Annotated in this window: 115 protein-coding genes and 2 pseudogenes (1 of these 117 cut by a window edge); 68 read left to right on the plus strand and 49 right to left on the minus strand. The window is 69.9% G+C overall.

Annotation, left to right across the window (positions count from 1 at the left end; genetic code table 11):
• Positions 1-442 precede the first annotated feature (442 nt).
• Positions 443-1,063: a TetR/AcrR family transcriptional regulator gene (locus tag Aco04nite_RS00005; RefSeq protein WP_212995130.1), complete on the minus strand. Its 621-nt coding sequence runs from the start codon at positions 1,061-1,063 to the stop codon at positions 443-445.
• A 75-nt stretch (positions 1,064-1,138) separates the two neighbouring features.
• On the opposite strand from Aco04nite_RS00005, the gene Aco04nite_RS00010 reads away from it, so the two are divergent.
• Positions 1,139-1,846, plus strand: coding sequence for an alpha/beta hydrolase (locus tag Aco04nite_RS00010; protein WP_212995131.1), 708 nt, complete (start codon positions 1,139-1,141; stop codon positions 1,844-1,846).
• Here the strand turns inward: Aco04nite_RS00010 and hrpB are convergent.
• A complete protein-coding gene (gene hrpB, locus Aco04nite_RS00015) occupies positions 1,830-4,349 on the minus strand; it encodes an ATP-dependent helicase HrpB (protein WP_438874885.1) in 2,520 nt (839 codons plus the stop codon). The genes Aco04nite_RS00010 and hrpB overlap by 17 nt on opposite strands.
• 64 nt (positions 4,350-4,413) lie before the next feature.
• Here hrpB and uraD point away from each other — a divergent pair, with 64 nt between their 5' ends.
• The 9 genes from uraD (at position 4,414) to Aco04nite_RS00060 (ending at position 15,551) form a co-directional block, all read left to right on the plus strand.
• Complete coding sequence (gene uraD / locus Aco04nite_RS00020) at positions 4,414-5,232, plus strand: 2-oxo-4-hydroxy-4-carboxy-5-ureidoimidazoline decarboxylase (RefSeq protein WP_212995132.1); 819 nt, start codon at positions 4,414-4,416, stop codon at positions 5,230-5,232.
• 3 nt (positions 5,233-5,235) lie between these two features.
• Positions 5,236-6,087 (plus strand): factor-independent urate hydroxylase, encoded by an 852-nt coding sequence (pucL, locus tag Aco04nite_RS00025; protein WP_212995133.1) that lies wholly within the window; start codon positions 5,236-5,238, stop codon positions 6,085-6,087.
• Positions 6,084-7,436, plus strand: coding sequence for an 8-oxoguanine deaminase (locus Aco04nite_RS00030; protein ID WP_212995134.1), 1,353 nt, complete (start codon positions 6,084-6,086; stop codon positions 7,434-7,436). Before pucL ends, Aco04nite_RS00030 begins: the two co-directional genes overlap by 4 nt.
• Positions 7,437-7,599: 163 nt before the next feature.
• Positions 7,600-9,099: a DUF1996 domain-containing protein gene (locus Aco04nite_RS00035; RefSeq protein ID WP_212995135.1), complete on the plus strand. Its 1,500-nt coding sequence runs from the start codon at positions 7,600-7,602 to the stop codon at positions 9,097-9,099.
• Positions 9,100-9,218: 119 nt separating this feature from the next.
• Positions 9,219-10,733, plus strand: coding sequence for a malate synthase A (aceB, locus tag Aco04nite_RS00040; RefSeq protein ID WP_212995136.1), 1,515 nt, complete (start codon positions 9,219-9,221; stop codon positions 10,731-10,733).
• Positions 10,734-10,735: 2 nt separating this feature from the next.
• The gene (locus Aco04nite_RS00045; RefSeq protein WP_212995137.1) at positions 10,736-11,899 is read left to right on the plus strand and encodes a DUF6986 family protein; all 1,164 of its coding nucleotides are present in this window, start codon (positions 10,736-10,738) and stop codon (positions 11,897-11,899) included.
• A gap of 71 nt (positions 11,900-11,970) precedes the next feature.
• The gene (allB, locus tag Aco04nite_RS00050; protein ID WP_212995138.1) at positions 11,971-13,284 is read left to right on the plus strand and encodes an allantoinase AllB; all 1,314 of its coding nucleotides are present in this window, start codon (positions 11,971-11,973) and stop codon (positions 13,282-13,284) included.
• Positions 13,284-14,285: an allantoicase gene (gene alc / locus Aco04nite_RS00055; RefSeq protein ID WP_212995139.1), complete on the plus strand. Its 1,002-nt coding sequence runs from the start codon at positions 13,284-13,286 to the stop codon at positions 14,283-14,285. The genes allB and alc overlap by 1 nt, the downstream gene beginning before the upstream one ends.
• A gap of 777 nt (positions 14,286-15,062) precedes the next feature.
• On the plus strand, positions 15,063-15,551 hold the full coding sequence (locus tag Aco04nite_RS00060) for a GNAT family N-acetyltransferase (protein WP_212995140.1): 489 nt from the start codon (positions 15,063-15,065) through the stop codon (positions 15,549-15,551).
• A gap of 117 nt (positions 15,552-15,668) precedes the next feature.
• Here the strand turns inward: Aco04nite_RS00060 and Aco04nite_RS00065 are convergent, their stop codons facing one another.
• Positions 15,669-16,754, minus strand: a complete 1,086-nt coding sequence (locus Aco04nite_RS00065) for a protein-L-isoaspartate O-methyltransferase family protein (protein ID WP_212995141.1) — start codon at positions 16,752-16,754, stop codon at positions 15,669-15,671.
• Positions 16,747-17,976 carry a phosphotransferase family protein gene (locus tag Aco04nite_RS00070; RefSeq protein WP_212995142.1) on the minus strand — a complete coding sequence of 410 codons (1,230 nt, stop codon included), beginning with the start codon at positions 17,974-17,976 and terminating at the stop codon, positions 16,747-16,749. Before Aco04nite_RS00070 ends, Aco04nite_RS00065 begins: the two co-directional genes overlap by 8 nt.
• Before the next feature lie 59 nt (positions 17,977-18,035).
• Here Aco04nite_RS00070 and Aco04nite_RS00075 point away from each other — a divergent pair, with 59 nt between their 5' ends.
• The gene (locus tag Aco04nite_RS00075) at positions 18,036-18,818 is read left to right on the plus strand and encodes a transglutaminase-like domain-containing protein (protein ID WP_212995143.1); all 783 of its coding nucleotides are present in this window, start codon (positions 18,036-18,038) and stop codon (positions 18,816-18,818) included.
• Between the two features lie 58 nt (positions 18,819-18,876).
• Here Aco04nite_RS00075 and Aco04nite_RS00080 read toward each other — a convergent pair whose 3' ends face one another.
• Together Aco04nite_RS00080 and Aco04nite_RS00085 are read right to left on the minus strand one after the other, a co-directional pair.
• Entirely contained in the window at positions 18,877-19,533 is a 657-nt protein-coding gene (locus tag Aco04nite_RS00080; protein WP_212995144.1) for a DUF4241 domain-containing protein, read from the minus strand.
• Positions 19,534-19,592: 59 nt separating this feature from the next.
• Entirely contained in the window at positions 19,593-20,804 is a 1,212-nt protein-coding gene (locus Aco04nite_RS00085; protein WP_212995145.1) for a hypothetical protein, read from the minus strand.
• Positions 20,805-21,161: 357 nt separating this feature from the next.
• Here Aco04nite_RS00085 and Aco04nite_RS00090 point away from each other — a divergent pair, with 357 nt between their 5' ends.
• The 3 genes from Aco04nite_RS00090 to Aco04nite_RS00100 all read left to right on the plus strand — a co-directional run bounded on the left by Aco04nite_RS00090 (position 21,162) and on the right by Aco04nite_RS00100 (position 24,825).
• Entirely contained in the window at positions 21,162-22,739 is a 1,578-nt protein-coding gene (locus Aco04nite_RS00090; RefSeq protein ID WP_212995146.1) for a phospholipase D family protein, read from the plus strand.
• A 95-nt stretch (positions 22,740-22,834) separates the two neighbouring features.
• Complete coding sequence (locus tag Aco04nite_RS00095; protein ID WP_212995147.1) at positions 22,835-24,184, plus strand: sensor histidine kinase; 1,350 nt, start codon at positions 22,835-22,837, stop codon at positions 24,182-24,184.
• The gene (locus Aco04nite_RS00100) at positions 24,181-24,825 is read left to right on the plus strand and encodes a response regulator transcription factor (RefSeq protein WP_212995148.1); all 645 of its coding nucleotides are present in this window, start codon (positions 24,181-24,183) and stop codon (positions 24,823-24,825) included. The genes Aco04nite_RS00095 and Aco04nite_RS00100 overlap by 4 nt, the downstream gene beginning before the upstream one ends.
• A 3-nt stretch (positions 24,826-24,828) precedes the next feature.
• Here the strand turns inward: Aco04nite_RS00100 and Aco04nite_RS00105 are convergent, their stop codons facing one another.
• On the minus strand, positions 24,829-25,287 hold the full coding sequence (locus Aco04nite_RS00105) for a GNAT family N-acetyltransferase (protein WP_212995149.1): 459 nt from the start codon (positions 25,285-25,287) through the stop codon (positions 24,829-24,831).
• Positions 25,288-25,332: 45 nt separating this feature from the next.
• Here Aco04nite_RS00105 and Aco04nite_RS00110 point away from each other — a divergent pair, with 45 nt between their 5' ends.
• A complete protein-coding gene (locus Aco04nite_RS00110) occupies positions 25,333-25,749 on the plus strand; it encodes a hypothetical protein (protein WP_212995150.1) in 417 nt (138 codons plus the stop codon).
• On the opposite strand, the gene Aco04nite_RS00115 is transcribed toward Aco04nite_RS00110, so the two are convergent.
• Positions 25,737-26,285 (minus strand): GNAT family N-acetyltransferase, encoded by a 549-nt coding sequence (locus tag Aco04nite_RS00115; protein ID WP_212995151.1) that lies wholly within the window; start codon positions 26,283-26,285, stop codon positions 25,737-25,739. The two genes, Aco04nite_RS00110 and Aco04nite_RS00115, sit on opposite strands and share 13 nt — an antisense overlap.
• Before the next feature lie 17 nt (positions 26,286-26,302).
• On the opposite strand from Aco04nite_RS00115, the gene Aco04nite_RS00120 reads away from it, so the two are divergent.
• Positions 26,303-26,959 (plus strand): nucleotidyltransferase domain-containing protein, encoded by a 657-nt coding sequence (locus tag Aco04nite_RS00120; RefSeq protein WP_212995152.1) that lies wholly within the window; start codon positions 26,303-26,305, stop codon positions 26,957-26,959.
• On the opposite strand, the gene Aco04nite_RS00125 is transcribed toward Aco04nite_RS00120, so the two are convergent.
• A complete protein-coding gene (locus tag Aco04nite_RS00125) occupies positions 26,948-28,114 on the minus strand; it encodes an ROK family protein (protein WP_244875633.1) in 1,167 nt (388 codons plus the stop codon). The genes Aco04nite_RS00120 and Aco04nite_RS00125 overlap by 12 nt on opposite strands.
• Before the next feature lie 61 nt (positions 28,115-28,175).
• Between Aco04nite_RS00125 and Aco04nite_RS00130 the strand changes: the two genes are divergently transcribed.
• The 4 genes from Aco04nite_RS00130 (at position 28,176) to Aco04nite_RS00145 (ending at position 31,565) form a co-directional block, all read left to right on the plus strand.
• A complete protein-coding gene (locus tag Aco04nite_RS00130; protein ID WP_212995153.1) occupies positions 28,176-28,781 on the plus strand; it encodes an HAD-IA family hydrolase in 606 nt (201 codons plus the stop codon).
• Positions 28,778-29,920, plus strand: a complete 1,143-nt coding sequence (locus Aco04nite_RS00135) for an MFS transporter (RefSeq protein ID WP_212995154.1) — start codon at positions 28,778-28,780, stop codon at positions 29,918-29,920. The genes Aco04nite_RS00130 and Aco04nite_RS00135 overlap by 4 nt, the downstream gene beginning before the upstream one ends.
• 194 nt (positions 29,921-30,114) lie before the next feature.
• A complete protein-coding gene (locus Aco04nite_RS00140) occupies positions 30,115-30,594 on the plus strand; it encodes a MarR family winged helix-turn-helix transcriptional regulator (RefSeq protein ID WP_212995155.1) in 480 nt (159 codons plus the stop codon).
• Positions 30,594-31,565: a pirin family protein gene (locus Aco04nite_RS00145; protein WP_212995156.1), complete on the plus strand. Its 972-nt coding sequence runs from the start codon at positions 30,594-30,596 to the stop codon at positions 31,563-31,565. Before Aco04nite_RS00140 ends, Aco04nite_RS00145 begins: the two co-directional genes overlap by 1 nt.
• Positions 31,566-31,567: 2 nt before the next feature.
• Here the strand turns inward: Aco04nite_RS00145 and Aco04nite_RS00150 are convergent, their stop codons facing one another.
• From Aco04nite_RS00150 to Aco04nite_RS00185, 8 genes are all read right to left on the minus strand, one after another.
• Positions 31,568-32,131 carry a suppressor of fused domain protein gene (locus Aco04nite_RS00150; protein WP_212995157.1) on the minus strand — a complete coding sequence of 188 codons (564 nt, stop codon included), beginning with the start codon at positions 32,129-32,131 and terminating at the stop codon, positions 31,568-31,570.
• Between the two features lie 28 nt (positions 32,132-32,159).
• Complete coding sequence (locus Aco04nite_RS50190; RefSeq protein WP_212995158.1) at positions 32,160-32,771, minus strand: Clp protease N-terminal domain-containing protein; 612 nt, start codon at positions 32,769-32,771, stop codon at positions 32,160-32,162.
• Position 32,772: 1 nt separating this feature from the next.
• Complete coding sequence (locus Aco04nite_RS00160; protein ID WP_203837760.1) at positions 32,773-33,009, minus strand: helix-turn-helix domain-containing protein; 237 nt, start codon at positions 33,007-33,009, stop codon at positions 32,773-32,775.
• A gap of 97 nt (positions 33,010-33,106) precedes the next feature.
• A complete protein-coding gene (locus tag Aco04nite_RS00165; RefSeq protein WP_203837761.1) occupies positions 33,107-33,316 on the minus strand; it encodes a DUF3072 domain-containing protein in 210 nt (69 codons plus the stop codon).
• Positions 33,317-33,353: 37 nt separating this feature from the next.
• Positions 33,354-34,139, minus strand: coding sequence for a VOC family protein (locus Aco04nite_RS00170; RefSeq protein WP_244875634.1), 786 nt, complete (start codon positions 34,137-34,139; stop codon positions 33,354-33,356).
• A gap of 202 nt (positions 34,140-34,341) precedes the next feature.
• The gene (locus Aco04nite_RS00175; protein ID WP_212995160.1) at positions 34,342-35,610 is read right to left on the minus strand and encodes a cation:proton antiporter; all 1,269 of its coding nucleotides are present in this window, start codon (positions 35,608-35,610) and stop codon (positions 34,342-34,344) included.
• 49 nt (positions 35,611-35,659) lie between these two features.
• Entirely contained in the window at positions 35,660-36,331 is a 672-nt protein-coding gene (locus Aco04nite_RS00180; RefSeq protein WP_212995161.1) for an HAD family hydrolase, read from the minus strand.
• Positions 36,332-36,350: 19 nt separating this feature from the next.
• Complete coding sequence (locus tag Aco04nite_RS00185; RefSeq protein WP_212995162.1) at positions 36,351-38,480, minus strand: ATP-binding SpoIIE family protein phosphatase; 2,130 nt, start codon at positions 38,478-38,480, stop codon at positions 36,351-36,353.
• 188 nt (positions 38,481-38,668) lie between these two features.
• On the opposite strand from Aco04nite_RS00185, the pseudogene Aco04nite_RS48535 reads away from it, so the two are divergent.
• Positions 38,669-39,475 (plus strand): annotated as a pseudogene (locus Aco04nite_RS48535) (mechanosensitive ion channel family protein); the annotation flags it as partial.
• A 783-nt stretch (positions 39,476-40,258) separates the two neighbouring features.
• On the opposite strand, the gene Aco04nite_RS00195 reads toward Aco04nite_RS48535, so the two are convergent.
• Entirely contained in the window at positions 40,259-40,615 is a 357-nt protein-coding gene (locus Aco04nite_RS00195; RefSeq protein ID WP_212995164.1) for a DUF6401 family natural product biosynthesis protein, read from the minus strand.
• A gap of 92 nt (positions 40,616-40,707) precedes the next feature.
• On the opposite strand from Aco04nite_RS00195, the gene Aco04nite_RS00200 reads away from it, so the two are divergent.
• The gene (locus Aco04nite_RS00200) at positions 40,708-41,169 is read left to right on the plus strand and encodes a hypothetical protein (protein WP_212995165.1); all 462 of its coding nucleotides are present in this window, start codon (positions 40,708-40,710) and stop codon (positions 41,167-41,169) included.
• A 6-nt stretch (positions 41,170-41,175) separates the two neighbouring features.
• Here Aco04nite_RS00200 and Aco04nite_RS00205 read toward each other — a convergent pair whose 3' ends face one another.
• The gene (locus Aco04nite_RS00205; RefSeq protein ID WP_203837768.1) at positions 41,176-41,385 is read right to left on the minus strand and encodes a hypothetical protein; all 210 of its coding nucleotides are present in this window, start codon (positions 41,383-41,385) and stop codon (positions 41,176-41,178) included.
• Between the two features lie 229 nt (positions 41,386-41,614).
• On the opposite strand from Aco04nite_RS00205, the gene Aco04nite_RS00210 reads away from it, so the two are divergent.
• A complete protein-coding gene (locus Aco04nite_RS00210; RefSeq protein WP_244875635.1) occupies positions 41,615-42,202 on the plus strand; it encodes a toast rack family protein in 588 nt (195 codons plus the stop codon).
• 35 nt (positions 42,203-42,237) lie between these two features.
• Here the strand turns inward: Aco04nite_RS00210 and Aco04nite_RS00215 are convergent, their stop codons facing one another.
• The 3 genes from Aco04nite_RS00215 to Aco04nite_RS00225 all read right to left on the minus strand — a co-directional run bounded on the left by Aco04nite_RS00215 (position 42,238) and on the right by Aco04nite_RS00225 (position 44,081).
• Positions 42,238-42,477 (minus strand): hypothetical protein, encoded by a 240-nt coding sequence (locus Aco04nite_RS00215; protein WP_212995167.1) that lies wholly within the window; start codon positions 42,475-42,477, stop codon positions 42,238-42,240.
• Between the two features lie 132 nt (positions 42,478-42,609).
• Complete coding sequence (locus Aco04nite_RS00220; protein ID WP_212995168.1) at positions 42,610-43,074, minus strand: SRPBCC family protein; 465 nt, start codon at positions 43,072-43,074, stop codon at positions 42,610-42,612.
• Positions 43,075-43,139: 65 nt separating this feature from the next.
• Positions 43,140-44,081 carry a YihY/virulence factor BrkB family protein gene (locus tag Aco04nite_RS00225; RefSeq protein WP_244875636.1) on the minus strand — a complete coding sequence of 314 codons (942 nt, stop codon included), beginning with the start codon at positions 44,079-44,081 and terminating at the stop codon, positions 43,140-43,142.
• 83 nt (positions 44,082-44,164) lie between these two features.
• Here Aco04nite_RS00225 and Aco04nite_RS00230 point away from each other — a divergent pair, with 83 nt between their 5' ends.
• Positions 44,165-45,754, plus strand: a complete 1,590-nt coding sequence (locus Aco04nite_RS00230; protein ID WP_212995170.1) for a phytoene desaturase family protein — start codon at positions 44,165-44,167, stop codon at positions 45,752-45,754.
• On the opposite strand, the gene Aco04nite_RS00235 is transcribed toward Aco04nite_RS00230, so the two are convergent.
• Positions 45,745-45,969: a hypothetical protein gene (locus Aco04nite_RS00235; protein WP_212995171.1), complete on the minus strand. Its 225-nt coding sequence runs from the start codon at positions 45,967-45,969 to the stop codon at positions 45,745-45,747. The two genes, Aco04nite_RS00230 and Aco04nite_RS00235, sit on opposite strands and share 10 nt — an antisense overlap.
• A 14-nt stretch (positions 45,970-45,983) precedes the next feature.
• Positions 45,984-46,211: a hypothetical protein gene (locus Aco04nite_RS00240; protein WP_212995172.1), complete on the minus strand. Its 228-nt coding sequence runs from the start codon at positions 46,209-46,211 to the stop codon at positions 45,984-45,986.
• Between the two features lie 211 nt (positions 46,212-46,422).
• Between Aco04nite_RS00240 and Aco04nite_RS00245 the strand changes: the two genes are divergently transcribed.
• Both Aco04nite_RS00245 and Aco04nite_RS00250 read left to right on the plus strand, forming a co-directional pair.
• Positions 46,423-46,677: a hypothetical protein gene (locus tag Aco04nite_RS00245; protein ID WP_244875637.1), complete on the plus strand. Its 255-nt coding sequence runs from the start codon at positions 46,423-46,425 to the stop codon at positions 46,675-46,677.
• Positions 46,678-46,679: 2 nt separating this feature from the next.
• Complete coding sequence (locus tag Aco04nite_RS00250) at positions 46,680-47,606, plus strand: helix-turn-helix domain-containing protein (RefSeq protein ID WP_212995174.1); 927 nt, start codon at positions 46,680-46,682, stop codon at positions 47,604-47,606.
• Here the strand turns inward: Aco04nite_RS00250 and Aco04nite_RS00255 are convergent.
• Positions 47,556-48,560, minus strand: coding sequence for an SDR family oxidoreductase (locus tag Aco04nite_RS00255; RefSeq protein ID WP_212995175.1), 1,005 nt, complete (start codon positions 48,558-48,560; stop codon positions 47,556-47,558). The two genes, Aco04nite_RS00250 and Aco04nite_RS00255, sit on opposite strands and share 51 nt — an antisense overlap.
• A complete protein-coding gene (locus Aco04nite_RS00260; protein WP_212995176.1) occupies positions 48,557-49,021 on the minus strand; it encodes an SRPBCC family protein in 465 nt (154 codons plus the stop codon). The genes Aco04nite_RS00255 and Aco04nite_RS00260 overlap by 4 nt, the downstream gene beginning before the upstream one ends.
• A gap of 120 nt (positions 49,022-49,141) precedes the next feature.
• Here Aco04nite_RS00260 and Aco04nite_RS00265 point away from each other — a divergent pair, with 120 nt between their 5' ends.
• The 5 genes from Aco04nite_RS00265 to Aco04nite_RS00285 all read left to right on the plus strand — a co-directional run bounded on the left by Aco04nite_RS00265 (position 49,142) and on the right by Aco04nite_RS00285 (position 53,998).
• Entirely contained in the window at positions 49,142-50,356 is a 1,215-nt protein-coding gene (locus Aco04nite_RS00265) for a glycosyltransferase (protein WP_212995177.1), read from the plus strand.
• A gap of 82 nt (positions 50,357-50,438) precedes the next feature.
• Positions 50,439-51,347 (plus strand): ABC transporter ATP-binding protein, encoded by a 909-nt coding sequence (locus Aco04nite_RS00270; RefSeq protein ID WP_212995178.1) that lies wholly within the window; start codon positions 50,439-50,441, stop codon positions 51,345-51,347.
• Between the two features lies 1 nt (position 51,348).
• Positions 51,349-52,089, plus strand: coding sequence for an ABC transporter permease (locus Aco04nite_RS00275; RefSeq protein WP_212995179.1), 741 nt, complete (start codon positions 51,349-51,351; stop codon positions 52,087-52,089).
• Between the two features lie 8 nt (positions 52,090-52,097).
• On the plus strand, positions 52,098-53,360 hold the full coding sequence (locus Aco04nite_RS00280; RefSeq protein WP_212995180.1) for a sensor histidine kinase: 1,263 nt from the start codon (positions 52,098-52,100) through the stop codon (positions 53,358-53,360).
• Complete coding sequence (locus tag Aco04nite_RS00285; RefSeq protein WP_212995181.1) at positions 53,357-53,998, plus strand: response regulator; 642 nt, start codon at positions 53,357-53,359, stop codon at positions 53,996-53,998. The genes Aco04nite_RS00280 and Aco04nite_RS00285 overlap by 4 nt, the downstream gene beginning before the upstream one ends.
• A gap of 143 nt (positions 53,999-54,141) precedes the next feature.
• Here Aco04nite_RS00285 and Aco04nite_RS00290 read toward each other — a convergent pair whose 3' ends face one another.
• Positions 54,142-54,378 carry a hypothetical protein gene (locus tag Aco04nite_RS00290; protein ID WP_212995182.1) on the minus strand — a complete coding sequence of 79 codons (237 nt, stop codon included), beginning with the start codon at positions 54,376-54,378 and terminating at the stop codon, positions 54,142-54,144.
• Between the two features lie 158 nt (positions 54,379-54,536).
• Between Aco04nite_RS00290 and Aco04nite_RS00295 the strand changes: the two genes are divergently transcribed.
• Positions 54,537-54,689, plus strand: a complete 153-nt coding sequence (locus Aco04nite_RS00295; RefSeq protein WP_212995183.1) for a hypothetical protein — start codon at positions 54,537-54,539, stop codon at positions 54,687-54,689.
• 71 nt (positions 54,690-54,760) lie between these two features.
• Positions 54,761-55,264, plus strand: coding sequence for a hypothetical protein (locus Aco04nite_RS00300; RefSeq protein WP_212995184.1), 504 nt, complete (start codon positions 54,761-54,763; stop codon positions 55,262-55,264).
• A 60-nt stretch (positions 55,265-55,324) separates the two neighbouring features.
• Here the strand turns inward: Aco04nite_RS00300 and Aco04nite_RS00305 are convergent, their stop codons facing one another.
• The 3 genes from Aco04nite_RS00305 to Aco04nite_RS49470 are packed head-to-tail and all read right to left on the minus strand — an operon-like array spanning position 55,325 to position 58,105.
• Positions 55,325-56,965, minus strand: coding sequence for a RecQ family ATP-dependent DNA helicase (locus Aco04nite_RS00305; protein WP_212995185.1), 1,641 nt, complete (start codon positions 56,963-56,965; stop codon positions 55,325-55,327).
• 39 nt (positions 56,966-57,004) lie between these two features.
• The gene (locus tag Aco04nite_RS00310) at positions 57,005-57,955 is read right to left on the minus strand and encodes a TIGR03557 family F420-dependent LLM class oxidoreductase (protein WP_212995186.1); all 951 of its coding nucleotides are present in this window, start codon (positions 57,953-57,955) and stop codon (positions 57,005-57,007) included.
• 18 nt (positions 57,956-57,973) lie between these two features.
• Positions 57,974-58,105 (minus strand): hypothetical protein, encoded by a 132-nt coding sequence (locus Aco04nite_RS49470; protein ID WP_280519294.1) that lies wholly within the window; start codon positions 58,103-58,105, stop codon positions 57,974-57,976.
• 163 nt (positions 58,106-58,268) lie between these two features.
• Here Aco04nite_RS49470 and Aco04nite_RS00315 point away from each other — a divergent pair, with 163 nt between their 5' ends.
• The gene (locus Aco04nite_RS00315; RefSeq protein WP_212995187.1) at positions 58,269-59,846 is read left to right on the plus strand and encodes a glycoside hydrolase family 3 protein; all 1,578 of its coding nucleotides are present in this window, start codon (positions 58,269-58,271) and stop codon (positions 59,844-59,846) included.
• Here the strand turns inward: Aco04nite_RS00315 and Aco04nite_RS00320 are convergent.
• A complete protein-coding gene (locus Aco04nite_RS00320) occupies positions 59,843-60,124 on the minus strand; it encodes a GNAT family N-acetyltransferase (RefSeq protein WP_212995188.1) in 282 nt (93 codons plus the stop codon). The genes Aco04nite_RS00315 and Aco04nite_RS00320 overlap by 4 nt on opposite strands.
• Before the next feature lie 46 nt (positions 60,125-60,170).
• On the opposite strand from Aco04nite_RS00320, the gene Aco04nite_RS00325 reads away from it, so the two are divergent.
• The 7 genes from Aco04nite_RS00325 (at position 60,171) to Aco04nite_RS00355 (ending at position 64,489) form a co-directional block, all read left to right on the plus strand.
• Complete coding sequence (locus Aco04nite_RS00325) at positions 60,171-60,494, plus strand: hypothetical protein (protein WP_212995335.1); 324 nt, start codon at positions 60,171-60,173, stop codon at positions 60,492-60,494.
• Positions 60,495-60,556: 62 nt separating this feature from the next.
• Positions 60,557-61,378 carry a DUF1206 domain-containing protein gene (locus tag Aco04nite_RS00330; protein WP_212995189.1) on the plus strand — a complete coding sequence of 274 codons (822 nt, stop codon included), beginning with the start codon at positions 60,557-60,559 and terminating at the stop codon, positions 61,376-61,378.
• Positions 61,379-61,476: 98 nt separating this feature from the next.
• The gene (locus Aco04nite_RS00335) at positions 61,477-62,769 is read left to right on the plus strand and encodes a mechanosensitive ion channel family protein (protein ID WP_212995190.1); all 1,293 of its coding nucleotides are present in this window, start codon (positions 61,477-61,479) and stop codon (positions 62,767-62,769) included.
• A gap of 70 nt (positions 62,770-62,839) precedes the next feature.
• The gene (locus Aco04nite_RS00340) at positions 62,840-63,277 is read left to right on the plus strand and encodes a phage holin family protein (RefSeq protein ID WP_212995191.1); all 438 of its coding nucleotides are present in this window, start codon (positions 62,840-62,842) and stop codon (positions 63,275-63,277) included.
• Positions 63,274-63,732, plus strand: a complete 459-nt coding sequence (locus Aco04nite_RS50195) for a DUF3618 domain-containing protein (protein WP_212995192.1) — start codon at positions 63,274-63,276, stop codon at positions 63,730-63,732. Before Aco04nite_RS00340 ends, Aco04nite_RS50195 begins: the two co-directional genes overlap by 4 nt.
• Entirely contained in the window at positions 63,729-64,001 is a 273-nt protein-coding gene (locus Aco04nite_RS00350; protein WP_203837793.1) for a DUF4235 domain-containing protein, read from the plus strand. The genes Aco04nite_RS50195 and Aco04nite_RS00350 overlap by 4 nt, the downstream gene beginning before the upstream one ends.
• A 284-nt stretch (positions 64,002-64,285) precedes the next feature.
• Positions 64,286-64,489: a cold-shock protein gene (locus Aco04nite_RS00355; RefSeq protein ID WP_011905669.1), complete on the plus strand. Its 204-nt coding sequence runs from the start codon at positions 64,286-64,288 to the stop codon at positions 64,487-64,489.
• 169 nt (positions 64,490-64,658) lie between these two features.
• Here the strand turns inward: Aco04nite_RS00355 and Aco04nite_RS00360 are convergent, their stop codons facing one another.
• Positions 64,659-65,150: a hypothetical protein gene (locus tag Aco04nite_RS00360; protein ID WP_212995193.1), complete on the minus strand. Its 492-nt coding sequence runs from the start codon at positions 65,148-65,150 to the stop codon at positions 64,659-64,661.
• Complete coding sequence (locus tag Aco04nite_RS00365; RefSeq protein WP_203837795.1) at positions 65,137-66,114, minus strand: aldo/keto reductase; 978 nt, start codon at positions 66,112-66,114, stop codon at positions 65,137-65,139. The genes Aco04nite_RS00360 and Aco04nite_RS00365 overlap by 14 nt, the downstream gene beginning before the upstream one ends.
• A gap of 77 nt (positions 66,115-66,191) precedes the next feature.
• Here Aco04nite_RS00365 and Aco04nite_RS00370 point away from each other — a divergent pair, with 77 nt between their 5' ends.
• Together Aco04nite_RS00370 and Aco04nite_RS00375 are read left to right on the plus strand one after the other, a co-directional pair.
• Positions 66,192-66,956 carry a trans-aconitate 2-methyltransferase gene (locus Aco04nite_RS00370; RefSeq protein WP_212995194.1) on the plus strand — a complete coding sequence of 255 codons (765 nt, stop codon included), beginning with the start codon at positions 66,192-66,194 and terminating at the stop codon, positions 66,954-66,956.
• 11 nt (positions 66,957-66,967) lie between these two features.
• Positions 66,968-67,993, plus strand: a complete 1,026-nt coding sequence (locus Aco04nite_RS00375; protein ID WP_212995195.1) for an adenosine deaminase — start codon at positions 66,968-66,970, stop codon at positions 67,991-67,993.
• A 1-nt stretch (position 67,994) separates the two neighbouring features.
• Here Aco04nite_RS00375 and Aco04nite_RS00380 read toward each other — a convergent pair whose 3' ends face one another.
• From Aco04nite_RS00380 to Aco04nite_RS00395, 4 genes are all read right to left on the minus strand, one after another.
• On the minus strand, positions 67,995-68,153 hold the full coding sequence (locus Aco04nite_RS00380; protein WP_212995196.1) for a hypothetical protein: 159 nt from the start codon (positions 68,151-68,153) through the stop codon (positions 67,995-67,997).
• A gap of 29 nt (positions 68,154-68,182) precedes the next feature.
• On the minus strand, positions 68,183-70,288 hold the full coding sequence (locus Aco04nite_RS00385; protein WP_212995197.1) for an RICIN domain-containing protein: 2,106 nt from the start codon (positions 70,286-70,288) through the stop codon (positions 68,183-68,185).
• A 254-nt stretch (positions 70,289-70,542) separates the two neighbouring features.
• A complete protein-coding gene (locus Aco04nite_RS00390) occupies positions 70,543-71,847 on the minus strand; it encodes a HAMP domain-containing sensor histidine kinase (protein ID WP_244875638.1) in 1,305 nt (434 codons plus the stop codon).
• A 104-nt stretch (positions 71,848-71,951) separates the two neighbouring features.
• Entirely contained in the window at positions 71,952-72,641 is a 690-nt protein-coding gene (locus Aco04nite_RS00395; protein WP_203837800.1) for a response regulator transcription factor, read from the minus strand.
• 102 nt (positions 72,642-72,743) lie between these two features.
• Between Aco04nite_RS00395 and Aco04nite_RS00400 the strand changes: the two genes are divergently transcribed.
• Both Aco04nite_RS00400 and thrS read left to right on the plus strand, forming a co-directional pair.
• A complete protein-coding gene (locus Aco04nite_RS00400; protein WP_212995198.1) occupies positions 72,744-73,643 on the plus strand; it encodes an ADP-ribosylglycohydrolase family protein in 900 nt (299 codons plus the stop codon).
• 59 nt (positions 73,644-73,702) lie between these two features.
• Positions 73,703-75,703 carry a threonine--tRNA ligase gene (thrS, locus tag Aco04nite_RS00405; protein WP_203837802.1) on the plus strand — a complete coding sequence of 667 codons (2,001 nt, stop codon included), beginning with the start codon at positions 73,703-73,705 and terminating at the stop codon, positions 75,701-75,703.
• Positions 75,704-75,758: 55 nt separating this feature from the next.
• Here thrS and Aco04nite_RS00410 read toward each other — a convergent pair whose 3' ends face one another.
• Genes Aco04nite_RS00410 through Aco04nite_RS00425 form a run of 4 tightly spaced genes read right to left on the minus strand, consistent with a single transcriptional unit; the run spans position 75,759 to position 78,824 of the window.
• Positions 75,759-76,916: a hypothetical protein gene (locus tag Aco04nite_RS00410; protein WP_212995199.1), complete on the minus strand. Its 1,158-nt coding sequence runs from the start codon at positions 76,914-76,916 to the stop codon at positions 75,759-75,761.
• On the minus strand, positions 76,913-77,344 hold the full coding sequence (locus Aco04nite_RS00415) for a sigma factor-like helix-turn-helix DNA-binding protein (protein ID WP_212995200.1): 432 nt from the start codon (positions 77,342-77,344) through the stop codon (positions 76,913-76,915). Before Aco04nite_RS00415 ends, Aco04nite_RS00410 begins: the two co-directional genes overlap by 4 nt.
• A 29-nt stretch (positions 77,345-77,373) precedes the next feature.
• Positions 77,374-78,348 carry a hypothetical protein gene (locus Aco04nite_RS00420; protein WP_212995201.1) on the minus strand — a complete coding sequence of 325 codons (975 nt, stop codon included), beginning with the start codon at positions 78,346-78,348 and terminating at the stop codon, positions 77,374-77,376.
• Entirely contained in the window at positions 78,345-78,824 is a 480-nt protein-coding gene (locus tag Aco04nite_RS00425; RefSeq protein ID WP_212995202.1) for a SigE family RNA polymerase sigma factor, read from the minus strand. The genes Aco04nite_RS00420 and Aco04nite_RS00425 overlap by 4 nt, the downstream gene beginning before the upstream one ends.
• Positions 78,825-78,942: 118 nt before the next feature.
• Between Aco04nite_RS00425 and Aco04nite_RS00430 the strand changes: the two genes are divergently transcribed.
• Entirely contained in the window at positions 78,943-79,431 is a 489-nt protein-coding gene (locus Aco04nite_RS00430; RefSeq protein WP_212995337.1) for an HIT family protein, read from the plus strand.
• Here Aco04nite_RS00430 and Aco04nite_RS00435 read toward each other — a convergent pair.
• The 3 genes from Aco04nite_RS00435 to Aco04nite_RS00445 are packed head-to-tail and all read right to left on the minus strand — an operon-like array spanning position 79,406 to position 83,222.
• Complete coding sequence (locus tag Aco04nite_RS00435) at positions 79,406-80,662, minus strand: ABC transporter substrate-binding protein (RefSeq protein WP_212995203.1); 1,257 nt, start codon at positions 80,660-80,662, stop codon at positions 79,406-79,408. The genes Aco04nite_RS00430 and Aco04nite_RS00435 overlap by 26 nt on opposite strands.
• Positions 80,659-82,611 carry a putative bifunctional diguanylate cyclase/phosphodiesterase gene (locus Aco04nite_RS00440; protein ID WP_212995204.1) on the minus strand — a complete coding sequence of 651 codons (1,953 nt, stop codon included), beginning with the start codon at positions 82,609-82,611 and terminating at the stop codon, positions 80,659-80,661. The genes Aco04nite_RS00435 and Aco04nite_RS00440 overlap by 4 nt, the downstream gene beginning before the upstream one ends.
• 38 nt (positions 82,612-82,649) lie before the next feature.
• Positions 82,650-83,222, minus strand: a complete 573-nt coding sequence (locus Aco04nite_RS00445) for a TetR/AcrR family transcriptional regulator (protein WP_212995205.1) — start codon at positions 83,220-83,222, stop codon at positions 82,650-82,652.
• 53 nt (positions 83,223-83,275) lie between these two features.
• On the opposite strand from Aco04nite_RS00445, the gene Aco04nite_RS00450 reads away from it, so the two are divergent.
• A complete protein-coding gene (locus Aco04nite_RS00450; protein ID WP_212995206.1) occupies positions 83,276-84,460 on the plus strand; it encodes an FAD-dependent monooxygenase in 1,185 nt (394 codons plus the stop codon).
• 126 nt (positions 84,461-84,586) lie between these two features.
• Here the strand turns inward: Aco04nite_RS00450 and Aco04nite_RS00455 are convergent.
• A pseudogene (locus tag Aco04nite_RS00455) lies at positions 84,587-86,065 on the minus strand (GTP-binding protein); the annotation flags it as partial.
• Between the two features lie 196 nt (positions 86,066-86,261).
• Between Aco04nite_RS00455 and pgsA the strand changes: the two are divergent.
• The 8 genes from pgsA to Aco04nite_RS00495 all read left to right on the plus strand — a co-directional run bounded on the left by pgsA (position 86,262) and on the right by Aco04nite_RS00495 (position 92,492).
• On the plus strand, positions 86,262-86,930 hold the full coding sequence (pgsA, locus tag Aco04nite_RS00460; RefSeq protein ID WP_212995208.1) for a phosphatidylinositol phosphate synthase: 669 nt from the start codon (positions 86,262-86,264) through the stop codon (positions 86,928-86,930).
• Positions 86,927-87,817, plus strand: a complete 891-nt coding sequence (locus Aco04nite_RS00465; RefSeq protein ID WP_212995209.1) for a phosphatidylinositol mannoside acyltransferase — start codon at positions 86,927-86,929, stop codon at positions 87,815-87,817. The genes pgsA and Aco04nite_RS00465 overlap by 4 nt, the downstream gene beginning before the upstream one ends.
• An 8-nt stretch (positions 87,818-87,825) precedes the next feature.
• A complete protein-coding gene (locus Aco04nite_RS00470; RefSeq protein WP_212995210.1) occupies positions 87,826-88,980 on the plus strand; it encodes a glycosyltransferase family 4 protein in 1,155 nt (384 codons plus the stop codon).
• A gap of 33 nt (positions 88,981-89,013) precedes the next feature.
• Positions 89,014-89,553 (plus strand): hypothetical protein, encoded by a 540-nt coding sequence (locus Aco04nite_RS00475; RefSeq protein WP_212995211.1) that lies wholly within the window; start codon positions 89,014-89,016, stop codon positions 89,551-89,553.
• Positions 89,554-89,639: 86 nt separating this feature from the next.
• A complete protein-coding gene (pdxS, locus tag Aco04nite_RS00480) occupies positions 89,640-90,536 on the plus strand; it encodes a pyridoxal 5'-phosphate synthase lyase subunit PdxS (protein WP_212995212.1) in 897 nt (298 codons plus the stop codon).
• Entirely contained in the window at positions 90,533-91,138 is a 606-nt protein-coding gene (gene pdxT / locus Aco04nite_RS00485; protein ID WP_280519295.1) for a pyridoxal 5'-phosphate synthase glutaminase subunit PdxT, read from the plus strand. The genes pdxS and pdxT overlap by 4 nt, the downstream gene beginning before the upstream one ends.
• Positions 91,139-91,156: 18 nt before the next feature.
• Complete coding sequence (locus Aco04nite_RS00490) at positions 91,157-91,909, plus strand: YebC/PmpR family DNA-binding transcriptional regulator (protein WP_212995213.1); 753 nt, start codon at positions 91,157-91,159, stop codon at positions 91,907-91,909.
• A 31-nt stretch (positions 91,910-91,940) separates the two neighbouring features.
• Complete coding sequence (locus Aco04nite_RS00495; RefSeq protein WP_212995214.1) at positions 91,941-92,492, plus strand: Uma2 family endonuclease; 552 nt, start codon at positions 91,941-91,943, stop codon at positions 92,490-92,492.
• Positions 92,493-92,603: 111 nt separating this feature from the next.
• On the opposite strand, the gene Aco04nite_RS00500 is transcribed toward Aco04nite_RS00495, so the two are convergent.
• Positions 92,604-93,131 carry a hypothetical protein gene (locus Aco04nite_RS00500; protein ID WP_212995215.1) on the minus strand — a complete coding sequence of 176 codons (528 nt, stop codon included), beginning with the start codon at positions 93,129-93,131 and terminating at the stop codon, positions 92,604-92,606.
• A gap of 120 nt (positions 93,132-93,251) precedes the next feature.
• Between Aco04nite_RS00500 and ruvC the strand changes: the two genes are divergently transcribed.
• The 8 genes from ruvC to Aco04nite_RS00540 all read left to right on the plus strand — a co-directional run bounded on the left by ruvC (position 93,252) and on the right by Aco04nite_RS00540 (position 103,518).
• Complete coding sequence (ruvC, locus tag Aco04nite_RS00505) at positions 93,252-93,797, plus strand: crossover junction endodeoxyribonuclease RuvC (protein WP_212995339.1); 546 nt, start codon at positions 93,252-93,254, stop codon at positions 93,795-93,797.
• Positions 93,797-94,402: a Holliday junction branch migration protein RuvA gene (ruvA, locus tag Aco04nite_RS00510; protein WP_203837819.1), complete on the plus strand. Its 606-nt coding sequence runs from the start codon at positions 93,797-93,799 to the stop codon at positions 94,400-94,402. Before ruvC ends, ruvA begins: the two co-directional genes overlap by 1 nt.
• Positions 94,399-95,457: a Holliday junction branch migration DNA helicase RuvB gene (ruvB, locus tag Aco04nite_RS00515; RefSeq protein WP_212995216.1), complete on the plus strand. Its 1,059-nt coding sequence runs from the start codon at positions 94,399-94,401 to the stop codon at positions 95,455-95,457. The genes ruvA and ruvB overlap by 4 nt, the downstream gene beginning before the upstream one ends.
• A 106-nt stretch (positions 95,458-95,563) precedes the next feature.
• Positions 95,564-95,974, plus strand: a complete 411-nt coding sequence (gene yajC / locus Aco04nite_RS00520; protein ID WP_212995217.1) for a preprotein translocase subunit YajC — start codon at positions 95,564-95,566, stop codon at positions 95,972-95,974.
• A 252-nt stretch (positions 95,975-96,226) separates the two neighbouring features.
• The gene (gene secD / locus Aco04nite_RS00525) at positions 96,227-98,092 is read left to right on the plus strand and encodes a protein translocase subunit SecD (protein ID WP_212995218.1); all 1,866 of its coding nucleotides are present in this window, start codon (positions 96,227-96,229) and stop codon (positions 98,090-98,092) included.
• 1 nt (position 98,093) lies between these two features.
• Positions 98,094-99,278 (plus strand): protein translocase subunit SecF, encoded by a 1,185-nt coding sequence (gene secF, locus Aco04nite_RS00530; RefSeq protein WP_212995219.1) that lies wholly within the window; start codon positions 98,094-98,096, stop codon positions 99,276-99,278.
• A 79-nt stretch (positions 99,279-99,357) separates the two neighbouring features.
• Complete coding sequence (locus tag Aco04nite_RS00535) at positions 99,358-99,921, plus strand: adenine phosphoribosyltransferase (protein ID WP_212995220.1); 564 nt, start codon at positions 99,358-99,360, stop codon at positions 99,919-99,921.
• A 1,062-nt stretch (positions 99,922-100,983) separates the two neighbouring features.
• Positions 100,984-103,518, plus strand: coding sequence for a RelA/SpoT family protein (locus tag Aco04nite_RS00540; protein WP_244875639.1), 2,535 nt, complete (start codon positions 100,984-100,986; stop codon positions 103,516-103,518).
• A 109-nt stretch (positions 103,519-103,627) separates the two neighbouring features.
• Here the strand turns inward: Aco04nite_RS00540 and Aco04nite_RS00545 are convergent, their stop codons facing one another.
• Positions 103,628-104,461, minus strand: coding sequence for a peptidylprolyl isomerase (locus Aco04nite_RS00545; RefSeq protein WP_212995221.1), 834 nt, complete (start codon positions 104,459-104,461; stop codon positions 103,628-103,630).
• Between the two features lie 66 nt (positions 104,462-104,527).
• Positions 104,528-105,403, minus strand: coding sequence for a peptidylprolyl isomerase (locus tag Aco04nite_RS00550; RefSeq protein WP_212995222.1), 876 nt, complete (start codon positions 105,401-105,403; stop codon positions 104,528-104,530).
• A 282-nt stretch (positions 105,404-105,685) separates the two neighbouring features.
• Between Aco04nite_RS00550 and Aco04nite_RS00555 the strand changes: the two genes are divergently transcribed.
• The gene (locus Aco04nite_RS00555; protein WP_212995223.1) at positions 105,686-106,378 is read left to right on the plus strand and encodes an MBL fold metallo-hydrolase; all 693 of its coding nucleotides are present in this window, start codon (positions 105,686-105,688) and stop codon (positions 106,376-106,378) included.
• Between the two features lie 13 nt (positions 106,379-106,391).
• On the plus strand, positions 106,392-107,723 hold the full coding sequence (gene hisS / locus Aco04nite_RS00560) for a histidine--tRNA ligase (protein WP_212995224.1): 1,332 nt from the start codon (positions 106,392-106,394) through the stop codon (positions 107,721-107,723).
• Here hisS and Aco04nite_RS00565 read toward each other — a convergent pair.
• A complete protein-coding gene (locus Aco04nite_RS00565) occupies positions 107,706-108,239 on the minus strand; it encodes an alpha/beta hydrolase (RefSeq protein ID WP_212995225.1) in 534 nt (177 codons plus the stop codon). The genes hisS and Aco04nite_RS00565 overlap by 18 nt on opposite strands.
• 129 nt (positions 108,240-108,368) lie before the next feature.
• On the opposite strand from Aco04nite_RS00565, the gene urtA reads away from it, so the two are divergent.
• The 3 genes in view from urtA to urtC are tightly spaced (at most 31 nt apart) and all read left to right on the plus strand, a layout consistent with a single transcriptional unit that may run on beyond the window.
• Entirely contained in the window at positions 108,369-109,580 is a 1,212-nt protein-coding gene (urtA, locus tag Aco04nite_RS00570; RefSeq protein ID WP_212995226.1) for an urea ABC transporter substrate-binding protein, read from the plus strand.
• 31 nt (positions 109,581-109,611) lie between these two features.
• Positions 109,612-110,493, plus strand: coding sequence for an urea ABC transporter permease subunit UrtB (urtB, locus tag Aco04nite_RS00575; RefSeq protein WP_212995227.1), 882 nt, complete (start codon positions 109,612-109,614; stop codon positions 110,491-110,493).
• A protein-coding gene (gene urtC / locus Aco04nite_RS00580; RefSeq protein WP_212995228.1) for an urea ABC transporter permease subunit UrtC crosses the window boundary here: on the plus strand, positions 110,490-111,112 show its 5' portion. The gene runs 412 nt beyond the window's last position; only the first 623 of its 1,035 coding nucleotides appear in the window; it begins with the start codon at positions 110,490-110,492; the stop codon falls past the right edge of the window. Before urtB ends, urtC begins: the two co-directional genes overlap by 4 nt.

Here is a 111,112-nt window from a genome sequence, read left to right on the forward strand (position 1 = left end):
CCTGGCTGGCCCGGTCCTGGCCGGCTCGGCCCCGGCCGGCTGGCCCGGTCCCGGCCTGGGGGTGTTCTGAGTCTTTGATTCGGTTGCGGTAGGCGGCGAGGGTGGCAAAACTCTGACTACGGGCAGGAAGTTGCGCCGAAAGCCGCGATGCGCAACATTCTGCGGCTTCAGGTGTCAAGCATGGACCAATCACGTCTGGGCGGAAGAGATATGTTTCGCTGTCAGGCACGATTGCCCAGACTTGACGAACAACGCCGCACAAAGTTGTCGTATACCAGTGCTCCGCGCAACATCTAGCCCCGCGACCGTGCGGCCGTTGGTGTTCCGACGCGGAGGGTCACGTCCGGACCGGCCGGAATGACCAGCCATGGCCCTACGTCCGGACCGAACCGCCGACGAGATCCTTGCCACCTGACTGCGAACGAGTCAGAGACTCAGGACGCTAGGTGTTGGAGGGGCCCAGCAGGGCAAAGGTGAGGTTCTCTTCCAGCCAGGCGGCGGCGCGTGGAAGTGACCAAGACAAATCGTCGGTCATCGTGAAATAAGCAGAATTTCCTAAGTAGAACCACAGCACGTCCGTCGCCGCGGCGGCGTCCAGGCCCGGCCGGAGTGCGCCCAGCTCGGCCAGTCGGTCCGCCGTGCGCGCGAGGGTGTCACGCAGGCTGGCATGTGCGACGTCGAGGCTCTCGCGGACGCCCGGCTCCCGGGGTGCGGCGGCGATCACCTGGCGCATCAGCGGTGACCACTGCTCGAACTTGGCGCGGCTGGTGTCGACGACGAAGCTGATCAGCTCGCGCGCGTCGGTGTGTGTGCTGAGGCGGGCGCGGATGGTGTCGTTCTCGCCGGATCGGACGGCGGTCTCGATCAGCTCGCGGAGCAGGCCGTTCTTGCCGCCGCCCACGGCGTAGACCGTGGCAGGGGCGACGCGGGCGGTTCGCGCTATGTCCTCGACGCGGGTGCCGAAGTAGCCCTGGGAGACGAACAGCTCGCGGGCCGCGGCCAGGATCGCGTCCCGGGTCGCGGCGGCGTATTCGGCTCGGCGGCCGGTTGCTTGGGGTGCCACGCGCCGATCTTACAGGCGGCTACTTTCAGTAGAGTACGCTCTGATCAACATACTGAGCTATGAAGAGAGTTTCCCATGAATTTCGTCCTGATCCCCGGTGCCTGGCACGGCGGCTGGTCCTGGCATCCGGTCGGGCACCGGCTGCGGGCCGCCGGGCACAATGCGCTGGCGTTGACGCTGCCCGGACTCTCGATGGGCGACGACCCGTCCGAGCTGCGGCTGACTGACGCGGTGGAGCACATCGTCGCCGAGGTCGAGCGGCGTGACCTGCGTGATGTCGTGCTGGTCGGGCACAGCTTCGCGGGCATCCCGATCACCGCGGCCGCGCACCGGCTGGCGGGGCGGCTGGCCGGGATCCGCTACTTCAGCGCGTTCATCCCGCGGCGGGGCGAGTCGATGACCGACGCGATGGGGCCCGAGATGGGGGCCTATCTGCGGGGCGCGATCGGGGCGTCGCCGCAGCGGACGATCGAGGTGGACTTCGCGTCGTTCGGGGCGCAGCTCATGCAGGGGGAGCCGGGGGCGCTCCAGCGACTCGTCTACGACCAGTTGGTGCCGCAGCCGGGTGCTTACATGCTGGATGCGATCGATGTGGACGGCGTGGAGACTCTGGGCGTACCCATCGCCTATGTCCTTGCCGAGCACGACCTGGCGCTCGCGGCACCGGGTGTCGAACTGGCCGCTCGCGTCGGGGTGGAGCCGATCATGGTGCCGGGCACGCACGAGGCCCTGCTCACCCACCCCGACGAGGTGGCGAAGGCGCTGCTCAACGCCGCTGGTTGAGCCGGCGGGTGGGCGCCGCGGCGGCCGGGTCCTCGGGCCACGGGTGCCGGGGGTAGCGGCCGCGCATCTCACCGCGTACCTGGGGATAGACGTTGATCCAGAAGGACGCCAGGTCGCTGGTGACGGCGAGCGGACGACCGGCGGGGGAGAGCAGATGCAGGCGCACGGGCACCCGGCCGTCCGCGAGCCGTGGCGCGTCCTGCCAGCCGAATGTCTCCTGCAGCTTCACCGCCAGCACCGGGGCGGCCGGGTCCGTGTAGTCGACGCGGATGTTTGAGCCGCTGGGCACGGGCAACCGCTCCGGCGCCACGTCGTTCAGCCGGCCGGCGATCGACCAGGGCAGCAGCGACCGCAGGGCCCCGGTGAGATCCAGTTTGGCCAGGTCGGCGCGGCGGCGGGCCCGGCCCAGGTCCAGCCAGTCGGTTTCGGTCAGGGCCTCGTCGGAGACGTCCGGCCAGGGCTCGCCGAGGGCCGCGTGGGCGAACGCCAGCCGTTGCCGCAGCTCGGTCGCCGGGCGTGACCAGGTGAGCAGGCCGAGTCCCTCGCGGCGCAGCCCTTCCCGGAGCGCCTCCTGCACGAGTGCGGGGTCCGGGTTGTCGATCCGCCGCTCCACCAGGGTGATCGCGCCGAGGCGTTCGGCACGGCGGGCCACCACGTCGCCGTCGATCCAGCCGATCTCGGTGACCGTACGGGCCAGGGTCGCCGCCGCTTCCACAGCCGTCGCCTCGTCGAGCGGGGCGGCTCCGCGGATGCGCGCGGTCCGTGCCCCCGGCGCACGGTCCGCGTCGGCCACCGCCAGCCAGGTCGTTCCCGCCAGCCCACTGCCGCCGTGCAGCTCCGCTTCGGTCCCGCCCGCCATGAGGTACGCCCGTGAGCCCGCCGATCGCGCCCGCGCCACCCTTTCCGGGTAGGCCAGCCCGACCACCAGGCCCGCCGCGAGATCATCGGTGAGCCCCGCCGTCCCGCCGCCGCCCGTCCCGCGACCGGAGCTCGAAGCCCCGCCGGCCTTACCTGTGCGGCCGGCGGTGTTGCGGTCCAGGGCGGCGGTCAGGCGGCGCACCTCGGACTGCCAGGCGCCGTCGCGTTCGTTGCGGGCCCGTCGCCAGGCAGCGACCACGTCGTCGGCCCGCCCCTCGCCGTCGAGCAGCGCGACGATCTCGGCGGCCCGCCGCGAGCCCACGGTGGAAGCGCCGTCGATCAGGGCCCGGGCGAGCCGCGGGTGCAGCCCGGCGTCGGCGAGCGCCCGCCCCCGCCCGGTGATCTTTCCGTCGGCGTCGGTGGCCCCGAGGTCGCGCAGCGTACCCATAGCGGCCTGCATGGCACCCGCAGGCGGCGCGTCCGGCAGCGCGAGCCCGCTGCCGTCGGGGTGCCCCCACAGCGCGAGATCCAGCGCGAACCCGGTGAGGTCCGCGGCAGCGACCTCCGGCTCGGGCTGCGCCGGCAACCGATCATGCTGGGCCTGCGACCAGCACCGATACACCCGGCCCGGCGCCTCACGCCCGGCCCGCCCGGCCCGCTGCCTGGCTCCGGCGCGGGACACCGGCACGGTCACCAGCGTGCCGAGCCCCCGGCTGTGGTCCATCCGCGGGACCCGGCTGAGCCCGGCGTCGACCACCGCGCGTACGCCCGGAACGGTCAAACTGCTCTCCGCAACCGCCGTGGCCAGCACCACGCGTCGCGACGCCCCGGCCCGGAGCGCGGCGTCCTGAGCCGACCCGGAGAGCCGCCCGTGCAACGCGACCACGTCCACGCCGAGCCCGCGCAGTTTCCCGGCGACCGTGTCGATCTCGCGCGCGCCGGGCAGGAAGGCCAGCACGTCGCCGTCGCCGTCGGCCAGCGCGCGCCGGATCGTGGCGGCGACGTGGTCGAGCAGCCGGGGGTCGACGCGCAGGCCGTGCGGGGGAGCGACGGGCGGTGCCGGCGGGCACCAGTGAACCTCCACCGGGAAGAGGACCGCCTCGGCGGAGATCACGGGTGCGTCGCCGAGGATCTCCGAGAGGCGTTCCGAGTCGGCGGTCGCGGAGGTGGCGAGCAGGCTGAGGTCGGGGCGCAGCGCCGCTCGCACCTCGATGAGGAACGCCAGGGCCAGGTCGGTGTCGAGGTGTCGTTCGTGGCACTCGTCGAGCACGACCGCGGTGGTGCCGGCGAGCTCGGGGTCGCGGTGCAGCCGCCGGACCAGGACGCCGGTGGTGACGACCTCGATGCGGGTGCGGGCGGAGACGCGGCGGTCACCGCGCACCGAATAGCCGACGAGGCCACCCACCTCCTCGCCGAGCAGGGACGACATGCGCCGGGCCGCTGCTCGGGCGGCGACCCGGCGGGGCTCGGCGACGATGACCCGCCCGGAGCCGGGATCCGCCATCGCGAGCGGGACCACCGTGGTCTTCCCGGTGCCCGGGGGTGCCACGAGCACGGCCGCGCCCGGCCCGGCGAGCGCCGCGGTCACGGCGGGCAGGACGGCCCGGATCGGCAGGTCCGGCAGGGCGTCCTGGGGGATCAGCATCAGACCAGTCTTCCGTACGCGCGGAGCGTCCTTCGCTGTCACATGCGCGGTGTATAACTCTCACGTGGAAGCGTTCAACGCCCTGCCCGCCGAGCGGCTCGAAGCTGAGCTGCTCGCCGTTTGCGCTGCTCCGGCATGGGGTGCCGCGGTTGCTGCCGACCGTCCGTACCCTTCGAAGGAAGCCCTGCTGGCCACGGCCGGCCGGATCGGCAGCGAGCTGAGCTGGCCCGAGGTCCTCCTGGGTCTGTCCGCGCATCCGCGCATCGGTGAGCGGGCCGGGGGCGACTCGAAGGAGGCAGCCTGGTCGCGCCGGGAGCAGTCGACGGCCGCGACCACCGCCGACGAGTCCACGCGGGCCGAGCTGATCGCGGCCAACCGGGCCTACGAGGAGCGCTTCGGGCACGTCTTCCTGATCTTCGCCAGCGGCCGGTCACAGGAGGAGATCCTGGCGGCCGCGCGGGAGCGGCTCGGCAACGACGAGCAGGCCGAGCGGGTCATCGTGACCGATCAGCTGCGGCGCATCGCCCTGCTGCGCCTGGAGCGGCTGGTCGACGGGCACGCGCTCTCCACGCACATCCTCGACACGGTCAGCGGCGATCCGGCCGCGGGCGTCCCGGTGCGGCTGGAGCGGCAGACCGGTGAGGGCTGGCACCCGGTCGGCGAGGGCCGCACCGACGGCGACGGGCGGTTCCGGTTCGGCGTGCCGGGCTGGGAATGGCTGGCCGGCGGCTACCGGCTCGTCTTCGCCGTCGAGGAATACCTGGGTGAGGACGCGTTCTTCCCGGAGGTCACCGTGGCGTTCCGGGTGGACGACACCGCGCGGCACTATCACGTGCCGCTGCTGCTGAGCCGGTACGGCTACACCACCTATCGAGGGAGCTGACGCGTGGCGATCGTGCTGGGACCCAACCGGTACGGCAAGGCGGAGACCCGGCTCGTGCGGGTCACCCGGGACGGCGACAGGCACGGCCTGACGGATCTCAACGTCAGCGTCGCGCTCTCCGGCGATCTGGCGGCCACCCATCTGACCGGCGACAACGCCGGGGTGCTGCCGACCGACACCATGAAGAACACGGTGTACGCCTTCGCGCGTGAGCACGGTGTCGCCACGCCCGAGGAGTTCGGGTTGCTGCTGGGCCGGCATTTCGTGTCGACGCAGCCCCAGGTCGCGCATGCCCGGATCCGGCTCGAGTCGTTCGGCTGGGAGCGCATCGGCCCCCACTCGTTCCGCCGCGCCGGTGATTTCGTCCGCACGGCGACGGTCGACGTGGCTGCCTCCGGCGAGGTCCAGGTCGTTTCCGGCATCTCCGACCTGACGCTGATGAACACCACGGATTCTGAGTTCCACGGTTTCCCGCGTGATCGCTACACGACACTGCCCGAGGCCACCGACCGCATCCTCGCCACGGTGGTCAACGCTTCCTGGCGGCACAGTTCGGAGGTAACGCCGTTTGAATCCGTGAAAGATTCCCTGGTCAACGCGTTCGTCACCACCTACAGCTATTCGCTGCAGCAGACGCTGTATGCCATGGGAAAGCGGGTGCTCGCCGACCACGACGGGATCGCCGAGATCCGGCTGACGCTGCCCAACAAGCACCACTACCTCGTCGACCTGTCGCCGTTCGACCTGGAGAACCCGGGCGAGGTTTTCATCGCGGGGGACCGGCCCTACGGGCTGATCGAGGGCACCGTGACCCGTGACGACGCACCCCCGGCTCTGGTGGAGTGGTACCTGTGATCATCATTGAGAACGCCACCGTCGCGACAGTGGATGCTGCGGGCACCGAACACAGCGACGGGCACGTCGTGGTCGGCGACGACGGCCGGATCGCGGCGGTCGGTGCAGGCTCCTATGCGGGTGAGGCCGGGGGAGCGCAGCGGGTCGACGGCTCCGGCTGCCTGATCACTCCCGGTCTGGTCAACACGCATCACCACCTCTACCAGTGGGCGACCCGCGGGCTGGCGCAGGACGACACCCTGTTCGGCTGGCTGACGACGCTCTATCCGATCTGGGGCCGCATCGACGCCGAGGTCGTGGGTGCGGCGGCCGGGGCTGCGCTGGGCTGGCTGGCGCTGTCCGGCTGCACGACCAGCATGGATCACCACTACGTCTTCCCTCGCGACGGCGGCGACGTCCTCGAAGCCGAGATCCTGGCGGCGCGCGAGATCGGGCTGCGTTTCCATCCGACCCGCGGCTCGATGGACCTCGGGCAGTCCCAGGGCGGGCTCCCGCCGGACAACGTCGTCGAGGACACCGACGAGGCGCTCGCCGCGACCGAGGCGGCCATCGACCGGTGGCACGACCCGTCGCCGGAGTCGATGCTGCGGATCGGGGTGTCCCCGTGCTCCCCGTTCTCGGTCACGCAGAAGCTCATGACCGAGGCGGCGGCGCTGGCCCGGCGCAAGGGCGTGCGGCTGCACACCCATCTCGCCGAGACCGACGACGAGGACGACTTCTGCCGGGAGAAGTTCGGGTGCACGCCCGTCGAGTACGCCGAACGGCTGGGGTGGCTCGGGGACGACGTGTGGCTGGCTCACGGCGTACACCTGGATGATGCGTCCGTGGCGAAGCTCGCCGCGACCGGGACCGGGGTGGCGCACTGCCCGAGCTCCAACGCGCGGCTCGGCGCGGGGCTGGCCCGGGTGCGTGACCTGCTCGACGCCGGGGTGCCGGTGGGGCTCGGGGTCGACGGCTCGGCGTCGCAGGAGGCCGCCCATCTGGGCGAGGAGCTGCGGCAGGCGCTGTACGTCGCCCGGCTGCGCGGGGGGCCGACGGCGATGACAGCCCGCGAGTCGCTTCGGCTCGGCACGCTGGGCGGCGCGCGGCTGCTCGGGCGCCAGGACGACATCGGCAGCATCGAGGTGGGTAAGCTTGCCGATCTCGTGCTCTGGCGCCTCGACGGGCTCGGGCACGCGGGCATCGACGACAAGGTCGCGGCGCTGGTCCTCGGCCCTGCCGCCCCCGTCGAGCTGGCTCTCGTGGCGGGCCGGCCGGTGGTGTCGCGCGGCGAGCTGGTGAACGCCGACGCTGCGGTGCTCGCTCAGCGCGCTCAACGCGTACACGAGCAGCTCTTAAGGAAGATTTAAGGAAGTCGGCCGGAGAAAATGTTATCGATTGCGCGCGGCGCGGCGACCAGCAACGCCATTTCCGGCCGTTCTTAATTCTTCTTCCGCGAGTTGAAACAAGTGCTCTGACCTCTGCATACTCCCTTTCGGAAACGCCTAGTCGTGCAGACCCGAAGGACAGTTAATGCGGAATACGCCCGCGCATGTCGCGCCCCAGGACCCGGTCAAGAAGCGCCGCCGCATCACTCGCATCACGCTGGCGTCCGCGGTGGTCGCGGCGCTCGGCGGCAGCGGCATCTACATCGCCGCGGCGAGCGCGGACGAGGTCGTCGTCCCCGGACGCGTGCAGGCCGAGGCGTTCACCGCCCAGTCCGGTGCCCAGACCGAGGGCACCGGCGACGCCGATGGCGGCAAGAACGTCGGCTGGCTGAGCAACGGCGACTGGCTCAAGTACGACAACGTGTCGATCACGAGCGCCGACCTGAGCGCCCGGATCGCCTCGCAGAACACCGAGGGCGGCTCGATCGAGCTGCACCTCGGCACCCAGACCGGCACGCTGCTCGCGACGTTCCCGGTGGCGTCGACCGGCGGCTGGCAGAAGTGGAAGACGGTCACTGCGAGAGCGGCGAGCGCGCCCACCGGCAAGCAGACCGTCTTCGCCGTGATGAAGTCCGCGTCGCGCTCCGACTTCGTGAACGTCAACTGGTTCACGTTCGGGTCCGCTGCGGCGCCGTCTCCTTCAACCTCAGCCACAACAAAGCCGTCAACATCCCCCTCGGCGTCCCCGTCCCCCTCGGCCTCAGCGGGCACCCCGAGCGGTGACGGCTGGGTGACGATGGACCAGGCGGCGTGGCAGAAGCAGCTCGCCGACTTCAACGCGCTGAAGCAGAACACCAACGTCCCCAGCAACAACGTCCGGGTGGCGGAGTTCAACGCCTCCTGCACGCTGAGCCACTCGGCCAAGGACGACGCCATCGTCTTCCCGAACATGCCGGGCGCCTCGCACATGCACACGTTCCTGGGCAACAACAGCACCGACGCCGCTACGACGCTCCAGTCGCTGATGGCCAACACCAGTTCCAGCTGCAAGCCGGCCGACGACCACTCGGCGTACTGGATCCCCCAGCTGCAGGAGGCCGACGGAACGCCGGTCGAGCTCGAGGGCGTGACCGTGTACTACGGCTCGCGGCTCAAGGACACCACCAAGACCATGCCGTTCCCGCAGGGTTTCCGCATGATCCAGGGTGACGCGAAGAAGCAGACCGACACCCCCGACGGCGCCCCCGGGCAGTTCTGGTGCGCCGGCGCAGGTGGCCAGACCGGCCGCAGCACCGACGGCAACTGGCCGGTCTGCGCGAACACGGCGAACCTCACGTTCCAGCTGACGTTCCCGGACTGCTGGGACGGCGTGCACCTGGACAGCCCCGACCACAAGTCGCACGTCGGCCCGACCGGCCCGGACGGCACCTGCGCCAGCGGAAAGTTCCCGGTCGCGATCCCGTCGCTGTCGTTCGTCATCGGCTACAAGAACCACGGCAGCACGGCCGGAATGAAGCTGTCGTCCGGCAACGCCTCGTCGATGCACGGCGACGCGTTCTTCGCTTGGGAGAACGACGCCCTGGGCAGCCGCGTCAAGAACTGCATCTGGCAGAAGGCCAAGTGCAACAGCGAGGGCGGCTTCTGACGAATCCCCCGTCAGAAGACAGGTAGGAAAGCAGTGGCCCCCGTTTCCCCGCGGGGGCCACTGCCCGTTCCGGGACCGATACGGTACGGGGGAAGTCTTCTTGGAGGGAGTCGTCACCCGTGCCCGAGATCCTGTCCCCCGAAGCTGTTGCCTTTGTGACCGACCTGAACAGGCGGTTCCGGCCACGCCGCGATGAGCTGCTCGCCGCCCGGGCCGCCCGCCGCGGCGAGATAGCCGCCGGGGGCACGCTCGACTTCCTGCCCGAGACGGCGGAGATCCGCGCCGGCGACTGGACGGTCCCCGCCGCGCCGGCCGACCTGAGCGACCGCCGCGTCGAGATCACCGGCCCGACCGAGCGCAAGATGACCATCAACGCGCTCAACTCCGGTGCGAAGGTGTGGCTGGCCGACCTCGAGGACGCCAACACCCCGCACTGGGACAACGTCGTCGGCGGTCAGCAGAACCTCTACGACGCGATCCGGCGCACGGTCTCGCTGAAGACCGAGAAGAAGACGTACGAGCTGGGCGAAGGGCCGTACCCGACGATCGTGATGCGCCCGCGCGGCTGGCACCTCGACGAGCGGCACCTGCAGGTCGACGACGCCCCGGCGGTCGGCGCGCTGGTCGACTTCGGGCTCTACTTCTTCCACAACGCCGCCGAGCTGGTCTCCCGCGGCAGCGGCCCGTACTTCTACCTGCCCAAGATGGAGTCGCATCGCGAGGCGGCCCTCTGGAACGACGTCTTCACCTACGCGCAGGAGACGCTCGGCATCCCGGTCGGCACGATCCGCGCCACCGTGCTGATCGAGACGATCCCCGCCGCGTTCGAGATGGACGAGATCCTGTGGGCCCTGCGCCCGCACATCGCCGGGCTCAACGCCGGTCGCTGGGACTACCTGTTCAGCATCATCAAGTACTTCCGCGACAACCCGGCGATGGTGCTGCCCGACCGGGCCGCGGTGACGATGACCGCGCCGTTCATGCGCGCCTACACCGAGCTGCTCGTCTCGACCTGCCACCGCCGCGGGGCGTTCGCGATGGGTGGCATGGCCGCGTTCATCCCCAGCCGCCGCGACCCGGCCGTCAACGAGGTCGCGTTCGCCAAGGTGCGCGAGGACAAGGAACGCGAGGCGGGGGACGGCTTCGACGGCTCGTGGGTCGCGCACCCCGACCTGGTCCCGCTCTGCTTCGCCGCTTTCCAGAACACCAACCAGCTCGACCGTACGCGTGCAGACGTCACCGTCACCGCGGCGCAACTGCTCGACGTGGCCTCGCTCGGCGCCGTGGTGACCGAGGCCGGCCTGCGCTCCAACGTGTCCGTGGCGCTGCAGTACCTCGAGGCGTGGCTGCGGGGCAACGGCGCGGTCGCCATCAACAACCTCATGGAGGACGCCGCCACCGCCGAGATCTCCCGGTCCCAGGTCTGGCAGTGGATCCACAACGGCGTGCTGCTCGACGACGGCACCCCGATCACCGCCGAGCTGGTCGCCCGGTTCGAGGACGAGGAGCTCCGCAAGATCGACCAGCCGGCCGGCAACCGCTTCGCCGAGGCCCGCAAACTCTTCGAACGGGTCGCGCTGGCGGACGACTTCGCCGACTTCCTGACCACCGCCGCCTACGACTCGATCGACTGACCGTGCGGCTCAGCGACGACGACTACGCGATCATCGACGATCGGCTCGCCGGTCACGACGCGTTCCTGCGCTCGCGGTACCCCGGGGAGCGCTCGGGCCGGCAGCCGGTCCACACCGTCTACGTGCCCGCCGACCGGATCACGGGGTTCCGTGACTGGGGTGCGCAGGCCATCGCCGCGCTCGACGAGCACCCGCCGGTGCCGTTCCCGGCCGCGCTCGAGGAGCGGGTGCGCGCCAAACTGACCGCCGAGCCGATCGAGGACCTGCGCGTCGACTTCGAGGACGGGTACGGCGTCCGCGACGACGAGCAGGAGGACGCCGCGGTCAAACAGGCGGCCGCGGTGCTGCTCGACGGGGTCCGGCCGCCGTTCGTGGGGATCCGGATCAAATCGCTGGAGGCGCCGACGCGGCATCGCGCACTGCGTACCCTCGACCTCTGGCTCTCGCTCTATCCCGAGCCGTTCGTGGTGACGCTGCCCAAGGTCAGCGGCCCCGAGCAGGTCGAGGCGATGGCCGAGCTCTGCGAGAAGCTCGAGACGGTGCACGGGCTGCCGACCGGGTCGCTGCGCTTCGAGATCCAGATCGAGCTCCCGTCGGCGGTGCTCGGCGCGGACGGCACGGCGACCGTGGCCCGGCTCATCACGGCGGCGGCCGGGCGGTGCACCGGGCTGCACTACGGCACGTACGACTACAGCGCGGCGGCCGGCGTCGCCGCGGCGCACCAGGCCATGGACCACCCCGTGGCCGACTACGCCAAGGCGGTCATCCAGGCGGCGGCGGCAGGGACCGGCGTACGCCTCTCCGACGGCTCCACCAACATCCTGCCCATCGGCACCGACGTCGCGGTCCACGAGGCGTGGGCCCTGCACCACCGGCTCGTGCGCCGCTCCCTGGAACGCGGCTTCTACCAGGGCTGGGACCTGCACCCGGCCCAGCTACCGACCCGTTTCGCGGCGACCTACGCGTTCTTCGCCGACGGCATGGACGCCGCGGTGCTGCGCCTGCGCCGCTACCTCGACCGCCAGTCCGGCGGCATCCTCGACGAACCGGCCACGGCCCGCGCGCTGGCGGGATATCTTCTACGTGGCCTCGATTGCGGCGCGTTGTCCACGGGCGCGGTGGGCTTCAGCCGCTCGGAGCTGGTCACGCTCGCGTCGACCTATTAACTCCTGCTGTTGCCGGGCCGGCTTCGCTTGACGTAGCCGCCCGGCAACGCAGGGGCATTAGGCTCACCCTCATGGTCGATCTCGTGGTGCGGTCCCGCCGCGCCGTCACCCCCGACGGCGAACGTCCGGCCGCCGTCTCGGTCCGGGCCGGAAAAATCACTGCCATTGATCCGTACGATGCTGAGCTCACCGCCGTCGACGACGTGGACCTCGGGAACGTGGCGCTGCTGCCCGGCCTCGTCGACACCCACGTGCACGTCAACGAGCCCGGGCGCACGGAATGGGAAGGGTTCGCCAGCGCGACCCGGGCGGCAGCCGCGGGCGGGGTCACCGCCATCGTGGACATGCCGCTGAACAGCCTGCCGCCCACCGTCACCGCCGAAGCCCTCGAGATCAAACAGAAGGCGGCCTCCGGGCAGATCCACGTCGACGTCGGATTCTGGGGCGGAGCGATCCCGGGCAACGCCGGCGACCTCCCGGCCCTGCACGCCGCCGGGGTGTACGGCTTCAAGGCGTTCCTCGCCGACTCCGGTGTCCCCGAGTTTCCGCCGCTGGACGCGGACCAGCTCGCCGAGGCGCTCGCCGCCGTGGACGCGCAGTTCGTGATCCATGCCGAGGATCCCGGTCACCTTCGGGAAGCGGTCAGCTCCCCGGCGTACGGTCAATTTCTGGATTCTCGCCCACCGGAAGCGGAACATGCGGCCGTGGCCACGGCAATCGCGGCAGCCCGGGAGGCCGGAGCGCGCGTCCACATCCTGCACCTGTCCGCCGCGACCGCGTTGCCGTTGATCGTCGCGGCGAAGGCCGAAGGCCTGCGGGTGACCGCCGAGACCTGCCCGCACTACCTGACCCTCGACGCGGCGGAGATCCCCGAGGGCGCCACCGAGTTCAAATGCTGCCCGCCGATCCGCGACTCGGCCAACCGCGACCAGCTCTGGGCCGCGCTCGCCGACGGCGTGATCACCTGCGTGGTCAGCGACCACTCGCCGTGCACCCCCGACCTGAAACGCCAGGACAGCGGCGACTTCGCGGCCGCCTGGGGTGGCATCGCCTCGGTCCAGCTGGGCCTGCCGGTGATCTGGACAGCCGCCCGCACCCGCGGCCACAGCCTCGCCGACGTCGTCGACTGGATGGCCCGGCGCCCCGCCGACCTCGTCGGACTCACCACCAAGGGAAGGCTCGCCGTCGGCGCCGACGCCGACCTTGTCGCGTTCGACCCGGACGACACCTTCACGGTCGATCCGGCGGCACTGCACCACCGCAACCCCGTCACCCCGTACGCCGGGAAGACCCTCACCGGAGTGGTCCGCACCACCTGGCTGCGCGGTCGGACGGTCACCGGAGAGGCCCCGCAGGGTCGCTTCCTCAGCCGGAAGGACTCCTGATGGAAGAATTCACGCTCCTGCCCGACCTCGCGTCGCGCACCTTCGGCGGCGGGATCGTCCACGCCAACGACGAGTTCTTCGCCGCCGCCGACCATCTCGTCGAGCCCGCGTCCCCGGTCTTCGCGCCCCGCACGTTCGGGCAGAAGGGCCAGGTCTACGACGGCTGGGAGACCCGACGCCGTCGTGAACCCGGCTACGACACGGTGATCGTGCGGCTCGGCGCGCCCGGCGTGGTGCACGGGATCGACATCGACACGGCGTTCTTCACCGGCAACTACCCGCCGTACGCGTCTGTCGAGGGCGCTGCGCTGGACGGCTACCCTGACGCCGCCCAGCTTCTCGAGGCTGACTGGTCGCCGCTCGTGCCGCGCTCGGCGCTGTCCGGTGACAGCCAGAATCTCTTTCCCGTCGACTCGCGGCAGCGGTTCACCCACGTGCGCCTCAACATCTACCCCGACGGCGGGGTGGCGCGGCTGCGCGTGCACGGCGAGGTCGTCCCCGACCCCCGCCTGCTCCCCGCGATCTTCGACGTCGCCGCCGCCGAACACGGCGCCCGCATCGCCAGCTGCAGCAACATGTTCTACGGCCACCCCCAAAATATGATCAACCCGGGTCTCGCCCGCTCCATGGGCGACGGCTGGGAAACCTCCCGCCGCCGCGACGACGGCAACGACTGGGTCCTGGTCCAACTCGCCGCCCCCGCCATCATCGAACTCGCCGAACTCGACACCAGCCACTTCAAGGGCAACGCCCCCGGCAGCGCCACCCTCCGCGGCATCGACGGCCGCGTAGGCCTCCTCGACGACCCCGACGACTGGTTCGACCTCCTCCCCCAGATCCGCCTCAGCCCCGACACCCGCCACCGCTTCCCCATCCCCGTCGTCCCCGTCGCCACCCACGTCCGCCTCGACATCTACCCCGACGGCGGCATGGCCCGCCTCCGCCTCCACGCCCGCCCCGACGCCGCCGTCCTCCGAGCCCGCTTCGAAGCCACCACATGACGACCCCGCCCACCCACTCTCCCCGGGCCGTTCTTCCCGGGCCGTTCTTCCCGGGCCGTTCTTCCCGGGCCGTTCTTCCCGGGCTGTTCTCCCCGGGCTGTTCTCCCCGGGCCGTTCTCCCCGGGCTGTTCTCCCCGGGCTGTTCTCCTTGGGCTGTTCTCTCTTGGACGTTCTACTCAGGTCGTTCTGCTCAGGTCGTTCTTCCCGGGCCGTTCTTTGGGCCGTTGTCTTCAGGTCGTTGTCTCCGGGTCGTTTTTCGTGGGTCGTTCATCGCGGGTCGCTCACTCCAGGTCGTTCTTCCCGGGTTGGTCCCTGGGCCGTCCATCCCGGGCGTTGTTCCTGGGTTGTTCTCCCGTCGGTCGTTCTTCGCGGGTCGCTGTTTCCGGGTCGATCACCCCGGGCCGTCACCCTGGGCTCGTCTCTCTCGGCCGTTCTTTCCGGCCCGTTTCGAGTCAGCTCAGTGATGGGGCCCGCTTGATGATCGGATCCGCCGCAGCGAACTCCGGTAATCACCTCAGGGCGGTCTCGTGATCGCGTCCGCCCGGTTGGGTCTCCGTGCCAGCTTCGCGGTCGTCTCGTGATCGCGGCCGCCCGGTTGGGCCTTTGTGCCAGCTTCGCGGTCGTCTCGTGATCGCGGCCGCCCGGTTGGGCCTTTGTGCCAGCTTCGCGGTCGTCTCGTGATCGCGGCCGCCCGGTTGGGCCTTTGTGCCAGCTTCGCGGTCGTCTCGTGATCGCGGCCGCCCGGTTGGGTCTCCGTGCCCGCTTCGGGGCCGCCTCGTGATCACGACCGCCCGGCTGGAATTCCGGCAGATGACTGCCGGAGACCTCGACGACATGGCGGCGCTGCTCGGCTCGCCGGAGGTCATGCACTACTACCCCCGGCCCCGAACCCGCGCCGAAGCTCAGCACTGGATCGACTGGAACCTCGGCCTCTACGCCGAGCACGGCTTCGGACTGTGGATCCTGTCGCTACGCGCGACCGGTGAGTTCGTGGGGGACTGCGGCCTGACCTACCAGCAGGTGGACGGCGTCACCGAACTGGAGGTCGGCTATCACGTGCGAGCCGACCTGCAGGGCCTCGGTCTCGCCACAGAAGCCGCCTCGGCCGTCCGGGACCACGCGCGCGACATCCTTCACGCCCCCCGCCTCATAGCGATCATCGACCCGGCCAACATCCCCTCCCAGCGAGTCGCCACGAAGATCGGCCTCGAGCTAGAAAAACGCTCCACAACAGATCAGCTCATCTTCGCGACCTCCTACACCTGAGCTGCCATTAAGCCGTGCCCCTCATCACCTGAGCTGCCGTCCCAACGTGTGACCTTCACCTGACCTGCCATCCAGCCGCGTGACCTTCACCTGAGCTGCCGCCCCACCGCGCCCCCTTCACCTGAGCTGCCAGCTTGTTGGCGTCCAGAGCGGATACCGCGGGTCGGGCGTCCGGGACAGTGTTATCTGCCAGGCCTGCATCGGGGGCCGCCCGGCCGACTCCCATCGGTCGAGGATGTTGTTGGCCTCGTCGGTGCGATCCGCGGCGTCGGGACCGCCGGCCAGGACCGAGCCGTCGGGCAGGATCGCCGCGCCGCCCGTGCCCGCGGGATCCAGGAGGGCGACGGCGTTCTGCTGGTGGTCAGGCAGGGCGGCATGGGTTGCGCGGGTGCTCCAGATGCCGGCGGCGTACCAGAGGTCCCGGTAGCGCAGGGAGGTCAACGGCTCGGCCCAGCGCGGCGGGGTTGCCTCTTTCAGGGCGGTGAGGGCGGCGGTCGGTGCCGGATGGCTGGTGCCGTGCTGGGCGGTCAACGGGCCCGCGGCTGTCATGAAGCCCGAGGGACAGATCACGGAGCCCGTCACGGGCCCGTCGGCGGTGCCGGTGACAGCGAGGACCGGGTGGGTGCCGGCATGTTCCACGGGCACAACGACCAGACCTGGCCGGGACTGTGACAACCAGTGCGGGGAGACGCCCGCGACCCCGACCGTGACGATCACTCGATCGAAGTCCGGGCCGGCGTCGAGGTAGCCGTCGCCGACGAGAAGCCGGACGTCCTGAACGCCGGCCAGCTTCAGTGCGTCCCTCGCCTGGGCAGCGACGTCGGGCTGAACATCCACACTGGTCACCGAGGCGCCCAGCCTGCTCAGCAACGCGGCGTTGTAACCCGTGCCGGTGCCGATCTCCAGCACCCGGTCGCCGGGCCGGACGTCCAGGGCCGTCAGCATGATCGCCATCAGGGAGGGCTGGCTGGAGGAGCTGACCGGCAGCCCGTCCGCCAGCTTCGTGACGAGGACGTTGTCGCTGTAGACCGTCTGGAGGAAGCCGGGCATGCCCGGAGTCGCCCACTTGCCGTCCCGGCGCTGGAATCCGCCGCCCACGAACACCTCGCGGGGAACGGCCCCGAACGCGTCCGCGAGCGCCGGTGGCAGCGGACCGGTCTCCCGCTCGATCTCCGCCACGAAACGGCGTCGCAGGTCAGTCATGGTCTGCACGGGGAGAGGGCCGCGTGACGCCGACCGCGGCCAGCAGCATCTCCGGGACGTCGGACTCATGATAGGGCCGCTCGGACTCCTCGATGTGATCGAGGAACTCCTGGTACTTCGCTGCCGAGGCGAGGGCCGCCACGGGCCGGATCAGCTCCAGCGCCGTCTCCGGATCGCACCCGGGCACAGCCGCCCGCCACCGTGCGGCCCACTCGCCGATCAACGAGCCGGCAGGCAACTCCGCACCCAGCCGGACGATGTCGAGCGCCGGATGTCCCACCGCCGAATCGGCCCAGTCGACAATCACCACCCCATCCGCAGCGCCCGACCCCGCAGCGCCCGACCCCGCAGGGACTTGATCCGGCGCGGTGGGGGAGCGGACGTTGCCGGGGTGCAGGTCGCCGTGGATGAGGGTGTCGGGCAGGCCGCAGGCGGCGATCGCGGCGAGGCGGGCCGGTAGCTCGTCGAGCAGGTCGTCGAGGCCGTCGAGGTGGTCGAGCCAGGGCTCGGCGACCCGGGCGAAGCGGTCGTAGGTGAGCCGGCGGTCGGGGACGCCCGCGTCGAGCAGCGCGCTGACGTGGGTGGCGAAGTGCTCCTGGACCGGGTGGAAGGCGCGGGCGACCGCGGCGCAGAAGTCAGGGCCGGCGCCGTAGCGGTCCTCGCCGGGGACGTGTGTGAGCAGGCTGCGGCCCGCGGCGCCGGTGGCGAGCACCGCGGGGACGAGGCCGGGGGAGACCTCGTCGACCAGGCGCAGCACGGCCGGCTCGTGGGCGGCGAAGATCGGAACCTGTTTGAGCCAGGCCACCGGGGTGCCGCTCACGTCGATGCGCCAGATCGCGGAGAGATTCCAGGTGCGGATCTGCTCTGCCGACGCATCGCCGGGACACAGCGACAACGCCCACTCGAGAGAGGCATCGGGACCACCGGGCACGGCCCAGGGCGCCCGCAGCGGCGACGGATGAAGATCCACCTCATACGGTTTGAGCGCGACATCAACAGCGCCGTCGATCTGGGCCAAGTAGGTGACCTCGCCACCGGGTGGCGCAGGGTGCGTGGCAGCGAGCAGCCGCAGCACCGTGACCACCAGCCCGTGCCGGTCGCGCACGGCGTCGACCACGTCGGCGGTCTCCTGCCACCAGGGCAGCTCGAGCTCGAACGGCGGCAGCGAACCGAGGACGTCCCCGGACGTATCGGTGAGCACGAGCGTCACGATGCGGGTCACGCGAAGGACCGTAACGCGTGCGACGTTTTTGTGGCTGCCCCTGTGGATAACGTGGGGCGGTGGATACCTCGCAGGTCGGTTGCACCCTCGGTTTCGACGTGACCGAGCCCGCGGAGATCGTGTTGCAGATCGCCGCCCAGAAGCCCCGGAACGAGTCGTTGACGGTCTCGACCGACGGGGGCCGCGTGCCCACGACGGAGATCGGGGGTCGTCAGCACATCGTGCACGCTCCGAAGGGGATCCTCACGGTCACCTACAGTGCCGAGATGCCGGTCGAGCAGCCCCGGCCCGCGGATGTCACCGACCTCGAACGCATCGTCGCCCTGCGTCCGAGCCGCTACTGCCCGTCCGATCGGCTCGGTGGTTTCGCGGCGAAACAATTTAGTCAGGACAATGCCGCTGATACCGTACGCGCAATTGCGGCCTGGGTGCACGACCACCTCGACTATGTCGTGGGCAGCAGCGGCCCGTCCACCGACGCGAGCGACACCCTGATGGACGGCCGCGGGGTCTGCCGCGACTACGCCCACCTGATGGCGACGTTGTGCCGCGCGAAGGACATCCCGGCCCGCGTCGCAGCTGTCTACGCTCCCGGCCTGTCGCCGATGGACTTCCACCTAGTGGTGGAGGCCGCGGTGCAGGGCCGCTGGACGGTCTGGGACGCGACCCGCCTGGCCCCGCGGCAGAGCCTGATCCGCATCACCACCGGCCGCGACGCCGCGGACACCGCGTTCGCCACCACGATCTCCGGATACCTGCTGCTGCCCGAGCTGATGATCACGGCGGTTGCCGGCGGCTCCCTCCCTTATGACAACCACACCGACCTGGTCGAACTCCCCTGAGGCAGCCCCCGCGCCGGGGCGGCCGGACCGGCCCCGCACCCACCGGGTGCGGAGCGGGTCACAGAACGCGGAAGTCGGTGACGAAGCTGGTGACGTCGCCGTCGGCGCCGCGGCCGATGAACGTGGCGTATGCGCCGTCTCCCCACCCCGTGCTGACCAGCAGAACGTTGGCTCCGCTGGCCTCGTGGGTGATCGCGTCGAGGGGGCTGGGCGCCGCCTCGATCACGGCCGGGATGTAGGCGTCCTCGAGGCGTTCGTAGGGCCAGCCCGCCAGGGCGGCGACGGCCTGCTCGTCAGCGAACGTGCCGGTGCCGGAGTCGACCGGATAGACCGCGAAGCCGTCCTCGTCGATGCTCGCCGGGTCGGGGACGGCGGGATCGGGCACGCAGGCCGGCTCCCACGTGGTGGTGGGCTGGTCGCGGATGACCAGCTGCAGGGCGGCCGTGCGTCTGTCGGACTCGACCCGGTTTCCGGGTGGCCCGAAACCGATCACGGCGACCCACGCCCGCAGGGGGTAGCGGCCCGGGGTGACGGGAACGGTGAAAGGTGGCGAGTCGCCGGCGTAGACCAGCGGATCGCAGGCCACGACGCGTCCGGTGGGCAGCGTCACATCGCCGACCGGGACCATCGTGAGGTGGTAGTCATGGGTGTCGTCGGAGTGTCGTGCGCCCTCGCTCAGGAGCCGTCCCAGCAGCTCACCGATATCCACAGCCATACCCCGCACGCTATCCCCGACCACCGACAAAAACCGCCACCCCACCCCCGGCCCCGGAACTACTGAGGAAAGGCATCCGGATCGACGTCGCTGGTGGTCGCATTGCCACCGACCACCGGTGTCAGCGTGATCGTCCAGATGGAGGACGTACGCGAGGTCGTGCTGAACTTGAACGTGTCGTCGAACTTGCTGAAGCCGCAGTCGCGGGTGAACCCCTTCTTCGCGGAATTCCAGTCGGTGCCGGTCGCCGTGTAGATGCGGTAGGTGCCGTCCTTGATGCCCTTGGCGGTGTACGACTTCCCGCCCCGGACGTAGACCGTGAAGACCGTCTTCTTGCCCTTGACCAGCGAGACCGTGGTGTCGTCCCCGCCGTTCTCGATCTTCAGGTGACCGAGCCCGCCGGTGGAGGTCCGCTTGACGTACTTGCCGTTGCTGAGGCGGCGGTTCTGGTCCTTGGGCGCGGCCGGCAGGAACGTCCCGAACTTGTACTTGCCGTTGGCCGAGGTCAGCTTCTTGACGTCGGCGCGGATGCCGTCGGCCCAACCGGACTGCAGCACCGATGCGTACGGTGACGCGGCCGGGCATTCCTGCTTGGTGCCCGCGGTCTCCTCGATGATGTCGCCGAAGCTGTCGAGCTGCTGCGCGAGATCCTCGTGGACGCTTTCGGCACCGGCGGGTGGCTCGCTGGCGCGCAACTTGTCTGCCTCGTTGCGGATGCTGGCCGCCGCGGCCGGAGCGGCTTTCGCGAACGCCTTGTTGTCGCTGGTGTTGAGCTTGCCGAAGGTCGCCCTGATGGCGTTGTCGGAGCCGGTGAGCAGTGCGGCGTACTGCTCGGGGGTGCTCGGCGCCGTCGTGGTCGGCGCGATCGTCGGCGCGGTGGTGGTGCCCGTCGCGATCAGGGTTTCGGCAACCGGTTTCTCGTCGTCGTCCCCGCCGGAGAAGGCGCCGATGACGCCGATGCAGCCGGCCACCAGGACCGCTGCGACACCGAGACCGATGAGCTTGTTACGCCGCCCGGACCGCTGCACGGCGATCGGCGGCCCCGCGAGAACGGGCGCGGGAGCAGGGAAGGGCAACGTCACACGTACGGTGACGGCGACCTTGCCGCCGGGTGAGTCGACCCACAGCACCGCGCCGTCCGTCGTGCCCGGCGGGACCGTGATGTGCAACGGTCCGTGGGTGGGTGACCAGAGTGATCTGATCGTGCCGGCCGCTGCTTCCGCCGGTGGAATCTCAATGGTTGCGCTGATGTATCCCGGCTCCCCCGTCATACCGAAAAGTATGAATGAGCACCGCCGGATCCCGCTGCCCGCTTTCCGTCACAAAGTGAGGACGCAAAGTGAGCGCGTGTATGCATCGCGACAAATTGGACGCTGATCAGTCGTTGACGACAGCTCAGTCCATGGAGACAACTCAGCCCATGAACAGCATGGCCCCGACGCCGAGCAGGACGAGCATCAGCAGGCCGATCAGCAGACCGCGCTCGGAGGAGTCGGCGGTGGGGGCGGTCGTGGTCATCGGCTCAGTGCTCATGGGGTGTGTCCTTCGACGCGATGGCGGGCTTGGGGGTGCGTGCGGGTGCCGGGGGGCCTAGCGTTGAGGCGTCGTCGACCTCGAAGGGCTGCCCGGTGCAACTGGAGGACTGGTTTCTGACCACGCAGGAGCGGGGCAACCCGGACTCCGAGATACCCACCTGGTGCGAGGGAAACACCGCCGAGCCGCTTTTCCACGGAAGAAACTATTTCGACCGGTTGGTGAACGAGGTCGAACAGCTCGGTGACGGTGACTATCTCTTCTTCACCGACTGGCGTGGCGACCCCGACGAGCGGATGCGCGACGACGGCCCGACCATTGCGGAGCTCTTCGCGGCGGCGGCCAAGCGCGGCGTGGTGGTCAAGGGTCTGCTCTGGCGCTCACACATCGACAAACTCGCCTACAGCGAGGAAGAGAACCGGGACCTGAGTGAGGACATCGCGGCCGCGGGTGGCGAGGTCCTGCTCGATCAGAGGGTACGGCGAGGAGGCTCGCACCATCAGAAGGTCGTGATCCTCCGGCACCCCGGCGAACCCGAGCGCGACATCGCGTTCGCGGGCGGCATCGACCTGTGTCACAGCCGGCGCGACGACGAGCGGCACCACGGCGACCCGCAGCCGATCGCGATGGCCTCGGCGTATGGTAAGAATCCGCCCTGGCACGACGTGCAGCTGGCCCTGCGCGGACCGGTCGTCGGCGCCCTCGATCTTTCCTTCCGGGAGCGGTGGAACGACCCGGCCCCGCTGGACCAGCACGGCCCGATCTCCACGATCACGGACAAGCTCCGGCACGCCGATCTCCGCGCCGACCGGCTGCCGCCGCAGCCCGCCGACCCGCCCCGGGCCGGCTCGCACAACATTCAGGTGCTGCGGACCTATCCGGCTATGCGCCCGCCCTACAGCTTCGCGAGCCTGGGGGAGCAGAGCATCGCCCGCGGCTATACAAAAGCCATCAAACGGGCACGCCAGCTGATCTACCTCGAAGATCAGTATCTGTGGTCGACCGAGGTCGCCCAGCTGTTCGCCGAAGCGCTCACCGACAATCCCGAGCTCAACCTGATCGCGGTGGTGCCCCGTCACCCCGATGTGGACGGACGATTCGCGCTCCCGCCCAACCAGATCGGCCGCGAGGAGGCCATCGAGCTGTGCCGCAGCGCCGCACCGGACCGCGTGCACATCTTCGACGTGGAGAACCACGCCGGCACGCCGGTCTACGTGCACGCCAAGGTCTGCGTGATCGACGACGTGTGGGCCAGCGTGGGCAGCGACAACTTCAACCGGCGATCCTGGACGCACGACAGCGAGCTCTCCTGCGCGGTCCTCGACGAGACCCGCGACGAGCGGGAGCCGGCCGATCCGGCGGGCCTGGGTGATCAGGCGCGCGTTTACGCGCGGCACCTGCGGTTGTCGCTGCTGCGCGAGCACCTCGACCTGTCCGAGGACGAGGACCTTCTGGACCCCGGTTCCGCCGTACGCACAGTGAGCGCGATCGCCGGCAAACTCAGCGACTGGCACGCGAACGGCGAGCAGGGTCCCCGTCCTCCGGGCCGGTTGATGCCCCACAAGCCCGAGCGGCTCCCGTGGTTCCAGCGGTTCTGGGCGAAGCCCGCGTACCGTCTCATGTATGACCCGGACGGCCGGTCCTGGCGCGCCCGCCGGGCAGGCGACTGGTAAGCCATCGCCGTCGGCCCGAAGGTAGACCCAGGTATACCCCCGCCGTAGACCCAAGCGGCTGGCTCGCCCGGCCCGGCCGGCAATACCGTAATTCCGTGCCTACCACCCAAGCTCCGACGCTGGCCCTCCTGAATCGCCGCTACCTGCTCACCGGCGGTCCCTGGCGGGCACTCTTCTACCTGTTCTCGACGCTGCCGTTCGCCATCCCGGTCGCCATCGCGGCCGGCGTGCTGGCGCTGCCCTACCTGGCGGCCATGTCCAGCCTGAGCCGCGGCGCCGCGCCGGACGGCCCCGTGCTGTTCCTCATGATCGTGTCGCTGGCGCTGCTGCTCGTCCTCGGTCCCCTCGTGGCCGTGCCCCTGGGCGTGGTCGAGCGCGCCCGGCTGTCCCTGATGGACAGTCGCCCCCTGCCGTCCCCGCACCCGCCGTCCCCCGCGGACCTCGTCTCCTGGCTCCGCACCCGTTACTCGGAGCCCGCCACGTGGCGCGAACTGCTCTACGCACTGTTCCTCGCGACGGTGGTGCCGGCCGCGTACGCGATAGCCGGTTTTCTGATCATCATCGAGGCGGCCCTGCTGCTCGGTCCGTTCTTCGTCACCGGAGGATCGGCCTTCTGGACGATCGGCGCGTTCGAGGTCCGCACTCCCGCTCAGGCGATCCCGCTGTTCCTGCTCGGCATTCTGATGGTGCCGGTGTTCGGCTACCTGGCCGGGCTGCTGGCCACCGGCCAGGCCTTCGCGGCCCGTGCGCTGCTCGGCGACCGGACCGGCCTCGAGCTGCACCAGGTCGCCCAGTCCCGCGCCCGCCTCGCCGACGCCTTCGACCTGGAGCGGCGCCGCATCGAACGCGACCTGCACGACGGCGCCCAGCACCGCCTGACCAGCCTCACCCTGCAACTCGGCATGGCGCGCCTGGACGTGCCGGCCGACTCACCCGCCGCCGAGCCGCTCACCCGCGCCCACGACCAGGCCAAGGACCTGATGGTCGTCCTGCGCGACCTGATCTACGGCATCCGCCCCCAGGCACTGACCGACCTCGGCCTCCCGGCGGCCCTGCGCGAACTGGCCGGCCGTTCGCCGCTCCCGGTCGCGGTGACCGTCGCGGACGGCGTCCCCCGTCCCGCCGAGCAGACCGAGGGCACCGCCTACTTCGCCGCCTCCGAAGCCCTCGCCAACATCGTCAAACACGCCGAAGCCACCCGGGCCGACGTCCTCCTCGCCCGAGCCGGCGAAACCCTCATCCTCGAGATCCGCGACGACGGACAGGGCGGCGCCGACCCCACCCGGGGAACAGGCCTGACCGGCCTCGCCGACCGCGTCGCCGCTTCCGGCGGCCGCCTCCTGCTCTCCAGCCCCCAGGACGGTCCCACCCTGCTACGCATCGAACTCCCGCTGATCGCCGCACCCGCGCCGGCTGCGTCACTTCCCGCGGCCGGGCGCCCGTGACCCGCGTAGTGCTCGCGGAGGACGGCGTCCTGCTCCGCGAAGGCCTGGTCAGCGTCCTCGCCCGCTTCGGCTTTGACGTGGTGGCGGCCGTCAGCGATGCCGAAGAGCTGGTCGCCGTGGTCGCCGAGCACCGCCCCGACCTGGTCATCACCGACATCCGCATGCCCCCGACGTTCCGCGACGAAGGCCTCCAGGCAGCGGTGGCCCTCCGCCGCCTCCGCCCGGACCTCCCGATCGTGGTCCTCAGCCAGTACGTCCAGGCCGACTACGCCACAACCCTGCTCAGCACGGGCGACGGCCGCGCGGTCGGCTACCTCCTCAAAGACCGGGTGGCCGACGTCCAGGACTTCGCCAAAAGCCTGCGATCGGTAACCGCCGGCGCCACGGTCATCGACCCCGAAGTGGTCCGCCGCCTCCTGCACCGCCCCCCGGACCCCCTGACCACCCTTTCCACCCGGGAACGCGAAGTCCTTTCCCTGGTCGCCGAGGGCCACTCCAACTCGGCGATCGCCACCCGCCTCTTCATCACCGAGGCCGCCATCACCAAACACGTCGGCAACATCCTCACCAAACTCAACCTCCCACCCACGGACCAGGCCAACCGCCGGGTCCTGGCCGTCCTCCGCTACCTCCGCGCCTGACCGTCAGCCGTCCCGCCGCAGGGGCTTGCTCATCTCCAGGTAGGCGCTGCCGTCCCAGGCGACCGCCTGCCGGTCCAGCACATATCCGTTGGCCCGGTAGAAGTCGCGGGCGTGCATCGCTACTCCGGCGTAGATCGCCGGGTGGGCTGTGCGCGTACGGAAATCGTGCTCGACGTGGTGCAGTAAGGCTGAGCCGATGCCCTGGCGGGTGAACGGCGGGTCGACGTAGACGTGGCGCAAGCGGTCGTCCTCCCACCCGGCCAGACCCGTGATGACCTCGCCGATACGGGCGACGAACAAGCGCCCGCTCGCGGCCATCGCCACCAGGTGGGCCGGGTCGACGTCGGCGAGCAGGGTTTCGACCTCGCGAGGTGAATCGGCGACAGGTGCCTGGGCCTCGAAGGCGACGCGGCGGATCTGCAGGAGGCGCGGCACGTCGGTGGGGTGAGCTGGGGTAATCATGCTCGGGAGGCCTACCCGTCGGCGAAAGTGGGTAATCGGGTCGCCATGACGTACCGGGTTGAGTACAACGGCGAGGATCTCGAGGTCGCCACCCTGGATTCCGCGCTGGACAACGCGAAGCACGCGATCGCCAGTGATGTCGGGCGGATCAGTGGGTGGGCGGTCGAGCATGACGAGACGATCAACGACTGGTTCGTGCAGGGTGTGCTCGACGGGCAGGCGGTGGGGCCGACCGCGGTGGTGAGCGGGCCGGAACCGATGCTGACGGCGGAGACGCGGCGGGCGCCGGCTGCGGCTGAGCGCGAGGTGCTGCGGATGACCGTCACCGGAGCGACCCCGGCGGAGGCCCTGCAGATGGCCGCGTCATGGCTCGCCGGGCGGCCGGAGATCATCGACGTGGACGACATCGGCTGGCACCCCACCCGCGCGGGCTACCAGGCCAAGATCTACTACCGGGCCTGAGAAACGCGGGCCTGCGAATTCAGGACCGCGAAGAGCAGCCGGTCGCGCCAGGAGCCGCGGATCAGGAAATGGTCGTGCAGGTGCCCCTCCTGTGTCATGCCGATCTTGCGCAGCACCGCCGCGGAACCGGCATTCGACGGGTCGCACGTGGCGGTGACCCGGTGCAGGCCCAGCTCGTCGAAGGCGAGGCTGATCAGGGCCTGTCCGGCTTCGGTGGCGTACCCGTGGCCCTGGGCCGGCCGGGCAATCAGATAGCCCATCGTGGCGCGCTTGTTCTCCGGGCTTTCGATGTGGAGTTCGGCCGAGCCGATCAGGGCGTCGTCGGCGGCCCGGACCACCGCGAAACGGTACGCCCGCCGCGGCCGCTCGGTCTCGGATAGCAACGCCAGCCCGAGGAAGATGCTGGTCTCCTCGGGAGTGTTCGGCCCCCAGTCCATCCACCGTACGATCTCCGGGTCGGACGCGAACGCGTGCACGGCCTCATGATCACCGGCTCGGAACGGGCGCAGCAAAAGGCGTTGGGTTTTGAGCTCCACCGTCAGATTATGGCCCGATGACCTCCGCCGAAGTCGAGCAGCTCGCCGCCGATCCCGCCGTCGAGGGCCTGATCCTCACCGGCTCACACGCCCGGGGCACGGCCACCGTCCACTCCGACCGCGACCTTGTCATGATCGGTCCGGCGCACTACGCGCGACGCACCGCAACGCTGGACGTCGCGGTGGTGACCATCGAAGACCTCGCGGACACTTCAGACATCTGGCAACGGTACGCATTCCGCGGCGCGAAAACCCTCGTCGACCGCCGTTCCGGTCAGATCACCGACCTCGTGCACCGCCAGGCGACCCCCACGGCGCAGGAGGCGGTCACCTGGGCTCGCGAAGGCCTGGACGGCTACGTGAACTTCCTCTATCGCGCCGCGAAGAGCCGCCGCGACGACGAGCACGTGGCCGCCCGCCTGGACGAGGCGGAGAGTGTGTCGTGGCTGCTGCTGACCGTGTTCGCGCTGCACGGCCGGGTCCGCCCGTACAACAAATATCTGCGCTGGGAACTGGAGACCTACCCGCTGGACCCGCCGTGGGACGCCACCCTGCCGGAACGGGCGGTGGCGAACCCGGCGTCCCTCTTCCCCGCGGTGGAAGCCCTGGCCCGCGACCAGGGCCACGGCGACATCCTCGACGCCTGGGGCGACGACTTGACGCTACTGAGGTAGCGGAAGCGTTGCCCATGCTGCCAGGGCGGCCTCGCTGGTGATCTCGTCGAGGCCCAGCACCGCGGCCCCCTGCAGCGGCCCGTCGTCCCCGTGCACGGCATCGACCACCGCGGGCGGCCGTCCCTTGTGGAACGCCATGAGCCCGTCGAGATAAGCCCGCTCGAACGCGTCCGGCGCCGCCCGCCGTAGCAGCGGTGCCAGCCCGCCGAGCGTCACGGTCGCCGGATCGTGCACGTTGACCAGCGCCCCCACCCCGCCGCCCAGCGCGCCCGCGACCTTCCCCACCGCCGGCCCCGCCCCGAGGTTGCCCCGCAGAAATTCCGCCGGATCCCGGGGCTCGGCCACCCCGAGATGCCGGGCGAGGGCACGCCCGTCCACCTCCAGGTCCCAGCACCCCCGGGCCCCACAAGGACAGATCAATTTCCGGTCACCGTACGGCTGGTGCCCGTACTCTCCCGCGGCCCCGTGCGATCCCGTGGCAGGCCGGCCGTCCACAGTGACCGTCCCGCCGACCCCCACGACCACCATCAGATGCAGCGCCGTGGAAGCTCCGACCGACGCCCCGGTCCGAGCCTCGGCGACCCCGGCCAGCGTCGCGTCGTTGCCGAGCAGCAGCGGCACGGCACCGCTCACCGAGCCAAGGTCAACATCACGCCAGCCGAGCGTGGCGGACTGCACGAGCCGCCCCTCGTGCACCGTGCCCGCGACGGCCAGAGACACACCCCGGACCCGATTTCCGTACGCCCGGAGCACAGCGTCCACTCGCCCCCGGATCGCCGCCAGCACCGCTCCGGGCGACCGTGACCCGTGCCGGACGCTCGCCGCTTCGGTCAGCTGCCCGTCGAGCGTGACCACCGCTGAGCGCCACTCCGCGGTGCGCAGGTCGACGGCGAGCAGCACCGGGCCCTCGGGGTGGGCGCCGAGCACGGTCGTGGGCCGGCCGCGCTGTCCCGTGGCCCGGGGCGCCGGGGTCTCCTCGAGCAGTCGCATCGCTCGCAGCCGGGCGGTGATCTCGGTGGCCAGCCCGCTGTTGAGCCGCAGGTCCTGGGTCAGTTCGGCGCGGGTGCCGCCGGGGTGGGCGCGTACCCAGGTGAGGACCTGGGCGGCCGTGTGCCACCGGGCTTCACCCGCTGTCAATCTGCCGGAACTTGCCATGAGCACCGCCTTCACGTCTATCCTGAAGATATCCTCGTGCAACGAGAATATTGGAGGAACCGTGGACCTCAGCGCCATCCGGGCAGTGCTCTTCGACATGGACGGCACCCTGGTCGACTCGGACGCCGCCGTCGAGCGCGCCTGGACGGTGTGGGCCGGAGAGTACGGCGTCGACCCCGCCGCCGTCATGGCGGTCTCGCACGGCGCGCCGGCCGGGCGTACGGTCCGGATCGTGCGGCCCGACCTGACCGAACCGCAGGTCAGAGCCGCTGCCGACCGCCAGCTGGAGCTTCAGTACGACGACCTGTCCGACGTCGTCGCGACCCCGGGCGCCCATGACCTCCTGGCCGGGCTCACCCTTGCGTGGGCCGTCGTGACCAGCGCCGACGTCCGCCTGGCGAAGGCCCGCCTGGGCGCGGCCGGCATCGAGGTCCCGGTCCTCGTCACGGTGGATGACATCCGGGTGGGCAAGCCGGACCCGGAGGGCTATCTGCGTGGCGCGGAGCTGCTCGGTGTGGCGCCCGCGCAGTGCCTCGTGGTCGAGGACGCCGAGGTCGGCGTGACAGCGGGCCGGGCCGCGGGCGCGATCGTGGCAGCGCTCAAGGGCGTCGACGGCGACCTGCGCATCACGAGCCTGGCCGAACTCGCCCCGCTGCTCGCCCCATGACCACGGTCGAGACGCTCCGCCCGCGTGGGTTGTCGCCGGTCATGCAGGCAGGCATCGCACAGGGTGTGCTCGGCTTCGGCATCACCGGGCTCGGGGCGTGCCTCGTCCTGCTCGCCGGGGACCTCGGCGTCGCCCCTGAAAGCCTGGCCTGGTTGCCGGCCACGTTCGGCTTCGGCCTGCTGGCGACTGCTCCCGCCGGGCCGTACCTGCTGCGTCACGGCCCGCGCCCTGCCCTGGTGGCGGGATCGCTGGCCCTCGCGGCCGGTCTGACGCTGCTGGGGCTCTCCTCCGCGATGCCCCTGGTGGTCGCGGGTGCCCTGCTGCTCGGCGTGGGCGGCGCGGCGTTCGTGCTGGTCACGCCCGCGCTGCTGACCGGGGCCGGCGCGACCTCGCAGCTTTCCAGGGCCACCGCCGCGGGGAGTGCCGCCGCGGTGCTCGCGCCCGCTCTCATCGGCGGCGTGGACGCTACCGGGCTGGTGAACGGGCGGGTCGCGCTGCTGGCCGGCGTACCGCTGCTGCTGTTTCTGGCCCTGACCGCCCGTCCTGCCGCGCCCGTCGGGTCCTCGCCGATAGAGCGTCCCGCGTTGAGCGTCGCGGGCCGGCGCTGGACCGTGATGGTCCTGGCCGTCTCGGTGGAGTTCTGCTTCACGATCTGGGCCGTCGCGCGACTGGCCGGAACCGGACTGCCGGTCTCCCGGGCCGCCCTGCTCGGCACGGCCTTCCCGATCGGCATGGCACTGGGCCGGGCCGCCGCGCCGCTGCTCCTCGGCGTGCTCCCGATGCGCCGCGGGGGCGTCACGATTCCGCTGACCGGCGTGGTTCCTCTTGCCTCCGCGGTTACGGCGGTGGGCGCGGTCCTGGTGGTCGCTTCCGGTGACCCGGCGGTGGTGACCGCGGGCCTGGTGGTGGCCGGCCTGGGTGTGGCGACGCTCTACCCGGTCACGCTCGCCACCCTGGTCGCTACCCCGGGCCTGAGCGGCAGGCACGCCGCATCCCTGGGAGCCCTTGCTTCAGGTACGGCCATCGTGGCCGCCCCCGCCGCCCTGGCCCGCCTCGCCGACGTCCTGGACCTCCGCCTCGCCTACCTCATCATCCTCCCCACCCTGGCCGCCCTGCTCCTTCTCCGCCGCCGCGACTGACCACCGCCCCGCCCCGCCCCGCCCCGGCGCCCGCCGACCTGCCGCCCCGGCCCGCCGACCTGCCGCCCCGGCCCGCCGACCTGCCGCCCCGACCTGCCGCCCCGGCCTGCCGCCCCGGCCCGCCGCCCCGGCCCAGCGGGGGGCAGTGACGCGCGCCCTAGTATTTCAGATTTGAAGGAGTTACTGTCTCTGTCATGGCCGAACCGCTGGACGCCCGTCAGCAAGCGATGTGGCGCGCCTACATCGACAGCTCCTGGGCGCTGCAGACCCGGCTCGAGGACGAGCTGCGCGCGGCGACCGGGCTGAGCATGCCGGACTATCACGTGCTGGTGGTGCTCTCGGAGTCGCCGGGGCGGCGCCTGCGCATGGGCGAGCTCGCCGGCCGGATGGTGTTCTCGCCGAGCCGCGTGACCTACCAGATCGCGCAGATGGTCAAGCGTGGCCTGGTCCGCAAACAGAGCTGCGCCGACGACGGCCGTGGTCAGGAGGCGGTGCTGACCGCCGAGGGCCTCGCCGCCCTCGAAAAGGCCGCGCCGCTGCACCTCGCCACCGTCCGCGACAGCTTCGTCGACGACCTCGACGACCACGAGATCGCCACCCTGACCGCTGTCTTCAGCCGTCTGGGCCCCCGACTGCGCCCCGTCACCCCACTTCTCACCCAAGGGAACCGCTGATGCCCGCGATCACCGTCGACGACGTCCTCGTGCTGCCGCGCCTGCCGCAGCTCGACCAGACCACCACCAAATATCGCGCGGTCCGGCGCCTCACGACGGCCCCCAGCGGCTACGAGGGCGAGGGCTTCCCGGTCCGGCGCGCGTTTGCCGGCGTACCCATGAATGAGCTGGACCCGTTCATCCACCTGGACCAGATGGGTGAGGTCGACTACGCGCCGGGTGAGCCGAAGGGGACGCCGTGGCACCCGCACCGCGGCTTCGAGACCGTGACCTACATGATCGACGGCACGATGGACCACCAGGATTCCCTCGGTGGCGGCGGCAGCATCACCAACGGTGACACCCAGTGGATGACCGCGGCCAGCGGCATCCTGCACATCGAGGCCCCGCCGGAGCAGCTCGTCACCACGGGTGGCCTGTTCCACGGCCTGCAGCTCTGGGTCAACCTGCCCCGCGCGGCCAAGATGATCGCCCCGAAGTACCAGGACATCCGTGGCAAGGAGTCGGCCCTGCTGACCACGGCGGACGGTGGCAGCCTGATCCGGGTCATCGCCGGTGAGGTGGGCGGTCACGCGGGCCCGGGCTCGACCTTCACCCCGATCAACCTGGCCCACGTGACGCTGCAGCCGGGAGCCCAGCTCGACCTCCCGTGGCAGCCCGACTACAACGCCCTGGTCTACGTCCTCGCCGGCCGCGGCACCGTCGGTGTGGAGAAGCGCCCGATCCAGATCGGCCAGCTCGCCGCCCACTCGGCCGGCGACGCGATCCGGGTCAACGCCGCCGCGACCCAGGACACCAACATCCCGGCGATGGAGCTCTTCATCATGGGCGGCCGTCCGATCCGCGAACCGGTCGCCCACTACGGCCCGTTCGTCATGAACACCCAGGAAGAGCTCAAGCAGGCCTTCGAGGACTTCCAGAAGGGCCGCCTCGGCGTCATCCCCGCCGGCCGGCTGCCCCACACCAACTGAGGTCAGAACACCACGTCGGGGCGGGCGGGGTCGGTGAGGTCCGGGTCTTCGGTGGCGAAGGCCCGGGCGAGGGCCGGCCAGCCGCGCTCGCGGATGAGCGCGGCCTCCGCGGTGGTGATCGGGATCAGCCAGGTCAGCACGATCGGTGTCTCGGCGGTGTGGCAGACCGAGAATTCCTCCGGGAGGTATCGCGGGCTGGCCGCGACCATCGCGGTGGTGCGGGCTCCGGGAAACAGCGGCCCGCGCGGGCCGATCACCTGTCCGTGTTGCAGACCCGAACCGCGGCTGACCATTTCGCCGGCGAGCTGGAACAGCAGACCCGCCGCTCGCGGGGGGAAGTCGCCGGGTGGGACGTGCATCAGGAGCTCCTGATGCCAGGCCTCGCCGCTGGGCAGCGTCAGGTGACGCCGGGAGAGACCCACGGTGGTCAGGGTGGTCGCTCCGCGCAGGCTCGGGTCAGGACCGAAGAACGCGATGTGTACGCCCTGAGGTGTCTCCTCGTCGCCCTGGCTGCCGCCCGTCATCCGGCCGAGATGGGATTCCAGGTGTTCGATCAGGTCAGCCACCCGGCGAATCATTCCAGAGCGGGGAACCTCAGGCGGCCTCGGCGTTCAGCGAGTGGGTGGCCTCGGTGCGCAGCTGATCGAGGTCGACGCCGCGTTCTGTGAGGATCTGCACGGCGAGGCCGTTTCCCTCGCGGATCAGGCCCAGCAGGATGTGCTCCGGGGCGATGTAGTTGTGCTTGAGGCGCAGGGCCTCGCGCAGCGACAACTCCAGCACCTTCTTGTTGCGTGGTGAGAACGAGCTGCTGCGTGGGGAGCGGCGGCGCAGCAGTCCTCGGCGTTTCGGGGCCGGTGGCGCCAGGTGAAATGCGCCGGGGCCGAAGTTCTCCTCGATGGTGCGCCGGACCGCGTCGAGGTCGATGCCGATCGCCTTGAGCGCTTCCCGGTCCGCGGCGTCCCGGTCGGCTGACGGGTCCAGGGAGGCGGAGCCGGTGCCGACCCGCCGGACGATCTCGGACCGTACGTAGTGGGCGTCGACTCCCTTGCTGGTCAGAGCAAGGGCGGTGGCTGTCGGGCCGGTCCCGTCCGCGAGCAGGGCCAGCAGCAGATGCTCGGTGCCGACCGGCGCCTGATGCAGCTCCTGGGCCTCCGCCTTGGCGCGGACGACGGCGTCGCGGGCGGCGTGGGTGAATCGTTCGAACATGTCAGCTCTCCCGTGGGTCCTGCGTCGGCACTCGGTTGGCGTGTTTCTTGTGGACGCCCTGGCGGGTCACCTCGAGTGCGTCGGCGATCTCCTGCCAGGACCAGCCCTTGCGGCGGGCGTTGCTGACCTGGAGGTATTCGAGGCCCTCCAGGAGGCGGCGCAGCGCCACGACCGCTCGCAGCCCGACCCGGGGGTCAGTGCTGCCCGCGGCCGCGGCGAGGTCGGTTGCTTCGGTCATGGTGTCAACCTACGTTGACAGGATCGCTGTGTCAACCAGAGTTGACACGAAGGGCATGAAAAAAGGCCGGCGGGTGCCGGCCTTCTTTCCACAAGTACTACCGGCCGCGACCGGTCTCTTCCTGCAGCTCGTCGATGCGCTGGGACGCCTCGGCCTTGGTCAGGCCCTCCGGCACGTCCTCATGTGCCTCGGAAGCCAGCGTGTGCAGATACGACTCCTGCGCCCCGGTGGCCGGTTCGTCGCCGGTCGTCCAGTCCGCGGGATCCTTGATGGTGTTCGACGTCGTATCCTGCTCATTCGTAGCCATGACTTGCCCCTCGGACGAAGATGTTCGAACAGGCGTATCAGTACCCGCCGAACGTCAACTCCATGCCTGAAACCGCGTTGAGCTGCATAGTCAACTCGATCGGGACGGATGCGGGGGCCGCGATGGAGAACGGGACGCCCCACGGGTCGAGCAGTTCCGCGTAGGTGCCGAAGCCGGTCTCCGCGACGCCCGAGATCACCGTGCCGCCGTAGGCGCGGCAGTCCTCGAGGGTCTCGTTGCAGTCGGCGACCTGGAACGCCGCGCGCCACCAGCTGCCGCCGCGGCTCGGGGCGAGCCCGGCCATGGCGTCGTGAGCGGTGGTGATCCACTCGCCGCGGGTGCCGTCGCTGCCGTACTCGTCGCGCAGCAGCCAGCCGAACGCCTGGCCGTAGAAGCGGGCCGCGGCCACGGCGTCATCGGTGAGCAGCTCGGGGAAGGTCATGGTGCCGGGCTCGCCGCCGACCTGGGTGCCGGTGAAGTCACGCGGCTCCCAGATGCCGAGGATCGCGCCGGCCGGGTCGGCGATGACCGCCGAGCGGCCGCCGTGCCCGTCGGTGGGCTCGCCGACGAGGCGGCCACCCGCCTCATGGACGCGCAGCAGGGAGGCCTCGAGATTGTGTTCGGTGAGATACGTCATCCAGCCCTGGGGCCGGTCGGCGCGGGTGCGGGTCAGGCCCGCCGCGGCGCGCCCGTTCAGCTTGAAACGGTCACCGGCTGGTTCCCAGCCGAAAAGTCGAGCATAAAATTCCGCTGCCCGGGCGGGATCCGCGCTTGCCAGCTCGACCCAGCAGGGTGTCCCCGGCGCAAAGCCCCGTAAACGCATCGGCCGCACCTTTCGTCGTCCATAGTGTCGTGGTCCATCGTGGAAACCGGCCATGGGGAGTGGTCGCTGGCCAAGAAGATCCGGCCAAGGGGGAGTTGCCGATCACCTTACAGGTATGAATACGCTCCGCCACTATATCCGGGTTCAATGTCCTAAATAAACTACGGTTTTGCGGCACATTGATTACCTAGCGTGGTGTCGATTACTGAGCGTGTCGCTCCTCCGGAGTGCGGGAGCGCTCGTTGGATCGGTCCAGAAGCCGCATCACGGGCGTCACCGCAACGCCGTGCAACACCACGCTCACAATGACGACGAATCCCACTGTCGCCCATATGACATCGAGTGCGGGAAACGTTGCGTGGCTCATTGCGTACGCCAAGTAATAGAACGATCCGATGCCGCGAATTCCGAAGATCGCGATTACCCAGTGCTCCGAAGTGCGGCCCGGTGCACCCTGCAGCGACAGGAATCCCGATATCGGGCGTACCACCAGAATAAGTGCGAGCCCGATCAATGCGGCGGGCCAGGTCAGCGCGCTCAGCAGGCCGTCGACGACCGCGCCGCCGAGCAGCAGGAGCAGCAGGACGGTCAGCAGCCGCTCGATCTGCTCGGCGAAGTCGTGCAGCACCTGGTGATAGTCGTGCGATCGCTGCGCCGACCGGATCCCGCGGGCGGCGATGAACACCGCCAGGAAGCCGTAGCCGCCGGCGACCTCGACCAGCCCGTACGCCAGGAAGGTCGCCGCGAGCGCGAGGAATCCCTCGGAGTGATGGGCCAGACGCAGGTTGCGGTTACGGGCCCGGAAGAACAACTGACCGAGCAGCCGGCCGACGAGCAGACCGCCGCCCACGCCGATCACGACCTTGTAGAGCACGTCCTTGAGCGCCCACTCGCCGAACCAGCTCTCGTGGGTCACCGCCGCGGTCGCGAGGGCGATGGCCGCGTACACGAAGGGGAAGGCCAGCCCGTCGTTGAGCCCGGCCTCCGAGGTCAGCGCGAACCGCACCTCGTCCTCGGAGTCCTCCTCGTCGGTCGGCTCGCCGACCTGCACATCCGCGGCCAGCACCGGATCGGTCGGGGCGAGCGCCGCACCCAGCAGCAGCGCGGACGCCGGCACCAGCCCGGCCCACCACCAGCCGAGCCAGGCGACGGCCCCGATCGTGACCGGCATGGCGATGATCAGCAGCCGCCACGTGGAATTCCACCGCCGGCCCTTCAGCGGACGGTCGATCTTGAGGCCCGCACCCATCAGCGCGACGATCACGCAGACCTCGGTCAGGTGCTGGGTGAGCAGGGGATGAGCGAGCGGGTCGGCCCTCGGTAGACCGAGGGGCAGTGCGAACAGCACCATTCCCAGCGCGAGGAAGACGATGGGCATCGAGAGTGGGCGGCGTTCGAGGACCCGCGGCAGGATGCCCGCCAGCAGGGCCCCGACGCCGAAGAGCGCGAAGAGGAGGTCGGACAGCTGCACCCGCCCTGACTGCCCAGGCCCACGGGAAATCATGCGGGCCGGGCGTCGGCTACAGGAGCTTTTTGATCGCGGACCGGTCCAGCTCGGCGAGCAGCTCGGCCGGATCCGCGTACGCCTCCACCGCCCCCGCCTCCAGCAACTCCGCAGCGCTGGTCCCGCCGCACGCGAGCCCGATGCACGGGATGCCCAGCTTCGCCGCGGCCTTGACGTCCCAGACGGCGTCGCCGACGAACACGCTGTGCTCCGGGTCGACCCCGGACTGGTCCAGCGCCGCCTGCAGGATGTCCGGCTCGGGTTTGCTCGCCTTCGCGTCCGAGGACGAGGTTGCCGCGTCGATCACGTCGTCCGCGTCGATGACCTTGCGCAGCTTGGCGAGCTCCTCGTCCTTGGCCGACGAGGCGAGCACCACCGCGAGGCCGCGCCCGGCGCACTCGCGCAGCAGGTCGGCGGCGCCGGGGAGGGGCCGCAGCCGCTCCCACCACGCCCCGTAGAGCACGTCGTGCGCGGTGGACAGCTCGTCGTCCTTCGACTTGTCGCGGTCGTCGCCGAGCAGGTGCCCCACCAGCTTGTCCGAGCCCATCCCGATCCCGCGGTGGATCTCGGCCATGGGTACGTCGTGGTCGCCCTGCCGCAACGCCTCCCACCAGGCCACCGCGTGCAGGTAGGTCGTGTCGACCAGGGTTCCGTCGACGTCGAAGAGCACCGCCCGTTTAGCTGTCATACGCAGGTTTCTACCCCGATCAGGGCGCGGGTATCAGCATTTCGAACCACACCGTGGAGCCGCGGACCGTCGGGTCCGTGCCCCAGGTGTCGCTGAGCTCCTCGATCAGGCCCAGGCCGCGGCCCCGGCTGCTCAGCGCGTCGGTGCGGGCCCGGGTGACGCTGCCCCGGGTGCCCGTGTCGGCCACCGAGACCAGCAGCCGCTCGGCGCTGAGATCGATGTGGACCTGAGCGGGGGTGCCCGCGTGCAGCAGCGCGTTGGTGGTCAGCTCGCTGGTGCACAGGATGGCCGCGCCGATCACCGGCTCCGGAACCGCCCAGTCGCGCAACCGGGTGGTCATCCACTGCCGCACCCGGCTCGGGCCGGTCGGCTCGGCCGGGACCAGCATCGTCGCGGACCGGCTGAGTGCCACCGCCCGCTCCACTGCCAGCACAGCCACATCATCGTCGGTACGCCCGGACACCGCAGCCGTCGCCAAGGAGCACAGATTGCGGGGGTCGCCACTGGCCGCCGCCGCCGTGGCCGTCACCAGCGCGTCGAGCCCGTCGCTCAGCGGACGGTCGCGGCGCTCCACCACGCCGTCGGAATACATCAGGATCGTGTCGCCGGGCTCGAGCTGCACCGTGGCCGTCCGCCAGCGCCCACCCAGCCCGAGCGGGGCTCCCGGCGGCACGGTCACCAGCTCCGCGCTCGCGCTCCCGTGCCCGGCCCGGCGCAGCACCGGGGGCGGGTGGCCGGCGCTGGCCAGCGTGATCGTGCCGTCGGCGGGATCGAGCACCCCGTAGACGACGGTCACGAAGATCTCCTCGTTGCGGGACTCGGCGCCGAGCGAGCCGACCAGCCGGTCCAGCCCGGCCAGCACCGTGCCGGGTGCCGAATCGGTCAGGGCGAGCGCCCGCAACGCCGCCCGGACCTGGCCCATCACCGCCGCGGCGCGGACGTCGTGACCGGCCACGTCACCGAGCACCATCGCCAGGCGCCCGTCGGCCAGCTCGAACGCGTCGTAGAAGTCGCCGCCGGCCGCGTTGCCGTCCACACCGACGTCATAGCGCGCGGCGATGCGGAAACGATCCAGCTCGGGCAGGTGCTCCGGCAGCATCGAGCGCTGCAGCAGCTGCGCGGTGCCGTGCTGCGCCTCGAACCGGCGGGCCCGCTCGGTGGCCTGCGCGACCAGCTCGGCGGCCGCGTAGAGAAGCGCTCTCTCGGCGGGCAGCCACGAATGCGCGGTGCGGTAACCCATGGTCAGCGCCCCGTGCACCGACGCCGTGCGCAGCGGCATCGCGGCCAGCGCCTTGATGCGGCGCTCATGGCGGTCGGTGGCGATCTCCGCCAGCGGGGAACCGTCGGAGACGAACGAGGGCCGCCCGCTCTGCGCCGCCGTGACCATCGGCGAGCCGGGCTGCTCGGCGGGGATCCGCTTCCACAGCGGGGGCAGCCGCTCGTCGGCCTCGTCGATCATCTCGCCGCGGATACGCCGCACATACCGGAACTCGGCGCCGTCATCGACGGAGAACACGCAGTGGTCCACGTCGAACGAGGTCATCGCATAGGACAGGACGACCCGGGCCACGTCGTCGATGGTCAGCGCCGACGCCAGCCGGGCGGTCAGCTCGCCGAGGCTCTGCAGGCGGCGGGTCACGTGGGTGGTTTCCGCCGCGACGGTGAGCACTGCGACGACGGCGCCGTGCTGGTCCCGTACGACGGAATGGCCTCTGGTGAACGACGCCTGCTCGACGTGACCGCCGCGCGGGACCGACACCTGCGTCTCGGCCTCGAGGAACGACTGGCCGGTGCGGAACACGTCCGCGACGATGTCACCGAGCCCCGGCGCGTGCCAGGCCTCGCCGAACACGTCAGCCGCGGGACAGCCCATCGCCGCGGGATGCTTGGTGCCGATGATGTCCGCGTAGGCGTCGTTGTAGACCAGCACGAAGGTTTCGCCGTAGGCCATCGCCATCGGCACCGGCGACGCCAGCACCACGTCGATCGTGGAGCGCACGGCCTGATCCCAGCTCTCACGCGGCCCCAGCGGCGTGACCTGCCACGGGTGGGCGGCGACCAGCTCGGCGCAGCTCGGCACCCGGGCCGGCACGCCGGCGCCCTGGGCGGGCAGCGTCGTCATCCCGGAGTGGCTCCCCATGCCGACCATGTCCTTGAGCGTAGCCCGCCTCGGCCGTTCGGACGATGGGGCCACCCACCGGACGTTCTGTTCTGTCCGGTACGCGCGGATGATGCCACTGCGCCTCTTGCTGCTGGTGCGGGTTGACGGTAGCCGATTTACTCTCTCCACCAAGCCGGCCCGGTGCCGGATCCCCCCGAGCTCCCGGGAGATTATCCATGAGCGGGTCCGAACTGAGCGACGCGCTGAGCGACATGTGGCGGTCGGTGCTGCTGTTCATACCGGCCGCACTGGCCTTCGTCGCGATCCTGATCATCGGCTGGCTGCTCGCCCGGCTGGTCCGCACGGTCGTCGCCAAGGCCCTGAGCCGGGTCGGCTTCGACCGCGCCGTCGAGCGTGGCCCGATCGGCCGCGCCCTGGGCGACCGGATCAAACCCAGCGACCTCTGCGCGAAGATCGCGTTCTACGCCGTGCTGCTCTTCGCACTCCAGCTCGCCTTCGGCATCTGGGGCCCCAACGCGGTCAGCGATCTGCTGACCTCCCTGGTCTCCTGGCTGCCCCGGGCCTTCATCGCGATCGTCATCATCGTGGTGGTGGCGGCCATCGGTGGTGCTGCCCGCGATCTCATCAGCAGCGCGCTCGGGGGTCTGGCGTATGGGCGGCTGCTCGCCCAGGTCGCGTACTGGCTGATCGTGGCCCTCGGCGTCATCGCCGCGCTCGACCAGGTGCAGATCGCCACGACGGTCACCCAGCCGGTGCTGATCGCCGTGCTGGCCACGATCGCCGGTGTCGTCATCGTCGGTGTCGGTGGCGGGCTGATCCGGCCCATGCAGCAGCGGTGGGACACCTGGCTGGAGCGGGCGGGCGAGGAGTCCGCGGTGATCCGTCAGCACGCCCGGACCTACTCGGACGAGAAAGCGCGGCTGGCCCGCGAGGCCGAGGAAGAGGCGCGACGGGTCGAGGCCGCGCGGATCGAAGCCGAGCGTCAGGCCGCTGCTGAGCGTGCCGAGGCCGAGCGCAAGGCCGCCGAGGCCGAACGCAGGGCCGCCGAGGAGCGTGCCGAGGCTGAGCGTAAAGCCGCTGCCGAGCGTGCCGAGGCTGAGCGTAAGGCCGAGGAAGAGCGCGTTGAGGCTGCTCGCAGGGCCGAGGAGGAGCGCGTCCGGGTTGAGGCCGAGCGTGCTGAGGCTGCTCGCAAGGCTGAGGAGGAACGGGCCGTGGCTGCTCGGGAGGCGGCGGAGGACGCTCGCCGCCGGGCCGAGGAGGAGCAGGCCGAGGCGGAGCGGGTGGCGGAGGAACAGCGCGAGGAGGCCGTACGCGACGCCGCACGCCGGGCAGAACACGCGCGCGAAGCCGAAGCGCGGGCTGTGGCCGAGCACGAGGCTGAAACGCAGGCTCTGGCATCGCATGAGGCTGAAACGCAGGCTCTGGCATCGCATGAGGCTGAAACGCAGGCTTTGACCGAGCGCGAAGCCCGGACACAGGCCCTCGCGGAGCGGGCAGCCGAGGCGCGGGCCGAGGAGGAGCGGCAGCGGCTGCTCGAGGAGACCGCGGGCGAGAAGACCCAGATCATTCCGGTGCAGCGGCGCCCGCGCGATCACAACCCGGTACCCGGCTTCGGCCACGATGACGACGACGAGGAAACCGAGATCATCCACCCCGTGCCGCCGACGGACCCGCGCGACGACAAGTAGGTGGCCGGGAACGTAGGCGGGGCCGGCACCTTGATCAGGTGCCGGCCCCGGGCGGTCTGTGCAGCCTGGCGGACGGTGAAGTGGTGCGGGCGGTGCGGGCGGTCGGAGGTTGGTGGGTCAGGCCGGGGCGGGGAGGGTGCGGGCGAGGGCGCAGACCGCGAGGAGGCGGTTGAGCACCCAGTCGTTGACCGTCCAGTCGATCTCGCCGACCGGCGGGCGCCAGCCGTGCTTGAAGGCGGCGTCACGGACACCCTCGGCGTAGGCGGCCAGGATGACCGGGGTCAGCGGGCGGACGTCCGTGGAGAGGCTGTCGCGGATGCCGGCAACGTGCTGGTCAACCGTGGCGAGCAAGCCGGGGAACCGGTCGGAAGCCTCGAGTCCGCTCACTCCTACGGAGGAAGTCAGCTCGGCGAGGCAGGCGTGGGCGGAACGCAGGGCAGCACGGGCGGCAGCGCCGCTGAACAGGCCATTCATAAGATGAAAGTTAGGGACCCCGGGGTAGCTGACGGTTCCCCGAACAGGTGCAGCTCGGTTGAACTGCCCGTCGGTGGGGAACTGACCCGGTCATGACCGCTACCGATCAGGCCCACAGCCGACCCGAGGGGCTCGACGACGTCACCGTCGAGGCCCTGGGCAAGCTGAGCGAGTCGCTCGAAACCGTCGAGCGCATCCGCGGTCACCTCTACGCGCTGCACCAGCTCACCGGTCAGGCCGACTTCAACCTCGACGACGCGGTGGCCCTGTTCCGCAAGGCCGGTCACGCCCGGCTCGCCGACCGCATCGAGGACGAGCTGATCGGGCGCAATGTGCTCGCCGGCCGCTGGACGTTCCAGATCGTCGAGGAGTACGACGACGGCTACTACGCCGACTTCCGCACGCTGGAGCGGGCCGCCCGCGACGAACTCGCGGCAGGCCGCCGCCACCTCTACGAGGCCGAACTCAAGGAACGCCGCCGCACCCATGGCCGCCCGGGCCACGAATCCCGCCCAACTCAAGAATCTCAGCCAGCTCAGGAATCCCGCCCGTGACGGGGGTTATTCGAGCTCGGCGGCTGCCGGCTGCCGGCGCTGGTTGTCGTCGGCGAGGATGACCGTGGCGACGACCAGGGCGACGACGACGGCGAAGAGCCAGGAGGCGTCGTTGATCAGCGAGGCCGCAACAGGAGCCTGAAAAGCGGCGAGCATGAAGCCCACCCAGGCGAGACGGCGCTGACGCTCGGAGAGGAAACCAGCAGCAGATCGCATTCGGCCAGTCTGCCCAGAAACGGACGGATCGCCGTCACCCTTTCGGCCGATCTCGGGTTGTCCGATGGTGCCTACTGCGCAGCGTCGCCATCCTCCAACGCGCGGTAAACGCGTCCCATTTGCCCTGCTCACAGCGCTTTTTCTAGCGGCCTGCAGCCCCGATCCGCCGCCCCCGCAACCCAGAGTGACGGCTCCATCAGACGAAATCCAGCCTCACGTCGTAGCTGGTGTGTCGCACGGTCGCCGTACGGCTGCGCTGAGCGTCCGCGACGCCGCCTCCCGCGTGGAGATCCGCCTGGTAGCGCTCCCCGACCTGCTCTACCGGATCACCACCCAGGCGGATTCCGGCCTGTCTCCGCGAGTGACCGGCCCACCCGGCGGCGTCCGCCTGGCCCTGACCCCGACCGGCGCGAACGGCCCCGACACCGTGACGATCGAATTGAACCGTACGGTGCGCTGGGACCTGAACCTCCCGGCCGGCGCGGGCGAACAACACCTCGAACTGGCCGGCGGGCGGATCAGCAGGATCAGGCTCGGCTCCGGCGCGGCCCTGGTGCGCCTCGCACTGCCCCGCCCGTCCGACGCGACCGTGCCGATCACGATCGGCGGCGCGGTCGGCGAACTGGACATCGGCGTCCCGGACCGGACCGCGGTCTGGTTCCGGCTGCACGGGGGAGCGGGGTCGGTCGCGATGCCGTCGAAGGTCCCGGCCCCTGCCGCCCCCGGAGCGATCATCAACACCCATCCAGGTACGCACGCAGCCGGCTACGCCGTGGACATCCGCTCCACCGTGGGAGCCCTGGCGCTCCACAACTGAGCGCCGTAGCCGGCGGGTGCGACACGATCAGAGCGTCAGTTGGGCCCGCCGCGGCCTGTTGTGCTGGGGCGGAACTCGCGATCGGGGTCCGTGGTGTCGGCGCCCCCGGAATCGGTGGGGTGGGGGCCGTGGCCGAAGGCTTGTTCCTCGCCCGCGTCGTTGCCGGTCGGGTCGCCCTGGCCGTCGGTGTCCCAGGTTGCCATGGCGTCGCTGAGGTCCCGCACGGAAAGCTTTTCCTCGTCCCGCCACACGCCGTCATTCTCGCGATCAGTCATATCTGTCGTCTACCCAGACCTGCGCCTTGCATACCCGATCGCGCATGTGAACGCGACAACGGCGAGGGCGCTCCGGGCGTACGGAAAAGGCCGCCGGAACCAACCGGCGGCCTTTCGCGTGAAACGGGGTGGTTACGGCTGGGGGCGGTCGACCTGGCCGCGCCATCCGCCGGTCTCGACACCACCGCGCTGCTCGATGTATTCCTTGAAGCGCTTCATGTCACCCTTTACCTGGCGGTCCAGGAAGCCGAGCTTGGCGCCGGCCTGCTCGACCACGCCGTCCGGCTCGAAGTCCATCTGGCAGGTGACCCGAGTGGTCGTGTCGTCGAGGCGGTGGAAGGTGACGACGCCGGCCTGCTTGCTGCCTTCGGTCGAGGTCCAGGCCACGCGCTCGTCCGGCAGCTGCTCGGTGATCTTGGCGTCGAATTCGCGCTTCACGCCGTCGATGTTGGTCTTCCAGTGGGTCGTGGTGGCGTCGAGCTGACGGATCTCCGTCACGCCGCCCATGAAGTTCGGGAATTCCTCGAACTGGGTCCACTGGTTGTACGCGGTGCGAACCGGTACGTCGACGTCAACAGATTCGGTAACGGTACTCACTGTGAATCACTCCCTAGATGCGTACTGTTTCCCGCACCATCAAGGGGTTCCCGGCGTCCGGCGGCTTAAACCGCGACTTTGGGCGGCAGCGGTGGATCGGGGTCGATCTCGCCGGCCTGCAGGGCGCGTCCGCGCTGGATTTCGGCGTTCATCTCGACGCCGAGCATGAGTGCGGAATTGGCCAGGTAGAGCCAGACCAGAAAAGCGATGACCGCGCCGAGGCTGCCGTACGTCTTGTCGTAGGAGCTGAAGTTGGCGACGTAGAGCCCGAACCCGAACGACGCGAGCGCCCACACGAACAGCGCGACCACCCCGCCGACGGTCAGCCAGCGGAACCGGGGGCGCTGCACGTTGGGGGCGATCCAGAACAGCAGGGACAACAGGGTCATCAGGATCAGTACGAGCACCGGCCACCGCCCGATCGACCAGGTGAGCCGCAGCGCCTCCCCGGCATGCAGCGCGTCGCCGACCGCGTCCACCAGTGGCCCGCTGATCACCAGCCCGGCAGCGACCGCGGCCATCAGGACCAGGGCGATCGCGCTGAGCCCGATCTGCGCGGGACGTAGCCGCCAGAACGGCCGGCCCTCCTTGACGCCGTAGATGCGGTTCGAGGCGCGGGTGAAGACGCCCACATATCCGGAGGCGGACCAGAGAGCACCGAGCAGACCGACGCTCAGCAGGACTTTCGCCGAGCTCTCCTGCGCGATGATCGCGTCGAGCACCGTGGTGAAGCTCTCGTTGCCGACGACGGCTCCGGCGCCGAGGTCATCGAGGATGCCCAGGATCGTGCTCACCGCCGTGGCGCCGTCGGTCACGAGGTTGACCAGCGCGACCACCACGATCATGGCGGGGAAGACGGCCAGCACCGCGTTGTAGGTCAGGGCGGCGGCGAGATCGCCGCACTCGTGGTCGAGGTATCCGGTGACGCTGCGCCGCAGGACCCCACGCCAGGTGGACCAGTGCAGCTGTCGGACCTTGGTGGGCAGCGGGGCCGCGGCGACTGTCATCGATGCTCCCATCGGTCACGCCATGCGCACAGATCACTACCCGTCGCGCGTTTGCGGCAAACGGCCAGGGGTAGGTTCGGGCCGTGGAACGAGCAGACGCGATCGTCATCGGAGCAGGACACAACGGCCTGGTCGCAGCGAACCTGCTCGCCGACGCGGGCTGGTCGGTCGTGGTCCTCGAAGCGACCCCGCATCCGGGAGGGGCGGTCCGGTCCGGGTACGTGACGGCGCCCGGATATCTCAGTGACCTGTTCAGCTCGTTCTACCCGCTCGGTTACGCGTCTCCCGTGCTGCGCGACCTGGAGCTCGCCGATTTCGGCCTGCACTGGACGCACGCCCCGGACGTGCTCACCCATCTGCTGCCGGACGGCCGCGCTGCCACGATCAACCGTGACCTCGAGACCACCATGGCGTCGATGGAGCAGTTCGCGCCGGGTGACGGGGAGCGCTGGCGGCACGCGTACGACGACTGGAACGACGTCTCCGGCTCGATCCTGAAAGCGATCCTCCAGCCCTTCCCCCCGGTCAGAACCGGTCTTGATCTCGCACGCACCCTGGGCGTGGGCGGCTCGCTGCGTCTTGCCCGCCGCCTTGTCCTCTCGGCGCGCGAACTGGGCTCGGAGCTCTTCCAAGGTGAAGGGGCCACCCTCGCCCTGGCCGGCTGCGCCCTGCACACGGACCTGTCCCCGGAAGAGGCGGGCGGCGGCGTCTTCGGCTGGCTCCTCGCCATGCTGGGCCAGGAACACGGCTGGCCGGTCCCGGTCGGCGGCGCCCAGCACATCACCAACGCCCTGGTCACCCGGCTCGAATCCCGCGGCGGCCGGATCGAGTACGAGACCCCCGTCTCCCGCATCCTCATCGCGAACGGCCAGGCCATGGGCGTCCGCACCGCCGACGGCCGCAACTGGCGAGCCCTGCGAGCAGTCCTGGCCGACATCCCCGCCCCGACCCTCTACCTGGACATGGTCGGCGACCGCTGGCTCCCGCCCCGCTTCGTCGAGGACCTGGAATTCTTCCGCTGGGACGGCGCCACCCTCAAGGTCGACTGGGCGGTCAACGGCAAGATCCCCTGGAAGAACCCCGCCGCCGCCAACGCGGGCACGGTCCACCTCGGCGCCGACCTGAACGGCCTCACCCGCTACGCGGCCCACCTGGCAACGGACGAAATCCCCCCGGACCCGTTCCTCCTCCTGGGCCAGATGACCACCGCCGACCCGTCCCACTCCCCGGCCGGCACGGAGTCCGTCTGGGCGTACACCCACCTCCCGCACCGCAAGACCTGGCACCCGGACGAGATCGCCACCCACGTCGACCGGATGACCGCGGTGATGGAATCGCACGCTCCCGGCTTCGGCCAGCTCGTCGTGGGCCGCAACGTCTTCTCACCGGCCGACCTGGAGAAGGAGAACCCGTCGCTGGTCGGGGGAGCGCTCGGCGGGGGTACCTCAGCCGCGTTCCAGCAGCTGTTCCTGCGGCCGATCCCGGGGCTGGGCCGGGCTGACACGCCGGTCGAGCGCTTGTTCCTGGCCAGCGCGTCGGCGCATCCCGGTGGCGGGGTGCACGGGGCTCCGGGGGCCAATGCCGCTCGGGCGGCTCTGGCGCGGAACCGGAAGCTGACGGGGGCGCTCTACCAGGGCGTGATCAGCGCGGCCAACAAGGCCATCTATCGGTGAAGGCGGCGCGCTCTGACGGCCGCACGTAACGCCGACCAGAGACGCAGGCGTCTGCTGCTGTCGGCCGCTGCCAAACAGGCCGCGAGCGCCGGTCGCTGTTCCGGAGGCACAAGCGTGACCACGATGAGTACGGGCAGAGCCGCCGCCGCCAGCTCGATCAGCACCACGAAGACGAGCACAGCGGCCACGATGACGACGATCAAAAAATCACTCACAGCAACCTCCTCGATCAACGGCTGATGGCCGCGGCGACGACCAGGACCAATGCCATGCCGGCAGCAAGTGCGACAACTGCTGCCGCTGCAGCTGCCTCGATGACTGCTCCGACCGGAGCGACGGCTCGCCGTATGAAACGCAACGCGATAAGCAGGAGCGCAGCCGCAAGCGCGAGGTAGAGCAGATCCTGGGCTCCGCCGATGCTTTCGATGATCGATTCAAGCCGGGCATTCATGGTCATCACCGCCATAATGAGAAGAATTTTGTTCTCACTCTGCGTGATCAATATGCGAGGTGGGAAGCAATATTCACCACCCGCGAATTTGGCTGATGTGCCAGGTGCAGCTTGGCTTATATCATCCTGCAGAACGCTGATCGCCGTTCGCTCTCTGCGAGGTGGAGGAGATCTCATTCGCCAGACGTGGATATCCCGAGGCTAGTTGGATGTAATCGTGACCGACTCCCGTGACTTCAAGCTCGTCCCCGTTGCGAATCTCTGCTCGGCGGGAGGATGCCCGACCGTGTATGACAGCGGCCGAGGCTCCGTCGTTGTTCAGGGCTACGCCGTCTCCGCGGCGGCTGCCAAGGTGGATCTCCCCGAGGGTGAACTGCTCGTTGAAATTCCCGTCGAGCTTCTGGCCGAGGCGGCCCGGGGCTTGCTGTTCTTGCCCGCGGCGGAAAACAGGAGAGCGGGCCGAGAGGACTGACCATGGGAGTCGACCCCGCCGAGAGTCACCAGTTACCTCTCGGCGCGGCGCTCGCCCGGCATCGCAGACGCAGGGGCGTGACCGGTACTCAGCTGGGCGAGGCCGTGGGAATGAGCCAGGCCAAGATTTCCCGCCTCGAGAATGGGGTCGGTCCCGCGGAACCGGGCGATGTCGAGGCGATCGCCCGCGCTCTCGGCGTCGATGATGCCGAGCTACGCCGCCTGGTCGAGCAGGCCGCGGACGAGCCTCAAGAGCGAATGACCGATTGGCGGCAGGTTCCGCAAGGCTTGACCGGACGACAGCGGAAGATGAACCAGATCGAGTTCTCCGCGACGACGATCAAAGCCTTTCAGCCGAGTCTTGTCCTGGGTCTGCTGCAGACCAGCGAATATGCTCGAGCTGTTCTGGGCACGTTCGGGGATCCGGTGTTCCGCGGCCTCTACTACACCGTTGCCGCTGGTATTCCGGAGGCCGTATCCATGCGCATGCGCCGTCAGGAGATTCTTTCCGACCCGGCGCGGCGCTTCCGGTTCCTCATGGCTGAGGCTTCGCTTGCCAACATGGTATGTCCACCCGAGGTGATGCCCGCGCAGATAACCCGGATACGCGAGGTGGCGCACCAGGACAACGTGATGCTCGGCATCATCCCGTTCCATCAGCGATGGCGGATCGTGCCGAGTCACGGTTTCGAGTTGTTCGACGCACATACGGTCGAAATTGATCTTGTCAATACCGGGATGACCACCCAGGGGAAGACTGACACCCAGCTTTACGGGCGGGTTTTCGACGCGCTCGAAGAGCAGGCGACTACTGACATCGACCCGATCCTGGACAGGTACATGGACCTCTACCTGGATCTGTCGCGGCCGGCGCGCAGGTCAGCGCCGCCGGAGCAGGCCGGCCGTGGCGAGGCCGATCCCAGCGCTTAGAAGGCCCGTGATCAGCGGCTTGTGGGTGGCTGCCCACAGTGCGAAAGAGCTGGTCCGGCTCTGCTCGTCGAAGACGCCGTGGGCGCCGTGGTCGCGGGTTTCGTCGGCCGGCTTGTCGACGTTGTCCTGCCAGGTGGCGGGGTCGATCTTCTCGGAGGTCTGCTGGCCCTGGTAGCCCTGCTTGTCGGTGGAGAGGATCCGGTCGAGCAGGGCGGGGGCGACGATGTTGCCGAGGCGGGTCTTGAGGGTGGGGCCGCCGATGTTGAGCTCCCGCTTGCCCTTGTCGGCGGCCCACAGGACGCCGCGGGCGATGACTTCCGGCTGGTAGATGGGTGGGACCGGCTGCGGGTGGTTGGGGAGCCGGGTGCGTACCCAGGAGAATTGGGGTGTGTTGACCGCCGGGAGCTGGACCATCGAGAGCTTGACCTTGTTGCCGTCGTGCAGGAGCTCGGCGCGCAGGGAGTCGTTGAAGCCCTGGATGGCGTGCTTGGAGGCGCAGTAGGGCGCCTGGAGCGGGATGCCGCGGTAGGCCAGGGCCGAGCCGATCTGGACGACCGTGCCGTGGCCGGCCGGGCGCATGTGGCTCAGGGCGGCGAGGGTGCCGTGGACCGTGCCGAGATAGTTGACCTCGGTGACGCGGCGGTATTCGGCGGGGCTGATCTCCCAGGCGGGGGCGAAGACGGAGACCATCGCGTCGTTGATCCAGACGTCGATGCCGCCCCAGGTGCGGGCCACGTCGTCGGCGGCGTCCTGCACGGCGTCGGGGTCGGCCACGTCCACCTGGTACGTGCGGACGTCGGCCGCGCCGGCTGCGCGGGCTTCCAGGGAGGCGCCTTCGAGGCCGGCGGCGCCGCGGGCGAGCAGGGCCAGGCGGGCGCCGCGCTGGGCGTACGCGATGGTCACCGCGCGGCCCACGCCTGCGGATGCTCCGGTGATGACGACGGTCTGGGTCATGAGTGGCCTTCCGCGCGGGTGGCGACGTCCGATCGGGTGGCGATGTCCGAGAGACGGCGCAGGGATTCGATGTTGCGGCGGTGCAGGATCAGGTCGTTGAGCTTGTTGTGGATCCAGTTGAGCGGGCCGGCGTGGAATTCCTCGATCATGGTGATCTTGGTCGAGGCGGGGCCGGCGGGCTCGAGCTCGAACGTGATCGTGGCTTCGCCGGCGGGCCAGAGACCTGCCCTGAGCTTCAGCGAGCGGTCCGGGACCACGGCGAGGACCTCGGACGAGTCGTGCAGGGAGACCGGCCAGGGTCCCGCCTTGTGATGCAGTTTGGCGCCCTTCTGCGGCCAGGAGGCATCGACATCACGGATGTGGGCCGTGCCCACCACCCAGTCGCTGTAGGTCCATCCGTCGGCGAGGACCGCGAACACCTGATCCGGCCGGGCCGGGACGATACGCTGCACGTTAGCCACGAGCGGGGGCATACCCGCCCACGCCATGTTTACGCTTCGGGGCGTCGGGCAACCTGCACCGCGTAACGCCAGCCCTAAGTCCGGTCTTCTCCCGGAATCAAGCTGTCGGAGGAGGACCACGTGCGGATCGCCATGATTTCCGAGCACGCGAGCCCGCTGCCCACCCCGGGCGGCACGGCCGGCGCCCAGCAGCGGCATGTCGCCGCGCTCTCCACCGCGCTGGCCCAGACGGGTCACGAGGTGCGGGTCTACGTGCGGCGCGACAACCCCGATCTGCCCGCCATGGTGAGCATGGGCGAGGGCGTCCAGGTGGTGCACGTGCCCGCCGGTCCCGCCCGGGTGATCCCCGCCGACCTGCTGCTTCCCCACATGGGGGATTTCGCGCAGTGGCTGCGCACGGAGTGGCTCGACAGCGACTGGCTTCCCGAGGTCGCCCACGCCCACTACTGGACCAGCGGTCTGGCGGCTGTCACCGCCGCGCGGCAGGTGGGCATCCCGGTGGTGCAGTCGTTCCACGAGCTCGCCGAGCATGACCTGCCCGGGATGGCGGGATCACCGAAAGGCCCGTCGCGGACCGGCTACGAGCGTGCGCTCGGCCGCGCGGTGGACCGGGTGGTCGCCCAGAGCCAGGACGAGCTGCGCGATCTCGTACGCATCGGAGTGCCGCGGGCGCGGTTGACGGTCGTCCCGGCCGGGGTCGACAGCGATCACTTCACGCCGGAGGGCCCGAGCGTCGAGCGCGACCCGGAGCGGCCCCGCATCCTCACCGTCGGCCGGCTGGTCGAGAGCAAGGGGTTCGGCGACGTCATCCAGGCGATGCGGTTCGTGCCGGGAGCCGAGTGCGTCGTGGTGGGCGGCCCGTCCCCGCAGCAGCTCGCCGCTGACCCGCAGGCCAAGAAGCTGCGTGCGCTCGCCGAGCAGTACAAGGTCGCCGACCGGGTGCGCCTGATCGGCGCGGTGCCCGCCGGGGACATGCCCCGTTGGTACCGCTCCGCCGACCTGCTGGTCGCGGCGCCCTGGAACGAGCAGTTCGAGCTTGCTCCGCTGGAGGCCATGGCGTGCGGGGTGCCGGTGATCGGCACCTCGATCGGGGGCCTCAACGAGACCGTCGTGGACGGGCTCACCGGCGACCTGGTGCCGGCCCGGGATCCGCGTGCGCTCGGCAGTGCGCTGCGGCGGCTGGTCAACGACAAGGTCAGGCGATTCGCGTACGCCACTGCGGCGCTGGACCGGGCGCGGCAGGCGTACTCATGGAAGCGGGTTGCCTCGCAGTTGGGCTCGGTCTACGGTGCCGTCGCGGGCCGCCGGACCAGCGAAGCCGAGGTGGTTGTCTAGTCGCATCAACCAGTTGGTGGACACCGAAATCCCATCGGCTGGTCGACGCGGCGAAGTGCCTCATCAGGCCAAGCTTTGAGGCATGACAGTCATCGACGTCGCTCATCTTCAGAAGCGCTACGGGGACACCACCGCCGTGCGGGACGTCTCCTTCACCGTCGACGCGGGCGAGATCTTCGGGATCCTCGGCCCCAACGGCGCGGGCAAGACGACCACCGTCGAGTGTGTCTCCGGCCTGCGCACGCCCGACGGCGGCTCGATCCGGGTCCTGGGCCGCGAGCCGCACGATCCCGAGCTGCGCGCCGAGGTCGGGGTGCAACTGCAGGAGAGTCAACTTCCCGAGAAGATGACCGTACGGGAAGCGCTCGAGCTCTGGTCCGCCTTCTACCCCGACCCGGCGGACTGGCGCGTGCTCGCCGGTGACCTGGGGCTGGACGCCAAGCTGGGGGCGCGGTTCGGCAAGCTGTCCGGCGGCCAGAAGCAGCGGCTCTCCATCGCGCTCGCGCTCGTCGGCAACCCGCGGATCGCGATCCTCGACGAGCTGACCACCGGCCTCGACCCGCAGGCCCGGCGGGACACGTGGGACCTCATCGAGTCGGTTCGCGACCGCGGGGTCACCATCGTGCTGGTCACCCACTTCATGGAGGAGGCCGAGCGGCTCTGCGACCGGCTCGCCGTGATCGACGCCGGTGCGGTCGTCGCGCTCGACACCCCGGCCGGGCTGATCTCGCACCTCGCGGCGGAGCAGCGCCTGCGGTTCCGCCCGTCCCTGCCCGTCGACGATGCCCTGCTGACCGCGCTGCCCGAGGTCACCGAGGTGATCCGGCACGGCAACCAGCTGGAGGTGGCCGGCACCGGCAACCTGCTCCAGGCGGTCTCGGCCACCCTCGTGGCCCACCGGATCATCGCCCATGACCTACGCGTCGAGCAGGCCAGCCTGGACGACGCCTTCGTGCGGCTGACCGGTCGCTCCACCGATCAGGAGGCCTGACATGTCGATCTTCGCCAAGCTGACCCGCTCCGAGCTGCGGCTGTTCCTGCGCGAGCCGGTGCAGGTGTTCTTCACCCTGCTCTTCCCGACGGTTCTGATCGCGATCCTCGGCAACATCCCCGATTTCGGCAAGCCGGACCCCGCGCTCGGTGGAGCACGGGTCATCGACCTCTACGTCGCGATCGCCGTCGTGTTCACCCTCGGCATGCTCGGCCTGCAGGTGGCACCGCTCGCCCTGGCCACCTATCGCGAGCGGGGCATCCTGCGCCGCATCGCGACCACCCCGGTCCGGCCGGTCACGCTGCTCGGCGCGCAGCTCGCGATGAACCTGCTCATCGCGATCGCCTCCGTCGCGCTCGTGCTGACCGTCGGCCGGCTCGCGTTCGACGTGGCGCTGCCCCGGCAGGCCGCCGGTTTCGTGGTCGCGTTCCTGCTCACGGCCGGCACGTCGTTCACCATCGGACTGCTCGTGGCCGCGATCGCCCCCTCGGGCAAGACGGCGAACAGCATCGGCACGTTCCTGTTCTTCCCGCTGATGTTCTTCGCCGGGCTGTGGACGCCGCGCGAGGTCTTCCCCGGTCTGCTGCGGACGATCAGCGATCTCAGCCCGCTGGGCGCCGGCGAGCGGGCGCTGCACGCGGCGATGACGGGGTCGTGGCCGTCGTGGGGATCGCTTACCGTGCTCCTGGCGTACATGCTGGTTCTCGGGATCGCCGCGGCCCGCCTGTTCCGCTGGGAATGAGGGACACCATGAGCCTGACGGGTCAGACCGGGCTGCTGGACCGGTTGCGGATGATCGTTCCCTATGCCGCCCTCGCCGCCTCGACGGTCCTGGTCGTCATCACGCTGGACGATCCCGAGATCCCTCACCGGCCGTTCGGGGTGTCGCTGGCGGTCTGCGGGGTCACCGTCGCCTGGATCGCGTGGTTCGCCACCCTGCACCCGCAATGGCGGACCCGGCAACGGCTCATGACGGTGTTCTTCATCGGGTTGAGCGCCCTGAACGCGCTGCTGATCTGGACGAACCCGCTCTTCGGATTCTTCGCCTGGTCGGTCTATCTCTACGTTCTCTATGCGTTGCGCGGTCGGTGGCGGCTGGTGGGAGCGGCCGGCGTCGGGGTCTGCACGGCGATCTCGCAGATGAACGGTTTCTGGATCCTGGGGGAGCCGGGTCAATGGGGAAAGTTCGCCGTCGTCCTGGCTTTCAACATCTCCATCGGCACGGCGATGACCTTCCTGACCATCGCCACGGACGGCCATCATGAGCGTCGCGCCCGGATGCTCGACGAGCTCTCCGAGGCCAACCGCAAGCTCGCCGCCGCGCTCGAGGAGAACGCGGGCCTGCACGCCCAGCTGCTCGTCCAGGCCCGCGAGGCCGGCGTCCTCGATGAACGCCAGCGTCTCGCCGGCGAGATCCACGACGTGCTGGCCCAGGGCCTGACCGGCATCGTCACCCAGCTCGAAGCCGCCGACCAGGCCGCCGATCGCCCCGCCGACTGGCGCCGGCACCTCGGCGCTGCCCGCAAGCTGGCCCGCGACAGCCTCGCCGAGGCCCGCCGCTCGGTCCGCGCGATGCGCCCGCAGCAACTCGACACGGCGGCCCTGCCGGAGGCCCTGCGCGAGCTGGTCGGCGAATGGACGACCCGGCACGGCGTGACCGCCGAGCTCATCACGACCGGCCCGGCCCGCACCCTGCTCCCCGAGATCGAGGCCACCCTGCTCCGCACCGCCCAGGAAGCGCTCACCAACGTCGCCCGGCACGCCGCTGCCGCCCGCGTCGCCCTGACCTTGTCCTACATGGAGGATCTGGTGACCCTTGACGTCCGCGACGACGGCACCGGCTTCGACCCCGCCGTCCCGCGATCCCGGCCGGACGGCGGCGGCTACGGCCTGACCGCCATGCGTGAGCGGGTCCAGCGCATAGCCGGCACCCTGGAGGTCGAGTCCGAGCCCGGTCTCGGCACCGCGATCTCCGCCTGCGTCCCCGCTCTGCGCCTGGAGACCGCGTCATGATCAAGCTGCTGATCGTGGACGACCACCCGGTGGTGCGCGACGGACTGCGGGGCATGTTCGCCGGTGACGACCGGTTCCAGGTGCTGGGGGAGGCCGCCGACGGGGCCGAGGCGCTCGTGGTCGCGCGGGACGTCGACCCGGACGTGGTGCTGATGGATCTCCGGATGCCGGGGATGGACGGCGTGAGCACGATCCGGGCGATGCGCACACAGGGGTTCCGTGCCCGGGTGCTCGTGCTGACCACGTACGACAGCGACAGCGACGTGCTGCCGGCGATCAAGGCCGGTGCGACCGGTTACCTGCTCAAGGACACACCACGCGAGGAGTTGTTCCGGGCTGTGTCGGCCGCCCACCGCGGGGAGTCAGTGCTCTCGCCCGCGGTGGCCGGCAGACTGATGGGGGAGCTGCGGTCACCCGCGCCCGGCCGCGAACCGTTGAGTCAGCGGGAGCTCGAGGTGCTGGGCCTGATCGCGCAGGGCTGCTCCAACCGGGAAGCCGCGACCCGCCTGTTCATCAGCGAGGCGACGGTGAAGACGCACCTGCTGCATGCGTACGCGAAGCTGGGTGTCCGGGATCGCGCCGCCGCAGTGGCCACAGCCTTCGAACGTGGCCTGCTCGGCACCCGCCGGGAGCCCTGAAACGGGTCATGCGCCCGGCGCCGGACTGAGCGCGACGCGGGCGTCGGCCATCACAGATGACCGTCCAGCCGTCGCGGCGCTCGGTGAGCTTCTCCGGAATTCCCGGCCATAACGGTCGGCGAGGGACTGCTCCCAGGTGCCGATCAGGGCGGTATCGACGCGACCGTGTCGCCGCTGGGGGTCATCTCCTGCCCGGCGATCATGAGCAGCTCAACGGCCGAGCCGAGACCACCCAGGGTCTGCCCGAGAGCGGGCACCCCGGTGAGGTCCCCGTCGCGCACCGCCGCCACCAACCGGGCAGCTGAGGCGAGCTGATCACCGGCCACGGCGACCGCACGGCGGGCGAGCACCAGAGCCGCGACGGCCGCCACGGCGGGCACGACCACCACCGCAACAGCAGCACAGCTCCTGCGCAATCCCGTCTATGGCGGCCACGGTGGGTGCCCACACCACGCCGTTGTAGGGCCATCCTTGCTCCATGACATCTCCTCGTGGCAGGGCGGTCCGCGCCAGTCACATCGCCCGGAGCGGCCGGACAATGAGGAAAGGCAGAGGTACCAGCGTCGCCGGTGCCGATATCACCCCGCTGCACACCGGCACCATCGCGCTGAGTGATCTCCAGGAGACCCTGGAACTTCTCGACTCGGGCAAAAGTACCCATGCCAAGGTCCTCGTCGATCCCCGAACGTGACAACGGGTTTGCTCTGGTCGTCCGCGGGTTAGATCCTGATCGCCTGTATACGGAAGCGAAGCGAGGAACCCGTGACGGACGAACCGTTGTACTCCCAGTTCGGCTTCACCGACGCCGAGTGGGGTCTGCTCGTCGGCCTGCCCCAGTCGGTGCTGACCGCGGCTAGCGTGGCAACCCACGACAGCGCGCGCAAAACCCGCCAGGAGCAGGCCGCGGGCCTGGAGAAGATCTCCGACGCCCGCGCCTCGGCCAGCGGCCTGGTCACCGCGGTGGCCGGCGCCGTGCTCGCCGCAACCGGCGACCCGGACCTGGGCGAGGAACTCCCCGCCATCGAGCCCGCCGACCCCGTCGGCTACGGCGAAGACGTCGTCACCAGGGCAGCGGAGGCAGCGACGCTGCTCGCCGCCAAGGCCTCCCCGGAGGACGCCGAAACCTACAAGCACTGGCTGGTGGAGATCGCCGACACCGTCGTGGGCGCCGCCTCAACCGGTGGCGTGCTCGGCATCGGCGGCGAGGACGTCACCGACAGCGAGCGCGCCTTCCGCGACAGCCTCGCGAAGGCCCTCACCGACTGAGCTCTCGTAGGAACGCGAACGGCGCCGGCCTCGAGGCCGGCGCCGTTTGTTGTGGGTGGGTCAGGCCTGGGTGAGGAGTTTGTGCTCCAGGACGACGGGGACGGACAGGGTTTTGTAGCCCTGGGATTCGAAGAGGACGGTGACCTTTTCCTCCTCGTAGCCCATGACCATGCCGGGGCCCCATTCGGGGTGCTGGACGGTGCTGTGGACCTTGAAGGGTTCGTCACCGGCGGCTTCTTCGACCTCTTCGGCTGCTCCGTCGGCGCAGTTATCGCAGTGGCCGCATTGGCGGGTGACGTCTTCGCCGAAGTAGGAGAGGAGGGTCTGGGTGCGGCAGGCTCGGGTTTCGGCGAAGGCTCGCATCATGTCGGTGCGGGAGCGTTGGACGAGTTGCTGGCGTTCGTGTTCGGCGAGGGCTGCCTCGGCTGCCTTGGCGGGCAGGGGGGCGTAGCGGGGGACCGTCCACTTGGTGCCGTCGACGTGGGCTGCTCCTACCTGCTCGAGGAGGGCGAGGAGCTGGCCGAGTTTGCGGGGGCCGAGGCCGGTTTTTTCCTTGAGGGCGGTTTTGGTGGCGACGCCGGCGCGCAGGGCGGCGGCGAGCTCGCGGACCTCGACGAGGTCGGGGCTGCCGCCGTTGAAGAAGCGCTGGATCGCTTCGTCCTCGGAGCGCCACAGCAGCAGGGAGCGGCTCGCCTCGCCGTCGCGGCCCATGCGGCCGATCTCCTGGAAGTAGCTGTCCGGGGAGTCGGGGAGGGCCATGTGGGCGACCCAGCGGATGTTGGGCTTGTCGATGCCCATGCCGAACGCCGAGGTGGCCACCATGATGTCGAGCTTGTCGTTGGAGAAGTCCTCGTGGCGCTGCTCGCGGGCGCCCGATGCCATGCCGCCGTGGTAGAAGTCGGCGGGGTAGCCGGCCTTGGTGAGTTTCTCGGCGAGCTCCTCGGCGGCACGGCGGGTGGCGACGTAGATGATGCCGGGGCGTTCGACCTCGTCGAGCAGGGCGGTCAGGCGGCGCCAGCGGTAATTCTCGTCGGGGCACTGGGCGACCTCGAGGAACAGGTTGCGCCGGTCCAGGCCGGAGACGTGGATCTCCGGTTTTTTCAGTTGCAGGCGGGCGATGATGTCGTCGCGCACCGGGGGTGAGGCCGTGGCGGTCAGCGCGACCACCGGGGGCCGGCCCAGGCCCTTGATCAGGTGACCGATCTGCAGGAAGTCCGGGCGGAAGTCGTGGCCCCACACGGAGATGCAGTGCGCCTCGTCGACGGCGACCAGGCCGGGGCGCAGGGCTCGCACCTCGGCCAGCCGCTCCGGATCGCTGAGCTGCTCGGGGGTGATGAACAGGAACTCCGCCCGGCCCTCGCGGATCTCCTTGATGGCCTCGCGCTGCTGAGCCGGCGTCTCCGCGGAGCTGACGCGGACGGCGCGCAGCTTCGGGTCGTTGTACTCGTTCAGCGCGGCGATCTGGTCCTGCTGCAGGGCCAGCAGTGGCGAGATGACCACTGTCGGCCCGGGCAGCAGTACCGCCGGGATCTGGTAGATCGCCGACTTGCCGGCGCCCGTGGGCAGCACGACGAGTGCGTCATGCCGGCGCAGGATCGCGCGCATCGGCTTGAACTGGCCGGGGCGTAGCGACGGCCAGCCGAAGTGTTTGCGCGCGATCTTGCGCAGCCTGGGCCCATAGACGGGAATGTTCAGCTTCATCGAGCGGCCATTCTGCCCCAGGGGTATGACAATCAAACGTCAGCGATGCCCGGGGAGGACCTTCGCGGCGTACAGGTCGAAGAGTCCCTGCCAGTTCGGCCCGGTGTTGGCGACGTAGATCTCGTCGAAGCCGGCCTTCGCGTACTGATCGATCATCTCCAGGTGGGCCTGCGGGTCGTTGCCGCAGACGAAGGCCTCCTTGACCATGTCCGGGGTGACCAGCTGGGACGCCTGCTCGAAGTGCTTGGGCGACGGCAGGACCTGGGAGAGTTCGCCGGGCACGCCGGCGTTGGGCCACTTCTCGTACGCGATCCGCGCCCCCTCCTGCTCGGAGCCCGCGAACGCCGCCTTGAACCCCGCCTGCGCGACCTTCTCCCCGCCGCCCTGGCTGCGGAACTGGGAGACGAGCTCGCCGTCGGGCATCGTGCTGACGTACCCGTCGCCGATCCGTGCGGCCACCTCGACGGCCTTGGGCCCGAAGCCCGACACCAGGATCTCGACCGGCTTCTCGGGCAGGGTGTAGATGCGGGCGTTCTCCACCGTGTAGTGCTTGCCGCGATGGGAGACGACGCCGCCCTTCCACAGCTCGCGCATGATCGCGATGGCTTCCTCGAGCATCTCCAGGCGTACGTCCGCCTCGGGCCACGCGTCGCCGAAGATGTGCTCGTTGAGCGCCTCACCGGTGCCTACGCCGAGCCGGAACTTGCCGCCGGTCAGCACGGCACTGGTCGCTGCGGCCTGGGCGATGACGGCGGGATGGATGCGTACGGTGGGGCACGTGACCGCCGTGGTGATCGGCAGCGAGCAGACCTGACTGATGGCGCCGATCGTGGACCACACGAACGAGCTCTGGCCCTGGGCGTCCACCCACGGGTGATAGTGGTCGGAGATCCAGAGGGCCGAGAACCCGGCCTGTTCCGCGCCCCTGGCCTGCTCGATGAGCTCGGCGGGCGTGTACTCCTCGCTTGACAGGAAATATCCGATTCGCATGCCAGCCGGATACCCCTGTTACTTGCCGCCGAACATGCGTTTTATGGCCCAGAAGAGGATGAGCGCGCCGAGCGCCACGCCGAGCAGCTTGACGGCGTGAACCTGGGACCAGTCGACTCCGGACGTGGCAAGGACCGCGGTGTTCGGCACGCCTCGAAGCCTATCCGCCGTGGCCGACTTCACGGACTTTAAACATGATTAATAGAAAGGTTTGTTGACTGAACGGCTGACGCTGGGCGACCATGGTGCGGTTGTACAGAGGGGGACGCGCTCACCGAGCGCGTATCGATCGTCACCGGAGGTACGCGAAGTCATGCCGAAATCTGGCGACCTGCCCGAGCTCGCCGCCGCCGTGCTGCAGCCCGGGTTCGTGGGCACGACCGCACCCGACTGGGTCCGGCGCTGGCTCGCCGAGGGGCTGGGCGGCGTGGCGCTGTTCGCCCGCAACGTCGAGACGCCCGCCCAGGTCGCGGCGCTCACCGCGCAGCTGCGCGCGGAGCGCCCGGAGGTCATCGTGGCCATCGACGAGGAAGCCGGGGACGTCACCCGCTTCGAGTCGCGCCACGGCAGCTCGCGCCCCGGAAACCTGGGCCTGGGCGCGATCGACGACATCGAGCTGACCGGTGCGGTCGCCCGGGACCTCGGCGCCGACCTGGCACAGGCCGGGATCACGCTCGACTACGCCCCGGACACCGACGTCAACAACAACCCCGACAATCCGATCATCGGGGTACGCGCATTCGGCGCCGAAGCCCACCTCGTGGCCCGGCACGGCGCGGCCTGGATCCGGGGCCTGCAGGAATCCGGCGTCGCCGCCTGCGCCAAGCACTTCCCAGGCCACGGCGACACCGCCGTCGACTCGCACCACGACGTCCCCGTGATCGGCCACGACCGGGCCCGGCTCGACGACATCGAACTGGTCCCGTTCAAGGCCGCGATCGCCGCCGGGGTCCGCTCGATCATGACGGGGCACCTGGTCGTGCCCGCGTACGACGCGGAGCTGCCCGCCACGCTGAGCCGGCGCATCCTGACCGGTCTGCTCCGCGAGGAACTGGGCTTCGAGGGCCTGATCATCACGGACGGCATCGAGATGCAGGGCGTACGCCGCAAGTACGGTCTCGAGGGCGCGACGGTCCGGGCGCTGGCCGCGGGTGCCGACGCCATCTGCGTCGGTGGTGACCACGCCGACGAGCACAGTGCCGTCCGCCTGCGGGACGCCATCGTTGACGCCGTGCGTTCCGGTCAGCTCACCGAGGAGCGCCTGCGGGACGCCGCCGGCCGGGTCCGCGCGCTGGCGTCCTGGACGCTGACGACGCAGACGGCGACGGGGGCCCGCGCGGTCGCCGACGCGGTCGGTGCCGCCGAGCCGGAGATCGCTGTCATCGGGGGTTCCGCGGTCGGCCAGGCCGCTGCCCGCCGCGCGCTGAAGGTCACCACGACCGCGGCCGCCCCCGGGCTGCCGCTGACCGTGCCGCCGCACGTGGTGGAGCTCGCCCCGCCGCGCAACATCGCCATCGGTGCCGAGACGCCGTGGGGTGTGGGCACGCCGCTGAGCGAGTTGCTGCCCGGCACCACCTCGGTCCGGCTCGACGCGGGCGACCTGGCCGGCGCCACCGACCCGGCGGCGGCCATCCTGGCCGGGGCAGGCGCGCGCCCGCTGGTGCTGGTGGTCCGCGACGCGCACCGCCACCCGTGGGTCGCCGACGCGCTGGCCGCCACGCTGGCTGTCCGGCCCGACGCGATCGTCGTCGAGATGGGCGTACCCGTGTCGGTCAGCGGTGGCCTGCACCTGGCCACCCACGGCGCCACCCGGGCCTGCGGTCAGGCCGCGGCCGAACTGCTCGCCGGCACCTCGGTGCCCGACCGGTCCAAGCAGGCGCTGGCAGCCTAATCGGCCAGGATGGCGTCGTACTCGTGGTGCTCCGACACGTAGTGCGCGAAGAACGGGCAGGCGGGGACGACCTTCTCGCCGCGCTCCTTGAGGGTGTCCAGGGTCTGCTCGGCAAGGACATTGCCCAGGCCCTGGCCCCGGAACTCCGGGTCGACCTCGCTGTGCACGACGACGACGATCCCGTCGCGGACCCGGTAGTCGGCGAACCCGCTGACCTCGCCGTCCACGAGGAGCTCGAACCTGTTGCGCTGCGGGTTGTCCTGCACAGTGACGTCCATGAGTCCCAGATTAGGCTCGCGTGGGCCAGGTAGCCTTGGTCTGGTGATGAACACCGCAGCACGCCGTTCCGCCGCCCTGTTCACCGCCGCCATCCTCGGTCTGGGCTTGCTCACCGGGTGCAGCAGCGACAACGTCTCGTGCGGTCTGGACCAGTGCACCGTGACCATCGACCGCACCGTCAACGCCAGTGCCAACGTGCTGGGCGTCGAGGCGAAATTCCTCAGCGCCGACCAGAACACGGTCACCATGGAGATCGCCGGCGAGCAGATCCAGCTCACCAAGGGCCAGCAGGCAGTCGAGGTCGCGGGTCTTCAGGTGACTCTGGACAGCATCACCGACAGCAACATCGGCATTCAAGTCTCGCGTTAGCACAGACCGCTTGCGTGTGACGGAGGTTTGGAAAAGTTTACCGGCGGTCACATAACCGGGCCATGACTGCCTCCTCACAAGCTCGCAACACCGCGTCGCGCGCGGCTGACAGTAAACCGCTCGAATACCTCGCCCGCGGTGGCTTCATCGCGTACGGCGTCATCCACCTGCTGATCGCCTGGCTCGCGCTGCAGATCGCCTTTGGCACCTCGTCCGGTGAGGGTGACCAGTCGGGTGCCCTGACGGAGCTCGCCGCCAAGCCGCTGGGCAAGACCATGGTGGTCATCGCCATCATCGGCATGATCGGGCTGGCTATCTGGCAGGCGTTCGAGGCGGCCATCGGTGAGAGCGGTGAGCAGGACCGGGCGGCGCTCGCGGAGCGCTTCATCTCGGGCTGCCGCACGATCATGTACCTCTACTTCGCGTTCATCGGCATCAAGGTGCTCTCGGGCTCGAACGCCTCCAGCGGTGACAGCTCGCAGAAGAGCGCGTCGACCCTCATGGACAACAGCGCCGGCCGCTTCTTCATCGGTCTCGTCGGCGTGGTCGTGGTCGGTGTGGGCGTCGGCCTGGCGATCTACGGGATCAAGAAGAAGTTCGAGAAGCACCTGAACATGCAGCAGATGGACGCGAAGGTCCGCAAGACCGTCGAGCGGCTCGGCATGGCGGGCTACACCGCCAAGGGCATCGCCTACACGATCTCCGGTGTCCTGGTCGTCATCGCCGCGGTCAAGTACGACCCGGAGAAGGCCCGAGGCCTTGACGCCGCGCTCAAGACCCTGGCCACCGCGCCGTACGGTCCGTGGCTCCTCGGCCTGATCGCCCTGGGCATCGCGGCCTTCGGCATCTACTGCTTCTTCCAGTCCCGCTACCGCAAGGTGTGATCTATCCCAAGGTCTGACCTTCCGCGCGCATGTTCCAGACACAGGCGAGCGGGGCACTCTTGATCGCTGGCAACCAACCCTGTTGAGGAGAGGGAACCGTGACCAGCGTTCTGACCGCCCTGCTCGCCGTTGTCGTGGCCGCGGGCGCCGCGATCGTGGCAGTCGAAGCAATCCATCTGGTGGTGAAGACCCTCGGCCGGCGTTCCCAGCTGCTGGCCGATCTCGCCACCACCGCGCATCTCCCGTTCCTCATAGCCGCCACGGTCTTCGCCGTGCAGGTGGCTATCCGGGGATTCGCGGGTGATTTCCCGGGACGCCAGGGGGTGGTGCACACCCTGGTGATCCTCGTGATCGCCTCCAGCGCCTGGCTCGTCGGCGCGCTCCTGCTCGTCATGGAGGACATAGCGCTCGCCAAATGGCGCATCGATGTCCCCGACAACATGAAGGCCCGCAGGCTCAAGACCCAGGTGCAGATGCTGCGCCGGGTAACCGTCGCCGCGATAGTCGTCATCACCATCGGCGTCATGCTGATGACCTTCCCCGCCGTGCGGACCGTAGGCGCCAGCCTGCTGGCCTCCGCGGGGCTCGTCTCCGTGATCGCCGCGCTGGCCGCCCAGAGCACCCTTGGCAACCTCTTCGCCGGTCTCCAGCTCGCGTTCAGTGACGCCGTACGCATCGACGACGTGGTGGTCGTCGAGGGCGAATGGGGGCGCATCGAGGAGCTGACCCTCACGTACGTCGCGATCCAGATCTGGGACGACCGGCGGCTGATCCTGCCCACGTCGTACTTCACCCAGAAACCGTTCCAGAACTGGACCCGCAAGGGCTCCGCGGTGCTCGGGACCGCCGAGATCGACGTCGACTGGTCGGTGCAGGTGGAGCCGATGCGCGCCGAGCTGAGGGCCGTCTGCGAGGGCACCGGGCTGTGGGACGGGCGGGTCTGTGTACTCCAGGTGACCGACGCGGTCGGCGGCATGATCCGGCTGCGGGCCCTGGTGAGCGCGAACGACGCCCCCTCCCTGTGGGACCTGCGCTGCCTGGTGCGGGAACGGCTTGTCACCTGGGTCTTCGAGAACCGCCAGGACACGCTGCCGCGGATGCGTGCCGACGTCACGAACATCGAGCGTTCCGGTCTCGCCGCCGCGGAGGCATCGAACAACGTCAAGCCCGCCGAATCGCATGATTTCGCCCATAACGGTCAGTACCACGCACCCGTTGAGCCCTCGGACGACGCACGGGTCTTCAGCGGGCCGGGTGACGGCGACAATCGGGCGTCGGTGTTCGCCGGACCGGACGAATCAGGTCCGGTGACGGACGAATCGGGTGCGGACGGACACGGTGGTCGATCGGCTGCCGAGCCGCTGCCCGCAACCGCGGGAAATCGCTCGTAAGGCGTCCCGCCAGCGAGGATTGACCCGGCGCAGCGCAGGGCATACAGCCTGCAAGGGAAAGGAGGACACCATGGCCGATGTCCTGAACGGTAGCCCGGTTCGCCCGGGTTCCGACCAGTCCACCTCGGAATTGGTCCAGAAAGCGAGCGAGCAGCTCACCCGGCTCGTACGGGATGAGATCGCCCTCGCCAAGGCGGAGCTCACGGAAAAAGGCAAGCACGCCGGCATCGGTGTGGGTCTGTTCGGCGGCGGCGGAGTGCTCGCCATGTACGGCGTCGGCGCCCTGATCGCCACGCTGATCATCGTGCTGAACATCTTCCTGCCGCTGTGGCTTTCCGCGCTGATCATGACCGTGGTGCTGTTCGCCACGGCGGGTGTGCTCGCGCTGCTGGGTAAGAAGCAGGTCACCAAGGCGGTCCCGCCGGAGCCTGAGTCCGCCATCGCCAGCGCGAAGGCGGATGTCGACGAGGTTAAGCACGCGATCAAGAGCGGCAGGAGCCGGGCATGAGCGACAAGAACGGAACGGTGGGCGGCAAGCCCGACGTCGAGGCGCTGCGCGAGGACATCAAGCAGACCCGCGCCGAGCTGGGTGAGACGGTTCAGGCCCTCGCGGCCAAGGCCGATGTCAAGGCCCGCGCCAAGGAGCAGGTCGAGGTGACCAAGGCCAACGTCAAGGCCCAGGTCCACGACGCAACCGAGAAGGTACGCGCAGCCGCCGGCAGCGCCGCGACCGTCGCCTCCGAGAAGGTGGCTGTGGCCTCCGAGAAGGTGCGCGCCGCCACCTCCCAGGCCGGTGACAAGGTCGCCCTGGCCCAGGACAAGGTGCGCGAGTCCGGAGCGCTGGACAAGGCCGGGGAAGCACGCGAGCAGGTCCGCCGTAACCCGATCCCGTTCGCCGCCGTGGTGGCAGCGGGGGCGGCGCTGGTCGGCATCATCCTGATCGTCCGCGGGAGGCGTAAGTGAGCGGCAAGCTCCAGAAGGTCGCGTACAAGCCGGTAGGTCTGCTGCTGGGCGTCGCGGCCGGCGCCATCGCCGGTGCGGTGTTCAAAGAGGTCTGGAAGCTCGCGGTCGGCGAGGACGACGCTCCCACGCCGGACGACGAAGAGCGTGGCTGGGGCGAGGTTCTCGCGGCGGCCGCCATCTCCGGCGCCATCTTCTCCGTCGTGCGGGCCGCGGTCCAGCGCGGCGGGGCGGTCGGTGTCCGCAAGGTGACAGGCTCCTGGCCCGATTAAAGTCAGACATAACCGGATCGACCAAGGTCAAGGCCCTCAGCGTTGCTGAGGGCCTTTTCATTGCGGAGAGTAAGGCCCACTCATTTCCTACTGAGGGGAAGCTTTATCGGTGCTTCCTCGGGTACAGTGTGGCCAGTTTTTGTGTACGTGGTTCAGCTGGTAAGCCTTTCGCAGAAACCCTGCTGCAAGGGGCACTCCTTCTGTGGCCGTTCGCGGCGCCGCTGCTCGAAAACGACCATCGGCTCTGCGACACCGGGCCGAAATTTCCAGAAGGAGAGTTCAGCATGGCGCAAGGAACCGTGAAGTGGTTCAACGCAGACAAGGGCTTCGGCTTCATCACCGTTGACGGCGGGGGTGCTGACGTGTTCGTCCACTTCTCGGCCATCCAGACGAGCGGGTATCGCACTCTGGAGGAGAACCAGCGGGTCGAGTTCGAGATCGCCCAGGGCCAGAAGGGCCCGCAGGCGGAGCAGGTAAGGCCCCTCTGAAGCCCAACCCGCCGGCTTTGCGCCGGCAGCTGATCACCTCTGGCGGAGATCGGCTCTAGCGGTGAGCCCCGCTCCTCGGTTCCTCCCGAGAGGCGGGGCTTTCGCTGTGCGGGCTCTGCAAGCGCAATGCGCGGCTTGTGCGGGTCCTTTAGGTGCTGCGCTGTGCGGGCTATGCCGAGAGCGAGCGCTTGTACTTGCTGCGGGTGCGCACGCCGATGACGATCAGGGCGAGGCCGGCTATCGCCACGAGGGGGCCGATGACGGTGAAGATCCGCATGCCGCTCATCGAGCTGTTCGTGACCAGGTCGAGCCCCTGCGCGGTCCAGAGCACGCCGGTGACCAGGCACAGCATGCCCCCGGTCAGCCAGGCCCAGCCCTTCAGCGGCACGGCCTCCGGGGCGGGGTCGACCGGCGGTGATTCGGGAGCGGAATCGTCAAGCGACGGTGCCGCGGCGGGATCGGCGGCTTCGCCACCCCAGGGTGCGCGCCCGGCGTGAGGGCTGCCGGTGATCGGGGCGGGGCCACCGTTCACCGGCGCGTTTCCCCAGGTGTCGCCGCCGCTGACGGGGGCGGAGATCTGCGGCGCAGGGGGCGGCTGACCCCACGGCTCGCGGCCGCCGGGTGCCGGTTGCCGACCCGGCCACTGGTCACCAGCGGTCATGGACCTGGGGCCGGATCAGCTCGTCGTACACGGACTGGACGACGTCGTGGGCGGCCTGCGGCAGCGGCGGGAGGGCTGCTGCGGCGGCGTTGAGGCGGGCCTGGTCGGCGTTGCGGGCGCCCGGGATGACCACGGTGATCGCGGGGTGGTCGAGGATCCAGCGCAGTGCGAACTGGGCCATCGTGAATTCCGCGGGGACCGCGGGACGCAGCCGGCTGACCGCTTCCAGCCCGGTGGAGAAGTCCACTCCGGAGAACGTCTCGCCGACGTCGAATGCCTCGCCGTGCCGGTTGTAGTTGCGGTGGTCGTCCGACCCGAACTGCGTCTGCTCGTCGTAGCGGCCGGACAGCAGCCCCGATGCGAGGGGCACCCGGGCGATGATGCCGACGCCCGCGGCCGCCGCCGCCGGAAGGACCTTTTCCAAGGGCTTGAGACGCAGGGCATTAACGATGATTTGTACGCTGGCCGTGCCCGGTCGCGCGATTGCCGCGAGGGCTTCGTCGACTTTCTCCACACTTACGCCATACGCCGCGATGCGCTTTTCGGCAACAAGTGTGTCAAGTGAGTCGTACACCTCGTCGGAGCTGAAGACGGGAGTCGGCGGGCAATGCAACTGAACCAGGTCGAGCGTTTCCACACCGAGGTTGGAACGGGACCGATCCGTCCAGGCGCGGAAGTTATCGAGCGTGTAGTTGCCCGGTTCCTGTGCCATCCGGCGGCCCATCTTGGTGGCCACCGTCAATTGCGGGCGGTCCTTGATGAATGAGCCGATGACCTGCTCGCTGCGGCCGTCACCATAGACGTCGGCGGTATCGATGAACGTCACACCCGCATCGACCGCCGCACCGAGGGTCGCGTGCGCGTCCTCCTCGCTGACATCGCCCCAGTCGGCACCCAGCTGCCAGGCGCCCAGACCGATGACTCCCACATCGCGGCCGAGCCGCTCGAATCTGCGCTTTTCCACGGCAGGAGCCTAGCTCAACCCGGGGTCCCCGATGTTAGTCTGCAATGCAAGACGTACGTACGGTTTGGAGGATTGTCATGTGGGATCCCGCTGTCTACCACCGGTTCGGCTCCGAGCGCGCCCGGCCCTTCTTCGACCTGGTGAGCAGGGTCGACGCCGCTGAGCCGCGTACGGTCATCGATCTGGGATGTGGCCCGGGTGAACTGACCGCGACCCTCGCACAGCGCTGGCCCGGCGCCCGGGTCGAGGGCATCGACAGCTCACCGGAGATGATCGGGAAGGCGCGGGCGCTGGGCGTGGGGGAGTTCCGGGTCGGTGACATCGCGCAGTGGCATCCGGACGGCGAGACCGACGTGGTCGTCACGAACGCCGCCCTGCAGTGGGTGCCCGGCCATCAGGAGCTGCTGAGCACGTGGATCCGGGAGCTGCCGGCGGGTGCTTGGTTCGCGATGCAGGTGCCGGGCAACTTCGACGCGCCCAGCCACCGGGCCCTGCGCGAGGTCGCCCGCACGGCACCGTACGCGGAAGAGCTCGGTGATCTGCTCCGGGAGGCACCCGTGAGCGACCCGGAGGACTACGCGGCCCTCTTCCTGGACGCCGGCGCCACCGTGGACGCCTGGGAGACCACCTACCTGCACCTGCTGCCCGGCGACGGCGCGGAGCACCCGGTGCTGCGCTGGATGGACGGCACCGCGCTCCGGCCGGTGCGGGCCGCCCTCGACGACACGCGGTGGCGATCCTTCCGGGCCGAACTCGGTGCGCGGCTCGCGGCGGACTACCCTGCCCGGAGCGGAAATGTCGCGTTCCCGTTCCGCCGGATCTTCCTGGCGGCGCATCTGTAGGAGGTTTCACCGTGACCGAGCTGGCCTCGTTCATCGCCGGCCTGCCGAAGGCCGAGCTGCACGTGCATCACGTCGGCTCGGCCTCGCCGCGGATCGTCGCCGAGCTTGCGGCGCGGCACGAGGGGCAGTCGCCGGTGCCGAGCGACCCGGCGGCGCTGGCCGACTACTTCGCGTTCAAGGACTTCAAGCACTTCATCGACATCTACCTCACCGTCGTGGACCTGATCCGCGACGACGAGGACGTGCGGATGCTGACCTACGAGGTCGCCCGCGAACTGGCCCGTCAGCAGGTCCGCTATGCCGAGCTGACGGTCACGCCGTTCTCGCACGTCAAGCGGGGCATTCCGGCGCCGGCGTTCTGCGCGGCCATCGAGGACGCCCGGGCCGGTGCCGCCGCGGACTTCGGCATCGAGCTGCGCTGGTGCTTCGACATCCCGGGCGAGGCGGGGCTGCCCGCCGCCGAGGAGACGCTGCGCATCGCGCTGGAGGAACGCCCGGACGGGCTGGTCAGCTTCGGGCTGGGCGGTCCGGAGATCGGTGTGCCGCGCCCGCAGTTCAAGCCGTACTTCGACAAGGCGCGCGCCGCCGGGCTGCACAGCGTCCCGCACGCGGGGGAGACCACCGGCCCGACGACGATCTGGGACGCGCTGCGCGACCTGGGCGCCGAGCGGATCGGCCACGGGATCGCCGCGGTCGGTGACCCGCAGCTGATGGCGTATCTCGCGGAGCACCAGATCCCGCTGGAGATCAGCCCGACCTCCAACGTGCGGACCCGGGCGGTGGCGAGCGTCGCCGAGCACCCGCTGCCGCAGATCGTGGCCGCGGGCGTGCCCTTCTCGATCAACTCCGACGACCCGCCGATGTTCGGCACCACGCTCGAGGAGGAGTACGCCGTCGCCGCGCACCTGCTCGAGCTGGACGCGGCAGGGGTCGCCGGGCTGGCCAAGGCCGCCGTCACCCAGTCGTTCCTGCCGACCACGACCCAGCAGAAACTGCTGACCGAGATCGACGACTACACCGAAAAATGGCCCGCGTGAGTCAGTGACCCGCGTAGAGCGGGTCCTGCCAGACGGCGAGGACGGCGAGGATGCCGATCGTCAGGATCGTCACCACGCGGATCATGCGGCGCCGGTTGAACCGGCCCTTGGGCTCGTCCTCGTCGACCAGCGGTGCGGTGCGGGTATCCGTGTCCAGCATTGTCATCTCCCTGGATATCGCTGACCGGCCTAGCCGGGCAGCGCCGTCCAACTCTGGTGCCGGGTCCGTCCCGGGCTCTGCAGTGCGAGCAGGCGGGCCTCGCCGAAGCGCTGGCTGCCCACGCCGACGGCCAGGCCGCCGACGCTCGTGCGCAGGCTGAAGCCGTAGTCGGTGGCGAAGAGCCGCCACCGGCCACCCGCGCTGCAGTCGCCCTGGACCAGCGGGGCACCGGCCACCGGGTTGCCGCCCAGCGGGCCGACGCACTTGCCGGTGGCTTTCGACTGCAGCGAAAACGTGTCGGCCCCCGCGGGGACCAGCTTCCACTGTTGCTGGGCGTTGCCGTCGGTGCCGCCCAGCGTGACGGGTGTTCCGTTCGCCGACCGCGCGGCGTAGAGATCCGCCGCGTCGTCGCCGGTCAGCGAGTTGGTGAGCACGAACCACGTGTTCGCCGCCGGGCGGGCCGCTGGTGCCGACTGGGCCTGGCCCTTGGCGGCGTACCCGAGCTCGGTGTTGCTGATCGTCACGGCGTATTTGCTGTCCGGCCTGAGGCCGATGAGCCGGGCGCGGGTGGCCACTGTGGTCGCCACGGTCACGCCGTCGACCTGCACCTGGTACTTCGCGGTCGGGGACGCCGCGCTCCAGGTCAGCCGCACGGACGTACTCGTGGGATCGCGGATCTCGAGAACGGCCTCGACCCCGGCGGCCGCGGCCTCGGTGGTCGGCAGCGCCGAAGAAAGCGAGGGCGCTGGTTCGTCGCCACCGCCGTCCGCGAAGCCGCTGGACTGCTGCCCGGCGTTCGAGGGTGCCGTGGACGGCTCGTCGGAGGGGGCCGCCACCGCGTTGGGCGCGTCGGGCAGGTCGTCACCGCCATCGCTGCGCAGCAGGAACTCGTTCAGCGCGACGTTCCAGTTGTCGGCGAGGTAGCTCTCCTGCTTCGGGTTGGTGCTGAAGTAGTCGTCGTGCCCGCAGTCGAGACGCGTCTCGTGCTGCTTGGGGCAGACGTCGCGCATCGCTTTGCCCGACCGGTCCGGCCGGCACAGCAGGTCGTAGTTGTCGGTGCAGCTCCCGCCGCCGGTGGAGTTCGGCGAGTCCTGCAGCACCGCGCCCAGCATGTGGGTGGTCTCGACGGCGGCCACCGAGGAGCTCCAGCACCCGGAGTCGACCCGGCCGTACGACGGGCCGCCGTTGTTGCGGTTGCCGAGCCCGGGTCGCTTGTCGGCGATGTACGTGCCGATGCCGCAGTACACGTGGCTGTCGGCGAACATGAGGTATTTGCGGTCGGTGCGGTTGTAGCCGAGCGTCTGCAGCGCCGCGATGGTGCGGTCGAAGGACGCGAGCGCGCCGGTCGGCAGCTGCACCTCGTGCACGTCCACCCGGCACTGCGGGGTCGTCACGTAACGGATGTGCCGGGAGCCGCCCGTCTCGGCCGCGCTCTGGTCGTAGATGCTGTCCACACCCGCCGACCAGTTGCGGATCGACCCGGCGTACTCGCTGTAACGGCTCGGGGTGCCGAACTCGTGCAGGTAGAGCACCTGGACGCGTTTGCCCGAGCGGCCGTCGGCCTCGCAGGCCACGTCGTGCGTACCCATGATGAAGTCGGCCTCGCCGGGAGCCGCGTCCGGGATCAGCGCTGGCGAGCCCACCGACAGCGAGGCACCGCCCTCGTCACGCACGATCTCGGCGTCGGACGGGACCGCTCCGGTCTCGCGCCGGGGCTCGTCCGGCGTCGGCGCTGCGGCTGTCACGGGGGCGACGTCCTTGCTCACCGACATCCCGGTGGGCGCGACGTCCGGGCCGTAACTGCAGGTCTCCTCGTCCAGCGAGAACGTGCCGGCACACAGCGAATCCGACGCGGCCGCCTTCAGACCGGCGTAGACCATGCCCTGGGTGCGGTTGTCGTCGGGCAGGGCGCCGTACGACACCTGCTGGTCGCCCTGGTCCTTGCCGGAGCCGAAGCTGCCGGTGACGATCCCGGGGCCGACGACCCCGCCGACGCCGAGCAGGACGACACCCAGCGCGAGTGGGAGCAGCCGGCGCGTGCGCGAGGCCGCACGCCGGCGACCTCGGTCAGGGGCCTGCCGGCGCCCGGGCTGAGGTGCTTCCCCACGAAGCGCTAGCCGGCGGTGGGCGGACAAACCATCTCCTCGTGCTGCGGGTACGCGGTGGGAGGGGGCTATGGGGTGACCACCTCCCACCGCGCGGTGGCTTCACCGACCCTGGGTGTGGGGCTGGTGCGGGCTTCGGGCCGGGAAGCCGGATGGGATCGGGTTAGAGGTTGCCAGGCCCGCTACGTCAGGGGAATGCCTTTAATACAGATCTAAGCAATCGTTGTACCGTCCGGGGTAATTCAAGTCTCAGGCTGTGCTGGCCCGCGGCGGAAAACAGAATGTCAACCCGGGTGTTTGCGCCGGGAAGGGTCACGCTCGCGTGCCAATCTTCCGCGGCCGACCAGACCGAAACGGTTCGCCTGTTTCGGCGGGGCATCGGCGTCGGCGAGCAGCATCACCACGCTGGCGCCGCCCATCGCGGCCCGGGCCAGGCTCACCGAGCCGCCCGCGTCCTGCGCCGCGCGGCGGGCGATGTCCAGGCCGAGACCCGTCGAGCCCTGGTCGCTCTGGCCGCGCTGCATCGCCTTCTCCGGGTCGTCGATGCCCGGCCCGGCGTCGTCGATGCGCAGCGCCACCCAGCCGTCGCGGCGCGAGAGGCTGACCTCGAACGCGGTGCCCTGTGGGGTGTAGCGGAAGACGTTGCCCAGCACGGCGTCCAGGGCGGCGGCCAGCTCGGGGCGGGCCACCGGCACCGGGATGCGCAGCTGCGCGCCGACGACCTGGTACTTCCTGTTCTGGTCGCCGGCCAGCGCCGACCAGAAGACCATCCGGTCGCGCACCACCTCGGCGGCGTCGCAGAGGCCCTCCTCGGGGGCCTCCGCCACCTGGGCGGCCACCGCGGCCCGGGTCGTGTTGATCAGCTGGTCGACCTCGCCCTCCAGGGTGACGATGGCCTGCCTGATCCGCCGGATGCCGCGTCTGCGGTCCAGCTCGGCCGCGGAGAACTCGCCGATGTGGGTGTCGTCGGGGTCGAGCGCCTCGGCGTCCAGGCGCAGCACGGTCAGCGGCGTCCGCAACCGGTGCGACAGGTCGGCGACCAGCTCGCGTTCGCTGGTGCGGGAGGTGACGAGCCGGTCGGCCATCCGGTTGAAGGCGTACCCGGCCTCGGCCAGCTCGCGCGGCCCGGACGGCTGGATGCGCACGCCCAGGTCGCCGCCGCCGACGGCCATCGCGCCCTGGACCAGGTGCCGCACGGAGTCCACCGCGCCGCGGGCCAGCCGGTCGACCACGATCACCGAGCCGATGACGAGCCCGGCCATGATGCCGAGCAGGATCCACCAGTCGCGGGCGGTTCCGTCGCCGAGCTCGGAGTCGGCCACGAACACCTCGACGACCGAGGTCTTGCTGCTGACAGTGACGGGCTGTAACCGTACGGTGCCGCCGTCGACGTCGATCTCCACCGGCTGACCAGCGCCGGCCGCGTCGGTGAGCGCCTCGGCGGAGACCCGGCTGTTCTTCGTGTCGCCCGGGGCGTGCAGGACCAGGGTCCCACCGGCGGCCCTGGTCGCGGCCTCGATGCCCTTCTTGCCCGAACCGGCGGTCACCGCGCCGGCGACCGTGGCGCTGCGCTGGGCGGCCGCGGACATGGCTTTGTCACGATGGTCGGCCCGCAGCTCCCAGCCCAGCGGGATGAGGAACGCGAGCGAGGCGACAGCGGTGGTGGCGGCGGTGACGTAGGCGAGCCGCGCCCTCAGTCCGGCGCCACCAACCGGAATCCGACCCCCCGCACGGTGCGCAGGTAGCGAGGCTTCGCCGCGGATTCGCCCAGTTTCCGACGGAGCCAGTACAGATGCACGTCGATCGTCTGGTCCTCGCCGACCGATGGCTGTCGCCATACCTCCTCCAACAGCTCACGACGGGAAACCACCCGGCCCGGACGCGCGGCCAGATAGGCAAGCAGATCGAATTCCTTGCGGGTCAGCGCCAGCGCCTCGCCGGCGAGGGTGGCGCTGCGCTCACCGATGTCGACGCGCAGCTCACCGACCTCGTGGACGGCGGGCTGGGCGGTGCGGCTGGCCCGGCCGACGCGGCGCAGCACCGTGGTGATCCGCGCGTCGAGGTGGGCGCCGGTGAACGGCTTGACCATGTAGTCGTCGGCGCCGGCCCGCAGCAGCCGCACCACGGTCTGCTCGTCGTCGCGGGCGGTCGCGATGATGATCGGGACGTCGGTGATGCCGCGCAGCATCCGCAGCGCGTCGGAGCCGTCCAGATCGGGCAGGCCCAGATCGAGCACGACCAGATCGGGGGTCTCGGCGGCGACGCGGCGCAGGGCGTCGAGTGCCGTTCCGACGGCGTGCACGGCGTGCCCCCGGTCGGCCAGCGACCGGAGCATCGCACCGCGCACGACGTGGTCGTCCTCGACGAGCAACACCGTGGCCATGCGAAGAAGGTACTGCCCTTGGCAAGATAGACCGAATCCGTCATCCAGCGACATCACTCGGCTACTGAGCGTCATGGAAAACGTAGTAGGATTCGCGTACCGATGACTTTCACTCTCTTTCCTGACACGAGGGCGGCACTGGCCGCCGACGCACTGACCGGACTCTCCGTGGGCGACGCACTCGGCGCCCAGTTCTTCGTCCCGGGGCATTCCCTGGACGTCCCGCCCGACCCGCCGTGGCCGTGGACCGACGACACCGAGGAGGCGTGCTGCCTCGTCGCCGCGCTCACCGCCGGTGACGACCCCGAGTTCGACCGCGACCACTTCGCCGACCTGCTCGGGCAGCACTTCGAGCCCTACCGCGGTTACGGCCCCGGCGCCGTGGTGATGCTGCGGCAGATCCGGGAGGGCACACCCTGGCCGATCGCCGCCGCGGCCGCCTTCGACGGGCAGGGCTCGGCGGGCAACGGCGCGGCCATGCGGGCGGCACCGCTGGGCGCCTGGCACGCCGACTCGCTCGCGCACGCCGCGGCTCAGGGGGCCCGTGCCGCCGAGGTCACCCACGCGCACCTCGAAGGCATCGCGGGCGCGGTGGCCGTCACCGTCGCTGCGGCGGTCGCGGCCGCTGCACGCCTGGAAGGGCAGCCGGTGGACCTGCTGGGTGCGGTCCTTGCGCACACACCCCAGAGCCGGGTACGCGACGGGCTGCGCGCCGCCACCACGATCAGCTCGGCCACCGCGGCGGCGTACGAGCTGGGCAACGGCACCCGCGCGATGGCGCAGGACTCCGTGCCGCTCGCGATCTGGGTCGCCGCCCGGCACCTGGACGACTACCCGGCGGCCGTCCAGGCCTGCATCGCCGCGGGCGGTGACATGGACACCACGGCGGCGATGGCCGGCGGGATCGTCGCAGCGCACACGGGCATCGCCGGGATCCCCGCGGAATGGATCCAGGCCCGCGAGCCGCTGCCTAAATGGGTGGCTGCGTCGCCCGAAGCGTGAACAATTGAACGCAGTAGCATCGTGACCGACCTCAACACAAGAGCTGAAGGAGATCCACCGTGTCTGCACCCCGTTCCCATGCTGCGGCCGACGTCCTAGTCGTCCCGGCCGGGACCACGGCGGCCGACGCGGTGGCCGCCGCCGGCCTGCCCCAGTCCGGCCCCAAGGCGATCGTCGTGGTCAAGGACTCCTCGGGCCGGCTGCGCGACCTCACCTGGGTGCCCGCCCAGGACAGTGAGATCACCCCGGTGTCGATGGACTCGCCCGACGGGCTGAGCGTGCTGCGCCACTCGGCCGCGCACGTGCTGGCCCAGGCCGTGCAGGACATCTTCCCGGAGGCCAAGCTCGGCATCGGCCCGCCGATCGAGAACGGCTTCTACTACGACTTCGACGTCACCAAGCCGTTCCAGCCGGACGACCTCGGCAAGCTCGAGAAGCGGATGCAGGAGATCGTCAAGGCGGGGCAGACCTTCCGCCGGCGCGAATACTCCTCGCTGGACGAGGCCAAGGCGGAGCTGGCGCACGAGCCCTACAAGCTCGAGCTCGTCGACATCAAGGGCGATGTCGACGACAGCGAGGTCATGGAGGTCGGCGGCGGCGAGCTGACCCATTACGACAACCTCGACAAGGACGGCAACCGCGTCTGGGGCGACCTGTGCCGCGGCCCGCACCTGCCCAGCACCCGGTTCATCCCGGCGTTCAAGCTCATGCGCTCCGCCGCTGCCTACTGGCGTGGTAGCGAGAAGAACCCGCAGCTGCAGCGCATCTACGGGACCGCGTGGCAGAGCCGGGACGAGCTGAAGGCGTACCTCAACCGTCTTGCCGAGGCCGAGCGCCGCGACCACCGCAAGCTGGGCGCCGAGCTGGACCTCTTCTCCTTCCCCGAGGAGATCGGCAGCGGCCTGGCCGTCTTCCACCCCAAGGGCGGTGTGATCAAGCGCGAGATGGAGGACTACGTCCGCGCGCGCCACATCGAGGAGGGCTTCCAGTACGTAGGCACCCCGCACATCACCAAGGAGGGTGTGTTCCACACCTCCGGGCACCTGCCGTACTACGCCGACACCATGTTCCCCCCGATGCACATGGAGGGGGCCGACTACTACCTCAAGGCGATGAACTGCCCGATGCACAACCTGATCTTCAGGTCGCGCGGGCGGTCCTACCGTGAGCTGCCGATGCGGCTGTTCGAGTTCGGCTCGGTCTACCGCTACGAGAAGTCCGGCGTGGTGCACGGCCTGACCCGGGTCCGCGGCCTGACCCAGGACGACTCGCACTCGTACGTCACCGCCGAGGACGCCCCGGGCGAGATCAAGCACCTGCTGAACTTCGTGCTGTCGCTGCTGCGCGACTTCGGCCTGGACGACTACTACCTCGAGCTGTCCACCCGCGACCCCAAGAGCGACAAGTTCATCGGCTCGGACGAGCAGTGGGAGGTCGCGACCAAGGTGCTCGAGGACGTCGCCACCGAGTCCGGTCTGGAGCTGGTGGCCGACCCGGGCGGCGCGGCGTTCTACGGCCCGAAGATCAGCGTGCAGGTCAAGGACGCGATCGGCCGTACCTGGCAGATGTCGACCATCCAGTACGACTTCAACCAGCCGGCCCGTTTCGGCCTGGAATACCAGGCCGCCGACGGCACCCGGCAGGAGCCGGTGATGATCCACTCGGCGAAGTTCGGCTCCATCGAGCGGTTCTTCGGCGTGCTGGTCGAGCACTACGCGGGCGCGTTCCCGGCCTGGCTCGCCCCGATCCAGGTCGTCGGCATCCCGATCCGCGACGACCACGCCGACTACCTGCAGGAATTCGTCACCCTCCTGCGCAAGGAAGGCCTCCGCGCCGAGGTCGACTTCTCCACCGACCGCATGCAGAAGAAGATCCGCACCGCCCAGCAGCAGAAGATCCCGTTCATGGCGATCGCCGGCGACGACGACGTCAACGGCGGCACGGTCTCCTTCCGCTACCGCGACGGCTCCCAGCGCAACAACATGCCGCTGGCCGAGGCCGTGGCCCACGTCGCCGAGATCGTCCGCTCCCGCACCAACATCGGACCGTCCGCGGCCTGATCTTTTCAAGACATTCGGGGGGTACGGGCACCGCGCCAGTACCCCCCCGAATTGTCTATTTGAGGATCGGGAACCAGCCGTCCTCATTCGTGTCGCAGGTACCGATGGTGGCGTCGGCGGCGATGCGCAGCAGCTCCGCCTTGCTGAGGTGGTGGTAGTCGGTGGTCTGGAGCCCGATGGCGCACGACGCGGTCTCGACGAACAGCCGGCTCTCGTTCTCCGGGTGGGTTTCCCCCGGCACGGTGTTGCCCTCGGAATACCAGGCGGGGAAGCCGTTCACCGTGTCGGACGGCTCGCTGAGCCCGGAATGGTTACGCCAGGTCTCGCCGCTCCTGTCCGTGATCTGCAGGGTGATGGGGCTGCCCTGGCCCTGGTCGGGGCCGGACTGCGCAGGCTCGGGATGCTGGGAGGCCTCCCATTCCGGTCTCCGATCGAGCGCGGAGATCGTGAGCTGTTGCAGCCCGCGGTCCGCCGGTGTGGAGGACTCGACGGATGTCACCGTGAGCCCCTCGGGCAGCCAGCCGAGTTGCAGCGGTCCCCGGACCGGCGCGAGGGGCCCGGTGCGGATCGCCGCGGCGAGCCGGAACAGGCGGTCGTAGTTGAAGTCGTTCGCCCTGACGGTGGTCCAGCGGCCGTCCCGGTCCTTCCACGCCACGAAGTTGTAGATGAGCTCGATGCCCATGTTGGGCGCGAGCGACGGCATGGGGATGATCGGGGTCGGTGTGCTCCCCGGCCCAAGCTCGTTGACGTCGAGCCTGGGCAGCCACAGCGCATCGTGACCGGCCACCTTGATGGCACGCCCGGTGGGAAGCCTGGACGCGTCGAACCGGCCCGGGTCGAAGACCTGCACGAGATAGTCGCCGGGGTATTCCTCCGTGGGGTGCTCCTGCGCGACGACGAGCTCCTGCCGCCCGATGACCGCGGACCAGTGCTCCACCGTGAAGCCGGAGCCCGCGGCGATGCTGACGTTCATGTCCGACGGTGCGCGGGGTGTCACCGAGGCGGGCGGCGGCGACGAGTCGAGGTGCCGGGCGACCGGCAGTCCGATCGCGACGACCGCCACCGCCACCGCGGCGGCGACCGTTGCGGTGATCTTGCGCCGGCGGCGTACCCGGACGGCACCCGCCTGGGCGGCCTCGATCATGCCGTGGCCGTCCGGGGCGGATCCGGCGTGCAGCTCCAGCATGGCGCGGAGATCGTTCGTGCTGGTCACGGCAGTACCTCCTCGGGCGCACCCGCGGGGAACTCGATGCCGAGCTCCGTCAGGGCGCGGCTCACGTAGCCGCGGACGGTGCTCGTGCGGCAGCCCAGCGCCTCGGCGATCTCCTGGTCGGAGAGGCCCTCGTAGAAGCGCAGCACCAGGGCGGCGCGCTGCCGTTTCGGCAGGTCACCGAGGAGCTTCCACAAACCGTCGCCGGCCGCCGGCTTTTTGTGGCGGCGCCAGGACAGGTATTCGTCGGTCACCAGGCGGCGTGCGTACGCGTACGGCTCGCCGGTGCGCTGGATCCGCTCCCACTTGACCAGGGAGCGGGTCAGCACCTCCCGCACGATGTCCCGGGCCTGGTCGTGATCGCCGCTGAGCAGCATCGCGTAGCGCAACAGTGCCGGCAGCCGTGCGGCGGCGAACTCCTCGAACCGCATTCGCCCTCCCCGTTCCTCTCCCTCCCGTCTCATCCGGCCGGTGACCAGGTCGCCCGGTTGGTGCAGTCCGCGATGGTCAGGTTCTCCGCGACCTTGCGCAGGGTCGCGTCGTCGACCGTCTGGTCCGGCGTGCCGCCCCAGCGCCGGGTCCCGACCGTGACCAGGCAGGTCGGCGTCTCGACCAGCAGCTCGGATGTGCCGTCGCGGACGTAGGCGGGATGACCGCCGACCGGCTTCACGGACCGGTAGAGATCGCTCTTCTGCTGCGACCAGATCCGATCCGGCAGCGGCTCCGTCTCGATCCGGACCGGGTCCTCGCCCGGGTTGTCAGTCGGTTTGGTGGCCCAGGACCAGGTCACCCCGATCGTCTCCGACTGATCGACCGTGGTGCTCGAGGCCACCATCTGCGGAGGCAACCAGCCGACCCGATAGGGCACGAGCACGTCGCGGGGTGTGGTGAACCTCAGCTGCTCGGCGACGGCGATCTTGTCGGCCCGGTTACCGGCGCGGACGCTGACCCATTCACCCCCGGGTAGTTGCCAGCCGAGGAGCGGTACAGCATCGGGGGTTCTCCCCTCGCTGGGGTTCGCCGTGTACCAGGCGTCATGCCCGTTGATGGTCAGCCGCTCGCCCGCGGTCAGCGTCTTGGTGTCGTACCCCGGGCGTGCCGCGACGGTGACCGACACGACGCCCCACTGCAACCGCTGCGAATCCCGTCCGGTGGACTGGGTGACCGGGGTGAAGCCGTCGGCCATCGTGATCGTCGTCTGGGTGGCTGCCCGGGGCGGGACGACCACGGGGTCGTGGTGGCGCAGGCCGGCGGCGACTGCGATGCCGCCGCCGGTGACCGCGACGACGGCGAGGGCGGCGATCCAGGACTGCCAGCGGCGGCGGATCCGGCGGCGGGCGGCGGCTTCGCGGGCCTGGTCGATCAGGCCGTGGCCGTCGGGGGCCTGGTCGGCGTACGCGTCGAACATGTGGTGCAGGTCGTCCAGCGTGGTCATGGCAGCACCTCCGTGTTCTGGGTGACCTCGACGCGGAGCGTGGCCAGGGCGCGGCTGGCGTACGCGCGGACCGTGCTGGTGCGGCAGCCGAGCGACTCCGCGATCTCCTCGTCGGTGAGGCCCTCGTAGAAGCGCAGCACCAGCACGGCGCGCTGCTGTTTCGGCAGGTCGCCGAGCAGCTTCCACAGGTCCTCGTCCCGGCGGTGCGGGGCGGCGGCGGGGTGGTCCAGGTCGTCGTCGCGCAGCGGGACGGTGACCACGCGCTTGCGGCGTCGCCAGGACAGGTATTCGTTGGTCACCATGCGGCGTACGTAGGCGTACGGCTCGTCGGCCCGCGCGATCCGGTCCCATTTGACCAGTGCGCGGGTGAGCACCTCCTGCACGATGTCCCGGGCATGTTCGCGATCGCCGCTGAGCAGCATCGCGTAGCGCAGCAGCGCGGGTAACCGCGCCGCGGCGAACTCCTCGAAGTGCATCCACCCTCCCCGTCGAAACTTTCTACACAGTGCAGACGTCGCGCGGGGGGAATCCGCTGTGCGTAGGGTTGGGGATGTGAGTGAGGACGGGCTCGACCGGCTGTGGACCCCGCACCGGATGGCGTACATCTCGGGTGAGGATCGTTCCGACGCCTACGAGCAGCCTGAGGGTTGCCCGTTCTGTGTCGGGCCGGGCCTGCCGGAGCAGGACAGTCTGGTGGTGGCGCGTGGCGAGCTCGTGTTCGCGGTGCTGAACCTCTACCCGTACAACCCGGGTCATCTTCTGGTCTGTCCCTATCGGCACGTCGCCGACTACACCGACCTGACGCCGGCCGAGACCGTGGAGGTCGCCGAGTTCACCCAGCGTGCGATGCGGGTGATCCGGGGGGTGAGCAGTCCGCACGGGTTCAATCTCGGGATGAACCAGGGCTCGGTGGCGGGTGCCGGGATCGCCGCGCACCTGCATCAGCACGTGGTGCCGCGGTGGGGTGGCGACGGCAATTTCATGCCCGTCATCGCCCAGACCAAGGTGCTGCCGCAGCTCCTCGGCGACACCAAGGAGCTGCTGGCGAAGGCGTGGGCTACTTCACCGCCTGAGCCTCGCTGACCGCTTCCTGCCAGGCCAGTGCCGGGACCAGCTGGCCGATCTCGACCTTGCTGAGCTTGTTCTCCACGATGGTGCGTACGGCGGCGTTGTGCAGGCCGAGGTACTGCGCCGGCTTGCGGGAGACCGCGGCGGTGAAGATCTTGCCGACGGGGGCGTCGGAGAAGAACGAGTTCTGGAAGCCGGTCACCGCCGGGTCGTCGTAGAGCGCGGGTACGGACGGCAGGTTGCCCGTCTCCTTGAAGATCCGCAGCTGCTGGGCGGGCGCGGTGAGCCAGGCCGCCAGCGCGTACGCCTCCTTGGGGTGGGAGCTCTGCTTCGGCACGGTCAGCCACGAGCCGCCCCAGTTGCCGGAGCCGCCCGGGACGGCGGTGACGTCCCACTGCCCGCGGGTGGCCGGGGCGTTCTGCTGGATCAGGCCGAGCACCCACGCGGGGCAGGTCAGCGTCGCGAACCGGCCGCCCTGCAACGCCGCCATCCACTGGGCGTTGAACGCCACGTACTTCGCCGACTCGCCGGACTCGATCATGTCGACGGTCAGGTCCCAGGCGGTGCGGACGCCGGGCTTCTGGTCCATGACGAGCTTCTCGTCGCGGTCGTAGTACGCGGTGGGCTGCTGGGCCAGGATCTGGTTGTAGATGTTGCTGGCCGCGTCGGTCCACTTCACCGGCAGGTCGGCGGCCTGGAAGCGCTGACCGGCGGCGATGTACTTCTCCCACGTCGGCCACAGCTTCGCCACCGATTCGCGGTCGGTGGGCAGCCCGGCGGCCTTGAACAGGTCGGGGCGGTAGCACATGGCCAGCCCGCCGACGTCGGTCCCGAGCCCCATCTGGCCGGTTCCGTCGGCGCTCAGCGTGGCGTCCCATTTCCAGGGCAGCCAGTTGCTCTTCAGGTCACCGGCGCCCAGGTCGAGCAGGTTGACGAAGTCGGCCGAGCGGTTGCGGAACTCGACGACGTAGCCCTCCTCGACGGCGACCACGTCACCGGTGCCCCTACCCGCGTCGAGACGCTGGGTGAGCAGCTCGTGGTGCTTGGTGAACGCGGTGACCCGTTCGACGACGCGCAGCTCGGGGTGGGCGGCCTCGTACTCGCGCAGCAGCGTCTTGTAGCCGAAGCTGCCGAAGTCGTCGATGGTCAGCGTGATCCTCTTGTCGTCGGCCGCTCCCGTGGTGCCACAGCCGGCCAGGGCGGTGAGCAGGGTGAGACCGGCGACGAGTCTGCGTACTCGGTTCATGACGCTGCCACCTCGGAGGCGCTGGAACGGGCCAGTTGCCAGGCGGACAACCAGTTGGGGACCTTGCCGGCGGGCATCGGGCGGCACAGGGCGTACCCCTGCAGGCCGTCGACGCCGAGTGCGATGAGCCGGTCGGCGCTCGCCCGGCTCTCGACCCCGACGACGACGCTGGTCAGGCCGAGGTCGGCGGCGATGCGGACGAGACCGGCGACGATCCGCTCGGCGGCCAGGCTCTCCGGGAGCAGCCGGACCAGTTCACGGTCGATCTTGAGCCGGCTGACCGGCGCGCGGGCGACGGTCAGCCAGTGGGTGGTGCCGGCGCCGACGTTGTCGAGCCCGACGGCGATGCCGGTGTCGGCGAGCCGGGTCAGCGCGGCGGCCACCCGGGGCGGGTCGGCGGCGAGCGTGGCCTCGCGGAACTCGATGCTCAGCGCCGACAGTGGCAGCCCGGCCGTCTCGGCGATGCCGGTGACCAGCTCGGGGAGGGCGTCGTCGACGAGGTTCTGGGTGGCGAGGTTCACCACCAGGCGTACGTCGTGGCCCGCGGAGCGCCAGCCGGCAGCCTCGGCCGTCGAGGTGCGCAGCATCCACTCGGTGAGCGGGTGGATGAGCGAGGTCTGCTTGACGGCGGGCAGGAAGTCGCTCGCGGTGAGCAGCCCGTACTCCGGGTGGTTCCAGCGCAGCAGGGCCTCGAGGTCGCGGACGTCGCCGGCGGCGGTGAAGATCGGCTGGTAGTGGAGTTCGAGCTGGCCGTCCTCCAGGGCGTTGCGCAGCTGGGGGAGCAGGGTGACGTGCATGCCGCCCGCTTCGGGGCCGGTGTCCGCCGGGTCGTGGCGGACCACGCCGCCGCCGCGCTGCTTGGCGCGGTACATGGCCTGGTCGGCGCGTTGCAGCAGGGTGCTCAGATCCGTGCCGTCGGCGGGGGCCAGCGCCACGCCGATGCTGGCGCCGACCTCGACGGTCAGGCCGTCGAGGACGACCGGGTGGCGGACGGCCTCGGACACGGCCTGCGCGACGGCCAGCGTGCCGGCGGTGCCGGTGCGGGGCAGCAGCACCGCGAACTCGTCGCCGCCGAGCCGGATGGCGGTCCCGGCGCCCTGGCAGGCCCGGTCGATCGCCGCCGCGACGGCGGCGAGCAGCTGGTCACCGGCGTGGTGCCCGAGCGAGTCGTTGATCCCCTTGAAGCCGTCGAGGTCGAGCAGGAGCAGGCCGGCCGGGCGTGCCTCCGTGGCGTGTGCCAGCGCGGGGACGGCCGCCCGGCGCAGCTTCTCGCGGTTGCCGAGACCGGTGAGCGGGTCGTGCACGGCGGCGTGGTCCTGGTCGCGTTGCCGGCGCCGGACCAGCAGCACCCCGGCGATCGCGACCAGCAGCACGAACAGCCCGCCGCCGTAGAGCAGGTGGGTGGAGCGGGCGATCGAGGTGTCGACCCCGCGGCGGGGGAGCAGGACCACGGCGAGCGCGTCCACGATCCCGTCGCCGTTGGCGTCGTACGGGTAGCTGACCGCGAGCAGCTTCTCCCCGGTGCCCGGATCGGTGGCGCTGGCGGCGGTGGGATGCCCGACCAGGGCCGCGGCGCGCCGGGCGGCGGTGAGCGGGCCGGCGAGCTGGTGGTCGAAGTCGGCGTAGACGAGCCGGTCGTCGGTGAGCGACCAGATCATCAGGCCGCGCAGTTCACCCTTCTGCTGCAGCAGGACGACGTCGGTATCGAGCTGGGCGCGGTTGGCGGGGTGCAGCCGTACGGTGATGTCGTCGAGCGTGACGCTGCGGTCGATGACCAGCGAGCTGATGATCACGACGCCCTGCAGCGCGCTGTCCAGCGTGCGGGTGCGGATCTGCTGTTCGAGGGCGTAGACCCCGGCACCGAGCGTGGCCAGCACGACGACGAGCACGGCGAGCAGCACGCGCCAGGACGTCAGGGCGCGTGGCTGAGTTCCGCGTCGGGGGGCCACGGTGGTGAGATCGACACCACGGCGGCCAAGTTGAGTAACTAGCCGATTACAGCGAGTGCTCGGATGCCGGCGGCGACCTGTTCCGCCGACGGTGCCCGCGCCGGGTCGATCAGCCACTGGATCATCACGCCGGACATCAGTGCCATCGCGACGGAGCCGACCGAGCGTACGGTGCCGTCGTCCAGGCCCTCCTCCTCGCGCCCGGTGAGCATGGCCGCGAGGCCGCTGCGGCCCTGCTGCATCCCGTCGGCGATCTGTCCGCGCAGCTCGGGGCTGTGCTCGCTCTGGATCATCGCCTCGATGCTGGCCAGCCAGGTCGCGCGGTGGGTCTCCAGGGTGCTCAGCGTCCGCCGCCAGTAGCTCACCAGCGGATCACCGTACTCGTCGCCGCCGCCGGTGGCCAGCGCTGCCCCGACGGCGTCGCCCCACTCCTCGATCGCGCTCAGCATCGCGGCGTTCAGCAGGCCCTGGGTGGAGCCGTAGTGGTAGCCGATCGAGCCCAGGTTGGCGCCGTCGGACGCGGCCACGATGTCGCGCGCCGTGGTGTGCGCGTAACCCCTCTCCGAGAGGCACCGCTTCGCGCCCTCGAGCAGTTTTTCGCGTTGACCCATGGTTGCCATCCTAGGTTCTATACAAACGTGTAAGACATTTGTATAGTACGAGCATGACTCAGCGATCCGTACTGATCTCAGGAGCCGGCCTCGCCGGACCGGCCCTCGCCTACTGGCTGCACCGGCACGGGCTGCGCGCCACGGTCGTCGAGCGGGCCCCGGCCCTGCGCGACGGCGGCTACAAGGTCGACATCCGGGGCGCCGCGACCGAGGTGCTCAAGCGGATGGGCCTCTACGAGCAGGCGCGGGCGGCCGACACCGGCATGCAGACCGTCACCTACGTGAAAGCCGACGGCGGCCGCATCGCCACCCTCGACGCCGACCTGCTGATGGGCCGGCGCGGCGACGACCTCGAGGTGATGCGCACCGACCTGACCCGGATCCTCCACGACGCGACCGCGGCGGACACCGAATACCTGTTCGGCGACTCGATCGCCGTGCTCGACGAGGACGCCGACGGGGTCACGGTGACGTTCACCAGCGGGCTGATCCGGCGCTTCGACCTGGTGGTGGGTGCCGACGGGCTGCACTCGAAAACCCGGCGGGCGGCGTTCGGTGAGGTGCCGTTGCGACACCTGGGGGCGTACATCTCCATCTTCGACGTCCCGGAAGATCTCGGCCTGGACCGGGAGGAGGTCTTTTTCAGCGCACCCGGGCGAATGGTGTTCGCCTACAGCACCGGGCCCGGCATTCCGGCGAAAGTGGGCATGATCTTCGCGTCGCCCGAGCAGTCGTTCGCGGACCCGCGGGCGGAACTGCGGAAACGGTTCGCCGCAATGGGGTGGCGGGTCGGCGAATTCCTGGCCGCGCTCGACGGCGTCGACGACCTGTATTTCGACTCGCTGAGCCAGGTGGAGATGCCGCGCTGGTCACGCGGGCGGGTGGTGCTGCTCGGCGACGCCGCCTACTGCCCGTCCCCCTCATCCGGGCAGGGAACGAGCCTCGCGCTGGTCGGCGCGTATGTGCTGGCCGATGCGCTGGCTTGCGCCGACGGGCATGAAGAGGCGTTCTCGCTTTACGAGAGCGGGCTCCGGGCGTACGTGGAAAAGAACATGGCCTATGGCCGCAAGATGGCGTCGGACATGGTGCCCGGCGGGCGTCTCCAGATCGGTTTCCGCAATTACGGCATGCGGACCCTGCGTTTCAACCCCTGGAAACGGCAGATCATCGACATGGTGACCCGGCCTCTGCAGGAGGCCGCTAATGCCGTATCGCTTCCGCGAGATGCGGCGGCATAGCTTCATGCCGGACATGGGTACGCGTAAAGCTGCCCCCGCCCGACGTCAGCGCCCGCAACTCCACCGCATACCGGACCAGCTCGGCGGCCTCCCGCAGGTCCACCACCGGATATCCGGCGATCAGGCCACGGGCTCGGTGCCCAGCTCGACACCGCCGGCCCGGAGCCGGTCGAGCACCACCTCGGCGTGCGACTCGCCCATGCACCAGAGCACCAGCTGGCGGGTGTCCGGGTTGCGGTCCAGCCGCAGCGTCGGATCACCGGCCACGAGCTGGGCGAGGTTCTTGGCCAGCGCGTCCTCGTCGGAGCGCGACCGGGCCACCACGGCGATCGGCAGCAGCGGCTCCGGCATGCTCCACGGCTCCATGAGCAGGGGCTGCTCCTTGCCGGAGAGGGTGTCACCGGTCTCCGCGCTGCCCGACTCGGTGATCGCGCAGATGTCGCCGGCCACGCAGAGACCGACCTCGCGCAGCTGGGCGCCGAGCGGGGAGTAGACGTGCGCGATGCGCTCGTCGGCGTCGTGGTCGGGGTGGCCGCGCTCTTCCAGGCCGTGCCCGGAAGCGTGCACCACCTGCTCGGGGCGCAGTGTGCCGGAGAAGACCCGCACGAGCGAGACGCGCCCGACGTGCCGGTCGATCGTCGTCCTGATCACCTCGGCCACGAGCGGGCCGTCCGGGTCGCAGGTCAGCGGGGGCAGCGGGCTGCCGTCCACCCCGGTCACCACCGGCAGGTCGTGCTCCATCGGTGTGGGCGCGGCGTTGACCAGGCCGTCCAGCAGCGCGTCGAGCCCGACACCGGTCGCTGAGCAGACTGGGATGACCGGGTAGAACGTCCCCCGGGCCACGGCCTTCTCCAGGTCGGGCACGAGCGTCGCGGTGCTGATCAGCTCGCCCGCGACGTACGTCTCCATCAGATCCTCGTCCTCGCTCTCGGCGATGATCGCCTCGATGAGCAGGTCGCGGTCGTCCTTGATCGGCATCAGGTGGGCCTGCTCGAACTCGGCCTCGCGCGGCGGATAGCCCGTCGAGTAGTCCAGCACCCGGAGCGTGACCAGGCCGATCAGCCCGGCGATCTCGGCGCCGTCGTCGCCCAGCATCGGCTGGTAGATCGGCAGCACGTTCTCGCCGAACGCGTCCTGGCAGTCCTGCAGCGTCTGCTCGTAGTCGGCGCGCGGATGGTCCAGCCGGGTGATGACAACCGCGCGGGGCATCCCGATCGCGGCGCACTCCTCCCACAGCGTGACGGTCGACTCGTCCACGCCGTCGGCCGCCGAGACCACGAAGAGCGCGGCGTCCGCGGCCCGCAGGCCGGCGCGCAGCTCCCCGACGAAGTCGGCGTATCCGGGGGTGTCGAGGAGGTTCACCTTCACCCCGTCGTGCACGAGCGGGGCGCAGGAGAGGGTCACGGAGCGTTGCTGGCGCACGGCGGCGGGATCGTGGTCGCTCACCGTGGTGCCCTCGGCCACCGAGCCTGCGCGGCTGATCGTGCCGGTCGCGGCGAGCAACGCCTCGACCAGCGTCGTCTTTCCCGCACCTGAGTGACCGACCAGCACCACGTTGCGTACCGTGCTGGGGTCGGTCGTGCCTTCCTGGGGCTTCTGCGCCATCACTCCTCCTCGAGTGGGCATTCTTCCGGACCTGGGTCCACCGCTCCGATGTAAGGGCGACCTTCATGGATCTGACACCCTCCGCGGTTGGAGCCGCGACCCTCGGTGATGGTGGCGGCGCGCTGTATGACGATCCGGCGACGCGTGACGCACGCCGTACCGGCTGCGGCCGGGGCGCCGTTATGGTGGGACGGCCATGGCAAAGATCGTGAACGTGACCGCCCGTGCCGTCGTTTCGTACGGCGTCAATCCCATCTCCCGTTTCCTGCTGCGTATCGGCGTCACGCCGAACGCCGTCACCGTCGCCGGCACCGTCGGGGTGCTGTTCGGCGCGTGGCTCGGCTCCCAAGGCGAGCTCCTCTGGGGCACCATCGTGGTCACCGCGTTCGCGCTCACCGACGCGCTCGACGGCACGATGGCCCGGATGCGCGGCAGAGGCGGCCACTTCGGCGCCCTGCTCGACTCGTCGATGGACCGCATCGCCGACGGCGCCGTCTTCGGCGCGGTCGTCTACTACATGGCCAGCGAGGGCAACCCCTACGGTGGCCTCGTCGCGGCGCTCGTCTGCCTCGTCGGCGGCCAGGTCGTCTCCTACGTGAAGGCCCGGGCGCAGAGCCTCGGCCTCAATGCGGACGTCGGCATCGCCGAGCGCCTCGAACGGCTGCTCATCCTCGGTGTCGGTGGTCTGCTCGGCAGTGCGGGCCTGGAATGGGGCCTGCCGGCCGCGCTCTGGGTGCTCGCGGTGCTATCCGTGATCACCGTCTTCCAGCGGCTCATCCACGCCTCGAAATCGGACAACCCCAGCGCTGAGCCGCCCGCACCGGTCGGGGCGGCGCCGATCCCGCCGGCCAGGGATGTGCGGTGAAGGACCGGCTCACCGAGCTCGGTTATGCGGCCGGGTGGCGGCTGACGCGGATGTTGCCGCTATCTGCCGCCCGGGCGGTGTTCAACCTCGGCGCCGACCGGGGGGCGAAGGGCAACGGGCCCGGCGTTCAGCGGCTGCGGCGCAACCTGCGCCAGGTGGTCGGTCCCGCGATGGCCGACGCCGAGCTGGACGAGCTGGTCCGGGCCGCCGTGCGGTCCTACGCGCGCTACTGGATGGAGGCGTTCCGGCTTCCGTCGCAGTCGAAGCAGGACTTCCTGCGTGACTTCGAGCTCGTCGAGGCCGAGGAGTTCCTCGGGGTGCTGGCGCAGGGGCGCGGCGTGATCCTGGCGCTGCCGCACACCGGCAACTGGGACGCGGCCGCTGCCTGGGTGGTATCGAACGGGTACAAACTGGTCACCGTCGCCGAGCGGCTCAAGCCCGAGGGGCTGTTCGAGCGCTTTGTCGCGTACCGCGAGAAGCTCGGCATGGAGGTCATCCCGCTCACCGGCGGGCAACGGCCTCCGCTCGATGTCCTGGCCGAGAAGGCCACCCAGGGGTACGCCGTAGCGCTGCTCGCCGACCGCGACCTCACCAAGAGCGGCGTCGAGGTCGAGTTCTTCGGCGGCCGCACGCGCATGCCACCCGGGCCGGCGCTGCTCGCGATCCGCACCGGGGCACCGCTCTACGCCGCCGACCTCTGGTTCACCGAGACGAAGACGATGGGCCGGATCCGCCGCGTCGAACCGGCCACCGAAGGCGCCCTCGACGTGCGGGTCAAACAGACGACCCAACGGCTTGCCGACGCGTACGCGCTGGGGATCGCCGACCACCCGCAGGACTGGCACATGCTGCAGAAACTGTGGCTCGGCCAGAGCGCCCGGGTCTAGGGGCGGGCGTGCGGATCGGGATCGTCTCGCCGTATTCGTTCGACGTGCCGGGCGGCGTGCAGAACCACATCGTCGACCTCGCCGAGGCACTGATCGGTCTCGGTCACGAGGTGAGCGTGCTGGCACCCGCCGACGAGGACTCCGAGCTCCCGCCGTACGTCGTCGCGGCCGGTCGCGCGCTGCCCCTTCCTTACAACGGCTCGGTGGCGCGCATCGCGTTCGGGCCGGTCTCCACCGCCCGGGTGCGCCGCTGGATCGCCCGCGGCAAGTTCGACGTGCTGCACGTGCACGAGCCGTTGACGCTGAGCCTGTCCCTGCTCGCCGTCCTCTCGGCCCGGGGCCCGGTGGTCGCCACGTTCCACACCGCGATGACCCGCTCGCGGGCGCTGTCGGCCGCCCAGGGCCTGCTCCAGCTCGTGATCGAGAAGATCACCGCCCGGATCGCGGTCAGCGAGCTCGCCCGCAAGGTCCAGGTCGAGCATCTCGGCGGCGGCGCGGTGGAGATCCCCAACGGGGTAGCGGTGGCCAAGTTCGCCGGGGTGCCCGCGCTGCCCGGGTGGCCGGGGGAGGGCGGGACGCTGGGCTTCCTGGGCCGGTTCACCGAGTCGCGCAAGGGGTTCGAGATCGTGCGTACGGCGTACGTCTCCCTGGCCCGCGAACGCCCCGGCCTGCGGCTGCTGGTCGCCGGTCCGGGTGACCGGGAGGGCCTCTACGACCAATTCCCGGCGGAGCTGCGCCCCCGGATCGAGTTCCTGGGCCTGGTCAGCGAGGCGGACAAGGCCCGGATGCTACGCAGCGTCGACATCTACGTGGCGCCCAACACCGGTGGCGAGTCCTTCGGCATGATCCTCACCGAGGCGATGGCAGCCGGCGCGGCGATCGCCGCCAGCGACCTCGACGCGTTCAAACGGGTGCTCGACGGCGGCCGGGCCGGTGCGCTGTTCCCCACCGGCGACGCGGAGGCGCTCACCGTCCTGCTCGGCGAGCTGCTCGACGACCCGGCCCGCCGCGCTGAGCTGGCCGCCCGCGCGACGATCGCGGTCCAGGCCTTCGACTGGCCCAGCGTCGCCCAGCGCGTCCTCGAGGTCTACGCCACCGCGATCGAGGCGACGGATGGGCGCGTCATGGACGAAGAGTGGGCGGAACCACGTCCCGGAGCGTGACCGTGTGGTGCGTTCAGGCACTACGATCCCGGCATGTGGTGGGTAACGGGTGCGGTCGTGGTGGTGGCGCTTCTGGCTACCTACCTCGCCTGGACCGCGCACCGCGTGGAGCGGGTTCACGTCCGCGCTCAGTCCGCCTCCCGGGCCCTCGACGCGCATCTGCTGCGCCGGGCGGCAGCCGCGGCGGTGGTCGCCGAGCAGACCGATTCCGTCGAGCTCTACGCGGCTGCCCGGCTGGCCCTCGACGCCGATGACGACGAGCGTGAGGCCGCGGAGAACGACCTCACCCGCCAGCTCAAGGCCGCGGCGCTGACCGGTGCCGACCCGGCCACCCGCACGCTGGTGCAGACCAGCCGGCGGGTCGTGCTGGCCCGCCAGGTGCACACCGACCTGGTCCGGGACGCGCTGACCGCCCGCCGCCGCCCGCTGGTGCGCATGCTGGGCATGGCCCGTCGCTACGAGCAGCCGCGCTACTTCGAGATGGTCGATCCGACGCTGGTCTCCGTGCCGGCTGTCACCCAGCGCGCTTCCGCTTCTCCCGCCGAGGCCGGGCTGGCGCTGAAGGCCACCTAGGGGTCGATTGGCCATCGGTGCGGGCTGTCTCCCGGCCTAAAATTCGGCTGTCTCGCGTTTACATCCCTGTGAGGAGTCGATTCACCGTGTCCGAGAGCCGAACCAGCACCGGTACCGCCCGCGTGAAGCGCGGCATGGCCGAGATGCTCAAGGGCGGTGTGATCATGGATGTGGTCACCCCCGAGCAGGCCAAGATCGCGGAGGACGCGGGCGCCGTCGCCGTCATGGCCCTCGAGCGGGTCCCCGCCGACATCCGCGCCCAGGGCGGCGTGTCCCGGATGAGCGACCCCGACATGATCGACGGCATCATCGCCACCGTCTCGATCCCGGTCATGGCGAAGGCCCGCATCGGTCACTTCGTCGAGGCCCAGGTGCTGCAGTCCCTCGGCGTCGACTACATCGACGAGTCCGAGGTGCTGACCCCGGCCGACTACGCCAACCACATCGACAAGTGGGCCTTCACCGCCCCGTTCGTGTGCGGCGCCACCAACCTCGGCGAGGCCCTGCGCCGCATCACCGAGGGCGCGGCCATGATCCGCTCCAAGGGTGAGGCCGGCACGGGTGACGTCTCCAACGCCACCACCCACATGCGCACCATCCGCGGCGAGATCCGCCGGCTCAGCTCCCTGCCCGAGGACGAGCTCTTCGTCGCCGCCAAGGAGCTGCAGGCGCCGTACGACCTGGTCAAGGAGGTCGCCGAGGCCGGCAAGCTGCCCGTGGTCATGTTCACCGCCGGCGGTATCGCCACCCCCGCCGACGCGGCCATGATGATGCAGCTCGGCGCCGAGGGCGTCTTCGTCGGCTCGGGCATCTTCAAGTCCGGCAACCCGGCCCAGCGCGCCGCGGCGATCGTCAAGGCCGTCACGTTCCACGACGACCCCGACGTGATCGCCAAGGTCTCCCGGGGCCTGGGCGAGGCCATGGTCGGCATCAACGTCGACGAGATCCCCCAGCCGCACCGCCTCGCCGAGCGTGGCTGGTGAACATTGGCGTCCTCGCCCTGCAGGGTGACGTCCGTGAGCACCTGGCGGCGCTGGCCGGGAGCGACGTCCTGGCCCGGCCGGTCCGCCGCCCTTCGGAGCTCGACGACGTCGACGCGCTGGTAATCCCCGGTGGCGAGTCGACCACCATGAGCAACCTCGCCATCACGTTCGGCCTGCTCGACCCGATCCGCAAGCGCATCGCCGACGGCATGCCCGTCTACGGCTCCTGCGCCGGCATGATCATGCTCGCCACCACGGTCCTCGACGGCCGCCCCGACCAGGAATCCTTCGCCGGCATCGACATGACCGTGCGCCGCAACGCGTTCGGCCGGCAGATCGACTCCTTCGAGGCCCCCGTCCGCATCGAGGACGTCGAGGGCGACGATTTTCACGCCGTCTTCATCCGCGCGCCATGGGTCGAACACACCGGCCCCGGCGTCCGGGTGCTGGGCCGCGTAACCGAAGGACCCGCCGCCGGTAGGATTGTCGCCGTTCGGCAGGGGAACCTGCTCGCCACGGCATTCCACCCGGAGCTGACCGGAGATCTCCGCGTTCACCGGTACTTCGTCGAGCTGGTCCGCCAGGCCCAAGACGCACGGTAGCGATTCACGGAGGTTTGCATGTCCGGCCACTCCAAATGGGCGACGACCAAGCACAAGAAGGCGGTCGTCGACGCCAAGCGCGGCAAGATGTTCGCCAAGCTGATCAAGAACATCGAGGTCGCGGCGCGCACCGGCGGCGGCGACCCGGCCGGCAACCCCACCCTCTTCGACGCCATCCAGAAGGCCAAGAAGAGCTCGGTCCCCAACAACAACATCGACAACGCGGTCAAGCGCGGCTCCGGCCTCGAAGCCGGCGGCGCCGACTGGCAGACGATCATGTACGAGGGCTACGGCCCCAACGGCGTCGCCCTGCTCATCGAATGCCTCACCGACAACCGCAACCGCGCCGCCACCGAGGTCCGCACGGCCCTGACCCGCAACGGCGGCACCTTCGCCGACGCGGGCTCGGTCTCCTACCTCTTCAACCGCAAGGGCGTCATCCTCGTCCCCAAGGGCACCCTCACCGAGGACGACCTCATGATGGCCGCCCTCGAAGCCGGCGCCGACGAGATCAACGACCTCGGCGACACCTTCGAGATCGTCAGCGAACCCACCGACCTGGTCGCGGTCCGCACCGCCCTGGTGGACGCCGGCATCGACTACGACTCCGCCGAATCCTCCCTCATCCCCACGATGACGGTCCCGGTCGACGAGGAAGCCGCCCGCAAGGTCCTCAAACTCATCGACGTCCTCGAGGACTCCGACGACGTCCAGAACATCTACGCCAACTTCGACATCCCGGACGACGTCCTGGCAGCTCTTGACGAGTGACATGTTGACGCATGACGAGTAGGGTGAGGAGATGCTTGCCGTTATGGGCTTGAATTTACCCCCGATCGAGGAACTCGATGTCGAGGATCTCCTTACCCTGCCCAAGGGCTATCGCTATGAGCTGCACGAGGGAAACCTCGTCATCATGACGCCGTCGACCTACTGGCATAAGGTCATGGTGCGACGGTTCGTGCAAATGCTTCTTGCCACCGGCGCCGAGGCTTTGCAGGATCCGGGCATCCGTAGTAATCGTCCGCGCGACAACCGCTTGCCTGACTTCGGTGTCATCGACGCCCTACCTCAAGACTTTGACGAGATCTCGAACCTGCCTGGGTCGGCGTTTCTTTTGGTGGGTGAGGTTGTGTCAGAGAATTCGCTCAACGGCGAATACACCGACAAGATGGCCTGGTATGCCGAGTGGGGCATCCCGGAGTACTGGATCGTCGAGCGCACCTCTGATCGTGCGAAGCATGACGCTCTCGTTCATATCCATGTCCTGTCGTCCTCTGGCGGCAAGGCTGCTTACGTGTGTGAGCGCAGCCTGCTCCTCTCCGATCTGGAGACGGAGTATCAGGCTCGGTAGTTGATGCTGTGACAAAGGGGCTGAGCGTGCTGCTCAGCCCCTCGAGCAGGAGCGTGACAAGCGTCGTGCCGCGCGTCTGCGGCTCGAGCAGATGTATGACAGGGGGAGCGTTCAGTTGCCCGCCGAGGCCTGAGTGAAGAACTGGACCATGGCGATGAAGACCAGCAGGCTGGTGGCGGCTACTCGGGCGTAGCGGCGCCAGATGAAGTGGCGGTAGGCGTGGAGCCAGGCGATTTCTGCTTCTGCGACGACGCCCAGCTCTTCGCGTACGGTGCTGGGGATCAAAAGCGCGAGCCGCTGTGCCACCGAGACCCCGGCAACGGTTTTGTATGTGCGCTGATGGGCCCTGACCTCGACCGGGTAGAGCTGTTCCTCGCGCCAGTGTCTGGTCCGTATGGCCAGGCGGCGCTGGAGGTAGTCGACCCGGGCGTCGCGGCCCTGGAGGCGGGATTTCCAGTGCAGCCGGCGCCAGTGGCCGGCCAGGTCCGTGAGGGTGTCCACGGTCAGCGAGCGAGCGGCCGTGTGGTCCCCGCCCGTGAGCCGGACCGCTTGGAGTTCGAGCAGGTCGAGGCGGGCTGCCACGAACTCTCTGTAGTCCGGTGGCGGCTCGTCGTTCATCGGTGGGAACAGATAGGCCACGTCTTCCAGGGTTATGTGAGGCCGGTCACAACGCAAGCTTCTGTCCGGTGTGTGTCGGCTGCTGGTGTGCGGGGGCGGCGTAATAGGGTGTCGAACACACGTCCGATCGAAGGGGGCAATGTGCGGGTGCTCGGCATCGACCCCGGTCTGACCCGGTGCGGGGTCGGGGTGGTCGAGGGGCAGCCGGGGCGGCCCTGCAAGCTGATCGGCTACTACGTCGTCTACACCGAGCCCGATGAGGACATCGCGCTGCGGCTGTTGCATCTCGACAAGTCGCTCGGGGAGCTCGTCGCGGAGCACAAGCCGGACAGCGTCGCTGTTGAGCGGGTGTTCAGCCAGCACAACACGCAGACGATCACCGGCACCGCGCAGGCCAGTGGGATCGGCATTCTGGCGGGGGCGCGGGCCGGGTTGCCCGTGCAGACCTACACGCCCAGTGAGGTGAAGGCCGCCGTCACCGGGTCCGGCACGGCGGGCAAGGCCCAGGTGACCAGCATGGTCACCCGGCTGCTCAGCCTGGACGGCCCGCCCCGCCCCGCGGACGCCGCCGACGCGCTGGCTATCGCCATCTGCCACATCTGGCGTGGTGGGACCCGCAGCCTTCTGCAGGCAGCCGCGGTCAAAGCCGCTACCGTTCGCAAACCGCGCAGGACAGGAGCCCGTTGATGATCGCCAGCGTGCGTGGCGTTGTCGCCGCGATCTCCCCGGACAGTGTGGTGATCGAGGTCGGCGGGGTCGGGCTGTCGATGCACTGCGCGCCCGGGACGCTCGCCTCGCTGAAGGCCGGCACCGAGGCGCGGCTCGCGACCAGTCTCGTCGTCCGGGAGGACTCGCTGACCCTCTACGGGTTCGCCGACGACGAGGAGAAGCAGCTGTTCGAGCTGCTGCAGACCGCGAGTGGGGTCGGGCCGCGGCTGGCCCAGGCCGTGCTCGCCGTCCACCAGCCCGAGGCGATCCGGCGCGCGATCTCCTCCGGGGACCTCACCGCGCTGACCCGGGTGCCGGGCATCGGCAAGAAGGGCGCCGAGCGGCTGGTCCTGGAGCTGCGGGACAAGATCGGTGCCGTCTCCACCGGTGCCGACGGGGTGGCCGGGTCGCTCAGCGGTGGCTGGCAGGAGCAGGTGCGCCAGGGTGTCATCGCGCTCGGCTGGTCCACACAACAGGCCGACCAGGCCGTCGTCGCCGTCGCGGAGTCGCTCGACGGCGGTGAGACACCGCCGGTCCCGATCCTGCTGCGGCAGGCGATCCGGCTGCTGGGTCGCGCGCGATGACCGACGAGGTCGTCTCCCCGTTCGCCGAGGACGAGGATCTCGACGCGGAGGCCAGTGTCCGGCCGCGTCGCCTGGCGGACTTCATCGCGCAGCATCGCGTACGCGATCAGCTTGATCTTCTTCTCAGGGGCGCGATGGGCCGGGGCACCCCGCCCGACCACATCCTGCTCTCCGGCCCTCCCGGCCTCGGCAAGACGACCCTGGCGAACATCGTGGCGGCGGAGCTGGGGACCGCGATCCGGACCACGAGCGGGCCGGTCATCGAGCGCTCGGGTGACCTCGCGGCGATCCTGACCAGCCTGGCCGAGGGCGACGTCCTGTTCATCGACGAGATCCACCGCATCGCGAAGCCCGCCGAGGAGCTGCTCTACAGCGCGATGGAGGACTTCCGGGTCGACGTGGTGGTCGGCAAGGGGCCCGGCGCGACCGCGATCCCGCTCGACGTGGAGCCGTTCACGCTGGTCGGGGCGACCACCCGGGCCGGATTGCTCTCCGGCCCGATGCGGGACCGGTTCGGGTTCGTGGCGCATCTCGACTTCTACTCGCCGGCCGACCTCGACTCGCTGCTGCACCGCTCGGCGCGCATCCTCGGCGTGCCGATCACGGCCGAGGGCGCCGCTGAGGTCGCCGGCCGGTCGCGGGGCACACCGCGTATTGCCAACCGGCTGCTGCGCCGGGTGCGTGACTACGCGGAGGTGCGCGGCGACGGGGTGGTCGACCACGACACCGCCAAGGCCGCGCTCAAGGTCTACGACGTCGACCAGCTGGGCCTCGACCGGCTCGACCGGGCCGTGCTGCGGGCGCTCATCGAGTCGTTCCGGGGCGGGCCGGTGGGTCTTTCCACGCTGGCCGTCGCGGTGGGGGAGCAGTCCGACACCGTCGAGGAGGTGTGCGAGCCGTTCCTCGTGCGGGCGGGGCTGCTGGCGCGTACGCCCCGGGGCCGGGTGGCCACGGATGCGGGCTGGCTGCACCTCGGCAAGACGCCGCCGGAGGGCCGGGGCATCGCCGCTCAGCTACCCGACCTGTTCACGCGTGCGGAAAATACCTCTCCGTAATGTGAACGTGACGTGTGCCGCGCCCCGACTTCCCAGATTCAGGGATTAGACTCGCCGCGCCGTGCGCCTTCAGCCGCGGTGAAGGCCCCACGGAAGGTTTCACTTCGTGTTCTCAGTAGTAGCAGCAGCGGAGGGCGGCGGCGGTAGCTTCGCGCCCCTGCTCCTTATCGTCCTGCTCTTCGGCGTCATGTACTTCATGATGATCCGCCCGCAGCAGAAGCGTCGCCGCGAGGCGCAGTCCATGCAGTCGACGCTGGGTCCCGGCGACGAGATCGTGACCATCGGCGGCCTGCACGCCACGGTCGTCGAGGTCGGCGATGACGTCGTGACCGTCGAGATCTACCCCGGCGTCAACGCCCGCTACGCCCGTCCGGCGATCGCCCGGGTGGTGAAGCAGGAGTCGGCCGTGGCCGAGGAGCCCGTTGCCGAGGAGACCGTGGCCGAGGAGTCCGTCGTCCCCGTCGACGACGAGCCGATCCAGAGCCCGGTCGTCGAGACGCGCAAGTCCAAGGACTGATCCGTTTCGTTGCGGCCCGCCGGTCCCGGCGGGCCACGGCGTTGCCTGTTCGAGACGTACGCTACGGGCCGCGGGCGGGAAAGCTCCCCAAGCGGCCCATTGTTGTGAATAATCGTCGCCGGGCAAAACGGCCGGAACTTCGCGTCCGGTCCGACACCGCCTGCCTTCCCCGATCCCCACCTGCCGCCGCGCTCCCGCGGCAGCCCCAGCACGAGGAGTTCGAAAGACGTGGCAAGACCACCACAGGGGCAAATGCATCCCGGACGGCAACTCGCCGTGCTCGGTCTCCTCTTCGCGATCCTCTACGTGCTGGTGTTCTGGGGGCCGGGAACCAAGGGACTCGGCTACGAGGAGCGGCTGCACCCCAAGCTCGGTCTCGACCTGATCGGTGGCACCCAGGCCACCTACCGGGCGTCCCTGCTCGCCAACGGCCAGGTGCCCAGCCAGCAGAGCATGGAGGAGTCCCGCAAGATCATTGATCAGCGGGTCAACGCGCTCGGTGTGGCCGAGGCCGAGGTCGTCATCGAGGGCAACCAGAACATCGTGGTTTCCGTCGCGGGCAAGGCCAACGACCAGCTGAAGAACGTCGGCCAGGCCGCGCAGATGCGGTTCCGGATGGTTCTCGGTGCCAACGGCGACACCGCCGACTCGGTGATGAACCCGCAGGCCGCCGCGCCGAGCACCGCCCCGAGCGGCAGCCCGGCACCCAGCGCCTCCGCCGGCAAGGGTGCGGCGGCTTCGGCAGCGCCGTCGGCCTCCACCGGCGGGCAGGGCGGCGGAGAACTGGCGCCGTCGCCCAGCGTCAGTCCCTCTGCTGAGCCGACGCCGGCCCCGTCCGCTTCGGCGGCGGCTCCGGCCCCGGTCACCGCGGACATCAAGGAACAGCGCGCCGCGATCGAGAAGAAGGTCGGCAAGGCAGCCTGGGAGGCCGCCGAGAAGCTCACCGCGCCGGTGGACACGACCACGGACACCACCGCGGCGAACATCTACAAGCCGTTCAACGCGCTCAACAGCGCCGAGGTCAACGCGCTGACCCCGGAGATGCAGTTCTACGTGCCGACGATCAGCTGCACGCAGCTCGACGGCCGGCCCAGCGGCGCGATCGACGACGAGAAGTCGAAGGTCGTCTCCTGCCAGACCGGCGCCAAGCTGCTGATGGACGTCGCCAAGGTGCTCGGCACCGACATCGACACCGCCAGCCCGCAGCTCGACCAGCAGAGCCAGTGGGTCGTCTCGCTCGACTTCACCAGCAGCGGCCAGGCCAAGTGGACCGCGCTGACCCGGGAGGCGTTCCAGCCGGCCGCCGACAGCCCGTGTCTCACCGCCGCCGCCGCGCTCTCCAGCGGTGCGACGCACTGCCTGGTCGCGGTGGTCCTCGACAAGGAAGTCATCTCGGCCCCCGAGATCCAGGGCGTGCTGAGCGGCCAGTCGCAGATCAGCGGCTCGTTCGACGCGACCTCGGCCAAGGAGCTCGCCGACCAGATCAAGTACGGCGCGCTGCCGGTCACGTTCACGCCGCTGTCCAGCGAGACGGTTTCCGCGACGCTGGGCATCGCACAGCTCGAGGCGGGCCTGCTCGCCGCCGCGATCGGCCTCGGCCTGGTCGCGATCTACTCGTTCTTCTACTACCGCCTGCTCGGCTCGGTCATCTTCCTGAGCCTGCTGCTGTCGGGTCTGCTGACGTTCGGGGCGCTGGTCGTGCTCGGCCGCACCACGGGCTTCACGCTGACCCTGGCAGGTATCGCCGGCTTCATCGTGTCACTGGGTGTCGCCGCCGACTCGTTCGTCATCTACTTCGAACGCCTCAAGGACGAGATCCACGAGGGTCGAAGTGCCCGTAGTGCTGTACCCCGGGCATGGGCCCGGGCGCGGCGTACGATTATCTCCGCCAACACCATCACCATCATGTGTGCCGTCGTGCTCTACATCGTGTCGATCGGCGCGGTGAAGGGCTTCGCGTTCGCCCTGGGCCTGTCCACGGTCCTCGACCTCGTCGTGGTGTTCCTGTTCCGTCACCCGATCATGACGATGTTCGCGAACACGAAGGCGTTCATGTCCCCGCGCGTCAGCGGTCTGGGCCGCGCCCTCAAGCGCCAGCCGACCGAGAAGGAGGCCTGACATGGCCAACGGCCTTGCCGATCGCCTCTACCGGGGCGAGGCGAACCTCAACATCGTGGGCCGCCGTAACAGGTGGTTCGCGATCGCGGCGGTGCTCGTCCTCATCGCCATCGGCAGCTTCGTCTTCCGCCAGTTCCACCTCGGCATCGAGTTCTCCGGCGGCACCAAGTTCTCGCTGCCGGCCAGCGTCGGCAGCACCGACAACGCCCGCAGCGCGGTGGCCAAGGCCATCGACGAGGCCGGGGCCTCCACCGACGAGGACAACATCGGTGCGGCGCAGAAGGTCGGCGACGGCAACGACGCCAGCTACACCGTGCGCACCGGGACGCTCAGCCAGGCCCAGTCGACCGCGGTCAAGGACGCGCTGGTCAAGGATCTGAACGTCTCGCCCGACGACATCAGCGACGACCGGGTCTCCGCGGCCTGGGGCGGCCAGGTGACCCAGCAGGCACTGCTCGGTCTCGGCATCTTCCTGGTCGTGGTGATGGGCTACCTGGTCATCCGCTTCGAGTGGCGGATGGCGGTGGCGGCGGTCTCGTCGCTGCTCCTCGACCTGGTGCTCACCGCGGGCGTCTATTCGCTGATCGGATTCGAGGTCACCCCCTCGACGGTCATCGGCTTCCTGACGATCCTCGGCTTCTCCCTGTACGACGTCGTCGTGGTCTTCGACAAGGTCCAGGAGAACACCAAGGGCATCACGGCGGGCAGCTCCCGGACGTACGCCGAAGCCACCAACCTCGCGGTCAACCAGACCCTGATGCGCTCGATCAACACCGGCCTGGTGGCTCTGCTCCCGGTCGGCGGCCTGCTCTTCATCGGTGCCGGCCTGCTCGGCGCGGGCACCCTGAAGGACCTCGGCCTGGTCCTGTTCGTCGGCATGGGCCTCGGCGTCCTGTCCTCGATCATGTTCGCCGCACCGCTGCTCTCGGCGCTCAAGGACCAGGAACCCCGCATCAAGTCCCACAACGCCCGGGTCCTGTCCCGCCGATCCTCGCGCTCCGGCGACGTGGCCCGCGGCGACCGCACCCGCACGACCACCGAGCAGGACGGCGACGACGTCCCCGCCTTCGCCGGCTCCACCCCGAGCACGACGCCCCGCCCGGGTGTCCGCCCGGCGGCCAAGCGCAGCACCAACCGCGGCGGCAGCGCCGGCAACCGCCCCAGTGGCGGCCAGAAGCGCCGCTGACGCATCGCCCCACGAAAGCCCGCCGGACCCCCAGGGGACGGCGGGCTTTCGCTTTCTGCCGGGCCCTAAGCTGTTGCGCGTGACAGACAACGCCGCAGATGTACGCGGGGACAGCGGACCCGGAGTCGCCCAGCTCGTCGCCAGCCGGGTCCTGGACGTGCCGGACTTCCCGAAGCCGGGCATCGTCTTCAAGGACCTGATGCCCCTCTTCTCCGACGGCGACGTCTTCCGCCAGGTGATCGACGAGATCATCAAGCACCACGGCGCCGACTCCTTCGACGTGGTGGCCGGCGTCGAGGCGCGCGGCTTCATCCTGGCAGCAGCCGTCGCTTACGCGACAGGCAAGGGCGTCGTCCCCATCCGCAAGGCGGGCAAGCTCCCCCGAGCGGTCTTCTCTTGTTCCTACGCACTCGAGTACGGCGAAGCCACCCTCGAAGTCCACCAGGACGCGTTCATCGCAGGCCAGCGCGTCCTGGTCCTCGACGACGTCCTCGCCACCGGCGGCACAGCCGGCGCAGCCCTGGACCTGGTCGAGCAAGCCGGCGGCACGATCTCCGGCTTCACCGTCCCCCTCGAACTGAGCTTCCTCAACGGCCGCGACCGCCTCACCCCCCGAACCGTTCACGCCATGCTGACCGTTTGATCCGCTTACGTCCGTGTAGCGGCGTGCTTTGCGCGGCTCGGGGCGGGGCAACCGGGAAGATACGGCGAGTAGGATGGCGTTTCCAACCAGGTGAGCAGAAGCGACGTGAGGAGGCCGGTGTCCAGCGACGTCGCCCCTCCGACGGAGGGCACGGTGCACCCGACCGACGCGACCAGATCCTCGACGCCGACACCCCCGGCGCCGACGCCACAGCCCGACCTGGTTGCCCCCAACTCGGCTGCTGACGGCACGGTCGTCGGCGGCCCGGTTGCCGGAGATCCGGTTGCAGGCGGCGGCCCGGTTCCTGACGGCCCGGTTGCCGGAGATCCGGTTGCGGGCGGCGGCCCGGTTGCTAGCGGCACGGTCGTCGGCGACCTGGTTGATGAAGATGCGGTTCTCAACGACTCGGCCATCCCAACGGTGAATGCGGGTTCGACGGTGAATGGTGCCCAGGCGAACGACGCCGGCTCGACCTCGGCGTCCGGCCCGGTGAACGCTGATCAGCCAACCTCCGCCCCCGACAGCGCAACCCCCTCGGCGAGCGCAGGCGTCGGGGGGAGCGCGGCCGGGGCCGAGCTCGCGACTCCGGCTGATTCCGGTCCGGTCGGCGCCGGGGCTTCCCACAGTGCTGGCGCCCCTGCTGCGGCGGCGAAGGCTGCCAAGGCCACAACGGCGAAGTCCCCAGCTACCAAGGCTGACGCCGCTACGGCAAACGGCTCGAAGCCCGCCGTGACGGCAAAGCCCGCCGCAGCTGCGAAGCCCGCTGCGGCTAAGCAGTCCACCACGAAGCCCACCTCCGCCAAGCCCACCACGGCCACGCCGGCAGCGGCTACGCCCGGAGGGGCCACGCCGGCAGCGGCTACGCCCGGAGGGGCCACGCCGGCAGCGGCTACGCCCGGAGGGGCCACGCCGGCAGCGGCTACGCCTGGAGCGGCTACGCCTGGAGCGGCTACGCCTGGAGCGGCTACGCCTGGAGCGGCTACGCCTGGAGCGGCTACGCCTGGAGCGGCTACGGCCGGAGCGGCCACGTCGGCAGCGGCCAAGCCCGTGACAGCCAAGCCCGTGACAGCCAAGCCCGCAACCGAGGGCGCCACGACCGCCAGCGTCACGACTGCCGCCACCAAGCCCCCTGCCAGCAAGCCCGCCGCGACCAAGCCCACCGCCTCGAAGTCGGCCGTAAGCAGCAAGCCGACGGCGGCGAAGTCCGCGCCCGCGCGGGTTGGCGCTGCGGCCGTGGCGCCCGTGGGTAATGGTTCGGCGGGGGACGGGCCTGTGGTGCAGGATCCCGAGGCCACTCAGCCGTTCACGCCGGTGGAGGCTCCTGGTGGGTTCGGGCTGGCCAGTGCGCCGACCGGGCGGCGGGTGCGGGCGCGGCTGGCTCGGTTCAATGCGCCGTGGCAGACGACTCAGGTCAGTGAGGTGCTCGAGCCGCTGATCGCTACGCATCGGGCGAGTCATCCCAAGGCTGACGGGCGGGCATTGCAGCGGGCGTTCGACGTGGCTGCGCGGTGGCATTCCGGGCAGTATCGCAAGTCCGGGGATCCGTACATCACGCATCCGCTCGCGGTGGCGACGATCCTGGCCAATCTGGGCATGGATACGACGACGCTGGTGGCGGCGCTGTTGCACGACACGATCGAGGACACCGACTACGGGCTCGAGCAGATGCGGACCGACTTCGGGGGCGAGGTCGCGCTGCTCGTCGATGGGGTGACGAAGCTCGACCGGGTGAAGCTCGGTGACGCGGCCAAGGCGGAGACGATCCGCAAGATGGTCGTGGCGATGGCGAAGGACCCCCGGGTGCTGGTCATCAAGCTTGCGGACCGGCTGCACAACATGCGGACGCTGACCTTCCTCCCGCGGGCGAAGCAGGAGCAGAAGGCCAAGGAGACGCTCGAGATCCTGGCGCCGCTCGCGCACCGGCTCGGGATGAACACGATCAAGTGGGAGCTCGAGGATCTGGCGTTCGGGACGTTGTTCCCGAAGCGGTTCGAGGAGATCAACCGGCTGATCGGGGAGCACCAGCCGCAGCGCGAGGCGTTGCTGCGGCAGGTGACCAACCGGGTGTCGCTGGATCTGAAGTCGGCGAAGATCAAGGCTGAGACCACCGGGCGGCCGAAGCACCTGTACTCGATCTACCAGAAGATGATCGTGCGGGGGCGCGACTTCGGGGACATCTACGACCTGGTCGGGGTACGGATCCTGGTCGACACGGTGCGCGACTGCTACGCGGCGCTGGGGGTCATCCACGCCAACTGGCAGCCGGTGCCGGGGCGGTTCAAGGATTACATCGCCATGCCGAAGTTCAACATGTACCAGTCGCTGCACACGACGGTGATCGGCCCGACCGGTAAGCCGGTCGAGATGCAGATCCGGACGTTCGCGATGCACCGTACGGCGGAGTTCGGCATCGCCGCGCACTGGAAGTACAAGGAGCAGAAGGGCGCGACGATCGTCGGGCCGCCCGCCCACATCGACGAGATGACGTGGCTGCGGCAGCTGCTGGACTGGCAGCGGGAGGCGAGCGACCCCAGCGAGTTCCTGGACGCGCTGCGTTTCGACCTGTCCAGCCAGGAGGTGTACGTCTTCACCCCCAAGGGCGACGTCATCCCGCTGCCGACCGGGTCGACGCCCGTGGACTTCGCCTACGCGGTGCACACCGAGGTGGGTCACAAGACGATCGGCGCCCGTGTCAACGGCAAGCTGGTGCCGCTGGAGTCGACGCTGTCCAACGGCGACGTCATCGAGATCTTCACGTCGAAGTCGGCGACGGCCGGCCCGACGCAGGACTGGCTGGGCTTCGTCAAGAGCCCGCGCGCGCGGACGAAGATCCGGCAGTACTTCAACAAGGAGCGTCGCGAGGAAGCGATCGAGGACGGCAAGGAGGCGATCGTCAAGGCGATGCGCAAGCAGGGTCTGCCCCTGCAGCGCATGCTGACGAGCGAGAACCTCACGACGATCGCGCGTGACCTGCACCTGGCCGATGTGGCCTCGCTGTACGCGGCGGTCGGCGAGAGCGTGGTCTCCGCGCAGTCGGTCGTGCAGAAACTCGTTGCCGGCTTCGGGGGCGAGGAAGGCGCGGTCGAGGACATCGCCGAGACCGCCGTCGCGACCCGCCCGCCCCGCAACCGCACGTCGGCGCAGGACCCGGGCGTCGTGGTCAAGGATGTCAGCGACGTGTGGGTGAAGCTGGCCCGCTGCTGCACCCCCGTGCCGGGTGACGCGGTGTTCGGCTTCGTGACCCGCTCGGGCGGGGTCAGCGTGCACCGCGACGACTGCGCCAACGCCGAGGACCTGCGCGCCCAGCCGGAACGCGTCGTCGAGGTGAGCTGGAAGCCGACGTCCGCGTCGACGTTCCTGGTCGCCATCCAGGTCGAGGCGCTCGACCGGCACAAGCTGCTGGCGGATGTCACCCGGGTGCTGTCGGAGGAGCGGGTCAACATCCTCTCCGCGACGGTCACCACGACCCGGGACCGGGTGGCGGTCAGCCGCTTCACGTTCGAGATGGCCGACCCGAAGCACCTCGGCCACCTGGTCGCCGCCGTCCGCAAGGTCGACGGCGTGTTCGACGCCTACCGGGTCACCTCCGGCGCCTGACGGCACGAAGGCGCCTGACGGCACGAAGGCATACGAAGGCATACGAAGGCAAGAAGGCATACGAAAAGGGCGGACCCCGCGGGGTCCGCCCTTTTTCAGTGGTACCGGGTCAGGAAGCCGCGGCCATCGTGAAGGTCTTGATGTCGACCTCCGTCTTCGGGTGGCCGTCGCCCTGGCCGTTGGCGTTGTCGGTGCCGGCCTTGGCGACCTTCTCGACGATGTCCATGCCCTTGGTGATGGTGCCGAGGACGGTGTATTCGGCGGGGAGGTCCGTGTCGGCGTACACGATGAAGAACTGGCTGCCCGTGCTGCTGGGCGACGAGGTCTTCGCCATGGCGATGGTGCCCTTGGGGTAGGCGGGCGAGGCGTTGGTCGGCAGGTTCTCCTCGGCGTAGCGGAAGCTGGGGCCGCCGGTGCCGTCGGTGTCGCGGTAGCCCTTGCCCTTGGCGCTCGGGTCGCCGCACTGGAGGACCTTGATGCCCTCGGTGGTGAGGCGGTGGCACTTGGTGCCGTCCCAGAACTTCTTGCTGGCCAGGTAGCTGAAGGCCGCGCCGGTGCAGGGTGCCTTCGCCAGGTCGACCGTCGCGGTGATGGCGCCGAGGCTGGTGTCCATGGTCAGCGTGTCCTTGCCGGTGTTGGGCACGTTGGCCGGCGGGGTGCCGACGTCGGTGACCTTGGCGCCGGTGCTGCCGTCCTCGGGGATCCACTGGCAGGCGACGGTGCCGGCGGGCGGGGCCGAGGAGGCGGTGGTGGACTTGTCGTCGTCCTTGTTGAGGGCGGCGACGATCCACACCGCCGCGCCGGCGATGACGACGACGGCGAGGGCGGAGCCGATGATGGCCTGACGCTGCCGGCGCTTCTTAGCGGCCACGGCGCGCTCGGCCATCTCCTTCTCGAGGCGCGCCCGCGCCGCCGCGCGCTGCCTGTCCTTGATCGACGACACGGTGTTCCTCCTGTATGCCTTCGTGCGGTGAGGGGGGCGGTTCGGTGGAATTCTGCTCCGGAAAACTCAGGACTGGCTGGAAGCCGAGGGCGCGGCGGCCGGTGAGGCGCCGCCCTCGGGGGTGAATTCGCCGACGGTGACGCTCTTGACGGCGATTTTCGTCTTCGGGGTCACCTTGTCGCCGGCGGCGTTCGCCACCGTCGGGATCTTGCTGATCTTGGTGACGGTGTCCAGGCCTCCGGTGACCTGGCCGACGATGGAGTACTCCGGGTCGGCCGTGGTGAAGTCCTTGAAGAAGATGAGGAACTGGCTGCCGTTGGTGCCCGGCGGGTCGCCGATCATCGCGACGGTGCCCTTGGGGTAGAGCGGCGCTGCGGCGGTCGGGGCCGGCGAAGCGGACGAGGAGGGCGCCAGCGGCACGTTCTCGTTGTAGATGCTGTACGTCGGGCCACCCTGGCCGGTGGCGGTCGGGTCGCCGCAGCGGATCGCGCCGTCGGCGGTGATCTCGTGGCAGGTGGTGTTGTCGTAGAACTGCTTGCTCGCGAGATAGCCGAGGTCGGCGGAGTTGCAGGGCGCGTCGGCGAGGTCGAGCGTCACCACGATCGGGTCGCCCTGGTCCGTGGTGAGCGTCATGGCCCGCGTGCCGGAGGTGGGGATGCCGGTGGTCGGGGGCTCACCCACGTCCTTCAGGCTCTTGTTGCTCTCGGTGCTCTGCGGGGTCCACGCGCAGATGTCGGAATTGGCGGCGTCGGTGTTCGTCTCGTCGCCGTCGAAGGCACCGCCCAGCCAGGCGACACCGCCGATGATGACGATCAGCGCCACCGCGGCGCCCACACCGGCCTGGATCTGCCGACGCCGGCGCTGCTTGACGGCCCGGCGCGCCATCTGGCGGTCGAACTTGTCACGCGCCAGCTTCCGCTGCCGGTCCTTGCTGGAAGCCACCGAGTGCTCCCCCTCCTAGATCCTGTGACGCGACGATAGATCCTGTGACGCGACGAAAACCCGTGACGCGACCCAAATGCCTGTGACGCGACCCAAATGCCCGTGACGCGCGAGCGGGAATAAAAGAGCCAGAGCGCCAAGCCACACGCCCGCAAGAGTGTACGGGTAACGCCTGGGAAAGTGGTGTGCGAGGTTCCGTGCCGGTGTGTACGTTGCGTCCAGCTAGGCTTCCGGGTGAAAAGAATGGGCTGAAGCAACGGGTGAAGAAGGAAGGGGTGCGGAGTGCTCGTCACCGGTTTTCCCGCAGCTGCGCTCGGCACCAACTGTTATGTGCTGGCGACCGGTCCTGGTGAACAGGCGCTGATCGTCGACCCGGGCATCGGCGTGATCGATCAGCTCGACGAGGTGCTCGCCAAGCACCGGTTGCAGCCCGCCGCGGTGTTGCTGACCCACGGCCACTTCGACCACACGTTCTCCGTCGCGCCGGTGTGCGGTGCTCGCGGCATCACCGCGTACGTTCATCCGGCTGATCGCGAGATGCTCGCCGACCCGATGAAGGGTATGGGCATGAGCCTCGACCAGATGCTCGGTGGACGGTTCACCTACACCGAGCCGGACGACGTCGCGGAGCTGACCGACGGCGCCACGCTGAGCCTCGCCGGGTTGGAGATCACCGTCGACCACGCACCGGGCCATACGGGCGGGTCGGTGATCTTCCGGGTGCCGGGTTCCGGCACGTCGTGGGAGGCGGAGCAGATCTGCCTCACCGGTGACGTGCTCTTCGCCGGCTCCATCGGCCGCACCGACCTGCCGGGTGGTAACACCTCCGTGATGATGACCAGCTTGCGGGAGAAGATCCTGCCGCTGGCGGACGACACGGTGGTGCTGCCCGGCCACGGATCCGAGACGACGATCGGCCGTGAGCGCGCCCAGAACCCGTACCTGCGGGAACTGACGGCAGCGCCGGGCCTGTAACTCAAGGAGCATCATGAGCAAGCCCACCCCGCTGTCCGGCTTCCCGGAATACCTTCCGGCCCAGCGCATGATCGAGCAGAACCTGATCGAGCGGATCCGTTCGACGTTCGAGCTGTACGGTTTCGCGCCGCTCGAGACGCGTGCGGTCGAGCCGATGGACCAGTTGCTGCGCAAGGGCGAGACCTCCAAAGAGGTGTACGTCCTGCGCCGGCTGCAGGAGGACCCGAACGCCGAGAAGGACGACAACGCCCTCGGGCTGCACTTCGACCTGACGGTGCCGTTCGCGCGGTTCGTGCTGGAGAATTCCGGCAAGCTGCAGTTCCCGTTCCGGCGTTACCAGATCCAGAAGGTGTGGCGCGGTGAACGCCCGCAGGAGGGCCGCTACCGCGAGTTCCTGCAGGCCGACATCGACGTGGTCGACCGGGACAACCTGCCGTTCCACTACGACACCGAGATGCCGCTGGTGGTCGGTGACGCGCTCCGGTCGCTGCCCATCCCGCCCGCGACGATCCTGGTCAACAACCGCAAGGTGTGCGAGGGCTTCTACCGCGGCCTAGGCCTGGAGGACCCGGACGAGGTCCTGCGTACGGTCGACAAGCTGGACAAGATCGGGCCGGTGAAGGTCGCCGAGCTGCTGGTTGCCAAGGGCGCGTCGGCCGCGCAGGCGGAGGCGTGCCTGCAACTCGCGCAGATCTCCACGAGCGATGCCTCGTTCGTCGACCGGGTCCGCAAGCTGGGCGTCGACAACGACCTGCTCACCGAGGGCCTCGAGGAGCTGGCCCGGGTCGTGGAGACGGCGAACGAGCACGCTCCGGGGCTGATCCGGGCCGAGCTCAAGATCGCCCGGGGGCTGGACTACTACACCGGCACGGTCTACGAAACCGAGCTCCAGGGGTACGAGCGCTACGGCTCGATCTGCTCCGGAGGCCGCTACGAGAACCTGGCGTCGTCGGGTAATGAGCGTTTCCCCGGCGTCGGCATCTCCATCGGTGTCTCCCGCATTCTCGGTCTGCTCTTCGGCCGGGACGCGCTGACGATCTCGCGCAGCGTCCCCACCACCGTGGTGGTCGCGCTGCCCCAGGAGGATTTGCGTGTCCGTTGCGATCAGATCGCCCGGTCGCTGCGGTCCCGCCGGATCAGCACCGAGGTCGCCCCGACGGCGGCGAAGTTCGGCAAGCAGATCCGGTTCGCCGAGCGCCGCGGCATCCCGTACGTCTGGTTCCCGGGTGCCGACGGTGAGCCGGACACCATCAAGGACATCCGCTCGGGTGAGCAGGTCGAGGCCGACGCCGCGACCTGGGAGCCCCCGGCGCAGGACCGCACGCCGCTAGTCCAGGGCGTCTAGAAACTCCTCGATCGCCGTGCCGACCACCCCGAGCACCTCGGTGTAGTTGCGCAGCGGCCCCGGCACGCGGAGCGAGTGCTCGCCGTTCTCGACGGTGAGCACTCGCTTTCCCGTTGCCCGGGCGGCATCGGCGTCCCACCACTCGTCGGCCGTCCCGCAGACGAGCAGCTGCGGCGCCGTGTTGCGGGTGATCCCGTCGACCACTGCGGGCCGGGTGAGCAGTGGCGTCAGCCAGATCGCGGGCAGCGAGTGCTCGGCGGCCAGTGCGGCGGCGTACGTCCCGAACGACTTGGCGATCACCACGGGTTGCGCGCCGGCGGGCAGCCGTCGCAGGGCCAGCTCGACATGCACCCGGACGAACGGCTCGGGGTCGACGTCGAGGTCGAGGATGCCCCGGGGTGGCGACCAGGTGACGGTCTCGATGTGCGCCTCGCGATCGCGCAGCGCCTCCCAGCCGAGATCCGGCAGGGTGGTGAGATGCCCGGTGCCCCCGGGGACGACAATTCCCGCGATCATGGGGGTCAATATAGATCCTATGTGCACTCTGGGATGCCGTTAACGCAATGGACACGTGTCGATACGCTGGGTGAAATCGGCTGTTCCTAGCTTTCGGGGCACGAACCCGCGGGCGAAGGGACAAGTCCCATGTCACCTGTCAGACGGACCCTCATCACGCTGCTTGCCGCCGGCCTGCTCGCCGGTGGCTGCGCCAACGATCCTTCCGGGAGCGGTGGGAGCGGCGGCGACACCATCAAGGTCGGCATTCTGCATTCGCTGAGCGGCACCATGGCCATCAGCGAGGTGACCGTACGCGACTCGGAGCTGCTCGCCATCGAGGAGGTCAACGCCGCCGGCGGCGTACTCGGCAAGAAGCTGGAGCCCGTCGTGGAGGACGGCGCGTCCGACTGGCCGACGTTCGCCGAGAAGGCGCAGAAGCTGATCAACGAGGATAAGGTCGCGACGACGTTCGGCGGATGGACGTCCGCCAGCCGCAAGGCGATGCTGCCGGTCTTCGAGCGCAACAAGGCCCTGCTCTGGTATCCGGTGCAGTACGAGGGGCTGGAGAGCTCGCCGTACATCTTCTACACCGGCGCGACCACGAACCAGCAGATCGTGCCCGCCCTCGACTACCTCAAGCAGCAGGGCAAGAAGTCGGTCTTCCTGGTCGGCAGCGACTACGTGTTCCCGCGGACCGCCAACAAGATCATCAAGGCGTACGCCGCCGCGAACGGCATGACGATCTCCGGCGAGGAGTACACGCCGCTGGGGACCACCGAATACTCGACGATCGTCAACAAGCTCGGGCAGGCCAAGCCGGACGTCGTCTTCAACACGCTCAACGGCGACAGCAACGTCGCGTTCTTCAAGCAGCTGCGCAGCGCCGGGTTCACCGCGCAGACCATGCCCACGGTGAGTGTCAGCGTCGCCGAGGAGGAGGTCACCGGCATCGGGCCCGCCAACGTCGCGGGTCACCTGGTGGCATGGAACTACTACCAGACCACCGAGGGCACTACGAACAGTACGTTCGTCAAGGCCTACAAGGCGAAGTACGGCGCGGACAAGGTCACCTCCGACCCGATGGAGGCCGGCTACAACGCCGTGAAGCTGTGGGCCGCCGCGGCGGCGAAGGCCGGCAGCGTGGACGTCGACGCCGTCAAGAAAGCCGCCGGCGGGATCTCGCTGGACCTGCCCGAGGGCAAGGTCACCATCGACGGCGAGAACCAGCACGTCTACAAGACCGCGCGGATCGGCCTCATCCAGCCCGACGGCCAGATCAAGGAGGTCTGGAACTCCGGCGCCCCGATCAAACCCGACCCCTACCTCAAGGGGTACGCCTGGGCTGCCGGGCTCTCCTGATGAAAATACTCGAAGAGGGAGGCCTGTCCTGATGGGAACCCTCAACCAGCTCGTCATCGGGGCGAGCATCGGGGCGGTGCTGCTGCTCGCCGCGCTGGGTCTGACGTTCACGTTCGGCCAGATGGGCGTGATCAACATGGCGCACGGCGAGTTCATCATGGCGGGGGCATACACGGCCTATGTGCTGCAACCGCTCGCCGGTGACCAGGCGGTGCTCGTCGCGCTGCCGGTCGCGTTCGCGGTCGGCGGGGTGCTGGGCCTGATCCTGGAACGGCTGATCATCCGGCGCTTCTACGGCCGCCCGCTGGACACGCTGCTGCTGACGTTCGGCATCAGCCTGATCCTGCAGCAGGCGGCCCGGGACATCTTCGGCGCGCCGAACGTGCAGGTCGACGCGCCGGGCTGGCTGACCGGGGGCGTCGACCTGGCCGGGGTGCGGATCGCGTACAACCGGCTGTTCATCCTCGTGCTCGCGATCGGGTGCGTGGTGGCGATCTCGCTCTACCTGAGCAAGCTGCGCCAGGGCCGGCGGATGCGGGCGGTGATGCAGAACAGACAGCTCGCGGCGGTCAGCGGGGTGGCGACCGGGCGCGTGGATCAGGCCACGTTCTTCATCGGCTCCGGGCTGGCCGGGGTCGCCGGCGTGGCGCTGACGTTGATCGGGCCGGTGGGGCCGACGTTCGGGACCGCGTACATAGTGGACGCCTTTCTCGTTGTCGTGGCCGGCGGCCTCGGTCAGCTGAAGGGTGCGGTGATCGCGGCCTTTGTCCTGGGCGTGCTGAACAGCTTCGTGGAATTCTGGACGGCGAACGGCGCGAGCTTCGCCAAGGTGGTCGTCTTCGCGGTGATCATCGCGTTCCTCCAGGTGAGGCCGCAGGGCATGTTCGTCCTGAAGTCGAGGGCGCTCACATGAGAAACAGGGCCGTATTCGCTGTCGCGGCGATCCTGCTACTGGTGGTCGCGCCGCTGGTGCTGTCGCCGTTCCGCCTCGACCTGCTCGGCAAATACCTCTGCTACGCGATCGTCGCCGTCGGCATCTCCCTCGCGTGGGGCCGCGGCGGCATGCTGACCCTCGGCCAAGGTGTGTTCTTCGGCCTCGGCGGCTACGCGATGGGCATGCACCTCAAACTGCAGGACGGCGAACTGCCCGACTTCATGTCGTGGAGCGGCGTCGAGGAGCTCCCGCTGCTGTGGAAACCCTTTGCCAACCCGGTCTTCGCGTTGGCGATGGTGATCGTGCTGCCGGTGCTGGTCGCGACGCTGCTCGGTCTGCTCGTCTTCCGGCAACGGGTGCGCGGCGCGTACTTCGCGGTGCTGTCCCAGGCGCTCGCGGCGGCGTTCGTCATCCTGCTGATCGGCCAGCAGGGCCTCACCGGCGGCACCAACGGGCTCACCAACTTCCAGTTCTTCTTCGGCCTCGACCTCTACGAGGACGCGGACCGGCGGATCCTCTATCTGGTCACGGCTCTCGTGCTGGGTGCGTCTTATTTGTCGGTACGCCAACTGGTGCGCAGCCGCTACGGACAGCTCCT

Source organism: Winogradskya consettensis (assembly GCF_018332715.1).
Classification (GTDB): Bacteria; Actinomycetota; Actinomycetes; order Mycobacteriales; family Micromonosporaceae; genus Actinoplanes; species Actinoplanes consettensis.

Excerpts from the sequence above, each read along its gene's own strand:
- Aco04nite_RS00035 (WP_212995135.1), top strand. The coding sequence starts at position 7,600 with ATGCGGAATACGCCCGCGCATGTCGCGCCCCAGGACCCGGTCAAGAAG.
- Aco04nite_RS00315 (WP_212995187.1), top strand. The coding sequence starts at position 58,269 with ATGCCGAAATCTGGCGACCTGCCCGAGCTCGCCGCCGCCGTGCTGCAG.
- Aco04nite_RS00425 (WP_212995202.1), bottom strand. The coding sequence starts at position 78,824 with ATGCACTTCGAGGAGTTCGCCGCGGCGCGGTTACCCGCGCTGCTGCGC.
- Aco04nite_RS00495 (WP_212995214.1), top strand. The coding sequence starts at position 91,941 with ATGCTTGCCGTTATGGGCTTGAATTTACCCCCGATCGAGGAACTCGAT.
- Aco04nite_RS00110 (WP_212995150.1), top strand. The coding sequence starts at position 25,333 with ATGACGTACCGGGTTGAGTACAACGGCGAGGATCTCGAGGTCGCCACC.
- Aco04nite_RS00010 (WP_212995131.1), top strand. The coding sequence starts at position 1,139 with ATGAATTTCGTCCTGATCCCCGGTGCCTGGCACGGCGGCTGGTCCTGG.
- Aco04nite_RS00295 (WP_212995183.1), top strand. The coding sequence starts at position 54,537 with ATGAGGAAAGGCAGAGGTACCAGCGTCGCCGGTGCCGATATCACCCCG.
- Aco04nite_RS00355 (WP_011905669.1), top strand. The coding sequence starts at position 64,286 with ATGGCGCAAGGAACCGTGAAGTGGTTCAACGCAGACAAGGGCTTCGGC.
- Aco04nite_RS50195 (WP_212995192.1), top strand. The coding sequence starts at position 63,274 with ATGAGCGACAAGAACGGAACGGTGGGCGGCAAGCCCGACGTCGAGGCG.
- Aco04nite_RS00120 (WP_212995152.1), top strand. The coding sequence starts at position 26,303 with ATGACCTCCGCCGAAGTCGAGCAGCTCGCCGCCGATCCCGCCGTCGAG.
- Aco04nite_RS00160 (WP_203837760.1), bottom strand. The coding sequence starts at position 33,009 with ATGACCGAAGCAACCGACCTCGCCGCGGCCGCGGGCAGCACTGACCCC.
- Aco04nite_RS00185 (WP_212995162.1), bottom strand. The coding sequence starts at position 38,480 with ATGGTCGGCATGGGGAGCCACTCCGGGATGACGACGCTGCCCGCCCAG.
- Aco04nite_RS00275 (WP_212995179.1), top strand. The coding sequence starts at position 51,349 with ATGTCGATCTTCGCCAAGCTGACCCGCTCCGAGCTGCGGCTGTTCCTG.
- Aco04nite_RS00085 (WP_212995145.1), bottom strand. The coding sequence starts at position 20,804 with ATGACGGGGGAGCCGGGATACATCAGCGCAACCATTGAGATTCCACCG.
- hrpB (WP_438874885.1), bottom strand. The coding sequence starts at position 4,349 with ATGCTGATCCCCCAGGACGCCCTGCCGGACCTGCCGATCCGGGCCGTC.
- alc (WP_212995139.1), top strand. The coding sequence starts at position 13,284 with ATGGAAGAATTCACGCTCCTGCCCGACCTCGCGTCGCGCACCTTCGGC.
- Aco04nite_RS00415 (WP_212995200.1), bottom strand. The coding sequence starts at position 77,344 with ATGCGGTTCGAGGAGTTCGCCGCCGCACGGCTGCCGGCACTGTTGCGC.
- Aco04nite_RS00305 (WP_212995185.1), bottom strand. The coding sequence starts at position 56,965 with ATGAAGCTGAACATTCCCGTCTATGGGCCCAGGCTGCGCAAGATCGCG.
- Aco04nite_RS00105 (WP_212995149.1), bottom strand. The coding sequence starts at position 25,287 with ATGATTACCCCAGCTCACCCCACCGACGTGCCGCGCCTCCTGCAGATC.
- allB (WP_212995138.1), top strand. The coding sequence starts at position 11,971 with ATGGTCGATCTCGTGGTGCGGTCCCGCCGCGCCGTCACCCCCGACGGC.
- Aco04nite_RS00240 (WP_212995172.1), bottom strand. The coding sequence starts at position 46,211 with ATGACCATGAATGCCCGGCTTGAATCGATCATCGAAAGCATCGGCGGA.
- pgsA (WP_212995208.1), top strand. The coding sequence starts at position 86,262 with ATGGCAAAGATCGTGAACGTGACCGCCCGTGCCGTCGTTTCGTACGGC.
- Aco04nite_RS00445 (WP_212995205.1), bottom strand. The coding sequence starts at position 83,222 with ATGGGTCAACGCGAAAAACTGCTCGAGGGCGCGAAGCGGTGCCTCTCG.
- Aco04nite_RS00205 (WP_203837768.1), bottom strand. The coding sequence starts at position 41,385 with ATGCGATCTGCTGCTGGTTTCCTCTCCGAGCGTCAGCGCCGTCTCGCC.
- urtA (WP_212995226.1), top strand. The coding sequence starts at position 108,369 with ATGTCACCTGTCAGACGGACCCTCATCACGCTGCTTGCCGCCGGCCTG.
- Aco04nite_RS00250 (WP_212995174.1), top strand. The coding sequence starts at position 46,680 with ATGGGAGTCGACCCCGCCGAGAGTCACCAGTTACCTCTCGGCGCGGCG.
- Aco04nite_RS00065 (WP_212995141.1), bottom strand. The coding sequence starts at position 16,754 with ATGACTGACCTGCGACGCCGTTTCGTGGCGGAGATCGAGCGGGAGACC.
- Aco04nite_RS00225 (WP_244875636.1), bottom strand. The coding sequence starts at position 44,081 with ATGACAGTCGCCGCGGCCCCGCTGCCCACCAAGGTCCGACAGCTGCAC.
- Aco04nite_RS00080 (WP_212995144.1), bottom strand. The coding sequence starts at position 19,533 with ATGGCTGTGGATATCGGTGAGCTGCTGGGACGGCTCCTGAGCGAGGGC.
- secF (WP_212995219.1), top strand. The coding sequence starts at position 98,094 with ATGGCCAACGGCCTTGCCGATCGCCTCTACCGGGGCGAGGCGAACCTC.
- Aco04nite_RS00125 (WP_244875633.1), bottom strand. The coding sequence starts at position 28,114 with ATGGCAAGTTCCGGCAGATTGACAGCGGGTGAAGCCCGGTGGCACACG.
- Aco04nite_RS00200 (WP_212995165.1), top strand. The coding sequence starts at position 40,708 with ATGACCGCTACCGATCAGGCCCACAGCCGACCCGAGGGGCTCGACGAC.
- Aco04nite_RS00435 (WP_212995203.1), bottom strand. The coding sequence starts at position 80,662 with ATGAACCGAGTACGCAGACTCGTCGCCGGTCTCACCCTGCTCACCGCC.
- Aco04nite_RS00450 (WP_212995206.1), top strand. The coding sequence starts at position 83,276 with ATGACTCAGCGATCCGTACTGATCTCAGGAGCCGGCCTCGCCGGACCG.
- Aco04nite_RS00475 (WP_212995211.1), top strand. The coding sequence starts at position 89,014 with ATGTGGTGGGTAACGGGTGCGGTCGTGGTGGTGGCGCTTCTGGCTACC.
- Aco04nite_RS00145 (WP_212995156.1), top strand. The coding sequence starts at position 30,594 with ATGCCCGCGATCACCGTCGACGACGTCCTCGTGCTGCCGCGCCTGCCG.
- Aco04nite_RS00325 (WP_212995335.1), top strand. The coding sequence starts at position 60,171 with ATGAACACCGCAGCACGCCGTTCCGCCGCCCTGTTCACCGCCGCCATC.
- Aco04nite_RS00320 (WP_212995188.1), bottom strand. The coding sequence starts at position 60,124 with ATGGACGTCACTGTGCAGGACAACCCGCAGCGCAACAGGTTCGAGCTC.
- Aco04nite_RS00310 (WP_212995186.1), bottom strand. The coding sequence starts at position 57,955 with ATGCGAATCGGATATTTCCTGTCAAGCGAGGAGTACACGCCCGCCGAG.
- Aco04nite_RS00255 (WP_212995175.1), bottom strand. The coding sequence starts at position 48,560 with ATGACCCAGACCGTCGTCATCACCGGAGCATCCGCAGGCGTGGGCCGC.
- Aco04nite_RS00565 (WP_212995225.1), bottom strand. The coding sequence starts at position 108,239 with ATGATCGCGGGAATTGTCGTCCCCGGGGGCACCGGGCATCTCACCACC.
- Aco04nite_RS00430 (WP_212995337.1), top strand. The coding sequence starts at position 78,943 with ATGGCGTACATCTCGGGTGAGGATCGTTCCGACGCCTACGAGCAGCCT.
- Aco04nite_RS00215 (WP_212995167.1), bottom strand. The coding sequence starts at position 42,477 with ATGACTGATCGCGAGAATGACGGCGTGTGGCGGGACGAGGAAAAGCTT.
- Aco04nite_RS00395 (WP_203837800.1), bottom strand. The coding sequence starts at position 72,641 with ATGGCCACGGTGTTGCTCGTCGAGGACGACCACGTCGTGCGCGGTGCG.
- ruvA (WP_203837819.1), top strand. The coding sequence starts at position 93,797 with ATGATCGCCAGCGTGCGTGGCGTTGTCGCCGCGATCTCCCCGGACAGT.
- ruvB (WP_212995216.1), top strand. The coding sequence starts at position 94,399 with ATGACCGACGAGGTCGTCTCCCCGTTCGCCGAGGACGAGGATCTCGAC.
- Aco04nite_RS00140 (WP_212995155.1), top strand. The coding sequence starts at position 30,115 with ATGGCCGAACCGCTGGACGCCCGTCAGCAAGCGATGTGGCGCGCCTAC.
- Aco04nite_RS00380 (WP_212995196.1), bottom strand. The coding sequence starts at position 68,153 with ATGCTGGACACGGATACCCGCACCGCACCGCTGGTCGACGAGGACGAG.
- Aco04nite_RS00280 (WP_212995180.1), top strand. The coding sequence starts at position 52,098 with ATGAGCCTGACGGGTCAGACCGGGCTGCTGGACCGGTTGCGGATGATC.
- Aco04nite_RS00270 (WP_212995178.1), top strand. The coding sequence starts at position 50,439 with ATGACAGTCATCGACGTCGCTCATCTTCAGAAGCGCTACGGGGACACC.
- Aco04nite_RS00420 (WP_212995201.1), bottom strand. The coding sequence starts at position 78,348 with ATGACCACGCTGGACGACCTGCACCACATGTTCGACGCGTACGCCGAC.
- Aco04nite_RS00400 (WP_212995198.1), top strand. The coding sequence starts at position 72,744 with ATGACTTTCACTCTCTTTCCTGACACGAGGGCGGCACTGGCCGCCGAC.
- secD (WP_212995218.1), top strand. The coding sequence starts at position 96,227 with ATGCATCCCGGACGGCAACTCGCCGTGCTCGGTCTCCTCTTCGCGATC.
- Aco04nite_RS00135 (WP_212995154.1), top strand. The coding sequence starts at position 28,778 with ATGACCACGGTCGAGACGCTCCGCCCGCGTGGGTTGTCGCCGGTCATG.
- Aco04nite_RS00180 (WP_212995161.1), bottom strand. The coding sequence starts at position 36,331 with ATGACAGCTAAACGGGCGGTGCTCTTCGACGTCGACGGAACCCTGGTC.
- Aco04nite_RS00390 (WP_244875638.1), bottom strand. The coding sequence starts at position 71,847 with ATGTCCGCGGCCGCCCAGCGCAGCGCCACGGTCGCCGGCGCGGTGACC.
- Aco04nite_RS00285 (WP_212995181.1), top strand. The coding sequence starts at position 53,357 with ATGATCAAGCTGCTGATCGTGGACGACCACCCGGTGGTGCGCGACGGA.
- urtB (WP_212995227.1), top strand. The coding sequence starts at position 109,612 with ATGGGAACCCTCAACCAGCTCGTCATCGGGGCGAGCATCGGGGCGGTG.
- Aco04nite_RS00490 (WP_212995213.1), top strand. The coding sequence starts at position 91,157 with ATGTCCGGCCACTCCAAATGGGCGACGACCAAGCACAAGAAGGCGGTC.
- hisS (WP_212995224.1), top strand. The coding sequence starts at position 106,392 with ATGAGCAAGCCCACCCCGCTGTCCGGCTTCCCGGAATACCTTCCGGCC.
- Aco04nite_RS00330 (WP_212995189.1), top strand. The coding sequence starts at position 60,557 with ATGACTGCCTCCTCACAAGCTCGCAACACCGCGTCGCGCGCGGCTGAC.
- Aco04nite_RS00360 (WP_212995193.1), bottom strand. The coding sequence starts at position 65,150 with ATGACCGCTGGTGACCAGTGGCCGGGTCGGCAACCGGCACCCGGCGGC.
- Aco04nite_RS00170 (WP_244875634.1), bottom strand. The coding sequence starts at position 34,139 with ATGCGTTTACGGGGCTTTGCGCCGGGGACACCCTGCTGGGTCGAGCTG.
- Aco04nite_RS00340 (WP_212995191.1), top strand. The coding sequence starts at position 62,840 with ATGGCCGATGTCCTGAACGGTAGCCCGGTTCGCCCGGGTTCCGACCAG.
- Aco04nite_RS00165 (WP_203837761.1), bottom strand. The coding sequence starts at position 33,316 with ATGGCTACGAATGAGCAGGATACGACGTCGAACACCATCAAGGATCCC.
- Aco04nite_RS00370 (WP_212995194.1), top strand. The coding sequence starts at position 66,192 with ATGTGGGATCCCGCTGTCTACCACCGGTTCGGCTCCGAGCGCGCCCGG.
- Aco04nite_RS50190 (WP_212995158.1), bottom strand. The coding sequence starts at position 32,771 with ATGTTCGAACGATTCACCCACGCCGCCCGCGACGCCGTCGTCCGCGCC.
- Aco04nite_RS00195 (WP_212995164.1), bottom strand. The coding sequence starts at position 40,615 with ATGAATGGCCTGTTCAGCGGCGCTGCCGCCCGTGCTGCCCTGCGTTCC.